This window comes from Leeuwenhoekiella sp. NPDC079379, assembly GCF_044542075.1.
In the GTDB taxonomy this organism is placed as follows: domain Bacteria; phylum Bacteroidota; class Bacteroidia; order Flavobacteriales; family Flavobacteriaceae; genus Leeuwenhoekiella.
This window is the reverse complement of the sequence record NZ_JBITTU010000003.1, coordinates 288,358-403,700: the sequence shown is the minus strand read 5'-3', so window position 1 is coordinate 403,700 and position 115,343 is coordinate 288,358. Positions and strand designations below refer to the sequence as shown.

General features: G+C 36.0%; 119 protein-coding genes, 1 tRNA gene and 1 pseudogene (2 of these 121 only partly in view). 72 read left to right on the top strand and 49 right to left on the bottom strand.

The genetic code is table 11. The annotated features are described in order from the left end of the window. Together mnmD and ACIGAM_RS07785 are read right to left on the bottom strand one after the other, a co-directional pair. Nucleotides 1-585, bottom strand: partial view of a tRNA (5-methylaminomethyl-2-thiouridine)(34)-methyltransferase MnmD gene (gene mnmD, locus ACIGAM_RS07790; RefSeq protein ID WP_396510893.1) — the 5' portion only. It extends 93 nt beyond the left edge of the window; 585 of the gene's 678 nt are visible here — the first part of the coding sequence; it begins with the start codon at nt 583-585; its stop codon lies beyond the left edge, outside the window. Between the two features lies 1 nt (nt 586). Continuing rightward, nucleotides 587-1,099, bottom strand: a complete 513-nt coding sequence (locus tag ACIGAM_RS07785) for a DUF4920 domain-containing protein (protein WP_396510892.1) — start codon at nt 1,097-1,099, stop codon at nt 587-589. A gap of 102 nt (nt 1,100-1,201) precedes the next feature. Here ACIGAM_RS07785 and ACIGAM_RS07780 point away from each other — a divergent pair, with 102 nt between their 5' ends. The 3 genes and pseudogenes from ACIGAM_RS07780 to ACIGAM_RS07770 all read left to right on the top strand — a co-directional run. Next, nucleotides 1,202-2,272, top strand: coding sequence for a branched-chain amino acid aminotransferase (locus ACIGAM_RS07780; protein ID WP_396511026.1), 1,071 nt, complete (start codon nt 1,202-1,204; stop codon nt 2,270-2,272). Between the two features lie 110 nt (nt 2,273-2,382). Continuing rightward, the gene (locus ACIGAM_RS07775) at nt 2,383-3,315 is read left to right on the top strand and encodes a peptidylprolyl isomerase (protein WP_396510891.1); all 933 of its coding nucleotides are present in this window, start codon (nt 2,383-2,385) and stop codon (nt 3,313-3,315) included. A gap of 115 nt (nt 3,316-3,430) precedes the next feature. Beyond that, a pseudogene (locus tag ACIGAM_RS07770) lies at nt 3,431-3,514 on the top strand (30S ribosomal protein THX); the annotation flags it as partial. A 110-nt stretch (nt 3,515-3,624) separates the two neighbouring features. Here the strand turns inward: ACIGAM_RS07770 and yaaA are convergent. Then, nucleotides 3,625-4,389, bottom strand: coding sequence for a peroxide stress protein YaaA (gene yaaA, locus ACIGAM_RS07765; RefSeq protein ID WP_396510890.1), 765 nt, complete (start codon nt 4,387-4,389; stop codon nt 3,625-3,627). A gap of 142 nt (nt 4,390-4,531) precedes the next feature. Next, nucleotides 4,532-5,233, bottom strand: coding sequence for an ABC transporter ATP-binding protein (locus ACIGAM_RS07760; protein WP_028377676.1), 702 nt, complete (start codon nt 5,231-5,233; stop codon nt 4,532-4,534). Between the two features lie 143 nt (nt 5,234-5,376). Between ACIGAM_RS07760 and ACIGAM_RS07755 the strand changes: the two genes are divergently transcribed. Next, nucleotides 5,377-6,096, top strand: a complete 720-nt coding sequence (locus tag ACIGAM_RS07755; protein WP_396510889.1) for a glycosyltransferase family 2 protein — start codon at nt 5,377-5,379, stop codon at nt 6,094-6,096. Then, nucleotides 6,096-7,370, top strand: a complete 1,275-nt coding sequence (locus tag ACIGAM_RS07750; RefSeq protein WP_396510888.1) for a hypothetical protein — start codon at nt 6,096-6,098, stop codon at nt 7,368-7,370. Before ACIGAM_RS07755 ends, ACIGAM_RS07750 begins: the two co-directional genes overlap by 1 nt. Here the strand turns inward: ACIGAM_RS07750 and ACIGAM_RS07745 are convergent. From ACIGAM_RS07745 to ACIGAM_RS07735, 3 genes are read right to left on the bottom strand one after another with little or no spacing between them, the layout of a single operon-like run. After that, complete coding sequence (locus tag ACIGAM_RS07745; RefSeq protein WP_396510887.1) at nt 7,360-8,127, bottom strand: O-methyltransferase; 768 nt, start codon at nt 8,125-8,127, stop codon at nt 7,360-7,362. The genes ACIGAM_RS07750 and ACIGAM_RS07745 overlap by 11 nt on opposite strands. A gap of 56 nt (nt 8,128-8,183) precedes the next feature. Continuing rightward, a complete protein-coding gene (locus ACIGAM_RS07740) occupies nt 8,184-10,058 on the bottom strand; it encodes an ABC-F family ATP-binding cassette domain-containing protein (protein WP_396511025.1) in 1,875 nt (624 codons plus the stop codon). A gap of 60 nt (nt 10,059-10,118) precedes the next feature. After that, the gene (locus ACIGAM_RS07735; protein ID WP_396510886.1) at nt 10,119-10,505 is read right to left on the bottom strand and encodes a hypothetical protein; all 387 of its coding nucleotides are present in this window, start codon (nt 10,503-10,505) and stop codon (nt 10,119-10,121) included. A gap of 120 nt (nt 10,506-10,625) precedes the next feature. On the opposite strand from ACIGAM_RS07735, the gene ACIGAM_RS07730 reads away from it, so the two are divergent. From ACIGAM_RS07730 to ACIGAM_RS07720, 3 genes are all read left to right on the top strand, one after another. Continuing rightward, nucleotides 10,626-10,814, top strand: coding sequence for a hypothetical protein (locus ACIGAM_RS07730; protein WP_396510885.1), 189 nt, complete (start codon nt 10,626-10,628; stop codon nt 10,812-10,814). Nucleotides 10,815-10,887: 73 nt separating this feature from the next. Next, entirely contained in the window at nt 10,888-11,943 is a 1,056-nt protein-coding gene (locus ACIGAM_RS07725; protein ID WP_396510884.1) for an SRPBCC family protein, read from the top strand. 379 nt (nt 11,944-12,322) lie between these two features. Beyond that, entirely contained in the window at nt 12,323-13,567 is a 1,245-nt protein-coding gene (locus tag ACIGAM_RS07720; protein ID WP_396510883.1) for an MFS transporter, read from the top strand. On the opposite strand, the gene ACIGAM_RS07715 is transcribed toward ACIGAM_RS07720, so the two are convergent. After that, on the bottom strand, nt 13,557-14,960 hold the full coding sequence (locus tag ACIGAM_RS07715) for a hypothetical protein (RefSeq protein ID WP_396510882.1): 1,404 nt from the start codon (nt 14,958-14,960) through the stop codon (nt 13,557-13,559). The genes ACIGAM_RS07720 and ACIGAM_RS07715 overlap by 11 nt on opposite strands. A 106-nt stretch (nt 14,961-15,066) precedes the next feature. Continuing rightward, entirely contained in the window at nt 15,067-15,264 is a 198-nt protein-coding gene (locus ACIGAM_RS07710) for a DUF1328 domain-containing protein (RefSeq protein WP_396510881.1), read from the bottom strand. 210 nt (nt 15,265-15,474) lie between these two features. Here ACIGAM_RS07710 and lipA point away from each other — a divergent pair, with 210 nt between their 5' ends. The 3 genes from lipA to ACIGAM_RS07695 are packed head-to-tail and all read left to right on the top strand — an operon-like array spanning nt 15,475 to nt 19,628. Further along, entirely contained in the window at nt 15,475-16,347 is an 873-nt protein-coding gene (lipA, locus tag ACIGAM_RS07705) for a lipoyl synthase (protein ID WP_396510880.1), read from the top strand. A gap of 12 nt (nt 16,348-16,359) precedes the next feature. Next, nucleotides 16,360-17,364: a type I glyceraldehyde-3-phosphate dehydrogenase gene (gene gap, locus ACIGAM_RS07700; protein WP_396510879.1), complete on the top strand. Its 1,005-nt coding sequence runs from the start codon at nt 16,360-16,362 to the stop codon at nt 17,362-17,364. Between the two features lie 56 nt (nt 17,365-17,420). Beyond that, complete coding sequence (locus tag ACIGAM_RS07695) at nt 17,421-19,628, top strand: response regulator (protein ID WP_396510878.1); 2,208 nt, start codon at nt 17,421-17,423, stop codon at nt 19,626-19,628. On the opposite strand, the gene lpxK is transcribed toward ACIGAM_RS07695, so the two are convergent. Further along, a complete protein-coding gene (lpxK, locus tag ACIGAM_RS07690) occupies nt 19,618-20,733 on the bottom strand; it encodes a tetraacyldisaccharide 4'-kinase (protein ID WP_396510877.1) in 1,116 nt (371 codons plus the stop codon). The two genes, ACIGAM_RS07695 and lpxK, sit on opposite strands and share 11 nt — an antisense overlap. A 35-nt stretch (nt 20,734-20,768) precedes the next feature. On the opposite strand from lpxK, the gene ACIGAM_RS07685 reads away from it, so the two are divergent. The 4 genes from ACIGAM_RS07685 to ACIGAM_RS07670 all read left to right on the top strand — a co-directional run bounded on the left by ACIGAM_RS07685 (nt 20,769) and on the right by ACIGAM_RS07670 (nt 23,872). Then, a complete protein-coding gene (locus tag ACIGAM_RS07685; RefSeq protein WP_396510876.1) occupies nt 20,769-21,863 on the top strand; it encodes a Nif3-like dinuclear metal center hexameric protein in 1,095 nt (364 codons plus the stop codon). A gap of 1 nt (nt 21,864) precedes the next feature. Further along, a complete protein-coding gene (locus tag ACIGAM_RS07680; protein ID WP_028377660.1) occupies nt 21,865-22,644 on the top strand; it encodes a zinc ribbon domain-containing protein in 780 nt (259 codons plus the stop codon). 212 nt (nt 22,645-22,856) lie between these two features. Next, entirely contained in the window at nt 22,857-23,438 is a 582-nt protein-coding gene (msrA, locus tag ACIGAM_RS07675) for a peptide-methionine (S)-S-oxide reductase MsrA (protein WP_396511024.1), read from the top strand. Continuing rightward, the gene (locus ACIGAM_RS07670; RefSeq protein ID WP_396510875.1) at nt 23,438-23,872 is read left to right on the top strand and encodes a DUF4174 domain-containing protein; all 435 of its coding nucleotides are present in this window, start codon (nt 23,438-23,440) and stop codon (nt 23,870-23,872) included. Before msrA ends, ACIGAM_RS07670 begins: the two co-directional genes overlap by 1 nt. Here ACIGAM_RS07670 and ACIGAM_RS07665 read toward each other — a convergent pair. Next, nucleotides 23,869-24,666, bottom strand: coding sequence for a class I SAM-dependent methyltransferase (locus ACIGAM_RS07665; protein ID WP_396510874.1), 798 nt, complete (start codon nt 24,664-24,666; stop codon nt 23,869-23,871). The genes ACIGAM_RS07670 and ACIGAM_RS07665 overlap by 4 nt on opposite strands. A gap of 141 nt (nt 24,667-24,807) precedes the next feature. On the opposite strand from ACIGAM_RS07665, the gene ACIGAM_RS07660 reads away from it, so the two are divergent. The 9 genes from ACIGAM_RS07660 to ACIGAM_RS07620 all read left to right on the top strand — a co-directional run bounded on the left by ACIGAM_RS07660 (nt 24,808) and on the right by ACIGAM_RS07620 (nt 31,970). Beyond that, nucleotides 24,808-25,920, top strand: a complete 1,113-nt coding sequence (locus ACIGAM_RS07660; protein WP_396510873.1) for an alkene reductase — start codon at nt 24,808-24,810, stop codon at nt 25,918-25,920. 95 nt (nt 25,921-26,015) lie between these two features. Continuing rightward, a complete protein-coding gene (locus tag ACIGAM_RS07655; protein WP_396510872.1) occupies nt 26,016-26,648 on the top strand; it encodes a flavin reductase family protein in 633 nt (210 codons plus the stop codon). 6 nt (nt 26,649-26,654) lie between these two features. After that, nucleotides 26,655-26,798: a DUF2256 domain-containing protein gene (locus tag ACIGAM_RS07650; protein ID WP_396510871.1), complete on the top strand. Its 144-nt coding sequence runs from the start codon at nt 26,655-26,657 to the stop codon at nt 26,796-26,798. Then, nucleotides 26,795-28,093, top strand: a complete 1,299-nt coding sequence (locus ACIGAM_RS07645; protein WP_396510870.1) for a DASH family cryptochrome — start codon at nt 26,795-26,797, stop codon at nt 28,091-28,093. The genes ACIGAM_RS07650 and ACIGAM_RS07645 overlap by 4 nt, the downstream gene beginning before the upstream one ends. A gap of 12 nt (nt 28,094-28,105) precedes the next feature. Then, a complete protein-coding gene (locus ACIGAM_RS07640) occupies nt 28,106-29,641 on the top strand; it encodes a cryptochrome/photolyase family protein (protein ID WP_396510869.1) in 1,536 nt (511 codons plus the stop codon). A gap of 85 nt (nt 29,642-29,726) precedes the next feature. After that, nucleotides 29,727-29,885 carry a lmo0937 family membrane protein gene (locus ACIGAM_RS07635; RefSeq protein ID WP_371454984.1) on the top strand — a complete coding sequence of 53 codons (159 nt, stop codon included), beginning with the start codon at nt 29,727-29,729 and terminating at the stop codon, nt 29,883-29,885. A 28-nt stretch (nt 29,886-29,913) separates the two neighbouring features. Continuing rightward, complete coding sequence (locus ACIGAM_RS07630; protein ID WP_396510868.1) at nt 29,914-30,051, top strand: hypothetical protein; 138 nt, start codon at nt 29,914-29,916, stop codon at nt 30,049-30,051. Nucleotides 30,052-30,213: 162 nt separating this feature from the next. Beyond that, nucleotides 30,214-31,068, top strand: coding sequence for an aldo/keto reductase (locus ACIGAM_RS07625; RefSeq protein WP_396510867.1), 855 nt, complete (start codon nt 30,214-30,216; stop codon nt 31,066-31,068). Between the two features lie 143 nt (nt 31,069-31,211). Beyond that, nucleotides 31,212-31,970 (top strand): SDR family oxidoreductase, encoded by a 759-nt coding sequence (locus tag ACIGAM_RS07620; protein WP_396510866.1) that lies wholly within the window; start codon nt 31,212-31,214, stop codon nt 31,968-31,970. Nucleotide 31,971: 1 nt separating this feature from the next. On the opposite strand, the gene ACIGAM_RS07615 is transcribed toward ACIGAM_RS07620, so the two are convergent. The 6 genes from ACIGAM_RS07615 to ACIGAM_RS07590 form a co-directional block, all read right to left on the bottom strand. Next, a complete protein-coding gene (locus tag ACIGAM_RS07615) occupies nt 31,972-33,804 on the bottom strand; it encodes an ABC transporter ATP-binding protein (RefSeq protein ID WP_396510865.1) in 1,833 nt (610 codons plus the stop codon). Between the two features lie 61 nt (nt 33,805-33,865). Beyond that, entirely contained in the window at nt 33,866-34,156 is a 291-nt protein-coding gene (locus tag ACIGAM_RS07610; protein ID WP_396510864.1) for a DUF6089 family protein, read from the bottom strand. Between the two features lie 2 nt (nt 34,157-34,158). Next, complete coding sequence (locus tag ACIGAM_RS07605; protein WP_396510863.1) at nt 34,159-34,593, bottom strand: DUF6089 family protein; 435 nt, start codon at nt 34,591-34,593, stop codon at nt 34,159-34,161. Nucleotides 34,594-34,728: 135 nt separating this feature from the next. Then, on the bottom strand, nt 34,729-35,943 hold the full coding sequence (locus ACIGAM_RS07600) for a multidrug effflux MFS transporter (protein ID WP_396510862.1): 1,215 nt from the start codon (nt 35,941-35,943) through the stop codon (nt 34,729-34,731). 249 nt (nt 35,944-36,192) lie between these two features. Continuing rightward, on the bottom strand, nt 36,193-36,318 hold the full coding sequence (locus tag ACIGAM_RS07595) for a hypothetical protein (protein ID WP_396510861.1): 126 nt from the start codon (nt 36,316-36,318) through the stop codon (nt 36,193-36,195). A gap of 110 nt (nt 36,319-36,428) precedes the next feature. Next, complete coding sequence (locus ACIGAM_RS07590; protein ID WP_396510860.1) at nt 36,429-37,145, bottom strand: pirin family protein; 717 nt, start codon at nt 37,143-37,145, stop codon at nt 36,429-36,431. A gap of 195 nt (nt 37,146-37,340) precedes the next feature. On the opposite strand from ACIGAM_RS07590, the gene ACIGAM_RS07585 reads away from it, so the two are divergent. Continuing rightward, complete coding sequence (locus tag ACIGAM_RS07585) at nt 37,341-38,054, top strand: hypothetical protein (RefSeq protein ID WP_396510859.1); 714 nt, start codon at nt 37,341-37,343, stop codon at nt 38,052-38,054. 252 nt (nt 38,055-38,306) lie between these two features. Here ACIGAM_RS07585 and ACIGAM_RS07580 read toward each other — a convergent pair whose 3' ends face one another. Then, nucleotides 38,307-39,464, bottom strand: a complete 1,158-nt coding sequence (locus ACIGAM_RS07580; RefSeq protein WP_396510858.1) for an MFS transporter — start codon at nt 39,462-39,464, stop codon at nt 38,307-38,309. Between the two features lie 83 nt (nt 39,465-39,547). On the opposite strand from ACIGAM_RS07580, the gene kynU reads away from it, so the two are divergent. From kynU to ACIGAM_RS07565, 3 genes are read left to right on the top strand one after another with little or no spacing between them, the layout of a single operon-like run. After that, on the top strand, nt 39,548-40,837 hold the full coding sequence (gene kynU / locus ACIGAM_RS07575; RefSeq protein ID WP_396510857.1) for a kynureninase: 1,290 nt from the start codon (nt 39,548-39,550) through the stop codon (nt 40,835-40,837). Nucleotides 40,838-40,874: 37 nt separating this feature from the next. Continuing rightward, nucleotides 40,875-42,281, top strand: coding sequence for an FAD-dependent oxidoreductase (locus tag ACIGAM_RS07570; protein ID WP_396510856.1), 1,407 nt, complete (start codon nt 40,875-40,877; stop codon nt 42,279-42,281). Between the two features lie 5 nt (nt 42,282-42,286). Further along, entirely contained in the window at nt 42,287-42,937 is a 651-nt protein-coding gene (locus ACIGAM_RS07565; RefSeq protein ID WP_396510855.1) for an O-methyltransferase, read from the top strand. 242 nt (nt 42,938-43,179) lie between these two features. On the opposite strand, the gene ACIGAM_RS07560 is transcribed toward ACIGAM_RS07565, so the two are convergent. From ACIGAM_RS07560 to ACIGAM_RS07540, 5 genes are all read right to left on the bottom strand, one after another. Then, nucleotides 43,180-43,458, bottom strand: a complete 279-nt coding sequence (locus tag ACIGAM_RS07560) for a twin-arginine translocase TatA/TatE family subunit (protein WP_128756553.1) — start codon at nt 43,456-43,458, stop codon at nt 43,180-43,182. Nucleotides 43,459-43,539: 81 nt separating this feature from the next. Continuing rightward, nucleotides 43,540-45,840, bottom strand: coding sequence for a M1 family metallopeptidase (locus ACIGAM_RS07555; RefSeq protein WP_396510854.1), 2,301 nt, complete (start codon nt 45,838-45,840; stop codon nt 43,540-43,542). 65 nt (nt 45,841-45,905) lie between these two features. Beyond that, the gene (locus tag ACIGAM_RS07550) at nt 45,906-46,406 is read right to left on the bottom strand and encodes a DUF6702 family protein (RefSeq protein ID WP_396510853.1); all 501 of its coding nucleotides are present in this window, start codon (nt 46,404-46,406) and stop codon (nt 45,906-45,908) included. Nucleotides 46,407-46,487: 81 nt separating this feature from the next. Further along, on the bottom strand, nt 46,488-47,306 hold the full coding sequence (locus tag ACIGAM_RS07545; RefSeq protein ID WP_396510852.1) for a hypothetical protein: 819 nt from the start codon (nt 47,304-47,306) through the stop codon (nt 46,488-46,490). A gap of 62 nt (nt 47,307-47,368) precedes the next feature. Then, entirely contained in the window at nt 47,369-48,112 is a 744-nt protein-coding gene (locus ACIGAM_RS07540; protein WP_396510851.1) for a hypothetical protein, read from the bottom strand. Nucleotides 48,113-48,267: 155 nt separating this feature from the next. Here ACIGAM_RS07540 and pepE point away from each other — a divergent pair, with 155 nt between their 5' ends. Beyond that, nucleotides 48,268-48,972, top strand: coding sequence for a dipeptidase PepE (gene pepE, locus ACIGAM_RS07535; protein ID WP_396510850.1), 705 nt, complete (start codon nt 48,268-48,270; stop codon nt 48,970-48,972). A 6-nt stretch (nt 48,973-48,978) separates the two neighbouring features. Here the strand turns inward: pepE and ACIGAM_RS07530 are convergent, their stop codons facing one another. After that, complete coding sequence (locus ACIGAM_RS07530) at nt 48,979-49,410, bottom strand: GNAT family N-acetyltransferase (protein WP_396510849.1); 432 nt, start codon at nt 49,408-49,410, stop codon at nt 48,979-48,981. A 32-nt stretch (nt 49,411-49,442) separates the two neighbouring features. Between ACIGAM_RS07530 and ACIGAM_RS07525 the strand changes: the two genes are divergently transcribed. The 11 genes from ACIGAM_RS07525 (at nt 49,443) to ACIGAM_RS07475 (ending at nt 60,117) form a co-directional block, all read left to right on the top strand. Next, entirely contained in the window at nt 49,443-49,733 is a 291-nt protein-coding gene (locus ACIGAM_RS07525; protein WP_028377634.1) for a GNAT family N-acetyltransferase, read from the top strand. A 14-nt stretch (nt 49,734-49,747) separates the two neighbouring features. Further along, on the top strand, nt 49,748-50,188 hold the full coding sequence (locus ACIGAM_RS07520) for a GNAT family N-acetyltransferase (protein WP_396510848.1): 441 nt from the start codon (nt 49,748-49,750) through the stop codon (nt 50,186-50,188). Continuing rightward, nucleotides 50,188-50,922, top strand: a complete 735-nt coding sequence (locus ACIGAM_RS07515) for a M15 family metallopeptidase (protein ID WP_396510847.1) — start codon at nt 50,188-50,190, stop codon at nt 50,920-50,922. The genes ACIGAM_RS07520 and ACIGAM_RS07515 overlap by 1 nt, the downstream gene beginning before the upstream one ends. Before the next feature lie 32 nt (nt 50,923-50,954). Beyond that, a complete protein-coding gene (locus ACIGAM_RS07510; RefSeq protein WP_396510846.1) occupies nt 50,955-51,722 on the top strand; it encodes a M48 family metalloprotease in 768 nt (255 codons plus the stop codon). Between the two features lie 626 nt (nt 51,723-52,348). After that, a complete protein-coding gene (gpmI, locus tag ACIGAM_RS07505; protein ID WP_396510845.1) occupies nt 52,349-53,866 on the top strand; it encodes a 2,3-bisphosphoglycerate-independent phosphoglycerate mutase in 1,518 nt (505 codons plus the stop codon). 11 nt (nt 53,867-53,877) lie between these two features. After that, the gene (locus ACIGAM_RS07500) at nt 53,878-54,462 is read left to right on the top strand and encodes a TlpA family protein disulfide reductase (protein ID WP_396510844.1); all 585 of its coding nucleotides are present in this window, start codon (nt 53,878-53,880) and stop codon (nt 54,460-54,462) included. Between the two features lie 318 nt (nt 54,463-54,780). Further along, nucleotides 54,781-56,175 carry an ATP-binding protein gene (locus tag ACIGAM_RS07495; protein WP_396510843.1) on the top strand — a complete coding sequence of 465 codons (1,395 nt, stop codon included), beginning with the start codon at nt 54,781-54,783 and terminating at the stop codon, nt 56,173-56,175. A gap of 219 nt (nt 56,176-56,394) precedes the next feature. Beyond that, the gene (locus tag ACIGAM_RS07490) at nt 56,395-56,898 is read left to right on the top strand and encodes a DUF2314 domain-containing protein (protein ID WP_396510842.1); all 504 of its coding nucleotides are present in this window, start codon (nt 56,395-56,397) and stop codon (nt 56,896-56,898) included. Nucleotides 56,899-57,158: 260 nt separating this feature from the next. Further along, on the top strand, nt 57,159-57,701 hold the full coding sequence (locus ACIGAM_RS07485) for a cysteine hydrolase family protein (RefSeq protein WP_396510841.1): 543 nt from the start codon (nt 57,159-57,161) through the stop codon (nt 57,699-57,701). A 241-nt stretch (nt 57,702-57,942) separates the two neighbouring features. Further along, nucleotides 57,943-58,992 carry a proline iminopeptidase-family hydrolase gene (locus ACIGAM_RS07480; protein ID WP_396510840.1) on the top strand — a complete coding sequence of 350 codons (1,050 nt, stop codon included), beginning with the start codon at nt 57,943-57,945 and terminating at the stop codon, nt 58,990-58,992. Nucleotides 58,993-59,088: 96 nt separating this feature from the next. After that, the gene (locus tag ACIGAM_RS07475; protein ID WP_396510839.1) at nt 59,089-60,117 is read left to right on the top strand and encodes a serine hydrolase domain-containing protein; all 1,029 of its coding nucleotides are present in this window, start codon (nt 59,089-59,091) and stop codon (nt 60,115-60,117) included. A 32-nt stretch (nt 60,118-60,149) separates the two neighbouring features. Here the strand turns inward: ACIGAM_RS07475 and ACIGAM_RS07470 are convergent, their stop codons facing one another. Further along, a complete protein-coding gene (locus ACIGAM_RS07470) occupies nt 60,150-60,425 on the bottom strand; it encodes a winged helix-turn-helix transcriptional regulator (protein WP_396510838.1) in 276 nt (91 codons plus the stop codon). A 152-nt stretch (nt 60,426-60,577) separates the two neighbouring features. On the opposite strand from ACIGAM_RS07470, the gene ACIGAM_RS07465 reads away from it, so the two are divergent. From ACIGAM_RS07465 to rlmF, 4 genes are all read left to right on the top strand, one after another. Next, on the top strand, nt 60,578-61,090 hold the full coding sequence (locus ACIGAM_RS07465; protein WP_396510837.1) for a VOC family protein: 513 nt from the start codon (nt 60,578-60,580) through the stop codon (nt 61,088-61,090). A 185-nt stretch (nt 61,091-61,275) separates the two neighbouring features. Further along, nucleotides 61,276-61,635, top strand: coding sequence for a PH domain-containing protein (locus ACIGAM_RS07460; protein WP_396511023.1), 360 nt, complete (start codon nt 61,276-61,278; stop codon nt 61,633-61,635). Nucleotides 61,636-61,869: 234 nt separating this feature from the next. Further along, entirely contained in the window at nt 61,870-64,263 is a 2,394-nt protein-coding gene (locus ACIGAM_RS07455) for an erythromycin esterase family protein (protein ID WP_396510836.1), read from the top strand. Nucleotides 64,264-64,411: 148 nt separating this feature from the next. Continuing rightward, entirely contained in the window at nt 64,412-65,329 is a 918-nt protein-coding gene (gene rlmF / locus ACIGAM_RS07450; protein WP_396510835.1) for a 23S rRNA (adenine(1618)-N(6))-methyltransferase RlmF, read from the top strand. Nucleotides 65,330-65,406: 77 nt separating this feature from the next. On the opposite strand, the gene ACIGAM_RS07445 is transcribed toward rlmF, so the two are convergent. Together ACIGAM_RS07445 and katG are read right to left on the bottom strand one after the other, a co-directional pair. Beyond that, a complete protein-coding gene (locus ACIGAM_RS07445; protein WP_396510834.1) occupies nt 65,407-65,559 on the bottom strand; it encodes a hypothetical protein in 153 nt (50 codons plus the stop codon). A gap of 111 nt (nt 65,560-65,670) precedes the next feature. Further along, nucleotides 65,671-67,911, bottom strand: coding sequence for a catalase/peroxidase HPI (gene katG, locus ACIGAM_RS07440; protein ID WP_396510833.1), 2,241 nt, complete (start codon nt 67,909-67,911; stop codon nt 65,671-65,673). A 281-nt stretch (nt 67,912-68,192) separates the two neighbouring features. On the opposite strand from katG, the gene ACIGAM_RS07435 reads away from it, so the two are divergent. Together ACIGAM_RS07435 and ACIGAM_RS07430 are read left to right on the top strand one after the other, a co-directional pair. After that, nucleotides 68,193-68,567 (top strand): MauE/DoxX family redox-associated membrane protein, encoded by a 375-nt coding sequence (locus ACIGAM_RS07435; protein ID WP_396510832.1) that lies wholly within the window; start codon nt 68,193-68,195, stop codon nt 68,565-68,567. A gap of 50 nt (nt 68,568-68,617) precedes the next feature. Beyond that, on the top strand, nt 68,618-69,112 hold the full coding sequence (locus tag ACIGAM_RS07430) for a nuclear transport factor 2 family protein (RefSeq protein ID WP_396510831.1): 495 nt from the start codon (nt 68,618-68,620) through the stop codon (nt 69,110-69,112). On the opposite strand, the gene ACIGAM_RS07425 is transcribed toward ACIGAM_RS07430, so the two are convergent. Continuing rightward, nucleotides 69,109-70,017 (bottom strand): AraC family transcriptional regulator N-terminal domain-containing protein, encoded by a 909-nt coding sequence (locus ACIGAM_RS07425; protein ID WP_396510830.1) that lies wholly within the window; start codon nt 70,015-70,017, stop codon nt 69,109-69,111. The two genes, ACIGAM_RS07430 and ACIGAM_RS07425, sit on opposite strands and share 4 nt — an antisense overlap. 231 nt (nt 70,018-70,248) lie before the next feature. Between ACIGAM_RS07425 and ACIGAM_RS07420 the strand changes: the two genes are divergently transcribed. Next, nucleotides 70,249-71,772: an aldehyde dehydrogenase family protein gene (locus tag ACIGAM_RS07420; RefSeq protein ID WP_396510829.1), complete on the top strand. Its 1,524-nt coding sequence runs from the start codon at nt 70,249-70,251 to the stop codon at nt 71,770-71,772. Continuing rightward, nucleotides 71,744-72,157, top strand: a complete 414-nt coding sequence (locus ACIGAM_RS07415) for a DUF779 domain-containing protein (RefSeq protein WP_396510828.1) — start codon at nt 71,744-71,746, stop codon at nt 72,155-72,157. Before ACIGAM_RS07420 ends, ACIGAM_RS07415 begins: the two co-directional genes overlap by 29 nt. A gap of 153 nt (nt 72,158-72,310) precedes the next feature. Here ACIGAM_RS07415 and ACIGAM_RS07410 read toward each other — a convergent pair whose 3' ends face one another. Beyond that, nucleotides 72,311-72,649 carry a tRNA-binding protein gene (locus tag ACIGAM_RS07410; protein ID WP_028377614.1) on the bottom strand — a complete coding sequence of 113 codons (339 nt, stop codon included), beginning with the start codon at nt 72,647-72,649 and terminating at the stop codon, nt 72,311-72,313. Next, nucleotides 72,649-72,954, bottom strand: coding sequence for a hypothetical protein (locus ACIGAM_RS07405; RefSeq protein ID WP_028377613.1), 306 nt, complete (start codon nt 72,952-72,954; stop codon nt 72,649-72,651). Before ACIGAM_RS07405 ends, ACIGAM_RS07410 begins: the two co-directional genes overlap by 1 nt. A gap of 128 nt (nt 72,955-73,082) precedes the next feature. Here ACIGAM_RS07405 and ACIGAM_RS07400 point away from each other — a divergent pair, with 128 nt between their 5' ends. Genes ACIGAM_RS07400 through ACIGAM_RS07390 form a run of 3 tightly spaced genes read left to right on the top strand, consistent with a single transcriptional unit; the run spans nt 73,083 to nt 76,121 of the window. Next, entirely contained in the window at nt 73,083-73,646 is a 564-nt protein-coding gene (locus ACIGAM_RS07400) for a thioredoxin family protein (RefSeq protein ID WP_396510827.1), read from the top strand. Further along, nucleotides 73,647-74,318 carry a uracil-DNA glycosylase family protein gene (locus ACIGAM_RS07395; protein ID WP_396510826.1) on the top strand — a complete coding sequence of 224 codons (672 nt, stop codon included), beginning with the start codon at nt 73,647-73,649 and terminating at the stop codon, nt 74,316-74,318. Between the two features lie 48 nt (nt 74,319-74,366). Beyond that, the gene (locus ACIGAM_RS07390) at nt 74,367-76,121 is read left to right on the top strand and encodes a M14 family metallopeptidase (RefSeq protein ID WP_396510825.1); all 1,755 of its coding nucleotides are present in this window, start codon (nt 74,367-74,369) and stop codon (nt 76,119-76,121) included. On the opposite strand, the gene ACIGAM_RS07385 is transcribed toward ACIGAM_RS07390, so the two are convergent. Next, nucleotides 76,092-76,715, bottom strand: a complete 624-nt coding sequence (locus ACIGAM_RS07385) for an NUDIX hydrolase (protein ID WP_396510824.1) — start codon at nt 76,713-76,715, stop codon at nt 76,092-76,094. The genes ACIGAM_RS07390 and ACIGAM_RS07385 overlap by 30 nt on opposite strands. 7 nt (nt 76,716-76,722) lie before the next feature. On the opposite strand from ACIGAM_RS07385, the gene pyrE reads away from it, so the two are divergent. Together pyrE and ACIGAM_RS07375 are read left to right on the top strand one after the other, a co-directional pair. Continuing rightward, nucleotides 76,723-77,370 carry an orotate phosphoribosyltransferase gene (gene pyrE / locus ACIGAM_RS07380; RefSeq protein ID WP_396510823.1) on the top strand — a complete coding sequence of 216 codons (648 nt, stop codon included), beginning with the start codon at nt 76,723-76,725 and terminating at the stop codon, nt 77,368-77,370. 42 nt (nt 77,371-77,412) lie between these two features. Continuing rightward, entirely contained in the window at nt 77,413-77,805 is a 393-nt protein-coding gene (locus tag ACIGAM_RS07375; RefSeq protein WP_396510822.1) for an SRPBCC family protein, read from the top strand. On the opposite strand, the gene ACIGAM_RS07370 is transcribed toward ACIGAM_RS07375, so the two are convergent. Then, nucleotides 77,802-78,530 (bottom strand): biotin--[acetyl-CoA-carboxylase] ligase, encoded by a 729-nt coding sequence (locus ACIGAM_RS07370; RefSeq protein WP_396510821.1) that lies wholly within the window; start codon nt 78,528-78,530, stop codon nt 77,802-77,804. The two genes, ACIGAM_RS07375 and ACIGAM_RS07370, sit on opposite strands and share 4 nt — an antisense overlap. A gap of 84 nt (nt 78,531-78,614) precedes the next feature. On the opposite strand from ACIGAM_RS07370, the gene rsfS reads away from it, so the two are divergent. From rsfS to ACIGAM_RS07335, 7 genes are all read left to right on the top strand, one after another. After that, nucleotides 78,615-78,986 (top strand): ribosome silencing factor, encoded by a 372-nt coding sequence (rsfS, locus tag ACIGAM_RS07365; RefSeq protein ID WP_028377605.1) that lies wholly within the window; start codon nt 78,615-78,617, stop codon nt 78,984-78,986. A 9-nt stretch (nt 78,987-78,995) separates the two neighbouring features. Beyond that, nucleotides 78,996-80,981: an ATP-dependent zinc metalloprotease FtsH gene (gene ftsH / locus ACIGAM_RS07360; protein WP_396510820.1), complete on the top strand. Its 1,986-nt coding sequence runs from the start codon at nt 78,996-78,998 to the stop codon at nt 80,979-80,981. Between the two features lie 105 nt (nt 80,982-81,086). Next, nucleotides 81,087-81,701, top strand: coding sequence for an LUD domain-containing protein (locus ACIGAM_RS07355; RefSeq protein WP_396510819.1), 615 nt, complete (start codon nt 81,087-81,089; stop codon nt 81,699-81,701). 1 nt (nt 81,702) lies between these two features. Next, on the top strand, nt 81,703-82,506 hold the full coding sequence (locus tag ACIGAM_RS07350; RefSeq protein ID WP_028377602.1) for a phosphatidate cytidylyltransferase: 804 nt from the start codon (nt 81,703-81,705) through the stop codon (nt 82,504-82,506). Further along, nucleotides 82,496-83,149 carry a phosphatidylserine decarboxylase family protein gene (locus ACIGAM_RS07345; RefSeq protein ID WP_396510818.1) on the top strand — a complete coding sequence of 218 codons (654 nt, stop codon included), beginning with the start codon at nt 82,496-82,498 and terminating at the stop codon, nt 83,147-83,149. The genes ACIGAM_RS07350 and ACIGAM_RS07345 overlap by 11 nt, the downstream gene beginning before the upstream one ends. 6 nt (nt 83,150-83,155) lie before the next feature. After that, nucleotides 83,156-83,428: an acyl-CoA-binding protein gene (locus ACIGAM_RS07340; RefSeq protein WP_028377600.1), complete on the top strand. Its 273-nt coding sequence runs from the start codon at nt 83,156-83,158 to the stop codon at nt 83,426-83,428. A 70-nt stretch (nt 83,429-83,498) separates the two neighbouring features. Further along, nucleotides 83,499-85,070, top strand: a complete 1,572-nt coding sequence (locus tag ACIGAM_RS07335; RefSeq protein ID WP_396510817.1) for a S41 family peptidase — start codon at nt 83,499-83,501, stop codon at nt 85,068-85,070. A gap of 86 nt (nt 85,071-85,156) precedes the next feature. Here ACIGAM_RS07335 and ACIGAM_RS07330 read toward each other — a convergent pair whose 3' ends face one another. Then, complete coding sequence (locus ACIGAM_RS07330) at nt 85,157-87,790, bottom strand: valine--tRNA ligase (RefSeq protein WP_396510816.1); 2,634 nt, start codon at nt 87,788-87,790, stop codon at nt 85,157-85,159. A gap of 205 nt (nt 87,791-87,995) precedes the next feature. Here ACIGAM_RS07330 and ACIGAM_RS07325 point away from each other — a divergent pair, with 205 nt between their 5' ends. From ACIGAM_RS07325 to murB, 3 genes are all read left to right on the top strand, one after another. Beyond that, entirely contained in the window at nt 87,996-88,394 is a 399-nt protein-coding gene (locus ACIGAM_RS07325; RefSeq protein WP_396510815.1) for a DUF1573 domain-containing protein, read from the top strand. A gap of 225 nt (nt 88,395-88,619) precedes the next feature. Beyond that, nucleotides 88,620-89,810: a pyridoxal phosphate-dependent aminotransferase gene (locus tag ACIGAM_RS07320; protein ID WP_396510814.1), complete on the top strand. Its 1,191-nt coding sequence runs from the start codon at nt 88,620-88,622 to the stop codon at nt 89,808-89,810. Then, entirely contained in the window at nt 89,810-90,826 is a 1,017-nt protein-coding gene (gene murB, locus ACIGAM_RS07315) for a UDP-N-acetylmuramate dehydrogenase (RefSeq protein ID WP_396510813.1), read from the top strand. The genes ACIGAM_RS07320 and murB overlap by 1 nt, the downstream gene beginning before the upstream one ends. Nucleotides 90,827-90,900: 74 nt before the next feature. Here the strand turns inward: murB and ACIGAM_RS07310 are convergent, their stop codons facing one another. Further along, nucleotides 90,901-91,548 carry a fasciclin domain-containing protein gene (locus ACIGAM_RS07310; protein ID WP_396510812.1) on the bottom strand — a complete coding sequence of 216 codons (648 nt, stop codon included), beginning with the start codon at nt 91,546-91,548 and terminating at the stop codon, nt 90,901-90,903. A 184-nt stretch (nt 91,549-91,732) separates the two neighbouring features. On the opposite strand from ACIGAM_RS07310, the gene ACIGAM_RS07305 reads away from it, so the two are divergent. Genes ACIGAM_RS07305 through ACIGAM_RS07290 form a run of 4 tightly spaced genes read left to right on the top strand, consistent with a single transcriptional unit; the run spans nt 91,733 to nt 94,823 of the window. Further along, nucleotides 91,733-91,933 carry a membrane or secreted protein gene (locus ACIGAM_RS07305; protein ID WP_396510811.1) on the top strand — a complete coding sequence of 67 codons (201 nt, stop codon included), beginning with the start codon at nt 91,733-91,735 and terminating at the stop codon, nt 91,931-91,933. Nucleotides 91,934-91,939: 6 nt separating this feature from the next. Then, entirely contained in the window at nt 91,940-93,058 is a 1,119-nt protein-coding gene (locus ACIGAM_RS07300; RefSeq protein ID WP_396510810.1) for a glycosyltransferase, read from the top strand. After that, entirely contained in the window at nt 93,049-93,615 is a 567-nt protein-coding gene (locus ACIGAM_RS07295) for an RNA polymerase sigma factor (protein ID WP_396510809.1), read from the top strand. Before ACIGAM_RS07300 ends, ACIGAM_RS07295 begins: the two co-directional genes overlap by 10 nt. Continuing rightward, nucleotides 93,612-94,823 carry an NRAMP family divalent metal transporter gene (locus ACIGAM_RS07290; protein WP_396510808.1) on the top strand — a complete coding sequence of 404 codons (1,212 nt, stop codon included), beginning with the start codon at nt 93,612-93,614 and terminating at the stop codon, nt 94,821-94,823. The genes ACIGAM_RS07295 and ACIGAM_RS07290 overlap by 4 nt, the downstream gene beginning before the upstream one ends. 1 nt (nt 94,824) lies before the next feature. Here ACIGAM_RS07290 and ACIGAM_RS07285 read toward each other — a convergent pair whose 3' ends face one another. Beyond that, nucleotides 94,825-95,286 (bottom strand): Lrp/AsnC family transcriptional regulator, encoded by a 462-nt coding sequence (locus ACIGAM_RS07285; protein ID WP_396510807.1) that lies wholly within the window; start codon nt 95,284-95,286, stop codon nt 94,825-94,827. A gap of 114 nt (nt 95,287-95,400) precedes the next feature. On the opposite strand from ACIGAM_RS07285, the gene ACIGAM_RS07280 reads away from it, so the two are divergent. Further along, on the top strand, nt 95,401-95,784 hold the full coding sequence (locus ACIGAM_RS07280) for a hypothetical protein (RefSeq protein WP_028377588.1): 384 nt from the start codon (nt 95,401-95,403) through the stop codon (nt 95,782-95,784). A 117-nt stretch (nt 95,785-95,901) separates the two neighbouring features. Then, on the top strand, nt 95,902-96,429 hold the full coding sequence (locus ACIGAM_RS07275; RefSeq protein ID WP_396510806.1) for a hypothetical protein: 528 nt from the start codon (nt 95,902-95,904) through the stop codon (nt 96,427-96,429). Nucleotides 96,430-96,675: 246 nt separating this feature from the next. Here ACIGAM_RS07275 and ACIGAM_RS07270 read toward each other — a convergent pair whose 3' ends face one another. Further along, nucleotides 96,676-100,092: a methylmalonyl-CoA mutase family protein gene (locus ACIGAM_RS07270; protein ID WP_396510805.1), complete on the bottom strand. Its 3,417-nt coding sequence runs from the start codon at nt 100,090-100,092 to the stop codon at nt 96,676-96,678. Between the two features lie 130 nt (nt 100,093-100,222). Between ACIGAM_RS07270 and purU the strand changes: the two genes are divergently transcribed. From purU to ACIGAM_RS07255, 3 genes are all read left to right on the top strand, one after another. Further along, the gene (purU, locus tag ACIGAM_RS07265; protein WP_396510804.1) at nt 100,223-101,077 is read left to right on the top strand and encodes a formyltetrahydrofolate deformylase; all 855 of its coding nucleotides are present in this window, start codon (nt 100,223-100,225) and stop codon (nt 101,075-101,077) included. Between the two features lie 107 nt (nt 101,078-101,184). Next, on the top strand, nt 101,185-101,886 hold the full coding sequence (locus ACIGAM_RS07260) for a DUF4197 domain-containing protein (protein WP_396510803.1): 702 nt from the start codon (nt 101,185-101,187) through the stop codon (nt 101,884-101,886). A gap of 8 nt (nt 101,887-101,894) precedes the next feature. Continuing rightward, nucleotides 101,895-102,875 (top strand): carbohydrate kinase family protein, encoded by a 981-nt coding sequence (locus ACIGAM_RS07255; RefSeq protein ID WP_396510802.1) that lies wholly within the window; start codon nt 101,895-101,897, stop codon nt 102,873-102,875. 33 nt (nt 102,876-102,908) lie between these two features. Here the strand turns inward: ACIGAM_RS07255 and ACIGAM_RS07250 are convergent, their stop codons facing one another. From ACIGAM_RS07250 to murG, 13 genes are all read right to left on the bottom strand, one after another. Continuing rightward, entirely contained in the window at nt 102,909-103,688 is a 780-nt protein-coding gene (locus ACIGAM_RS07250) for an ABC transporter substrate-binding protein (RefSeq protein WP_396510801.1), read from the bottom strand. Nucleotides 103,689-103,706: 18 nt separating this feature from the next. Further along, the gene (gene pyrF / locus ACIGAM_RS07245; RefSeq protein WP_396510800.1) at nt 103,707-104,528 is read right to left on the bottom strand and encodes an orotidine-5'-phosphate decarboxylase; all 822 of its coding nucleotides are present in this window, start codon (nt 104,526-104,528) and stop codon (nt 103,707-103,709) included. 31 nt (nt 104,529-104,559) lie between these two features. Next, entirely contained in the window at nt 104,560-105,636 is a 1,077-nt protein-coding gene (gene prfA, locus ACIGAM_RS07240; RefSeq protein WP_396510799.1) for a peptide chain release factor 1, read from the bottom strand. A gap of 118 nt (nt 105,637-105,754) precedes the next feature. Next, a complete protein-coding gene (locus ACIGAM_RS07235; RefSeq protein ID WP_396510798.1) occupies nt 105,755-106,501 on the bottom strand; it encodes a hypothetical protein in 747 nt (248 codons plus the stop codon). A gap of 136 nt (nt 106,502-106,637) precedes the next feature. After that, nucleotides 106,638-107,357, bottom strand: a complete 720-nt coding sequence (locus ACIGAM_RS07230) for a hypothetical protein (RefSeq protein WP_396510796.1) — start codon at nt 107,355-107,357, stop codon at nt 106,638-106,640. 185 nt (nt 107,358-107,542) lie between these two features. Then, nucleotides 107,543-108,274: a hypothetical protein gene (locus ACIGAM_RS07225; RefSeq protein ID WP_396510795.1), complete on the bottom strand. Its 732-nt coding sequence runs from the start codon at nt 108,272-108,274 to the stop codon at nt 107,543-107,545. Nucleotides 108,275-108,493: 219 nt separating this feature from the next. Further along, nucleotides 108,494-108,567 (bottom strand) — tRNA-Arg (locus tag ACIGAM_RS07220). Nucleotides 108,568-108,591: 24 nt separating this feature from the next. Next, a complete protein-coding gene (locus ACIGAM_RS07215; RefSeq protein WP_396510794.1) occupies nt 108,592-109,041 on the bottom strand; it encodes a GatB/YqeY domain-containing protein in 450 nt (149 codons plus the stop codon). A gap of 157 nt (nt 109,042-109,198) precedes the next feature. After that, entirely contained in the window at nt 109,199-111,214 is a 2,016-nt protein-coding gene (gene ftsZ, locus ACIGAM_RS07210; RefSeq protein ID WP_396510793.1) for a cell division protein FtsZ, read from the bottom strand. 51 nt (nt 111,215-111,265) lie between these two features. Next, nucleotides 111,266-112,612, bottom strand: coding sequence for a cell division protein FtsA (gene ftsA / locus ACIGAM_RS07205; protein ID WP_396510791.1), 1,347 nt, complete (start codon nt 112,610-112,612; stop codon nt 111,266-111,268). Nucleotides 112,613-112,615: 3 nt separating this feature from the next. Beyond that, on the bottom strand, nt 112,616-113,332 hold the full coding sequence (locus tag ACIGAM_RS07200) for a cell division protein FtsQ/DivIB (RefSeq protein ID WP_396510790.1): 717 nt from the start codon (nt 113,330-113,332) through the stop codon (nt 112,616-112,618). Next, entirely contained in the window at nt 113,329-114,678 is a 1,350-nt protein-coding gene (gene murC / locus ACIGAM_RS07195) for a UDP-N-acetylmuramate--L-alanine ligase (protein ID WP_396510789.1), read from the bottom strand. Before murC ends, ACIGAM_RS07200 begins: the two co-directional genes overlap by 4 nt. A 13-nt stretch (nt 114,679-114,691) precedes the next feature. Further along, nucleotides 114,692-115,343: the 3' portion of an undecaprenyldiphospho-muramoylpentapeptide beta-N-acetylglucosaminyltransferase gene (murG, locus tag ACIGAM_RS07190; RefSeq protein ID WP_396510788.1), read on the bottom strand. Its footprint extends 443 nt past the window's final position; only the last 652 of its 1,095 coding nucleotides appear in the window; the start codon falls outside the window, past its right edge — the gene reads right to left on this strand; its stop codon occupies nt 114,692-114,694.

Sequence of the window (115,343 nt, the reverse complement as noted above, 5' to 3'; positions counted from 1 at the left end):
ACTACCTTTTGCAGCATAGGTAACTAAAATACCCCCGGGATTTAAAGCCTCATACATTTTCTGAAAAATAGGCTCTTCCCAAAGTTCGGGCTGAACACGAGCTCCAAAAGCATCAAAATAAATCAAATCGTGTTTATTCTGATCTGTTATCGTTTCAAAAGTTTGCTGTCTTTTTTTTAATTGAAAATTAGGTGTAATCGCGGTAAAATCTCCCCAGGCCGAAGTATGCATAGTTTCAAAAGCTGTTGCGTATGATTGTGCAGCTATAGCTTCTAGATAATTGAGTTGAGCCATCTCTTCAGAAGATACTGGGAATGCTTCAACACCTTCATACTTTATAGCAATACTTGAATCTTCTGCGTGAATAAGAGTAAGTAAAGCGTTGAGTCCTGTCCCAAAACCAATTTCGAGTATATTTAATTGAGTCAGCTCTGGTGTTTCCGCGACAGCGTAATCAAAACCCATTTTTAAGAACACGTGTCTCGCTTCTTGCACAGCCCCGTGCATAGAATGATATTGCTCATTCCACTCAGTTATTTGTATTGTGGTAGAGCCGTCTCCTGTTTTAACTATTTTACGCTCCAAATTACTGAGCGATTTTAACGCCGCTTGCCATGAAACTAAAAGAGCGTTTAGGTTTATTTATTGCAGCAATTTCTTCTTGTGATTTACCGGCATCCGCAGCATAATGCTGTTGCTCATCTACAGGCGTCTCACTCACGTAAGCCACACCGTGCACCATCACGCTTTTATCTTTAATATCTTTAGGAACAAAAAAAGCGTAGTCTTTAAATTTAATCATCACAGGATCTGCAGCACCTACATCTACCTGCATCCAACACCCTTTTTCCTGGCAAACTTCTTCTACATTACCTTCAAAAGAAACATTAATCGTATCTCCCGGCTTCAAATTATTATAAATATCACCTAACTCAAAAGAAGTGAGCATTGCCTGATTTTTAAAATCTTCCCCATAAAGTTTCATTTTAGTCAATTCTACCTCGTTTGACTGGGTTTCAACAACCGTTTTTGTTGATGCTTCTTCTTTACAGGCAACTAATGCCATAATTATAAGAGCAGAAGTAAAAAGTTTTTTCATAACTAAAGATTTAATAAATGCAATGCAGCCTGTAAATTTAATCAATTCTTAAGCTTGAAGAATTGAGAAAATGATAAATTTGTGGCTATAAATTTAAATATGATGACAGATACATTAAAAGTAACCAAGATCGCTGATTCTAAAATAAGTTCTGTAGACTTTAACAATCTAGCTTTTGGTACGGTCTTTACAGATCATATGTTTGTTTGCGAATATAAAAACGGAGCTTGGTTAACCCCAGAGATTAAACCCTACGGTCCTATCTCTATGGATCCTTCGGCTAAGGTTTTTCATTACGGTCAGGCGGTTTTTGAAGGAATGAAAGCCTACAAAGATGACAATGGGAAAATTTTTATGTTTCGTCCAGAAGAAAACTTCAATCGTATAAATAAATCTTCAGAACGTCTGGCAATGCCCGCTTTCGATAAAGATTATTTCTTTGATGGGTTAAATACCTTATTAAACTTAGAAAGCGATTGGATTAAACCGGGTAAAGATAACTCTCTTTATTTACGCCCTTTTGTAATCGCAACAGAGAATGGTGTTTCTGCCTCACCTTCAACCGAATATAAATTCATTGTTATTTGTGCTCCGGCGCAGGCTTATTATAGTGGTGAAGTAAAAGTATTATTTGCAGATCACTATAGCCGCTCTGCAGATGGTGGTGTAGGTTTTGCTAAAGCTGCCGGTAACTATGCAGCTCAATTTTACCCTACTGAACTTGCTAAGCAAAAAGGTTATCAACAAGTTGTATGGACCGACGCAAACACGCACGAATACTTAGAAGAAGCAGGCACAATGAATGTTTTCTTTAGAGTAGGTGACACCTTACTTACAGCACCTACAAGTGATCGTATTCTTGACGGTATTACTCGTAAAAGTTTAATAGAATTAGCAAAAAGTGAAGGCATAAATGTAGAGGTACGTCCTGTTAAAGTTTCAGAAATTGTTGAAGCTGCAGAGAATGGTACTTTAAAAGAAATGTTTGGTGCAGGTACGGCAGCTGTTATTTCACCAATTGCCGGCTTTACGCATAAAGATAAAGAGTTTAATTTACCAACTATGGAAGACCCATATGGCGCTAGATTAAAACAACATTTAACTGCCTTACAGGCAAATCGCGCTGAAGATCCTTTTGGATGGCGTTACGAAGTACCTACGATAGCGGTATAATTATTTTTACTGCGGAAAAATTATAGAAACCCGAAACACAGCAATGTGTTTCGGGTTTTGAGTTTCTATCAGTTAAGCGTATTTTTGCATTTCAATTTTAAACCGAAGAGATGCAAGACGGAATATATGCCAAATTTCACACGCCAAAAGGCGAAATTTTGGTAAAATTAGAACATGAGAAAACCCCGGGAACAGTTGGAAACTTTGTAGCCCTTGCCGAAGGTGATCTTGAAAATAAAGTAAAAAATCAAGGAACTCCATATTACGACGGACTTAAATTTCACCGTGTGATTCCAGATTTTATGATTCAGGGAGGTTGTCCTCAAGGATCAGGAACTGGAGATCCAGGTTACAAATTTGATGATGAGTTTGATGCTTCTTTAAAACACGACGCACCAGGTAAATTATCTATGGCAAACTCTGGTCCCGGCACAAATGGAAGTCAGTTTTTTATCACACATACCGCAACACCGTGGTTAGATGGTAAGCATACCGTTTTTGGAAGCGTAGTTGAAGGGCAAGATGTTGTAGATGCTATCGCTCAAGGTGACAAAATGGAAAAAGTAGAAATCATACGCCAAGGTGCAGAAGCTGAAGGTTTTAATGCAGTTGAAGCTTTTAGAACTTTTGAAGGATCTCGTGAAAAACGTATTGCAGCAGAGCGTGCAGCAAAAGCAGAAGCTCTAGATAAAATAAGCGTAGGTTTTAAAGAGACTAAAAGCGGTTTACGTTACCAAATAATTCAAGAAGGTAAGGGTAAAAAAGCAGAATCTGGTAAAATGGTTTCTGTACACTATAAAGGTCAATTAGCAGACGGTACTGTATTTGACTCTTCTTACAAAAGAAATCAACCTCTAGACTTTCAAGTAGGTGTGGGTCAGGTAATCGCCGGCTGGGATGAAGGCATAGGCCTTCTAAAAGTAGGTGATAAAGCGCGTTTTGTTATACCATCAGACTTAGGTTATGGTAGCAGAGGTGCAGGTGGCGTTATTCCTGCTGATGCTATTTTAATATTTGATGTAGAATTGATGGATGTAAAGTAACATCTGTTTTTTAATCTATAATTTAAAGTCCTGCTAGTTGCAGGACTTTTTTTATGCCGTTTGGCTAAGGCCTCTTAATTGCTTATCTTAAAAAAGAACAACTAAAACTAACAAAATGGGAAAAGGAGACAAAAAAACAAAACGCGGAAAAATAAACAGAGGTTCTTATGGTAATTTAAGAGCTCGTAATAAAAAGAAAAGAGCCGCTACAACTGCAGACGTACCCACAAAGCAAACAGCTACAAAAACAAAAGAGGCTGATAAATCAGCCTCTAATGAAAAAAGCTTAGTAGACAAAAAACCTTGATATTATCTAACGAAAATCAGTTCGTTTTTATCTAAATCTGAATACTGCTCACTGAAGCCGTAGTCATCATAATCAAAGCCCTTAAGGTCTTCTATGGTCTGTACATCCTTATCTATAATGTATCGCACCATAGAGCCCCGGGCTTTTTTAGCATAAAAAGATATAATTTTAAGCTTTCCGTTTTTATAATCTTTAAAGATTGGGGTTACAACCGGTACTTTTAATTTTTCAGTCTTAACAGATTTAAAGTATTCCTGACTGGCAAGATTTAAAAACAATTCACCCTCTTTAAGCTCGCTGTTTAAAGCATCTGTAATCTTTTCATCCCAAAATTCATAAAGATTTTCAGCACTTCCTGAATGCAATTTAGTACCCATCTCAAGACGGTACGCCTGCATTAAATCTAGAGGCTTTAAAACTCCATACAAGCCACTTAAAATGCGCAGTGTATCTTGAAGCTTATCAAGTTTTTCGGTAGGTATTGTGTAAGCATCCAGACCGGTATATACATCCCCATCGAAAGTATAAACCGCCGGTCTTGCATTTTGTTTTGTAAAAGGAATGGTTAATTCTTTATAACGCTGGTAATTGAGATCTGCAAGTTTATCGCTAATATTCATAAGCTCAGAAATCTCAGCTTTAGTTTTATGCTCTAATTTTTTATTAAGTGTATTTGCCTCTTCTATAAACTGAGGCTGTGTTGCACGTGTAGTAGGCAATTTTGATTCAAAATTTAGTGACTTTGCCGGCGAAACTACTGCTTTCATAATTTTTAAATTTTATCAAAAATACGCATTCGCAAAAAGGTTTTTGGGAGGCTTTAATAGGTTTTTAGAATAGTAGAATAGAAGATATTATACACCTCATTAAGAACTGAATTCCAACCTTTATAGACTAAAAAACAAATCACTAATTCTTAATAGCGACCTGCTTTCGCTCATCACTTTCAATCAAACCATCTCTAAGTCTAATCACACGATGTGCATGCTCTGCAATGTCTTCTTCGTGAGTTACTAAAATAACCGTATTTCCTGAAGCGTGTATATCATCAAAGAGTCCCATAATTTCTACCGAAGTTTTAGAATCTAGATTCCCTGTAGGTTCATCTGCGAGAATAATAGAAGGCTTATTAACTAAAGCCCTGCCTACCGCCACACGTTGACGCTGCCCACCAGAAAGTTGATTAGGTTTATGGTCCATACGGTCTGCGAGACCCACATCATTAAGAACTTCTTCTGCGCGAAGACGACGTTCAGTTTTTGAATATCCTGCATATACCATGGGTAATGCCACATTATCAAGAGCTGTTGTACGTGGTAATAAATTAAACGTCTGAAAAACAAAACCTATTTCCTTATTACGCACCTCAGCAAGTTCGTCATCACTCATAGAACTAACATCTCGATTGTTAAGAATATAAGTACCTGAGGTTGGCGTATCTAAACACCCCAACAAATTCATAAGTGTAGATTTACCAGAACCTGAAGGCCCCATAATTGCCACATACTCACCTTTATTAATCTGCAGATCAATTCCTTTTAGAACATGAACAATTTCATTTCCTAATGGAAAATCACGAGTAATATTCTTAATATCAATAAGGCTGGCCATAAAAATTTTCTTTTAAACTATAAGTGGTAAAGGAAAGTTACTTGATTTTAATTTATAAGTAGTCAAAAACACATTTGAGTTACATTAATTGTAAAAAAATAGTTTAATTGCAAGTTAATTATGTCCCAAAAAGAAATTACCATATGCCTCAAACTCTATCTATTGTTATACCTGCCTACAATGAAGAGGAAACAATTACAGCTATTTTATCAAAATTAGTAGATCTTGATTTGGGGTTAAATATTCAAAAGGAGATTTTAATAATTGATGATTGCTCAACTGATAGTACTATAGACCAAATAGAAATCTTTATCACTCAAAACCTGACAGCAAGTATAAAACTTTTTAAACAGGCTACAAATAAAGGGAAAGGAGCTGCTCTACATCGCGGAATACAAGAATCTACTGGAGACTATATAGTAATACAAGATGCTGATTTAGAATATGATCCTGGAGAATATATTTTACTTTTAAAACCCATTCTTGCTGGTAATGCAGATGTCGTATACGGTAGTAGATTTATGGGTGGAAATCCACATAGAATTCTATTTTTTTGGCATACAATAGGTAACAAATTCCTAACCTTTCTAAGTAATATGTTTACCAATCTAAATTTAACTGATATGGAAACATGTTATAAGATGTTTAGAACAGAAATTTTAAAAAGCCTTGAACTTAAAGAAAAACGATTTGGTTTTGAGCCTGAAGTAACAGCTAAAATTTCACGAGTTCCAAAAATCAAAATTTATGAAGTAGGAATTTCGTATTATGGAAGAACTTATGAAGAAGGAAAAAAAATAAACTGGAAAGACGGCTTCCGCGCAATGTGGTGTATTTTGAAATATAATTTGATTAGCAAATAATGTGGATTAGATCTAATAATAAAATACTTATCATTTTTCTCTCACTATTAACTACGCTTGTTCTAATTTACAACTTTAAAATCGCATTCGAAGAACGTTATAATGGAGGTGGTGATGATTTAGACTATGTATATCTTGCCACTGGTCTTGCAAAAACTGGTGTTTATGGCTATATGGATCGTACGCATCCAGAAGTGATTCAAGATTATAAAGATGATATCGTAGACGCTCAGGTCTATAAAAATAAAAATTACGCATCCTGGAGGGCACCTTTATGGCCTTATACAATGGCTGCTATTCTCTATATTTTTGGATATAAACTTACTTATGTAATTGTATTTAAGCTACTCATACACGTAATTGAAGTATATTTTTTCCACAAGTGCCTAAAATTTTTAAATATAAAAGGTCTCCTTTTAATTTTAGGGACGTTTATTTTTAGTATATCTCCGGTTTATCAGATTTACAGTCGAGTATTTTATGCAGAACCTTTAACATCCTTCTTTTTAGGAATGTTTATTTTTTCAGTTATTTATTGGTTTAAGAAGGGTAAAAATGGTTTTCTCATACCTCTTACTTCAGCATTACTAGTATTAACACACCCGTACTTTATTTTTCTACCATTTTCTATTTTCGGAGTTTTATTTCTACAAAAACAAATTGAATCTAAAATATTTATGATTTTTTCGGTATTGGCTATCTTATTAATATCAGCTTGGCCACTAAGAAATGCCATCATACTAGAAACAAACTCTTATGTCATCACTACATCCTCGGGACCTGTAATGGCAAAAGGATGGAATAAAGATGTAGTACAAGAGCACACAAATACAAAGGGTGATCTCGCAAATGAAGGAATTGTTTTTGAAAATTATATATCAGACAAAATATTCAATGGAGGAGCTGCCCAGTCTCAAAAATATCAAGATGCAGTTTTTCAGTTTATAGAAAAAAATCCTAATCAAATTTTCCCTATTATTTTCACTAAGCTCAAAAGCGCCTTTAATCCTTTACAAGAAACTTATAAACCAGGATATCTTGAGACAGGTCGTGAATTATTCCACGCTATTTCCTTAATCTGTTTGATCTTAATACTATTTGAAAAGAAATCTAAAATTAAATCCCTTGGAGTAGGGTTAATATTATCTACCGTGGCAATTACCATCCTAACCTATTCTGGATTTAGATTTAGAGCTCCTCAATTTTTCTTAGAGTTGCTAGTTATATTTTATATTGTCAAGACATACTTACAACGGTATGTTATCACACCCTAATCCTAAAATTTTCTTTTACCTGCTCTTTTCTGAAGAAAACAAATCCCAACCAAAAACAGTCTATAGTGACTTGCACGCTCGAGTGATTTTTAATTAATTCCCAGGCTTCAGTCATTTCTGAAGACCAATAAATATCATCAAAAATCCAAACGGAGTCGTTATGAACAGTAGCCAGCAACTTATCGAAATAATCTAAAGTGGCATCTTTACTATGATTTCCGTCAAAGTAAATGAGGTCATATTTTTTATCATTTTGCTCCTTAAGAGTTTCCTTAAAATCTCCAACAACTATATTAGCAATATCAATTTTAGCATTCGCTAATTGACGTTTAGCAACGCCTGCCGTTTGAGGGCAGCCTTCTAGTGAAGTTATACTTCCTCCTCCTAAAGCCATTGCAGTTGTAGCAAGACCTAAAGATGTACCCAACTCTAAAATGCGCTGTGATTTGAAATAAGAAACTACCCTGAAAAGTAGTTTCATTCTATTTAAAGTTGCCCCTGCGTGCTTGGCTATATCTTTAACCGCTCGCTTATTGGTTTTAAAAATGCGTGAACCGGCTCCATAATCTACAACTTCAATTTTTTCTTGGGTATTGAGAAGTTGCTCTTGATACCTGAGCAACTTATTATATTCTCTATGCTTTTTTTTGTCGTAAAGACATTGTGTAACAAATTGATATACAAAAGGAGAGTGCACACCATGCTGGTTTGTAGCTTTCCGTTGAAAATTTAAATACGCCTTTAATGTGTACCACATAATAGGTTGCTAATCTTTATATAAGCCAGATTACTTATTACGGGAAGAATCCTAAATTATCCTTCCAATTTTGCACTTAATTCAAACCATCTTTCGGTGAGTGCATCTATCTTATCCTGAACTTCCTGAAGTGCAATAGAACGCTTATTAATCTCATCACCAGACAAATCGGGATTCAGAAATTCTGCTTCTTTACCTGCCTTTTCTTTTTCAAATTTTGCAATATCACGTTCGATGCGATTGTATTCTTTCTGATCATTGTAAGACAATGAAGTGCTCGCAGTTTTCCAATTGTCTTTAGTTGTCGCTTTCTCTTCTTTTGGCTTTGCAATAACCTCCTGCTCAACCGCCGGACCTGAATCGTAAACTCTAAAGTCTGAATAGTTACCGGGAAAATCTTCAACTTCACCCTGACCACGAAAAACAAACAGGTGATCTACAATCTTATCCATAAAATACCTGTCGTGAGAAACTACAAGCAAACATCCCGGAAAGTCTAAAAGAAAACTTTCTAATACATTTAAGGTAACAATATCCAGATCATTTGTAGGTTCATCTAATATTAAAAAATTAGGGTTTTGTATTAAAACAGTACATAAATACAAACGTTTACGCTCGCCCCCACTTAATTTTTCAACAAAATCATACTGCTTTTTACGGTCAAAGAGAAAACGCTCTAATAATTGTCCTGCAGAAATTTGCCTTCCTTTTTTAAGCGGAATATAATCTCCAAACTCTTTAATTACATCTATAACCTTTTGACCGGGTTTTATAACAATACCCTTTTGAGTGTAATACCCAAATTGTATGGTCTCTCCTACTACGAGCTTACCACTATCTGGAGGAATACTTCCTGTTAATACATTAAGAAATGTTGATTTACCGGTACCGTTTTTACCTATAATCCCAATACGCTCTCCACGCTGAAAATTATATTCAAAACCATCTAGAATTTTTCGGTCTTTAAAGGACTTTGACACCTTATGAAATTCTACAATTTTGCTTCCTAAACGCTCCATGTTTAGCTCTAATTGAACCTCATGATCGTTACGCCTTTTGGAAGCTTTGTCTTTTATTTCGGCAAAATCATCTATTCTAGATTTAGATTTTGTAGTACGTGCTTTAGGCTGGCGACGCATCCATTCTAATTCTTTTTTGAAGAGTTGTTTTGCTTTACCAGTTTCGGTCTCTTCTGTAGCGATACGCGCTTCCCGCTTATCTAAATAATAGGAGTAATTACCCTTATAGTTGTATAACTTACCTTCATCAAGCTCAATAATTTCATTACAAACCCGCTCTAAAAAGTAGCGGTCGTGAGTCACCATAAATAAAGTGAAGTTTTCTTTTGCAAAAAAAGCTTCAAGCCACTCAATCATCTCCAAATCAAGATGGTTTGTTGGCTCATCAAGTATAAGCAAATCTGGTTTACTTAGAAGCATGTTAGCAAGTGCTAAACGCTTTTTCTGCCCACCACTTAACTTTTCAACCTTACGATCTAAGTCGTCTAATTTAAGCTGAAACAAAATTTGTTTGTACTGCGTTTCAAAATCCCAGGCCTGATGCACTTCCATTTGATCAAAAGCTTTTTGATACGCGTCACCATCTCCCATATTCTGCAGCGCATGCTCGTAATCTGAAATCACTTTTAAAATCTCATTATCACTATCAAAGATAGTTTCTTCAACAGTCAAAGCAGGGTCAAGGTTAGGCTCCTGCGGAAGAAATGCCACCTTTATACCTTTACGAAAAATCACCTGACCACTGTCTGGATTTTCTGCACCTGCCAGTATATCTAACATTGAAGTTTTACCGGTACCGTTTTTAGCTACCAGACCTATCTTCTGCCCCTCATTGATACCAAATGATAAATCATCAAATAATACCTTTTCTCCAAAAGCTTTAGCGATAGATTCTACCGAAACATAATTAATTGCACTCATAGGCTGCGAATTTAACCTTTAAAAACGGAGTATAAAACCCATTTGTAGCGATTACTTGTCGAGTATTTCCTTAATATTGGGTTTAAAGTAATTTGGCCCTTTAAGCACCTTACCATCTTCTCTATAAATAGGCTTCCCATTAGCACCTAACTTACTCATATTACTGCGCTGTATCTCATTAAAAACCTCTTCTATTTTATGCTGCATACCATGCTCCAGTATGGTACCACAAAGTATATAAAGCATATCTCCTAAAGCATCTGCAACTTCGGTCAAGTCATTAGCTCGCGCAGCTTCCAGATATTCTTCATTTTCTTCTTTCATAAGATTGTAGCGAAGCATATTTTTAGGCTCGCCCAGATCTGCTTTAGGTTCTTCATTAATTCCCAAACCAAATGCACTATGAAACTCGTGTACTGCAGCTATTCTTTTTTTCATCTATTTTTTTTGTTATAAAGGCTTAATTTTGATTCACTAATACAAAGTACTCGATGAGTCAACTAAGTTTAGTTTTTAAAAGCAACTTTAAACTTAGTCAATTCTTTAAAATAATAATAAATGTTCAGTACCGGTCAATTAATTTTTGCAGCGCTCTTTTTTGTTGCATTTGTCGCATTTGTTTTTATGAGCTATCGCAAAGATAGCAAGCTGCATAAAAAAGAATACAAAGGCAGTTATTGGATTTTGATAGGCTTTATTGGTTTTGTACTTATTCTATTTGCCATAAAACTTTATCTAAAAGAATAAATCACGAGGTAATCCCCTAACAGTTAAATAATAAATCATATTTAATTGTTAAATTTGATTTCAAACCCACTAAATGAAAATATTAAAATATCTATTCTTTCTCCTGCTAATCCTATTTATAGCCGGAGCTATATATTTTGCAACTAAAGATGGTACTTATGAGGTTGAAGAGTCTCAAATTATAAAAGCTCCTGTAAATTTAGTTTTTGACAAAGTAAATAATTATAAAACCTGGGAAAACTGGGGTCCGTGGAATAAAGATGACCCTACAATGGTTTTTAGTTATCCTGAAAAAACTAGTGGAGAAGGAGCTAGCTATAGCTGGAATGGAAAGGATGTTGATGGCTCTATGCGAACTACGGCAGTTATAGAAAATCAACGATTAGAACAGGATATTACGTTTATAACCCCTGCTGGAGAACGTAATGCCCATGTGTATTGGCAGTTTGAGGAAGTAGATGGTGGCACTAAAGTTACTTGGGGCATAAGGGGAGAACATACTTTGATGGATAAAGCGTACTTCACCTTAATGAGTTACGATTTTGATGCAGATATGCGTACGATGTATAAATCTGGCTTAACGTCGTTAGATGAAAGTGTTTTAGATGATATGCAGGTTTATACTGTTACAATAAATGGAATCACACAATACAGCGGCGGCTTTTATATGTATGTAACCACATCTACTACTATAGACGCAGCTCGCGGGAAAATAAAAGAAATGATTCCGCAGGTGCAAAGATATATGGAAGGAAATAATATTACTATTTCAGGAAAACCATTAACTATTTATAATTCAAGAGATATAAATAATAATAGCGCTATTATTTCTAGTGGAATACCTACAACTTCACAGATAATAGTTGCAGAAGACAGCAGCATTCTTTGTGGGTTTATGCCTTCATACAGTGTCATAAAAACCACTTTAAAAGGAGATTATAAAAATTTAAAAGAAGCCTGGAGTTCTACTGAAGCATATTTAGCAAAAAACAACTTCGTGCCTGCTCAAAACAGTTATCCCTTTGAAATTTATGTAGTAGGACCTGAAGACAATCCCAACCCGGCAGCCTGGATTACCGAACTTTATATCCCTGTTACTATCGAAGATATTATAGGAGAAAGTTTATAAAGCAATTAATACTGATATTTACAGGTGGTGCTGGAAAGCGCGCTACATAATCTACGGGGAAAGTGGCTAAATAACCGGAACTTTTGCCACTAATATATTAGGGTTGCGAACAGTTTTTATAGAAATTTGACTTTAAAACTTCTTTAATTTTAAAATTTGAAATTATTTTAGCCATTTTTAGTATTTATTAAAACAATTCAATTAGTTTTATTTTTGAAATGAAATCTTCAGAATTAGAAGGTCAATATGAAAAATTACAACACATATTATTCACGCACAATTAAGGTCTTATTGACCCTGCCTGATATTTTGTGTTAACTGTACAAGTTATTTTATTATAAACACGAAAGTCTGGCCTATAAAACGCCAGACTTTTTTTATGCCTGTTATTATGTTCGGTCTGTTTTCTTCTTACCTCAACACCTTTAAAGGACTCTCTAAGGAAGTGTGGTGGCTTGCGCTCATTACTTTAGTTAATCGCGCAGGTGCTATGGTAATTCCTTTCTTATCACTTTACCTCAAAGATGACTTACAATTTAGCCTATCTGATGTTGGCTGGGTAATGACCTTTTTTGGATTTGGCTCACTTGCAGGGTCTTGGTTGGGTGGTATCCTTTCTGACAAAATAGGTTTTTATAAAACTATATTATTAAGTCTTGTAGGTACAGGATTAGGTTTCTTTGGCCTTCAATTTATAACCGGTTTTTGGGCAATATGTCTGGGCTTTTTCACTTTAATTGCGATTGCAGATTTATCAAGACCTGCCTTTTTTGTAGCGTTAAGCGCCTACAGCAAACCCGAGAACAAAACCCGCTCTTTAACTCTAATTCGCCTTGCTATAAACCTGGGCTTTTCTGCAGGCCCTGCCATTGGCGGACTCATAATCGCAGGTATAGGCTATTACGGATTATTCTGGGTAGATGGAGTAACCTGTATTCTAGCAGGCTTTATACTTATAAAAACATTAAATCCTAAAAAAGCTAAAGTTACCGATGAAGAAAAGTTAATAGAAAACCCACTTTCTCCATATAGAGATAAAATTTATCTCGTGTTTCTAATTGCCCTTGCCTTATTTGGGGTAGTATTTGTACAATATTTCTCGACAGTCCCTCTGTTTTACAAAGAGATAAAAGGTCTTTCTGAATTACAAATAGGATTGCTGCTAGGTTTAAATGGGTTAGTTATCTTTCTATTTGAAATGCCTCTAATTGCATTTGCTGAGCGAAAAGGCTGGTCTCAAATATCTAGTGTAATAGGCGGCTTATTGCTTACCGGAATCAGTTTTGGTTTTTTCTTTATCAATGGCTTCAATAGTGCCTTAATATTAGGAATGATCGTTGCTACTTTAGGCGAAATGATTGCGTTTCCGTTTGGCAATGCACTCGCACTTCGCAGAGCTAAATTAGGGAGACAGGGAGCTTATATGGGACTGTATAGTATGTCATTTTCCCTATCTCATATTTTTGGGCACAATACGGGTATGCAACTTGTAAACAGATTTGGCTATAATAGCACGTGGTTGTTTATGGGATTAGTTAGTTTAATGGCACTTCTACTTCTTGTTTACGTAAAAAATGTACTTGCCAAGGAAGAAAACTCAACTCTTGATTTATCTAAAATTTAGATTTTCCTAAGTATTTTTTAATTAGTTGATTATAGATAGGCTTTATTTTTAACGTTGTGGTTTGCGGTATTTCATAAAGAGCATCGTAATCTGTAAAGCCTTGTTTCAACAATTCTTCTAAATAAAAATATGCTGTATTGTCATCATTGTCTTGCGCAGATAAACTTATGATGTTAATGTAGGCCTGATAATCTTTACTATCTAGCATGGTCATTAATACGTTTCCAAAAATGCGCTGCGGTAAGAGAGATACTTTATTTAATGTCAAAAAGTCTTCAACAGTGTAATCTATATAACCTAACATGCGCTTAGCTACTTTTTCTTCATTTTGTTTTGCAGCATCTTTTGATGCAATTTTAAATTCATTTATTCTACTGTCCCAGTAGCCTAGATTCTCAAAGTTAGCTGCAACTATATCTGACTCTAAAAAATATTCAATATCATCTAAAAGAAGTAGTTCCTCTAAATTTCCAGACCGGTCTAATCGCTTTGCAATCTTGTAAGGCTCTGTTTTTCGCAAATCTTTGTAAAAATCTTTAATCGCATCAAGATCTACTTCACCACGGTAATCTCTTTTTAAATCTTGACTAAGATCATAAGCAGTCAAAAGCTCTTTATTTGAAGCCAAACTTTTAAGTCCGTTGAGGTCATTCACATATTGCTTTTCCCATAGTGAATCAGGATTCTTCAAATTTATATTTTCGCCTTGAAAATGGCTTAATCTATTTATTAAAATGCCTATAAAATTAGCTCCAGGCCATTCTCCAGAGTTTGAATATGTATATAATTCATTAAAAGAATCTATACTTTTCATCATTCTGAAATAATCTGCCATCTGGTAATAGTTTGGTGAAGATTTACCTACGACTCCTATAACTGTATTTCTTCGTGCCTGTGTAAAATATTGATCTGCAAAGTATACATCATCAACTAAGAGAATTCCAGCTGTATTTTTCAGTAAATACGATAAGGCACTCGTCGCTTTAGCACCGGCTCCTAACCCGGCAATATAAACCTGTGAAGATTCTAGCGAAACTTTTGCAAATACATCGCGCATTATAGTTATTGCATTATTTGCGTTGTAATCAAGACTATCTAAGTTGTTGCTCATTTTAAAATTATTGGAAACAACTACATAATCTTCTCCTGCAATAGCCGAAACAAAAAGCCGAGCAGCTCTTACACCATCACCATTAGGGTCAAAAACAAATAAGCCTTTTGCGGGCTTAGTCGCGGTATAATTTTGCGGTATATAAATCGAATAATTTAACGAAGTACTATCTGTTGTAACCTCAATCTCACTAACCATTCCTTTTATTAAAGTTTGATTTTGAGCAAATGAAGCAGAAGAAAATAAAACAGATAGTACAACTAACGAGAACAATTTACGCATAGATTTTTTTTTCTAAAATAACTACAATTATTATGCTACAAATTAAGAATAAAAAAAACTGCCTTATATGGGCAGTTTATATTTAGGAATGAAAGTATCGTTAATTCTATGATTTTACCCGTTGGGCAATTTGATCCTGATTATTTTTAAATAGAAATTTAGCAAATAGCGAAACAACAAATAAGTCTGCAGATATTAAGAATAATACGCGCGCTGCTTCAGTAGCCCATAGATTAAAACCCCCAAAACCGTAAACCCCTGTTATAAGTGCTATAATCAAAAAAGGAAGTGTAAATCGTTTCATATGAGTGTTTTTAAGTTTAATTACCAGTGTAAAAGTATCTCGATTCTTTATTTATTATTCACAATAAATTACTAATTGCTATAATTTTAACTACTTATCTAAACACAATCTTAACATGCAATAAAAAGCAATTCAAAAAGCGCTACAAAATCTGAGATAAGTTCATAATTAACCTACAGTTTGTATCTTTACAGCAGCAAAAAAAATGGTATGAATACTGAAACGATTGCAGCTCCTGTAAGAACCCCTAAACCGAAGTGGTTACGGGTTAAACTACCTACAGGTAAAAAATATACAGAATTAAGAAGTCTTGTAGATAAGTACGATTTACATACAATTTGCACCTCGGGTAGTTGTCCTAATATGGGAGAATGCTGGAGTGAAGGGACGGCAACATTTATGATTTTAGGAAATGTTTGTACGCGCTCCTGTGGATTTTGTGGAGTAAAAACTGGAAGACCAGACACTTTAGATTGGGAAGAACCAGAAAAAGTTGCTCGTTCTATTAAGCTTATGGATATTAAGCATGCAGTTGTAACATCGGTAGATCGTGATGACCTTAAAGATATGGGTTCTATCATGTGGGCAGAAACGGTAAAAGCGATACGTCGCATGAATCCCAATACAACTCTAGAAACGCTAATACCCGATTTTCAAGGTAATGAGCGAAATATAGATCGTATAATTGAAGTTTCTCCAGAAGTCGTATCTCATAATATGGAAACTGTAAAGCGTCTCACTCGTGAAGTACGTATACAGGCACAATACGAGCGTAGTCTTGGAGTTTTGAAATACTTAAAAGATAATGGTATAAAACGTACAAAGTCTGGAATTATGCTAGGTTTAGGTGAGACTGAAGAGGAAGTTTTACAAGTGATGCGTGATCTTAGAAGTGCAAATGTTGATATTGTTACTATTGGCCAGTATCTTCAACCTTCTAAAAAGCATTTACCAGTTAAACAATTTATTACCCCTGATCAATTTAAAAAATATGAAGTTCTAGGTCTAGAAATGGGCTTTAGACACGTAGAGAGTGGCGCTCTTGTACGCTCATCTTACAAAGCTCAAAAACACCTCCTTTAGTCCCTATTGCTAATGTCTAAAATTAAAATTGGAATCAATGGTTTTGGCCGTATTGGTCGAAGACTGTTCCGTTTATTATACGATCACCCGCTAATAGAGATTGTAGCAATAAATGACCGTGCAGATGGCGCAACTTTAGCGCACTTATTAAAATATGATAGTATCCACGGAATTTTCAAAAGAGACATTTCATTTTCTAGTGGAAAGTTAAGGGTTGATGATAAAGAAATAGGTCTTTATCAATTTAGTGATCCGGTAAGTATACCCTGGTCTTCTTACAATCTTGATATTGTAGTTGAAAGTACGGGTAAGTTTAAAACTTACGATTTACTTGAAGGCCATCTTAAAGCAGGTGCTCCCAAAGTTATTTTAAGTGTCCCGGCAGTAGACGACCGTATTAAGACAATAGTTTTAGGCGTTAATGACAATCTAATCACGGGAGACGAGTTGATTATTTCTAATGCAAGTTGCACCACAAATAACGCGGCTCCTATGATAAAAGTGGTAAATGATCTATGCGGCGTTAAGCAAGCGTACATTACCACGGTACACTCCTATACTACAGATCAGAGTCTACACGATCAACCACATCCAGATTTGAGAAGATCTCGTGCCGCAGGCCAGTCTATAGTACCTACCACTACAGGAGCTGCAAAGGCGCTTACAAAGATTTTTCCAGAACTTTCTAATGTAATTGGAGGATGCGGTATTCGGGTACCGGTGCCTAACGGATCTTTAACAGATGTAACCCTTAATGTTGCCAGAGACACAACAATTGAGGAAATTAATGAAGCATTTAAAAAAGCATCAAATACGTATTTAAAAGGGATTTTAGAGTATACAACGATACCTTTAGTATCTATAGACATTGTAGGTAACGAAAATTCCTGCATTCTTGATTCACAAATGACTTCTGTAATTGGTAATTTAGTCAAATTAATAGGCTGGTATGACAACGAAACGGGCTACTCTGCCCGAATTATAGATTTAATTATTAAAATCTCACGAAAATCTTAAAAGTACGTTCCTAATTTTGCCAAAGTGCCTATATTAGTAGCTCAATGAAGAAAAAAATGTTTTTCGACAAAAGACTACTTGTCATCTTTCTGTTGTTCTCTGTTATTTGCTTTGGTCAGAGACCAAGTAATAATGAGAACGAGCGCAATATTAAAATTGATTCACTCATAATTGATGCCGTAAACCTTATTGGAGCTTCAAATTTTACTGAATCTGTTAAGAAGCTAGAAGAAGCTCGATATCTTGCGCAAAAGATTGATAATAAAAGTAGAGCTGCTACTGCCAGTCAGCTCCTTAGCAATGTATATTTAAAACAGGGAGAGTTTGACAAAGCTAATATCGAAATCAGAGATGCGATTATTACTCATCAAGAACTTAAAGAGACAGATCAGTTAGGTAAAGACTACTTATATTATTCTCAAATTCTAATTAAAACTGACGATTCGCAGCGGGCCTTGCCCTTTTTACAACAAGCAGAAACTATCTTAATAGGTTCTCGTGACAAAGGAGTTACAGACGATCTCGCTTCAGCCTATCTCTATCATGGTAACATTTTGCAAGAATTAAAAAAACCGGAAGAAGCATTACCGAAATATGAGAATGCACTCGCATTGCTTCTAGATCAAAAGAAAAAAAATTACTTTGTAATTGCGCGTATTTACATTCAAAGTTCGCGGGCATACGAAAGTCTCTTATCTACAGAGAAAAGTTTAGATTATGCTAAAAAAGCTCACGAATTAAGTATAAGCAATAATTTTCCGCAGATAGAGCTTGATGCCCTAGCACTCCTTAGCACTATTTACAGCAATTCTAAAGACTACGAGAAGGCTTTTACCTATCTAAATACTTACAATCAGAAACGCCAGACCTACTTTGGTGATAATGGCTCAAATACAAAAGCCTTAACTATACGCAACGCGCTTTTATCTGAGATAGATCCTGCAGATTATAACCCAGCAAGGCTAGTACAAGCCAATAAAATTACCACAGTTTTAATTATTGCTCTATTTACTATACTCTGCCTTCTGGCGCTATCGCTTTATAAAAACAACAATCTTAGAGCTAAAGCAAACGAATTACTACAAGCTAAAAATGCAGAATTAATTATTGCTAAGGAAAATGCAGAAAAAGCTTCTGTTGTAAAGGCACAATTCTTATCTACAATTACACACGAGCTGCGAACACCTATGTACGCTGTAACAGGTTTGACCCACTTATTATTAAGTGAAAATCCTACAGATGAGCAAAAGAAACATTTAGATTCTCTTAAATTTTCTGGTGAGTATTTACTCTCACTTATAAATAATATTCTTGATCTCAACAAACTTGAAGCTGATAAGGTAGAAGTAGAAAAAGCGACATTTAACCTGCGTAAGCGTGTAGATGATGTGCTGTTTGCCTTAGAAAGATCTGCTCAGGAGAAAGGCAATAAACTTATATTAGAATACGATAATGCAATCCCAGAACAAATTGTAGGTGATCCACTTATGATGTCTCAAATTCTAATAAATCTAATTGGTAACGGAAACAAATTTACTCGTGACGGCAGTATTTTTGTTAGAATAAACCAAATTAGCAAGAATGAAACGCAAACCTATCTTCATTTTGAAATTGAAGATACCGGTGAAGGTATAAGTAAGAAAAAACAAAAAGACATCTTTCAAAACTTTACACAGGGTTCTGTTCAAATTAACAGGAAATTTGGTGGTACCGGCTTAGGTCTCTCTATTGTAAAACGTTTATTAAACTTACAGAAGAGTAAAATTGAACTGGAAAGTACACTAGGAAAAGGATCAAAATTTTTCTTTGATATTAAATATGCCCTACCATTGAGTAAAGACAAAGAACCCGAAGAACGCGTATACGAGATTGATTATGAATCTTTAAAAGGAAGAAAAATCCTCGTTGTAGAAGACAATAAAATTAATCAAATGATCACCCGTAAAATCTTAGAAAAGAATTTTATGGAATGTGACGTTGCAGACAACGGAGAGATTGCCATAGAAAAAGTAAGATTTGAAACTTATGACCTTGTTCTTATGGATATTCACATGCCGGGAATTAGCGGTATAGAAGCAACCGAAAAAATTAGAGAGTTTAATAAAGACCTTCCTATTCTCGCCTTAACCGCTGTAACTATAGATGAAAATATAGACGATTTCTATCTTGCTGGATTTAATGACATCATCCCAAAGCCTTATAAAATTGAAGAATTCTTCTCTAAAATACACAATGCATTAAAGCGTAAAAATGTTATTCTCTAACTGAATTTGATTGTGCGAAGTTTAGAATAAGACGATTAAATTCTTCCGTATTTCTATGAAAATTAAAAGTAATGGGGATGTAAAATAGAGCTGCTTTATTCAGTTTTCCATTAAGTCGCACAAAATCCTTTTCGGTTGTAAGAATAACAGGATACTCATCAAGTTTTTTGAGTTCGTCATCAGAAAAATTATGATGGTCTGCAAATTGAAGATGGGTGTAGCTTAAGTACTCCTTATCTAAATACTTCAAAAAAGGTTTAGGTTTAGCAATACCCGTAACTACTGTTATTTGTTTTTTATTAAACACATCCCACCTTACAACACCTGTTTTAGATTGTGGCTTTCCGTAGTTTATAGTTGCAAAATAAACGGTAGCATCAGTATATTTTGAAATCTTCTTTTGTATTTCCTGTTGCTTTTCAATTGACAAATTTTGAGGACATTTAGTCACCACAACACAATCTGCTCTATCTGCTCCTTGCCTGCTTTCTCTTAAATTGCCTGCGGGTAAAACGAAATCATCGTAAAATAAATCATCAAGGGCGGTAAGTAAAATAAGCAAACCCGGCTTTACCTTACGGTGTTGATAGACGTCATCTAAGACAATTAATTCGGGTAGTGGTACTGTATCTCGTAATTTTGAAATACCTATAACACGGTCTTCACAAACAGCAACACGTACATCTCTAAACTTTCTGGCAAATTGCAAAGGTTCGTCTCCCGTATCTGTAGCTTTTAAGTTTGATGTCACCTCAAGATAACCCTTAGTATTTCTGCCGTATCCTCTGCTAAGTGTTGCAGTACAGTATGTATCTTTCAATAAAGAAACCACATACTCTGTCATGGGTGATTTCCCAGTGCCTCCTGTAGATAGATTACCTATACCTATAATCGGAAAATCATAGGATTTAGAATCAAAAAAAGAGTTGTCAAAAAGATAGTTCCGCAAACGCGTAACGCCGTCATAGGGTACAGCAAATGGCCAAAGTATTTTACGAGCATTCTTCACAGGCTCGAAGTTATAATTTTTATATTTACGCACCACAGGCTGAGTTACTCTGTTGTTTTTCCACAGAATTGTTTGATAACAAACTACTTTCAGCACAACGTCTTAAAAAGAATTTTACAGTTTAATATATTATGATAATTAACGAAGTTATTGAAGCCTTAGAAGAGTTTGCACCTCTGGCTTATGCCGAAGATTTTGACAATGTAGGACTTCTTCTAGGAGATAAGAATAAAGAAGTTACCGGTATTTTAGTGGCGCTAGATACCCTTGAAAAAACGGTAGATACTGCAATTGCTAAAAATTGCAACCTTATTGTAAGTTTTCATCCTATTGTTTTTAGCGGATTAAAAAAAATAACGGGTAAAAATTATGTGGAGCGTGTAGTTTTAAAAGCTATAAAAAATGATATCGCTATTTATGCGATTCACACAGCTTTAGATAATATGCCCCACGGCGTTAGTAAAGGTATGTGTGACGCTTTAAATCTTATTAATAGAAAAATTCTTATCCCTAAAAAAGGTGTTATTAAAAAACTAACAACCTACGTCCCCGAAGCGGAAATTGAACACGTACGTAATGCATTGTTTGATGCCGGTGCAGGTAATATTGGCAATTACGAATCCTGTAGTTTTAATACCTTAGGGTTTGGAACATTTACAGGTAATGCAAATAGCAATCCTACAAAGGGTAAACGTGGTGAGTTTCAAAAAGAGAATGAAATTCAACTTCACGTAACTTTTGAGGCGCGTTTAGAATCAAAAATACTCCAGACCCTTTTTAATGCACATTCTTATGAGGAAGTCGCTTATGAAATCACCACGCTAGATAATTCCAATCAAAATATAGGAATGGGGATGCTTGGCGAACTTCCTGAAGCGATGAATGCATTGCCTTTTTTACAATTAGTCTCAAAAAACTTCAATGCAAAAGGGGTACGCCACTCGATGCTGCTCGACAAACCCATTAAAAAAGTAGCTGTTTTAGGTGGAAGCGGAAGTTTTGCCATAGATGCTGCAATTAGCTCTGGAGCAGACGCTTTGATCACCGCAGATTTAAAATACCATCAGTTTTATCAAGCTGAAAATAAACTTATACTGGTAGATATAGGTCACTATGAAAGTGAGCAATTCACAAAAAATATTCTTACTGACTTTCTTACGAAAAAATTTACTAATTTTGCAGTCGTTTTAGAAGACGAAAACACCAATCCTATTAAGTATTTATAATATGGCAAAAAAGACCGAAGCTACCGTTGAAGAAAAACTCAGAGCATTATATGATTTGCAACTGATACATTCTCGTGTTGATACCATTCGCAATGTGCGTGGTGAGCTTCCTTTAGAAGTAGAAGATCTTGAAGATGAAGTTGCAGGATTAAATACCCGACTTGAAAAACTAGGAGGTGAACTTGGTTTAATCGATGATCAGATTAAAGCTAAGAAAATTCTTATTGATGAATCAAAAGCTTCAATTAAGAAATATACTGAGCAGCAAAAGAATGTGCGCAATAACAGAGAATACAATTCTTTAAGTAAAGAGATTGAGTTTCAAGAATTAGAAATTCAATTAGCTGAAAAAAATATTAGAGAATACCGTGCTCAAATTGAGCAAAAAAATGCTGTTATTGATCAGACTAAAGAACGTGTTGGAGAGCGCCAAAAGCACTTAAAACACAAAAAACAAGAACTTGATGCAATTTTAGCAGAAACTGAAAAAGAAGAGCAAGCTCTTTTATCTCAGAGTGAAGCTTTTGAAAATTCTATAGATGAGCGTCTTGTAAAAGCATACAATCGTATTCGATCAAACGTACGCAATGGCCTTGCTATTGTTGCAATTGAGCGCGGTGCATCTGGAGGATCTTTCTTTACTATTCCTCCACAAGTTCAAGTAGAAATCGCTGGTCGCAAGAAAATTATCACAGATGAGCATAGCGGTAGAATTCTTGTAGATGAAGAATTAGCACGCGAAGAACAAGAAAAAATGGAAGCGATCTTCTCTAAAATATAAGATCTCAACATATATTACTTTAAAAGCCTCGTTTCTACGAGGCTTTTTTTATACCCTAAACTAGAGTTTAACAAGGTATTAGCAAGAGCGTCTTTAAGATTCCTCTAATTTTATTTAAAAATAAGGTTATGAAGATTTTATCATCGTTCTTTCTCCTTCTCCTTCTATGTATCTCGTGTAAAAATTCAGATACTACAGATCACGATGCGCTAATGATGCAAAAAGATCCTGTACAAACTCAAGCTGTAGATAGCTTTGAACGCGCTTATTTTGCCAGTGGTTGTTTCTGGTGCGTTGAAGCTGTATTTGAAAGCGTAAAAGGTGTTGAAGAAGTGGTAAGCGGTTATAGTGGTGGAAGTGAAAAGAATCCAACATATGAACAGGTAAGCTATGGCAAAACCAATCATGCAGAAGCTGTTGAAGTATTTTATAATCCGCAAGTAATTTCTTATCAAACGCTAGTTAATGTGTTTTTTGCATCGCAAGACCCTACGACTTTAAATAGACAAGGTCCTGATCGCGGTCGCCAATACAGATCTATTGCTTTTTATCAAAATGAGGATCAACATACTATTCTAGAAAACACTATAAAAAAGCTAAATGAACAATTTTACGATGGTAAAATTACAACTCAGGTAATGCCTTTTCAAAAATTCTGGAAAGCGGAAAATTATCATCAGGATTATGAACTTAATCACCCAAATGACCCGTATATCGTGGGAGTTTCAATACCCAGACTAAATAATTTTAAAAAGAAATATCCTGAATTATTAAAAGAAAATACCGCATACTAATGACCAAAGCCGCTTTTTTACCATTATTCTTGTTTGCACTATCAGCAACAGCTCAAGAGGATTTCTCAAAGTATAAATCACGAAATCGTATCTTGGTTTTTTCTACTACAAGTCTTCAAAATGAAAATTTTAAAAAACAGTGGGAGCTTTTTAAGGCAAGTTCAAAAAAACTAGATGATCGCAATATTATCTTGTTTGCTCTTTCTAAAGGTAGAATTTACGATAGAGCATTAAAAGTGGTTACCTCCTATTTAATCGCCCCCCTTCGAAAAAACTATAAGATTCCTGTGGCTTTTGAAGGCATCACACTAATAGGAAAAGACGGAGGGGTGAAGTTTCAAAAAACATATAATATTGAGCCCCGTACAATTTTTGAGGTAATAGATCAAATGCCAATGCGCCAGCGCGAAATGAGACAAAATATAGACGATTAATTAGCAGTCGCTTTCAACTCATAAATAAGCGGATATAATTTGTCTTTAGTTTCAAAGCCAGATTCTGTTCTTATGAGTTCTGGTAAAATATTATAGGGTGATGCGTCATGCTCGTTTAAGAAGTCTATTTTTAAACCCGCCTCAATTAATGCATTAACTACAGTTCCCAACCCGTGATTCCAGGTGCACTCTTTACTTATCATAGGTGCTTCAGGCTCTGCATACGTGCCCTTGTATTCTTCATAAATCATTTGAGTTTCATTATAAGCATATTTTAAAACAGCAGGTTGTTTTGTATAATCAAACATCCACACTAGTGGGTGAAATTCAACCATATAAAAAGTGCCTCCCGGTTTTAAACATTTAGCAATCATAGCCGCCCAGGGCTTCAAATCTGGTAACCACCCCACTACACCATAACTGGTATAAACAATATCAAATTTCATATTAACCAGCTGAGCAGTATCCAAAACGTTTCCGCATAAAAAACGTGCATCTAGCGCCAATTCATCATTTAAATTTTCTGCTATTTCAATAGCTTTAGCAGAAAAATCGATTCCCACACAGGCTGCCCCCAGCCTACTCCAGCTCAAGGTATCTTGTCCAAAATGGCATTGTAAATGTAAAAGCGACTTACCAGCCACATCAGCTAATGCACCTAACTCGTATGAATTGAGACTAGACTTTCCACTTTTAAAAGCTTCTAAATCATAAAAAGCACTGGCTGCGTGGTAGCATGCCTTTAAATCCCACGTTGCTTTGTTAACATTAAAATAGGATTCATATGTATTCATTTATAAAACGTTTAACAGGAGTCTTGGTTAGGCTACCGTAATTTCATTGACTAATATACTAAGAATATAATTTAATAACATAGATCAACCTTGTATAAGCCAGAGATCTATATTTTTATTTAAAATTGAAAAAGAAAAATTATGAAAACTGATCAACCTTTATTAGAATCATTTGTTTTAGGAGATATTACGCTAAAAAATAGAGTAGTTATGGCTCCTATGACACGCAGTCGCGCAGATAATGCTGGTAATGTACCTACAGATTTGCATGTAAAATATTATACTCAAAGAGCCGGGGCAGGATTAATCATTACCGAAGGCTCACAGGTATCTAAACGTGCAGTAGGATACATTCACACTGCGGGTATACATACTGCAGAACAAATAGAAGGCTGGAAAAAAGTTGTGGATGCCGTTCATGCAGAAGATGGAAAAATTTTTATACAACTATGGCACGTAGGTCGTATGTCACATCCTGACTTTCACAATGGTGATAAACCGTTGGCGCCAAGTTCCGTTAACCCTAACGCTCAAGCGTATACTTCAGACGGATTTAAAGATACTGTAGCGCCAAAAGAAATGACTTTAGCTGAGATTGAAGAAACACAGCAAGAGTTTGTAGATGCTGCAAAAAATGCATTAGAAGCAGGTTTTGACGGTATTGAAATACACAGTTCTAACGGATATTTATTTCATCAGTTTTTTAATAAAAAAGCAAATTTACGTACCGATAATTACGGCGGAAACATAGAAAACCGAGTGCGCTTTTTCTTTGAAACATTAGATAAGGTCAAAGAAGTTGTACCAGAAAATAAAATTGGTATTCGTTTAAACCCATCTTTAAATGGTGTTTTTGGTATTGAAGCTACAGAAGATACGATACCTACATTTGACCACATTATTGAGCGTTTAAATAACTACGACTTATCGTATTTACACCTCTCTGAACCATTTACAGATGTTAGCGAGATTGATTTTTTAGAAACGGAAATCGCAAAAAGATACAGACCTATCTACAAAGGAAATTTAATGATTAATGGTGGCTTCACTCAAGAAAAAGGAAATGAAGTGATTAAAGAAGGTAATGCAGATTTAGTTGCTTTTGGAAAACTCTATATCTCAAATCCTGATCTTGCAGAGCGTTTTGCTATCAATGCACCTATGGCAGAATGGGATAACGACACATTCTATTCTCAAGGAGCTAAAGGGTATATAGATTACCCAACTTACGCTGAAGAGGCTCAAGAGGCTTAAAGCAAATCAAAAAGTTATGTTATTTTGTTTAATGTTAACAGCGTTATAGTTAGACAAAAATTAAATTTAGGGTAAGTTTTACTTACCCTTTTTTTATGAAACATTATACAGCACAAACGATAGAAGAAATGCCTTCTAGATATAGAGCGCATTTTATAAATAGTTGTACCGGCTTTAAGTCAGCAAACTTACTCGGTACAATTTCTAAAGATGGCATTACAAACGTCGCTATATTTAGCTCGGTAACACATCTGGGAAGTAATCCTCCTTTATTAGGCTTTATTCTAAGACCTACTACTGTAGAACGTAATACCTACGACAACATCAAAAAATCTGGAATATTTACGGTGAATCATGTAAATCAGAATTTTATACGAGAAGCGCATCAAACTTCTGCAAAATACGCTGGTACCGTTTCAGAATTCAAGGAAACACTTCTAGGGGAGGAGATTTTAGATGATTTTAAAGCTCCTTACGTCAAGCAGAGTCGCATAAAACTAGGATGTGAATATGAGAATGAATATTTCATCAAAGAAAATGACTGCATCTTTGTTATAGGAAAGATCAAGCACATTTATGTCGATAAAGAAATACAAGATGATGACGGCTGGTTAAATCTAGAACGGGCACAAACTGTTTGTATTGATGGCCTTGATGGTTATGCCTTACCGCAAATCTTAAATCGCTTTTCGTATGCAAAGCCCGGCGAATCTTTAAAAACTTTATAAATTAGGATGGCTCATAAAAAAGCTAATCTACCAGAAAAAATATGTTTAGTCTGTAAAAGGCCTTTTTCCTGGCGAAAAAAATGGCAGGCAAGTTGGGAAGAGGTTAAATACTGTAGTGAACGATGCCGCCGTAATAAAACTGAAAAATGAATTTAATTTGGTTTAAAAACGATCTTAGAACGATAGACCATACAGGTCTATCACTTGCTTCTAAAACTAAAAAAACCACAATTGCTATATACTGTTTTGATCCCAAACAGTTTAAAAAAGATCGTTTTGGCTTTAAGAAGACTGAAAAGTATAGAGCTCAATTCCTTATTGAAACAGTTAGTGAATTAAGAGAAAATTTACAGAAATTAAATATTACTCTTTTTGTTTACAATGAAGAGCCTAAGATTGCTATTCCCAAACTTGTGAAAAATTATCAGGTAGGACGAATTTATTTTCAAAAAGAATGGACGTTTGAAGAGCGTAATACAATTGAAGATGTTAAAATAAATTGCCCAGATGATGTATTGTATATAGAAAATTTTGATCAATTTTTATGGCATCCTGAAGACCTACCCTATTCAGACTATTCTGAAATCCCTAAGGTATTTACAAACTTCAGAAAGTACTGCGAAAAGCAAGTAAATGTGCGACCTCCTCTTAATAAATTAGATGCTTTCCCAGCTGAAAATCTAATTTCTCAATCTACGCAAATCTCCTCTTTACACGATTTGGGTTTATCAGAATTTAAAATTGATAAACGAACCGCTTTTCCCTTCAAAGGTGGAGAAAATCAGGCAAATCTAAGACTACAAGAATACTTCTGGGATACTAAAAAACTTCAGTATTATAAAAAAACCCGTAACGGATTAGTGGGTAAAGATTACAGCTCAAAACTTTCTGCCTGGTTAGCTAACGGAAGTGTTTCAGCACGTATGATCTATTGGGAAGTTCAACAATTTGAAAAAAATGAGACTAAAAACGACAGTACATACTGGCTCATTTTTGAACTTATATGGAGAGATTTTTTCAAATATGTATCTTTAAAACACGGCGATAAGATATTTAAAATAGGTGGTATTTTAAATGCAAATTATGATTGGGATACAAATGAACATACTCGCAAAAACTGGATTAACGGTACTACAAAATATGATTTTGTCAATGCAAATATGCTTGAACTCAGCAATACTGGATGGATGAGTAACCGCGGAAGACAAAACGTTGCGAGTTTCTGGGCCAAAGAGTCAAAACAAGATTGGCGTATTGGGGCAGCCTATTTTGAAAGCCTGCTCATAGATTATGATGTTCACAGCAATTATGGGAACTGGATTTATAATAGCGGCGTAGGCAATGACCCTCGAGACCGCATTTTTAATATAAAAAGTCAGGCAGAGCGCTATGACGAATCTGGAACATTCACCAGGCTATGGCTGCAAAACAGCTTATTTGATTAATAAAAATCTATTTTGAAAAAACTACGTTTAGTTTTAGGCGATCAACTTAACCACAAACACTCGTGGTACAAAGACGATTCTAAAGATGTGATTTATTTTATGGCCGAAATGCGCCAGGAAACAGATTATGTCACCCATCATATTCAAAAAGTTATTGCTTTTTTTGAGTCGATGCGCAATTTTGCAGATTGGCTTGAAGAACGAGGTAATCTAGTCATTTTCTACAAAATAGATCACCCCGACAATTCTCAAGACTTATCAAAAAATATTCAAGCACTGATTAAAGCTCATAAAATAGATAAGTTTGAGTATCAACTACCGGATGAATATAGACTAGATCAACAACTCACAAAAATTGCTTCAGAACTCAGTATAGAATCAGAAGCTTTTAACACAGAGCATTTCTTAACCTCCCGCACAGATCTCGAACAATTCTTTAAAGGAAAAAAAACTTTTACGATGGAATATTTCTATCGTGATATGCGTAAGAAGTATTCCATTTTAATGATAACAGGAAAAGACCCTGAAGGCGGTAAATGGAATTTTGACCAAAGTAATCGTAATAAATGGAAAGGTGAACCTGAAATTCCGAACGAGCGTGGCTTTAGAAAAGATGTTTCCCAAACTGTAAAACGTATTACAAAGGCTGAAGTGAAAACATTGGGAACCGTTGAAGAAACTAATTTTAACTGGCCCACTTCACGACCAGACGCTTTAAGCGTACTTAATTATTTCTGCGAAAATTTATTAAAATATTTTGGCGACTATCAAGACGCAATGGCTCCTAATGAAGCCTATCTATTTCATAGTAGACTTAGTTTTGCGTTAAATAGTAAACTTTTAGATCCGTTAGAAGTAATTGAGAAGGTTATTGAGCATTGGCGAGAGCACAAAGATGATATAGACATTAGTCAGGTAGAAGGTTTTGTACGTCAAATTTTAGGCTGGCGCGAATATATGCGCGGTATTTATTGGATGAAAATGCCCGAGTACGCTACAAAAAACAAGCTCGATAATCAAAATAAGCTACCAGATTTTTATTGGACCGCAGACACTAAAATGAATTGTTTGCACCACAGTATAAAGCAAAGTCTAGATCACGCCTACGCACATCATATACAGCGATTAATGATTACGGGCAATTACGCGTTGCTCACTCAGACACATCCTGATGAAGTTGACGCCTGGTATTTGGGTATTTATATTGATGCAATTGAATGGGTAGAAATTACAAATACTCGCGGTATGAGTCAGTTTGCAGATGGCGGTATTGTTGCTACAAAACCTTATATATCTAGTGGAAGTTATATAAATAAAATGAGTACCTACTGCAAAGATTGCCATTACAATGTAAATCTCAAAACCGAAGATGATGCCTGTCCCTTTAATAGTCTGTACTGGAACTTTCTGAGTAAAAAGAAAGAACACTTTGCTGAAAATTTTAGAATGAAAATGATGTTACGGCTATTAGAAAAGATTGAACCTACAGAGCTCGAAAAGATTATATACAGAGCAGAGAATATCATAAATAATCCCCAAAATTTTTAATTCTTCCGTTAATTCACTGTTAAGCATATACTTTATACTCTTCAAAAAAATTACTTTTATATCACTAACCAATATTTATATTATTATGAAAGATATCATTTGGCTTATCGTTGTGATCCTTATTATAGGCTGGCTTGTGGGGTATTTTGGCTTTGCAGAATCTGTAGGAAGTTTAATTCATATCTTACTTGTTCTTGCCGTAATTGCAATATTATACAAGCTTGCAACAGGAAGACGCCTCTAATTGAATTTTAACCAATAATTCTATACTTATGAAACGTATTTTTTTAATGCTATTTACTGCTAGTTTATTGGCAACTACATTAAACAGTTGTCGTGAAACTACAGGAGACAAAATTGAAGACGCTGCTGATGATGTAGGAGATGCTGTAGAAGACGCAGTAGATTAGTCTTAACCGAAATAAATAAAAAAATCTGTACAACGTACAGATTTTTTTTTGCCTTAAAGTCACGCATAACTATTTAAATCTCTTAACACTCTAGCGTTAATAGGAGTTAAAGGTTACTAGAATACACAGTGTGTATTTTAATTTAGCAAAAAAATAAAAGTTATGATTACAGACAAAAATAATAGAACAATAGAAAATCTAAGTGGAACCTGGAATTTACATAACGGTTATAAAATGCCCTATATAGGTTTAGGTGTTTACAAGGCAGATGACGGTGAAGAAGTAATTAATGCTGTAAAATGGGCTTTAGAAGCGGGTTATCGTCATATAGATACTGCAAAAGCCTATGATAATGAAGAAGGTGTAGGTATAGCTATTAAAGAAAGTAAAATAGACCGTAAAGATATTTTTCTTACTAGCAAAGTATGGAATAGTGATCAAGGTTATGATGAGACGATACAGGCATTTAATGACTCTTTAAAACGTTTAGATACAGATTATTTAGACTTATATCTTATACATTGGCCAGTAGAAGGAAAGTATAAAGATACCTGGAGAGCTCTTGAAAAATTGTACAAAGAAGGCAAAATAAAAGCTATTGGGGTTAGTAATTTTCTTAAGCATCATTTAGATGATTTAATGAAAGATGCAGAAATAAAACCCATGATAGATCAACTTGAGTTTCACCCGTGGTTAGTTCAAAATGAACTACAGGATTTTTGCAAACAAAACGATATCCAATACGAAGCCTGGTCACCCCTAATGCAAGGCAAGGCTTTTGAAAATGAAACCTTGAAAGAACTAGGGGAAAAATATGGCAAATCTCCTGCTCAAATTGTCATTAGATGGGATTTACAGAATGGAGTTATTACAATTCCGAAATCTACTTCAAAAGATCATATCATAAGTAATAGTGAGGTTTTTGACTTTGAACTTACAGATTTAGATATGAAAAAGATAAATGCATTAGACCGCGATGAGCGCATAGGGCCTAATCCTGATAATTTTGATTTCTAGAGTATATAATTATGAAATCAAAAAAATTAACGAAGACCGCTTTACAGCGGTCTTTTTTTATGTTTAATAAGGAGTAATCTACACTCAAAATACACAGTTATTCTAATGTAGCTTTGTATTTTTACTCCCCAAAAATTGATTTTATGTGGAATTTAGACGGAAAGACAGCATTAGTAACTGGTGGTACTAAAGGTATTGGTAGAGCTACGGTAAAGGAACTTTTAAGCCTAGGAGCAAAAGTTATTTTTACTTCGCGCAGTCAGAAAGATATAGACAATTTTGAAAGTGAATTACAGGAACAAAGTTATATCTGTAATGGTATTGTGTCTGACGTAAGCGTAGAAGATGATCAGGATCGCCTTACTGATTTTGTTTTTGAACGTAGCGGTAGTCTTGATATTTTAGTAAATAATGCTGGTATAAACATTAGAAAAGAAGCCACACATTATGAACCTGAAGAATACCGAAAAATTCTTGAAATTAATCTTATTGCTCCTTTTGAACTAACCCGCAAATTTTATGCATTGCTAAAACGATCTGGCAAGGCTTCAGTCATAAATGTGGCATCTGTTGCTGGTAGCCAAGACGTAAAAAGCGGCGCTCCTTATGCGATGTCAAAATCAGGATTATTGCAGCAAACCCGTAGCTTAGCTTCAGAATGGGCTGAGCACAATATTCGTGTTAACAGCGTATCACCCTGGTATACACGTACACCTCTAACAACAGAAGTACTAGAAAACGATTCTCGTATTGCAAAAATTATAGAACGCACACCCTTAAATCGCGTTGCAGAACCTGAAGAAATGGCGAGCGCAATTGCTTTTTTAGCAATGGACAAAGCCTCATACATAACTGGTCAAAACATTATAGTAGATGGCGGTTTAAGTGCAAATGCTTTATAGTTTATTTATAGCCCTGCGCTTGCAAATCAAATAATTCTGCGTAGAGTTTAGGAGCTTCCATAAGCTCTTCATGAGTACCTAATTCAAGAATTTGACCGTCTTCTAAAACCAGAATTCGGTCAGCCATTCGTACTGTGCTAAAACGATGTGAGATTATGATACTGGTCTTTCCTTTAGTTAAATCAATAAAACGCTCAAACACTTCATATTCTGCTTTAGCATCTAGCGCAGACGTAGGCTCATCTAACACCATTACGAGCGCATCTTTCATATAAGCCCGTGCTAAAGCTACTTTTTGCCACTGGCCTCCAGAAAGTTCCTGACCTTGTTTAAATCGTTTACCTAATTGAGTTTCATAACCGTTCTTTAAATCTTTGATTACCTCGGTAGCCAGACTTAGCTGTGCCGCGTTTTCAATACGACTATCATCTGTAACAGCAAGTATATCACCTACAGCAATGTTTTCGCGTAGCGTAAATTCATACCTGAAAAAATCCTGAAAAATAACGCCAAACATTTGCTGAAAATCAGCTTTACTGTACTCGTTAATATTAATACCATCTAGTAAAATCGCACCCTGAGTAGGTTCATAAAAACGAAGCATTAATTTAATCAGCGTTGTCTTTCCGGCTCCGTTTTGTCCTACAAAAGCCATTTTCTCGCCGGCTTTAAGCTCAAAACTAACTCCTTTTAGAACTTCAGTATCACTACCGGGATATGCAAAATGAACATCTTTTAACTCAAATCCTTTTTTAATTTCTAATGGCAGATCTAAAAACACCTTGCCCTTATCTGGAATTACCAGGTCTACAAAATCGAAATAATCTTTTAGGTACAGAGCGCTTTCTGTAATTCGTGTAAAGTTTGAGAAGAAGGTTTGCAAGCTATTACGCAACCTATTGAACGAAGCTGATAAGAAGGTAAGTTCACCTATAGTAATCTCACCTACAAGCACACTTCTAATAATTACGATATATGCCCCGTAGTAACATACTACACCCAGAATATTAAAGATAGCGCTGTAAACACTGCGCTTTACAGTAATTCTTTTATTTATATCATAATAACGCTCACTTAAGTTTCTAAAGCGTTTTGCAATAAAGTCTGTAAGCCCAAAAAGTTTAATTTCTTTAGCGGTCTTGTCATTTGCGCCTATGTATCTAAGATAATCAAGCTCGCGACGTTCGGTCGTCCAGCTTCTTGATAACGAATATTGCTGTCCGCTAAATCTAATTTCATTTACAAATAAAGGGATGATACTTAAAGCGAGTAAAACGATTAGCAGGGGTTCAAAATAGATTAATCCTGCAATAAGCGTAGCTATAGAAATAACGCTTTGTGCTTGTCCTAGCGCGTTACTCATAAGACCTACACGACCTTGCGTTTGCTGTCTGGCACGCTCCAGTTTATCATAGAATTCTGAGTCTTCTAACTGACTCATGTCGATCTCACTAGTTTTACGAATCATCGTCTCTGATGATCTGATGTTGTATTTGTCGCCCAGTAAGCCATCTGTAATGGCAATGATTCTACTTATTATATCTGAAACAACAGCGATTACAAATTCAAGGATTACATAATTCCATAACTGGGTATAATCTGGCTGGGCAGCTGCAACCTGAGCAATAATCTCATCTATGATTAGCTTTCCTACCCATAAAATAACTACAGGTGCAAATGCATTAATGAGACGACATAGAAGATTTACAAGAAATAATTGCGGACTAACATTCCATATTTCTTTAAAAAATCTAGGAATAAAGCGGAGTGCCTGAAACGACGCCCGTACATTTGTTTTTTTCTTATCTGAAATACTATCGAGTCCTCGAGCCATAGCACAAATATACTCTTGCCGGGTGGTAAGATTAAGCCGGGATTGCTTAAAAAATACTTAATTATAAATTACAATCGCAATAATTATCGCCTCCTTTGCCAAGGCGATAGGTAAGGGTGAAGCCCAAATAATTGTAAATATCATTTTTCTGAAAGTAACTTATACGATTAGCTTCAAGCTCCTGAGGTTCTGGCTCTGTACCATCTAGATTATCTGTAGAACTTAAATGCATTGCAAACTCAATACCCACCTGGATTTTAGGAGATACAAAAGTCTTTAATCCCAAAGCTACCGGTATTGCTGTTTTTGTCTTATTTCCATAATCTATGGCTACTACATCTTCATTCCCCACACTTAACGGGTAATATAATTCACTCCATACAAAACGGAAAAGCCGGCATAAACATAGGGAGAAATGGGCAATGCAGAATCTGAAAATAATTGAAATGGAGTATACTCTAGAGCAATGGTTCCTTCTAAGTTAGAATTATCAAAAGAATAATACAGATTCTTACCTCTGCCGTTTCCGCGGAAATTATCTTTTGCGTCACGGTCATTATCGTGTAGGTTCATATAAATAAAGCTTCCGCGAAGTGCAATTTTTTCATTAAAATTTAGTTTTCCCAGCACTCCAAAGAAACCACTATTAGGAGCCAGGTAACTTTTGTTACCTATCTCTCCTACATAGTTTGTACCACCCAAATACAAACCTAAATCGTACGTTTTCTGTGCATTAACAGTAAAAAAGAGGAGCAATGTAATTATTGAGGTAATTACTCGAAGATTCATTTAAGTCAGTTTTTTTTTTGCAAAAAGGCAGCTTAGAAGTTAATTCGTAAAATTTGTATAGTATTAAGTATAACTCTCAAATTACGAGAAAATTATAACTCAACATAAAATACTTAAATATGTGAAGTAATGTGGTTATGCTTCCACAGCGCTCTTAAGCATTTTCCGTTTGTAATAAAAGATAAGTAACATACTACACAAAGCACAGGTAAAGAGTAAATATAATAATGGCATTACTCCTACAGTTACCAGTTGTGAAACCGCAATACTTGCAATTGACCCAAAAATCATCCCTATACTTCCTACCAGCGCAGATGCACTACCCGCTTGTATTGTAAAAGGGTCTAAGGAAAGCGCCGTGGTATTAGGATTTTGAAACCCTATACAGAAAAGCATCATAAATAAAAATGGATAGATAATCCAAAAATGAACGCCCACAATACTACTTACTACAAGACCAGAAAAGGTTAATAATGTAAGCGCAATACTTATACTCAAGGCGATATTAAAAAGTGAAAACCTTTTAAGTGCCAACCTGTTTATTTGACTACCTAATATTAAGCCTAAAGCATTGCTGCCAAAAACCCACCCAAATTGCTGCTCAGATAAGCCGAAAAATGTCATAAAGATAAATGGAGCGCTACTTACGTAGCTCAATAAAGCCCCTAATGAAAATCCCCGGGTCATTGCAAAAATGAAAAATTCTCTATTTTTCAATATAGACAGGTATTCTGTAAGAATTTTTTTAGGTCGTAAACTGGTGCCTTTGTTAGGTTTTGCACTTTCAGGAAGTATGTAGGTAATTAATAATAACATCAAAACCGCAAAACCGGCTAATATAAAAAACACAGCTTCCCAGTCAAAAGCCCCAATTACAAGACCTCCTACAGTTGGCGCAATTATAGGAGCTACCCCCATAATTAACATTAATGTAGATAGCACATCTGCCACCTGCTTTTTTTCAAACAAATCCCGCACCATCGCTTTAGATGCTACCATACCCGCACAACCTCCTAATGCCATAAAAAAGCGCGCAATTACAAGAATCTCGAGTTCCCAGCTAAATGCACATATTAACGAAGAAATAATAAATAAAATAAGTCCTCCTATAAGCGGTCTTCTTCTCCCAAATCTATCCATTAAAGGCCCATATGCTAACTGCCCTAAAGCGATACCTATAAGATAACTCGTAAGGGTGTACCCTACTTTGCTGATGTCTACATTAAAGTCTGATGCCACGTTTTCAAAACCTGGTAAGTACATGTCTATAGAAAAAGGACCTATAGCTATGAGTGTTCCCAGTATGAGAACAATTAAATTGCGGGAAGATGTAGTATAGCGTTTTGTCATAACAGGCTTTGCGTTTGCAAAATTAAAGCTTGATTCTGCAACAAATTGGCTTTGAGATGTTATTAAAATTGTAAAACTAGAACCGTTTTTCTTAAGGTATCGTTGTAGTTATTTTAAAATAAAAAAGAGACGGTAAACCATCTCTTTTTTACTTACGTTTATACCCTAATGCTGTCGGATAATGTGTTTTCCATCCAAGGATCTGCCTGATTTTTGTGAAATGTAGAAGAATCCTTTACGATGTAATCTTTACTTTTTTTTAAACTTTTCTAAAAGTTCAAAATTTACATTGATGGGAACCTGCAACCCCGGATACTTTAGAGCGTACATATCATCTTTTTTCCCTACTAACTCTAACTCAATTGGTGTTTCCATAATTATAAGGTTTAATTAATAGTTTTGGCCTATGCCAAACAAAAAAAATACCAATTAATACCGAAAAGCTTTCACTCAAAAAAACTGTCAAATTTTCAGAATTAGATAATCTAACTCAATTGCAAAGGCACCTCCATCAACAATATCGAAGCATTTTCAGAAGCGGTAAGCGTTACAGCAATAGTCTCCAGAACACCTAAAGCATCTCTGCGCTCTAATGTTTGATCACCTGCGGTAATGCTTCCTTCCAATACAAAAATATAAAGACCATTGCCTTTTTTATTAAAATCATATGTAACCGATTTCCCGGCTTCCAAATCAACCATATTGAACCAGGCATCCTGATAGACCCAAACTCCTGCATCATCTTTATTGGGCGAAAGAACCTGCTGCAGTTTGTTTTTACGATCTGCTTTATCAAGTGTTATTTGATCGTAACGCGGCTCAACATTTTGCTGATTTGGGATCACCCAAATCTGTAAAAATTTTACGGTTTCGTCTTTGTTTTTGTTATACTCACTATGCTGCACGCCGGTGCCTGCACTCATCACCTGTATATCTCCTTCTTTAATCACCGTCGTATTTCCCATACTGTCTTTGTGTTCTAAATCACCAGAAAGCGGTATAGAAATGATTCCCATATTTTGATGCGGGTGGGTACCAAAACCCATTCCGCCGCTTACCTGATCATCATTTAAAACACGTAGAACGCCAAAGTTCATACGTTCAGGATTGTAATAATTTGCAAAACTAAAAGAGTGTTTGCTGTGTAACCATCCGTGATTAGCATCACCACGAGTATCTGCTTTGTGAAGTATCGTTTTCATCTTTTTAAGATTAAGATTTACGCTCAAATTTAGGGTTTAAGAGTATTTCTAATTACTGCTATATAGTCGGAAAAATGCCAAAAACTTACCGCTTAGGGTGGTATTAGCACACATTTGATTACTGCTCTAAATAAAGAATCACTACGTAAAACCTAACGGAAACGTTTGTATTTTTGCAACTTAAACTAAGTTACTATGAAAAAAATATTACTTACTCTTGCAGCAGTTGCTGCATTAGTTTCTTGTAAAACAGAAACAAAAACTGAAATTTCAGAAAACCCTACTGAAACACAAGCTATTCAAGAAGAACGTACTCCAGAGCAAGAGGTTGCTTATAAAATTGCTGAGGCTAGCGGTTTAGAAAATTGGGATAAGGTTTCAGAATTACAATTTACTTTTAACGTTGATCGCGGTGATAGTCATTTTGCACGCGCCTGGAAATGGAATCCAAAGACAGACGATGTTACCATGATGAGCCCCGAAGACACTATTAATTACAATCGTAAAAGTGTAGATAGCCTTGCTATGAATGCAGACAAAGGCTTTATAAACGATGCATATTGGTTAATGGCTCCTATGCACCTTGTGTGGGATAATGAAGGGACAAACCTTACGGTACAGGATACTGCCACTGCCCCTATGAGCAAGCAACTAATGAAAAAAATCACTATTACGTATGGTAATGAGGGCGGCTATACGCCTGGAGATGCCTATGATTTTTTCTACGATGATACGTTTATGGTACGTGAGTGGATTTACCGTAGAGGCAACGTTTCAGAATTTTCTATGGTTACAACCTGGGATGATTATAAGGATTATAATGGTATAAAAATCGCATCAGATCACAAGGCTCCTGAAGATGCTGTGCATTTGTATTTTACAGACATCGCTGTAAAAACCGAAGAGTAAGCTACTTATATTTAAAAAGTTTAAAGCCATCTGCACATCAGGTGGCTTTTTTATTTTACACGGTAACTTAGTAACCACAAATACTTTTATTAAAATTTGGGCGTGCCCCTACGGGTCGGGCTATACGCTCCTAGTCCTCGCCACAGTCTCGCTTAAGGCGCAACTGCAGCTGTGGGCTATCTTCTACTATCCTTCACGCTAAAAAAAGTCTGATTTTCTTCAGTCTATATTAAGCTGTTTGAATTAGGATAATTAAGCTTTTTTATTCCTTTTTAAAGTAATTGCTACAACCCCGGCAAGAAATGTAAATAGTAATAAAGCTATAAAGCTTCCTTTAAGGTTAAATGTTTCCGCCAGAAAGCCAAGAAATACAGGACCCAGTAATAAACCTACAAAGCCGGTACCGGCAATAAAACTAATTCCTTCTGCTGCATTTATGCCTTTTAAATTACCACTATATCTAAACAATTCTGGCACCACTAAAGAAAGTCCTAAACCTACAAAACCAAAGCCCAATAAAGCCGTCGAAGTAGTTGCGCTTAACACTAAACTAAAACCCAAGGTTGCCGTAAAACATCCTGCTATCATAATAAGCCTGGACCCAAATTTTGCGCTTATACTATCTCCAAAAAATCGCCCCAATGCCATCATTCCGTTAAACATAGTGTAACCCATGCCTACTAAGGTTATTGCCGCAAAAGTTACATTTTCGAGATATAGTGCACTCCAATCTACAATTGCTCCCTCTGCTGCCATCACTAAAAAGCCTATAAGCGCAAGACCTACTAATGGTCTCAAATTTTTCAGCTTAAAACGTGTCTCATCTTCCTCTTTTACTGCTTTTAAGTGCATATAATTTTTACACATTATAAAATTTATGATTAGCATTAGCACGATCACTCCGGCCATATGATACCATGGTAATTTTATATAAGGTATGAGCAACGTGCCTATACCGGCACCTAACATTCCGCCTAAACTAAAAAAGCCATGAGAAACCGACATAAAATGTACGTTATCTCTTTTTTCGATTTCGGTAACTAGGGTATTTATAGCCACGTCCATCAATCCAGAAAAAATACCGACTGCAAAAAGGGAAACACACAGAAGTACATACGTGGGTGCTAAAAACGGACCTATAAAAACGATACAAAAACCACTTACAGCTACGATAATTGCTTTTCCTAGTTCAAGAAATTTAATGATTCTAGGTACAAAAGGAATCGTGGCCAGTGTACCTAACGCCATAAAGAAAACGGCAAACCCTAATTTACCCTCACTAATTTGAAGCTTTGCAGTAATTTCAGGAATATAAATTGCCCAGGTGCCAAAAATTATATTCAAAGTTGCAAATAGAAAAACCGGAGTAAAGTATCTTTTAGTACTAAAAACAAGGCGAAGTGCTTTCATAGCATAGTTTTATTTACAAGCCCACAAAATACCAAAAATCTAAGCAGCGCCTAAAAGTATTTTAATTGCTATTTTTACAACCTATGTTAGAGAAAGAAAAAAATATGTTTCAAAACTCGTTAGCCTATGCAAAACAGGCTGATTCAGAAGATCCACTAGCGCACTTCCGTGAGAAATTTAACCTTCCAAAAGATGAACATGGTAAAAACCTCATTTACCTCTGTGGAAACTCGTTAGGACTTCAGCCTAAAAAAGCACGCGATTATGTCGCAGAAGAGCTAAATAATTGGGCAGAAATAGCTGTAGAAGGTCATTTTAAAGCAAAAGTGCCATGGACGGAATATCACGAGATTCTTACCAAACCTATGGCAGATATCGTAGGCGCAAAGCCTAGCGAGGTAGTCATAATGAATACGCTTTCAACAAATTTACATTTGATGATGGTATCTTTTTACAGGCCTACTGCTACACGTCATAAAATTTTGATTGAGAGTGATGCATTTCCTTCAGATAGTTATGCCGTTAAATCACAAATTAAAGAGAAAGGTTTTGACCCCGAGAGTTCTCTAATTTTATGGAAACCAAGACCAGGAGAACATTTGTGCCGTTTTGAAGACCTTGAAGCTTTAATGGCAGAACATGGGAAAGATATTGCACTGGTGATGATAGGTAATTCTAATTACTATACAGGACAAAAATACCCGATTAAAAAAATTACACAACTAGGCCATAAATACGGATGCAAAGTAGGTTTTGATTTGGCTCACGGTGTGGGTAACATAGATGCAGACCTACATGAAAACGGTCCTGACTTTGCTGTCTGGTGTACTTATAAATATTTAAACAGCGGCCCGGGAGCAATAGGTGGCTGTTTTGTTCACGAGCGTCACGCAAATGATAAAGAAATCCCTCGCTTTACCGGCTGGTGGGGACATAAAATGGATAGCCGTTTTAATATGCGAGTAAATTTTGATCCTATTGAGGGTGCCGAAGGTTGGCAATTGAGCAATCCGCCGATACTTTCTATGGCACCCATACGGGCTTCATTAGAAATATTTGCAGAAGCAGGATTTCAAAACATACGTGCAAAATCAAGAAAAATAACCGGCTATTTAGAATTTCTTATCAAAGATTTAAAAGATGATCGTTTAGCTATTTTAACACCTTCAAACCCAGACGAGCGTGGCTGCCAGTTATCTATTCAGGTTAAAAACGCAGATAAAAGCTTACACGATGGTTTTATGCAGGCAGGTATTATTTGTGATTGGAGAGAGCCAGACGTTATACGTGTAGCTCCTGCTCCACTGTATAATAGCTTTGAAGATGTATTTGAAATGACCCAACGATTAAAAGAACTTTTAGCTAAAAAATAAACGGTTGTTTTAAAAACTGCCAACTAACAAGCCACTTTTGAAAAATCAAGAACATATATTAGTAATAGGTGCAGGACTTTGCGGTTCACTACTTGCATTACGCATGGCGCAACGTGGTTACAAAGTCACACTCATGGAGAAGCGCCCAGATTTACGCGAGGAGATCGTAGATTCTGGGCGTTCTATAAACCTGGCTTTTTCAGACCGCGGTATGAAAGGCTTGCGCCTTGCAGGTCTTGAAGAAAAGGTTTTACCCCTTTGTATCCCTATGAATGGGCGTATGATACACAGTACAGATGGGCAACTTTTTATGAGTCCCTATAGCGGAAGAAGTCACGAATATATAAACTCTATTTCTCGTGAAGACCTTAACATAATGCTTCTTGACGAATGTGATAAAATGCCAGATATCACAATGCACTTTAATCAAAAGTGTACTGGAGTAGATTTAGAAACGGGTAATGCCAGTTTTGAAGATTATAAAACACGCATCATAACTCAATATACTGCAGATGTAGTTATGGGAGCAGACGGTGTAGGCTCTGCTTTGCGCAAAAGCATGCTCGATCATCGCAAATTCTTATTTAGTTATGGTCAGGACTTTTTGACCCACGGTTATAAAGAATTATCATTTCCTCCCGCAGCAGATGGTGGTTTTTTAGTCGAAAAAAATGCCTTACACATCTGGCCAAGAGGTAAAGATATGATGATTGCTTTACCCAATCTTGATGGGAGTTTTACGGTAACATTATTCTTATCCTGGGAAGAAGGCAAAGACAGTTTTGAAAGTTTAAATACAGCCGCTGCAATTAAAGATTACTTTGAAAGAGAGTTCCCAGATGCACTTGCTTTAATGCCTAACCTTTTAGAGGAGTTTAAACAAAATCCTACTTCTCCTTTAGGTACTATAAAATGTTCGCCCTGGCATGCATATGGTAAAGTTTTGCTACTAGGTGATGCAGCGCATGGCATCGTCCCTTTTTACGGTCAGGGTATGAACTCTGCATTTGAAGATATTCATGTACTTGACAAGTATCTAGATCTATACCAAGGCGACTGGAAAGCTGTATTTAAAGCCTATCAAGAAGAGCGCAAAGAAGATACAGATGCGATTGCAGATCTTGCTGTAGATAACTTTCACGAGATGAAAGCTCATACCGCCAGACCTATTTTTCAAGAGAAGCGCAAACTGGAAATCGCTTTTGAAAACGAATTTCCTAAAGAATATTTCTCTAAATATTCGTTGGTTACTTTTAGGGAAGACTTACGATATTCTGAAGCTATGCGCCGTGGCCGTGTACAGGATAAAGCCATTTTAAATCTCATTCACGATGGAAAGTTTTCTACCAACATGACATTGCACGAAAAGCTAGATCTTGTAAAGCAAGAAACCCGAAAAATGCTTCACGATGATGAAGTCGTTGAAGGCTTAGAAGAAGATTAAAAACTATGCATTTTATTTCTGACGAACTTGATGATTACGCCGTTGCTCATTCTGAAAAAGAACCTCAACTGCTAAAACAGCTTACCCGGGAAACTTACCAAAAAGTTGTGCAACCGCGTATGCTTAGTGGGCACTATCAAGGGCGCATATTGAGTATAATTTCTAAATTAATAAATCCCAAGGTAATTTTAGAAATAGGAACTTATACCGGTTATTCGGCATTATGTCTCGCAGAAGGTTTACAAACCGGCGGTGTTTTACATACGATAGACGTAAATGAAGAACTAGTAGATTTTCAAAAAAAATACTTCGATGCATCTGCATTTTCAGAAAACATTAAACAACATTTGGGGCCCGCTCTAGAAATTATACCCTTGCTAGAAGAACAGTTTGATCTCGTTTTTATTGATGCAGATAAGCCAAACTACCCCGCATATTTTGATCTTATTGTAGACCGTATAAAACCGGGTGGAATATTACTATCAGATAATGTGTTGTGGAGTGGTAAAGTAGTTGAAGAGCTAAATACCAAAGACAGTTCAACACGTGCTCTTTTGGAGTATAATAAATTACTTGCTGAAGATGCCCGTCTAGAAACGGTTTTGCTCACTATAAGAGATGGTCTCACCATAAGCCGAAAAAAAATCCCATCTTAAAAGACGGGATTTAATAATTAACACGTGGTAAAATTATTTTAAAAGTGAAGATTGAATCTTACAAAATCATATCACTTTTTAAAATGGCAATTAGTTATTATTGAATTTGATATGAAGATATTACTAATATTTGAATAATAACTCATAAATTTTGCGATAATATGATTATTTTACAATCATTATTAAACCCTCAAAATTAAATAAGTCTAAGCCATATTAAGCAAAGTAAATAATTTATAGATTTATAAATTACGCTTTACACTGCCTGTAATTTCGCTAATATGCTTTTTAGCATCATCTATTTCTTTCTTGACATCTTTAGCTATATCTGTATTGATGCCTTGCTTATCTGCACTCTTCGTAATTTCAGTTTTAATGTCATTAGTTGCGTTCTTTAGTGTACGCATACCTTTACCCAGACCTCGTGCAATATCAGGAACTTTATCTGCGCCAAATACCATTACAATGATAAAAACGATAAAGCCTATTTCTGCGCCGCTAATAAAAAATGGTATATTCATAGTCTTACAAATATATGGGGAAAATTGAAAAGCCGGTGAAAGATCACCGGCTTTTTAATTGTAATTAATTCTTAAAATAAATTAATCTTCAGAACCTTCTTTAAAGCTGTCAAATTCGCTCTTTGGCTCTTGTTTAGGCCAGCTATTATTACTTAAATCTACATCTGCAGTTTCTAAGTTAGGATCTAGCATTACACCTATAAGTTCTTTGTCTGTAGCTAAAACTTTTGTCACTTCAGCATCGTTTTTACGCCATACCTGTACAGGATAAGTTACTTTTTCTTTAGAACCATCTGCATAGCTATATTCAACAATAATAGGCATAGGTATACCTCCTGGCTTATTAAATTTTACTGCATAAAAATGTTTAGGAGTTTTAAGCTTAGCGCGTTCTGCCGGTGTAAAATTATCCATCATAAACTCATTAAGGTTAGGAGCGTTTTCTAACATCCCTTTACCTTTCATAGCGGCATCATAATCTTCACCACCTTCTTCAACAACATAAACTGCATCTACGTTTGCAGGATCTGCACCGTAACGGGTAAGTAATTCTTTACCAGCAGCTGTTGGCTTATTTGTTAAGTAATATGATTTTACACTTTCTACACCCATATCTACATTTTCAGTAGAATAGAACCAACCTCTCCAGTACCAATCTAGATCAACTGCAGACGCATCTTCCATAGTACGAAAGAAATCTTCAGGAGTTGGGTGTTTAAACATCCAGCGGTGTGCATATGTTTTAAATGAGTAATCAAATAAATCACGCCCCATTACTGTTTCTCTCAATATATTTAAAGCAGTTGCAGGCTTTCCGTAGGCGTTATTTCCTAACTGATATACATTCTCAGGATTAGACATAATAGGTGAAATGAAATTTTGATCACCACCCATATATCCTGTAATTTTAGAAGGTTCTCCTCTACGTGAAGGATATTTTGAATTAGGAGCTATAGCTTCTGGAAAATTTTCACCAAAATCCTGCTCGGCAACATACTGTACAAAGGTATTTATCCCTTCATCCATCCATCCCCACTGACGCTCATCACTGTTTACGATCATTGGGAAAAAGTTGTGTCCTACCTCGTGAATAATTACGCTAATCATACCAAATTTTGTGCGATCGCTGTACGAACCATCCTCGTTAGGACGACCGTAGTTCCAGCAAATCATAGGGTATTCCATCCCTTGATTTTGACCGTGTACAGATATTGCTTTTGGATAAGGGTAGTCAAAAGTCATTCTTGAATACGACTTAAGTGTTTGCACAACAGCTTTTGTAGAATACTCTTCCCAAAGTGGATTCCCTTCTTTAGGGTAAATAGAAATAGCCATCACATCTCCTTTAGGAAATTTAACTGCCTGCGCATCCATTATATATTTACGAGAAGAAGTGAATGCAAAGTCACGCACATTGTCTGCGTGTAATTTCCAGGTTTTCTTCTGGGTGCTACGCCCTTTTTCGATCTCAACAGCTTCTGCTTGAGTTCTAATGAGAACCGGTTTGTCATAGCTCTTTTGAGCTTGCTCCCAGCGGTTCATCATCTCTTTAGAGTAAACGTCTTTACGGTTTGTTAGGTTACCCGTACCATCTAATAAGTGATCTGCAGGTACTGTGATTTCTACATCATAATCTCCAAAAGGTAGTGCAAACTCACCATTACCCCAGAACTGGTAATTCTGCCAGCCTTCTACATCATTATATACACACATTCTAGGAAAGAATTGTGCAATCACATAGTTTTTATTTCCGTCAGGGAAGCTTTCGTAACCAGAACGCGCTCTGTCTACAGTATGCTCTACAATATTAAAGTTCCATTTTACACTGAACTCAAACTCATCGCCCGGCTCTAATGGCTGCGGCATCTCTACGCGCATCATCGTAAAGTTAACAGTATGTTGTAACGGTTTGCCATCTTGGCTCACCTCTAAGATATTAAAACCACCATCAAATGGTTCTTTCATATAACTACTTACAATAGAACCCGGTTGATTTACCGGAGCCATACCACTACCATCTTTTTCTAAGGCAGGAGAATCTTTCTTACGAATGTTCTGATCTAACTGAACCCAAAGATATTCTAAACGGTCTGGTGAGTTATTTTTATAGGTGATCGTCTCGTAACCGCTTATTGTTTGATTCTCATCATTAAGCTCGATTTTGATCTCATAATCGGCTTCATTTTGATAATAAGCAGGTCCCGGAGCTCCAGAGGCTGTACGGTACTGATTAGGGGTAGAAAACTCGTTATAAAGTTGTCTAAATTTGTTTGTGTTTGTGTGACCTGCCTGTCGCTCTTCTTTAGCCGGTGCATCCTGTGCAAACCCCGCAGAGACTGCCAGAAACATCAAACTAAATAGTGTGTACTTGATTTGTTTCATAAATTACTTAATCTGTTTGTGCTTGTGAATTGTATAAAAGTAAAGATTAGCTAAATGTTAGTATATTATTCAGAAAGTTTTAACATTGCTTTATCATTCTCTTTATTTAATAAATAGCTTTTTTTGGTAGATCCCACCTGCAAATGCACAACATTTTTTTGATCAGGAAATAGATCCATTAGTAGTGTGTTTTCAATTTCTATAGTTTTGGGGTTTGTCACCTCTTTTACCTCAATAAAACAAACCACATAATCAACCTCATCTTTGTGCCCTAGATACTGTAATTCTTGCTCTTTCCCGTTGACTTTAATTATAAGCTTTTGCTTAAAATATTTTCGAATATACCCATCTAGCTTTTTTTGATCGTAAGACTTATCAACTTTTATAGACGGGTCATAGCGCTCTTGAAAGACTTTTTCTAAATCATCATAAAAGACGCGGGTAACCATTTTTATAGACTTTGACTGGGTATCATAGTCTGCCTGAGTAACACTAAAGTAATATTTGTGAGCACTTGCAGCCATAAGCGGTATGGCAACGAGAAGAATAGCTATTAATTTTTTCATAGAATTTTTAAAAATAAAACTTTATACGAAGATGAACTGTTTTTTTAGAGTATTGTGAACAAATCGCGTTCCAAAAAATTATCAATCAACCTTTTTAAGACTCCCGCCTTCGAGCTCTTTAAACTGAAGATACAGCGGCGCCTGTGCAATAAGAAGTTCAATTAAAGAAAGTGGATTCTCTTCAGAAGCAATTCTAAGATTTTCATTTTGATCCATAAATACATAGTGAGCAAAATCATCTATATAGCGCGCAGGGATATTTAATTGATAAATATAGGTACTGTCTGCAACGAGATTACGGGCTTTCTGAACCTTGATTTCCATCCTGGATAGTGCCACTTGCTTTTTGAGCATCTTAGTACGTCCTGAAATCGCATTTATAACAGCACCTACAGGAATGATACCGCCGCCAGAATGGGTAGCTGTATATAAACGGCGTTCTTCTTGTGTAAGAATGGGCCCTTTGTAAACCGGTAAACCGGCATCAGCAGGATTAAATGGTTTCTCTACTTTGGGAATATTCATATCATCCCCTAACCTTCCGCTTAAATCAATATCACTAATGTTTACATCTTCTAATTCGGTGATATTTGTTTCGAGCTCAATTTGCAGGTAATTGCGCGCCAGAATCTGCGCAGTAACGATAAGCTCTTTAGGTTTAAATTGAATTGCAGAAATATACAGCGTATCATTAACGCGTGCAGGGATTGAAAACACACCCTGCTCGTTTGTAATGGTACCTTTTTGCAGTGTGAGATTAAGCACGTGTAAATACTCGTGATCTATAGAGTCATTAGTAATTTTACCCGAAAGTAATACCGCTTCCTGAGCTTTAGCCGTAAATGAAGCCAGGCAACTCGTAAAAATAAGCGCAAAATTTAATAGTAGTTTTTTTGACACGTGTACCTCTTTAGTTTGTCTTCAAAATACGTGTCAAAGATAAGATTGTTGCACAGAGGCAATTAGTTCTTCTCATTTTGAACATTCTCAAAGTCGTCTCGCTTTTCAATCAAAAACTGAATAAGGTTAAGTTCATTGCCATTTTCAAGCATTTCTTTACTCAGACCGTTTTCTGCAACATAATTCATATACGCACCTATAGATTCTTTTTTAATATTCAGATTTTCCTGAAAAAACTGATTAGAGTACATCTGTATAAGTTCATCTTCTGCACTTTTCTGTAAATCAGAATCTGTCTTATTTATATTAAATACAGCTTTAAAAATATTCACAAAATTAAGGCCATACCTCCATCGTTGATTGTCTATTGCCACATTTTCTGCGGGTGAATACTTATCATACTGGCTGTCTTCAATACGTATATCATCTCCTGTAAAGGGTACCGGCTCAATTACCCGTACGCGGTTGACGTCTGCTACTATGTCACCGGTTAAATCGTATGGCGTAACTACAATCTCATCTAAAACGGTAATTGTCTCACGTAATGTGATATTAATTTGTCTGCTTTCTACAATGCCTTTATCTACTAAAACGGTAACAGGCGCAAATTGCAATGATTGTATCACCACCTCATCATTTTTAGCGACCGCCAGATCAAATGTTCCCTCGAGAGAAGTTATGGTCCCACGCAGTGAGGTTTTATTATAAATTACAATACCACTAGGGTCATCACCCATAGGTACAATCACCTGACCGGCCACCATAACACGGGCTATTTTTTGAGAAATTACAGTTGTTGAACTCATAATTAACAGGAAAAGTAGGGTATAAATTTTCATAGCAAGAAGATATTTTTTTACTTCAATAAGTAACGACAAGAAAGTTAATTTTCGAACGAAAACGGCTGTAAAATTTTGTTAAATGCCCATTAAATTTAACTTTGATTTTAAAAATTGCACCTATGAAAAATTTACTACTTGCAAGTACTTCTACAGTTTTTGGTGGCTCGTATCTTGATTACTTATTACCCGAGCTAAATAATCACTTTAGAGATGCTGAGCGTCTTATATTTATACCTTACGCAAGACCCGGAGGCATAACACATGACAGCTATACTGAGAAAGCTCGTGAAGCTTTTAACAACTTAGATATTGAAGTAGTAGGTCTACACGAGTTTGAGAATCCTAAAGTAGCCTTACAAAACGCTGAAGCCGTTTTTACCGGTGGTGGCAACACCTTTTTACTCGTAGATCAACTTTATAGAAATGATCTAATGGCGACTTTACGCGAGCGGATATTTGAAGGCTTGCCCTATTTAGGTACCAGTGCAGGAACTAATATTGCCGGGGTTTCTATGCAAACCACAAATGACATGCCTATTATTTACCCTCCAAGTTTTAAAACCATCGGCGCCATACCTTTTAATATAAATCCGCATTATTTAGATCCTATTGAAGGTATTGAGCATATGGGAGAAACCCGTGAAACACGTATTGCAGAGTTTCATCACTTTAATACAATTCCGGTAGTAGGTTTACGTGAAGGCAGCTGGATAGATGTAAAAGGAAAAACTAATACACTCAAAGGCACATTAAGCGCTCGCATATTTGAAGCAGGTAAAAAACCTTACGAGCTAGAAAGCGGGTCTGTTTTAAACTTCGACTAGTTTACACTAGTCGAGTTGCTTTAAAAAGTGATACCCTTTAATAACATAATTCTCATTAAGGTAAAATTTATGACTGGGATAATTTTCTACATAACTGTTTAATTCTGCAGTAGTGCATCCTTTTTCTTTAGCGTAATCAAAAATCCATTTAAAGATCTGTTTACCCAGACCCATGCTGCGGTATTCGGGTTTTATATACACGTGATCCTGCTCACATGTTTTGCCACAATAGTGACGGGTAGCAAACCACAACCCAAAAACACCAGCAAGATTTTCATCTACATAAATGCCGTAACACTCATAGCGGTGTTCAAACATATCTTTAAAACGAGATGTTAATGTAGCTTTGTCTACACGGTTACCCATTAACTCTTGTATGAGTGGTAAAAAGGTGTTAATGTCTTCCTTATACAATCTACGGATATTAAGTTTGCTCATTATTTTCTAATTTAGACGAAAACGCAAAAATAATGGATTCATCAATTCAACACAGAGAAAATAGCACCAGAGGTGTTTTTTTAATAGAAGGAGAACAAGGTAAAATCTCAGAACTCACCTATACTATTAAAGATGAACATACTATAATTGTAGACCACACTGAAACTAAACTTGGATTTGAAGGTCAAGGTTATGCCAGTAAGTTAATGGCAGAAGTTGTTGAGTACGCGCGCTCAAAAAAAATTAAAATTGAGCCCCTTTGCCCCTTTGCTGAAGTAAAATTTGACGAGCATCCTGAGTATGCAGATGTAAGAGCAAATTAATTAAATACTCTAATTTGTCAAATTATCTAATCAAGGAGATCACTGCCCGCGAGACCTGGGCGGTACGTCACCCGGTTTTAAGAACAGGCAGACCTTTAGAGACCTGTGCTATGGAAGGTGATGATCACCCAGACACCATTCATCTAGGCTTATTTGACACCGCTAATTTAATAGGTGTTGCCAGTTTTATGAAAGCGGCAAAACCGCAATTTACAGGAAGCCAATATCAACTGCGCGGTATGGGTATATTAGCTGCGTATCAAGGTAAAAATCTAGGAGTGCTACTCATCAATGCGGGTGAGCAAAAATTGAGAAGATTAGATACAGACGTGCTCTGGTGTAATGCGCGTATAAAAGCATTAAATTTTTACCTTCGGAATGATTTTATCGTAGAAGGAGATTCTTTTGAAATTGAATCTGTAGGAACGCACTATTTACTTTATAAAACACTGTGATGAAACGACGCAATTTTATACAAACCACAGTACTAAGTGCAGCGGCAGTGGGCTTGTTTCCGCAGTTTTTAGAGGCAGGTATATTACTTCCTGAACCGGAACTTATAGGCAAAGGAAGCCCGAAACTCATTGAAAAAAACGGATACCGCCTGCATCCTGAAGCTTCGGTTGCTTTTGATAAGCTTACTGCAGCGGCTCAAAAAGACGGTATAGGCATACAAGTCGTTTCAAGCTACCGCGATTATGCACATCAAAACCGCATCTGGGAACGAAAGTATACTAGTTATACCAGCAACGGACTTTCAAAAGAAGCTTCCATAGAAAAGATAATTGAATACAGCACCATACCGGGTACGTCTCGCCACCACTGGGCAACAGACCTTGACATTATTCAGGCGGGTACAGGAGTAACAAACAATGTTCTGGATCCTGACAAATTTCACGGTACCGGTCCCTTTTGTAAACTGAAAGCATGGCTAGATAAGCACGCAGCATCTTTCGGTTTTTATGAGGTTTATACTAATGATTATGGTCGTAAAGGATTTAACTACGAGCCATGGCATTTTAGTTACGCACCACTTTCAAAAAGGTATCTTGAAGCTTACAAAAAACTGGATATCGCTCAAATACTTCAGCAGGAAAAATTACTGGGTAGTGAGGCTTTTACTTCCGCATTTATAGAAAAATACCGAACCGAAAATATTTTAGACATCAACCCAAAACTTTTGAGCTAAATTTAACCTAACCCAACAACAATCAGCATATTATGAAACTAGGAGGAAGATCTCTCAAAATACTTTTAGGCGTAGGTATCGTCGCCTTTGGTTTAATTAGATACTGTGGCAGCCAGGAAGAAAACCCGTACACCGGACGTACACAGGCGATAAATCTTTCTACAGATGAGGAGATTGCCATAGGTTTACAAAATGCGCCTATGATGGCAGAACAGCACGGCGGTTTACACCCAGACCAGCAACTGCAGGATTTTGTAGATATGGTGGGAAAAAAGCTGGTAGATAATACTATTGCACGGGAGACGCCGTATCAGTATGAATTTCACCTGTTGCGCGATCCCAACACGGTAAATGCGTTTGCTTTGCCCGGTGGCCAGGTGTTTATAACCTACGCCCTTATGGAGCGGTTAGATACTGAAGATCAACTCGCAGGAGTTTTAGGCCATGAGATAGGTCACGTGGTAGGCCGTCATTCTGCTGAGCGTATTGCACAAAGCGAACTCGCAAATACGGTTGCTACCGGTGCTCAAGTGGGTGCAGATGCCGGGATGCTAGCCTCACAGATTGGACAAACCTTATTGCTTAAAAATGGGCGTGGTGACGAACTCGAAAGTGATGAATTAGGCGTTAAGTTTATGATTGAAGCAGATTACAACCCGGAAGCTTTAATTGAGGTGATGAAAATTTTAAAAGAAGCCAGCGGCGGGCAAAGCGTTCCTGAGTTTCAAAGTTCACACCCCGATCCTGAAAACCGCATTGCAAAAATACAGGCAGCAATTGAAAAGTATCGCTCAAATTAATAAACCAGCATACAGAAAAGATCTCGTATAATTTGAAAAGAGCGCTTCGTGAAATTTTCTGCTGTTTGACCCGCAGAGGAGTTCAGAAAATTTAGAAGCCGAATGAAAAATTTAGAGATCTTTTCTTAAGCCTAGACTTTTTTGGTTCTTTTTTGGGCAATGCAAAAAAGAACAGCCATAAAACGAACTACTCAAAAATAACCTACGAAACCATGCTTCTTAGGGTATTCAATTTTTAATCTCTCGGTTCAGAATAGCTGCAGGCAGCTCCGAAAGACAGGAGCGATAGCGACGCGGAGCTGAAAAAGCGGTTTTTGCCCGTGAGGCGAAAAATTCCTAAGCGAGAGGCTCTTTTCTTTTGGTTCGTTTTCTTTGGAGAAGCAAAGAAAATGAACAGAACACCCTAAAAGACTTAGTGTTGCATTAGTACCAAAACCAGTATATAGAAAATTTAGAAGCTGAATGAAAAATTTAGAAATCATTTCTTAAGTCTAGACTTTTTTGATTCATTTTTTGGCAATGCAAAAAAGAATAAAACACCTCACTCAATCGCTATCGTGATTGCTATTTAAAGTTTTAGCCATTAGTTACATTAGTCCTTATCTTTGTAGAACAACTAGATAATCATGAACAAGAAAGTACTATTAATGATCCTCGACGGTTGGGGATTTGCACCTAATAAAAATGTTTCTGCAGTAGATCTTGCAAACACACCCTTTATAGATTCGTTATACACAAAATACCCGCATGCGCAATTGCTTACCCACGGTGGCAATGTAGGTCTGCCAGACGGCCAGATGGGAAATAGTGAAGTTGGCCATATGAATCTGGGTGCCGGTCGCATTGTGTATCAGGATTTTGCTAAGATTAATAAGTCACTCAGAGAAAATAAATTGCGCGAGCAGCCTGAGCTTAAAGATGCGTTTGCGTATGCAAAAGAACACAACAAACCCGTTCATTTACTCGGTCTGGTTTCAGATGGTGGCGTGCACGCACATATAGAGCACGTAAAAGGCTTAATTAAGGCTGCCCAGGAAGCAGGCATAAAAGAAGTATATATTCACGCGTTTACAGACGGTCGTGATGTAGACCCGCAAAGTGGGGCCGGTTTTATAGAAGACTTGAATGTGTACGCAAGTGCAAATGGTGCTAAACTAGCCACTGTAACCGGACGTTATTTTGCAATGGATCGCGACACTCGCTGGGAACGCGTTAAAAAAGCCTATGACGCTTGTGTGCACAGCATAGGAAGTCATACTTACGATCCTGTTACAGCGATTAGAGAAAGCTACAAAGACGGCACTACAGATGAATTTTTAGAACCTATTGTAGTAACCGAAAACGGCAATCCTGTAACCCAAATCAAAGATGGTGATGTTGTCATTTTCTTTAATTATCGTACCGATAGAGGTCGCGAGTTAACCCGTATGCTTTCGCAGGAAGATTTTCACGAGCAAAATACCCATAAGCTCGATCTGCATTATGTAACGATGACAAATTACGACCAGACGTTTAAAAACATTCACGTAATTTTTGACAAAGACAATCTCGAAAATACCCTCGGAGAAGTCGTTGCTAAAGCCGGAAAAAAGCAAATTCGTATTGCAGAAACCGAAAAATACCCACACGTAACTTTTTTCTTTTCCGGCGGAAGAGAACAACCTTTTGAAGGCGAAACCCGTTTAATCGCAAAATCTCCAGATGTTGCGACTTACGATTTACAGCCCGAAATGAGTGCTTATGAAGTACGTGACAAAATTGTTGCCGAACTTAAAAAAGAGGAGGTAGATTTTGTGTGTTTAAATTTTGCCAACCCAGATATGGTGGGTCACACCGGTATTTTAGAGGCCGCAATCAAAGCGGTAGAAACCGTTGACGCTTGTGCTAAAGCTGTAGTAGAAACCGGCATGGAGCACGGCTACAGCAGTATTGTGATTGCAGATCACGGTAACTGTGAGACCATGGCAAACGAAGACGGATCGCCAAACACCGCACACACCACAAACCCGGTGCCTATTATCGTGGTAGACAATGACATTAAAGAAGTTAAAAACGGAATTCTGGGCAACGTCGCTCCTACTATTTTAGATATGATGGGCATACAAAAACCAGAAGTTATGGATCAGGAAAGTCTGGTTAGTTAATAATACAAACTATGAGAACATTAAAATATTTAAGCCTCGCACTTGTGTGTGCAGCTGTAGTAAGTTGTAAATCTAAAAGCAGTGTTGTTGCGCAAGTGGAAACACCCGTAACTGCAGAAGCACCACAAATGCCAGAAGCACCCGAAGCACCACAACAACCCGAAATGCTAACCGGCAAAACACAACGTACCCAGTTGCAGGCAGGAACATTTGGAAGTTGGTTTAACCCCGAATATGGAGACTACACTGTTGACAGCGGTTTACTTGAAGAACTTAAACCACTTCTAAAGGATGTTGAAATCACTGTGTTTATGGGAACCTGGTGCGGCGACAGCAAGCGTGAGACGCCTCGTTTTTACAAAATTCTGGATTCTGCTAGTAAAACAAAAGATATCGAACTCATCACTGTAGACCGTTCAAAGACCACTCCACAAGGCTTGGAAGCTGGTAAAGACATCATACGTGTACCTACGCTTATTTTTAGTAAAGATGGCAAAGAACTGGGGCGTATTGTAGAATACCCTATAGAAAGTCTCGAGGCAGATATGCTGAAAATTTTAAAAGGCGAACCCTATAAACACGCCTACGCAAATTAGACCCGTAACGGAATACCTAAAAAAATTAAAGCGACAATTCATAGAGAATTGTCGCTTTTTTTATGTGGTTTACGTAATGGCGTAAAGTGGTTATTGAAAGTTGGGTTATATTTAAGGTTATATTTTTTAAAAAAAATAGTTCGTGTTGGAAAAAAGCCAGAGCAAATCTAAAACAACTGAATCTTATCAATTAAAAAGTATTTATTTCATATTCTTGGACAACGCCTATACACGAGAAATAGGTTTTTAACTATAAAATATAGCTACTTGCACTCGGAATCATTAATATAATAATGCGTATCACTAATTAAAATTAAAATGAAAGAAAGATTACTGTCAAAAGAAGAAATAATTGAACTTTCAAATAGAGATGAAAGTCATTTTTATGATAATAAAGCCTTCGAAATAAAAGGAGATAAAATTCAAAAAATAGCAGTCGCTTTTGCAAATGCTGACGGGGGCGAATTCATAATAGGAATAAAAGATAAAAAAGAAGACAAGAACCCATTGAAGCGCTGGCAAGGCATAGATAATATGGAAGCATTCAATTTTGTTTTCCAGAATTTAACTCAACTTTCACCTACAATTCCACACTCTTATGAATTTTTAAAAGATGGCTCCGGAAAATATGCTCTCAGAATTACTATAGAAAAAAGTGAATCAGTCCATAAAACTGTCAATCAAGCTGTTTACATTAGAAAATCAGCTCAATCATTACCTATAAAAGATCCTACTCAGATTCAAGCATTATCCTATGCCAAAGGCAAATCTTCATACGAAGATTCAATTGTTAATTCAGCGTTAGCCGAGGATATATTTGAATCTTCTGAAATCATTAAGTTCCTTAGGGATTATTCTCCTCAGTCTGACCCAATTGAGTTCACTGTAAATCAAAATTTAGTAGATAGAAACTCTTACGATCCTCGTACAGCAGGAATTCTACTTTTTAGTGACAACCCTATTCCATTACTTCCAAAAAGATGTGGTATTAAAATAAACCGATATGAAACATCGGAAGAAATCCCAGAACGAGCTCATCTAAAAGAGCAACACACAGTTGAGGGATGTTTAAATGAGCAAATAAAAAAGGCTTCTGAAATTATAACTAATATAATGGAATCTGTAAAAATAATGGGAGCGAAAGGTTTGGAGAAAGTTAAATATCCACCAGAGACCATTTGGGAAATATTGGTTAACGCAGTAATCCATCGAGATTATTCAATTTCAGACGATATTCAAGTTTTAATTTTTAATAACAGAGTCGAAATTAAGAGTCCTGGTAAACTCCCTGGTTATGTAACTATTGAAAATATATTAGATGCTCGATTTTCACGTAACTCAAAACTTGTCCGTGTCCTAAATAAATATAAAAACCCTGCAAATAAGGATATGGGCGAGGGTTTGAATACAGCATTTCAAAGAATGGAAGAGTTTAGATTAAAAGCTCCTAAAATACTTGAAGACGGTAATTATATAAAGGTAATTATAGCACACACATCCCTTGCATCGCCAGAAGAAAGAATAATGGATTATTTAGAGGTCAACGATAAAATAAAAAACAAGCAAGCACGAGAAATCTCAGGTATCAAATCTGAAAATGTGATGAAAAGGCATTTTTACGATCTAAGAGATAAAGATTTAATAGAGCCAGTTATGAGTAAGACAGGTACTAAAATAGTTGCCTGGAAAAAGAAACATAACCAAATAAATTAATTGTAATGATATTATATAGTTTCTTCAAATCCGTAATTAAGTGAAAAAATAAAATAGCAGAAAAGGCCTCTACTTATATCTCTGAAATGGATTCTTTCCGAGAAGCAGGACAAGCAATAATACAAAGCATCATCAAGGCATTAAATAAAGTCCACGAAGAAGATCTTGAAGAAAAATATACCCGGGATTACAAACTCTTCTAATAAATTAAAACCGTTTATGAAACTAAAAATCTTTACGCTTATACTATTAACCTTCACATTAACGTGCTGCGCGCAATCAAGCACAAACAAAACGGTTCGCGAAGGTGAACCAGATATTTACAGCGTAAACGATGCCGATACTGCAATGAATGATGCAATTAAAAAGGCAAACAAAAACTTTGAGCATTTTGAAAAAGCCATCGCAAGTAAAAAGCCGAAGTATGAATACTTCAGTATCAAACAACGTTTTGACATCTCAACCGGTGGAGAACATATTTGGATTCAAGACATTAAGATAAAAAACGGAAACTACATTGGGGTTGTTGGTAATGAGCCCGTTAATACAAACGAAGTACGCCTGGGCGAAACCATTACAATAGATAAAAGTAAAATAAGTGATTGGATGTTTTTTGATAATGGCATTGCTCAGGGAGCCTATACGATAAAAGTACTGCGCGATCAAATGACTGAAGAAGAGCGCGCTATTTTTGATTCTGAAACCGGACTTATTTTTAATTAGCTGTATTCTAAAATTTATCCGTTTTTAAGTATTTATAAAGCATACTCATTCTTAGCATTTGTGTGACCATTAGGCATTAAGTTTTGCAATAAAACAATCATTGATTTAATCAAGTACAAACCAAAATTTGTCCTTTTATAGGTCTCTTAAGAGAAAACCGCATCTTTCTTAATTAAATTTCAGCAAAATAAGTCTCTGCGCTGCTGCGTAAAACTCTTGTTACTTATAGTAAAGAAGCGCAGAACACAAAAAGGAAAACTATGAAAACTGCATTGATCTTAATTGATATTCAAAATGACTACTTTGAAAATGGCAAGATGGAACTCTCACAACCTGAAAAAGCTAGTGAGAATGCTGCAATGTTACTCGCTAGATTCCGTGAGCAAAATTCACCTGTAATCCACATTCAGCATAAATCGGGTCCTGACGGCGATTTTTTTATTCCGGAAACTTCAGGCGTAGAAATTCATAAAAGCGTAACTCCTACAGAAGGAGAAACACACATCGTAAAAAATTACCCAAATGGTTTTAGACATACCAATTTATTGCAAACTTTAAAAGATCTAGAAATTGAGCATCTCGTTATTTGTGGGATGATGACCCATATGTGTGTAGATGCCACAACTCGGGCAGCTAAAGATTTTGATTTTGAATGTACGCTAATAGGTGATGCCTGTGCAACCAGAGACCTTGAAATAAATGGAAAACAGGTTGCAGCAAAAGACGTGCAAACTGCATTTCTGGCGGCTTTAGATTATTTCTATGCTAAAGTGATAAACACAGAAAAATACCTTAAGCATTAAATATAAGAAGACTCAAAATTTAACCGCAACTCTGTAATGAGTTGCGGTTTTTTTGGTTTTAAGAAATAGGTTGAGCGCTTTTTGAAAATTTAATTTTTCAACTTTAAAGCGGAGCATTTGCTTAATAGCTTCCATCTAATTAAAGAAAGCTACTAACTCACACCCTTTTGCATTCGGTTTATTAAATGTTTTATATTTAATATGTCAAGTATTTATTTTTCAATTCATATAAAATCTCAACATGAAAAAACTGCTATTTATAGGTGTAGTTTCCTTTTTACTTACAGGCTGTGTTAATACCAAAAAAGAAAAGACCGCAGCAACTGCTGAACTCGCTGTAAATAATTACCTCGATTATTCAGATAGAGATGATAAACTGAGTGGTGGCGTAAAAATGATTCCCATTGAAACCACCGCAGGTACCTTTAAGGTGTGGACGAAGCGCGTGGGTAATAATCCTGATATGAAAGTTTTACTATTACATGGCGGCCCAGGAATGACGCACGAGTATTTTGAAGTTTTTGACTCGTATTTACCTAAGGCAGGTATTGAATACTATTACTACGATCAATTAGAATCATTTTACAGCGACAAGCCTAACGATTCGACCCTATGGTCTGTAGATCGCTATGTTGACGAGGTAGAACAGGTGCGCAAAGCGCTAAATCTTGATGCCACTAATTTCTATGTTTTGGGCAGTTCGTGGGGTGGTATCCTCGCAATGGAGTATGCTTTAAAATATCCTGAAAACTTAAAAGGCCTTATTATTTCTAATATGATGGCTTCGATTCCTGAATATATGAAGTATGCAGATGAAGTTCTGGGACCTCAATTACCACCAGAGATTCTTGCTGAAATTAGAGCGCTAGAAGCTAATGATGAATACACCAATCCTAGATATGCAGAAGTAGTGCAGCAGTATTTTTATACTGAGCACGTATTGCGTATGCCACTTGAAGAATGGCCAAACCCTGTGCAGCGCGCTCTTGCACACATTAATCCAGAGTTGTACATCACGATGCAAGGCCCCAGTGAATTTGGAGTTGTAGGCGATGCCAAATTAAAAGATTGGGATATTACAGATCAATTAAAAAATATAACTGTACCCACATTAACCATAGGGGGCGCTCACGACACGATGGATCCCAAGCATATGGAGTGGATTGCTCAGGAAGTACAAAACGGCGCTTACCTGCACTGCCCTAGCGGCAGCCATCTCGCGATGTATGACGATCCCGAAACCTACTTTACAGGTCTGATTAATTTTATTGAAAGGGTAAATGCAAAATAATTAGCTATTACATTCATTTAACTGCGAACTTAACACGACTCATCTCATTTTATTGGTAATACTTATATTCGCTTTAATACGCTAAATAGTATACCTATGAAATTTAAGCAGCTACTCAGAATTCTATTTATTGCGGCAAGTATAGGCTCTCTATATTTTGTACCGTGGATTTTAGTAAAAGCTTGGATACTACCTCTACCCAATACCGTACAGGAACAACTTGATGAAGCTATAACTCACGGTTTTGATGGAATGATTGTGTACATAGATCAAGTCGGTAAAAAACCTGAGTTTTATGCTGCAGGCTGGCATGACCGAAAAAATAAAATACCTGCAAAACCCAGAGCTTTATTTAAAATTGCAAGCATCACAAAGCTTTATGTAGCTGTAGCGACCACAAAATTAATAAAGGCTAAACGTTTATCTCTAGATAAAACCCTTGCCGAATATTTCCCTGAACTTGCAAACCGCATAGAAAACGCTGATGAGATCACATTGCGAATGATGCTACAACACCGCAGCGGTATTCCTAACTATGTAGAACACCCAAATTATTGGATCAATCTACCTACAAATGATGAAGAAACACTGGCCTATGGGCTAGACTTACCTGCTGTTTTTGAGCCTGATAAAGACTATGGATATTCAAATACAAACTATTTATTGATTTCAAATCTCATAGATAAAACTGTGGGTTATAGCCACAAGCAGTTTATAAAAAAAGAAATTTTAACACCGCTAAACCTCAACAATACGTACGGTTCTATTCACGACATTGATATCGCAGATTTAATGAGCGGGTATTATGTAGGAATAGAAGAAGATTTAAAGACCGAAGAAATAGGTTTAATGATCGCAACGGCAGAAGACGTAGGTATTTTTATAAGAGCCTTAAACGATGGTTCTGTATTTAATGATGGGGAACAGGATATTTACACGAGCATTTATGAGTATGAACACACCGGTTTGCTTCCGGGTTATCAGAGCATTGCTAAATATCATGAAGACATAGATACAGTAATTATTCAGTTTAATAATACCGCTAATTTTAGTGGTTACGAGTGGAGTTTAGCAGAAATAAGCTACGGTCGTATCTTAAAAATCGTAAAACGCCGAAGTAGCTAATTGAAGCATTTTTCAGTTTCGTAAAACATATCCTACGCTTTTGTGTCATCTAACCCCCATTGATCTAAGGCCTTCAAAATAGATTCTAAAGATTTACCTCGGGCACTCAGCGCATATTCTACCTTTGGGGGAACTACAGGAAACACTTCACGAGTAATCAACCCGTCTTTTTCTAATTCGCGTACCGTCTGCGTAAACATCTTATTAGATATTTCGGGTACTTTTTTTTGTAAAATTCCTGAGCGCAACGGGCCTTCAAGAAGATGAAATAACACTAGCGGTTTCCACTTACTACCTATTAAATTCATTGTGTAGTTAAGGGGACAGTAATTATCTGTGTTATTTGTATTCTAATATGTTGTTTTTCAGCAATTAACTCGTTTTGGTAACTATACTACTTTTAAGTAAGTTATTGCTTACCAGGTAAATATAGGCTAATTTTGCAGTCTAAATTAAGATTATGACGACAACTAAAAATTATCCGAAAGCATTTTCACACGTAGGGATTACTGTTCCTGATATTCATAAGGCTGTAGAATTCTATTCTGAAGTTATGGGATGGTATGTGATTATGAAACCTTCTAAGGTAAAAAAAGAAAAGGAAACTGCGATTGGCCAGATGTGTATAGATGTATTTGGTGATGATTGGGAAACTTTTGAAATCGCTCATTTAGCAACTTCAGACGGTGTAGGTATTGAATTGTTTTCATTTCCTAACGGCGTAAAGGAAGCTCCAGAATTTAACCCGTTTAATACAGGCCTTTTTCACTTCTGTGTTCAGGATCCAAATATTGAAGAATTAATAGAGAAGATAGTTTCTTACGGCGGTAAACAACGGATGCCTATTCGTGAATATTACCCCGAAGATAAACCCTTTAAAATGTGTTATGTAGAAGATCCGTTTGGGATTGTATTTGAGATATACACGCACAGTTATGAATTAACGTATTCATCAGGAGCTTACTCAAAATAAGAAGCAAATAACCCATTAAAAAAACCGTGGTTTCTTAAAAGGAGACTGCGGTTTTTTAGTTTTATGAAATCCTTCTAAAAAACTAAAGCCCTAATTGCTAGATTTACAGAGAACGTCTCGAGCAAAAGACGTTCAATTTAAATACACACTTTTTAAACTAAAACACAATGTGATTATTTAATAATATACTGGGCAACGCCAGCGAAGTTTCTTCAGAAGAATTAACTCAAAAATACAGCCGTTTACTTATAGAAACTGAAACGGTAGAACTGGGTTTTAAACTTTTTCGTGATGTATTTATGTTTACCAATAAGCGATTAATTCTTATAGATGTACAAGGTTTAACCGGCAGTAAAATGGAATATAAATCGCTCCCTTATAAAAATATATCTCGCTTCTCTCTTGAAACGGCAGGTACATTTGACCTCGATGCAGAATTGAAAATTTGGATCTCTAGTGAAGATGTGCCATCGGTTTCTAAACGATTTAACAAAAGTATAGACGTATATGCAGTACAGCGTTTGCTTGCTCAGAAAGTGATGTGATTTTTATTTAAAATACTAAATGGTGAATATTACAGAGCTTTTTTAGAGAGTTACTTAATTAAGAACGCATCATCATTTTGAGAGAAAAAGACAAGACTGCCATATAGTTAATAGATAAAATTGGTAGATTTTCTAAATAAATCACTTCCCTATTGCGATTGAACCTGCAACGCTACTCTTCAAGATTCTGTCTTTATGTAAAATTAAAATATACTCTCTAATTAGCACTAACAAATGAAAAAAGTACTATTTACGATTAGTTTCCTCCTAAATATTAGCATCACTCTTGCTCAAGAACTCCAGACAGTTAAACTTAACCCTCCGGAATCATCAGATCTTTCTGATCTTGAGTTTTTGAATGATGAGTTACAAGGAGTTGATCACCTTATGCTGGGAGAATTAACGCATATGTATGGCAACATTTTTGAAATGAAAGCCAGAGTTGTAGAGTATGCACACAAGCAATTAGGTTTTACCACTATAGCCATGGAAGCCCCTATGTATGACCTTTGGAAGATGAACCAGAAAGGCTTTACACCATTTGATTTTAAAGAAGCTATCTGGGGAGTGTGGTCTGCTTCGGTAGAGTTTCAAAGAGTGATTGATTATATAGAAAAAAATCAAATTAAAGTTATAGGTTTTGATTCTCAATTTTTGAATACATCAGACTTTATCGAAGATTTTTACGACTACTGTGAAAGCACGACAATAGAACTCAAACTAGATCAAGATGACTTAGGCATAATTATAGAAGGCATTTTAGATAATGGAACTATTGAAGAAGAAGACATTAACTATGTGTCATATGAAAAAGAGCTTAAAAGAGTAATTCAGAAAATTGAAAGACTAGAAACTACTGAAACAAATTATTACTGGCTACAGTTTACTAAAAATCTGCTTGCAAGTTCACAAGATGCAAATCAGAATAGACAACCAATTTTAACTACAGATTTCGGAAATAAAAATCACAACATACGTGACAAACAAATGGCAGACAACTTATTGAGTTATATCGCCAAAAACCCTAATGAAAAATTGATAATTTGGGCTGATAACATTCATGTTATAAATGACAACAGTAGTATTACAAAGCCTGTAAGCAGTGCATTCATATCTATGGGAACGCACATTAAACATGCTCTTAAAAAAAATGTTTATAGTCTTGCTACTATACATGCAAATGACTCTCTATTTGACACAGGTACTCAAAAATGGGAGCAGACACCTGTTCTCAAAAACTCATTTGAAGATCAATTGCGAAGCTTTAATGAACCTTTCTTATTTATATCATCAGAGCAAAAAGCGATGCACACTCCAAAGCAAACCAGAATTTTAGATTTTGTAGATTTTACTTCTGCTCGGTTAGATCAATTGCATGATGGTTACCTATTTCTTGCCGCTGCTACTCTACCCAAACATAAAAATACTACTGAAACTAATAGTGCAGAAACCCCAGAATTAGTTGAGACTATAAAACCAATTAGTAACGGAACTCATAGACTGTTTAAAGGGCAAGTACTGAACAGTCAAAATAAAGAACCCATACCTTTTGCTACGCTTGTATTAAAAAAAGAAGAGATTTACAGAGTTGCAGATGAAAACGGTTTTTTTGAAGTTCCTGTTCGCAGCGATCAGATTAAAAAAGCCTTAGTAAGCATCTCTTCTATGGGCTTTGAACCCCAATCTATTAAACTTGAAAATCTAGCCGAAAAATTATATTTAACGCCAAAATTCCAAGAACTTACTGAAGTTATAATAAAAGGCTTTTTATCTCCTAAAGCGGTATTGAAAAAGGCAGTCTATAATAAAGAGAAGAATCATCCTGTACAACCTTTTAACTTCAAAAGGTATGGTAGGGTTATTACTAACGTAAATGATACCACAAAAGTAGATTTTGAAATGCTTTCAAAAGATTATGATCGCGGCTACTTATCACCCTATGTTATTACACAACGTGTAGAACAAATAAAATGGAATAAAAATTTGTTCCCTGAAAAAATTAGTACCTCTTCACAATTTTTTTCATACCGGCAGAATGCTATTAGGTATGCCAATATTTTACATAAACGAAAGTATAAGAAATTCGATCTGAAATTTGTAACGTCTACTCAAGCGGAAGATGAAGGCTTATATATTATTGCTTTCTCAACAGAACGAGATAAATGGAATTATACAAACCGAAGTTACCCCACAAAATACTCTGGTAAAGTTTATATTAAAAAAGGAAGTTTTGCAATTGTAAAAGTTATTGAGAATTGGGAAACAGCATTAGATAAAGAAGAATTAGATATATATGCAAAAAATAATACTCAATTACGAGATAAGATTGCATTACTAAGTAAGGAGGAAAACAAGTGCACGTATTCAGATATAAATAATGACGCTGTATATTATGCTACAAACTTCTATAATAGCCGTTACCTTGAGAGTGTTTCCAAACAAAATAAATCACAGAATTCTATTATAGAAATGGACTCTCATTTATTTGATTTTGAAATAAATAATCCTGAGGAAATAGAGTATTATGAATACAACAACAAGAAAGAAAACTCTTTGTACCGGGTAGCATATTCTCAAAAGTTTTGGGATACATTTTATGAAGAAAAATTGCCGTTATTTTTAAATTAAGTAAGTAACGAAATACGAGAGGAGTTAATTTCCGTATTAATTAGAACGATGGTTATCCTGTAATTATTTATCACCTCATTCTAATATTCCTTAACAAAAAGATGCAAGTAGGAGTATCTTCGCACCTTAGCCACTTAACTAATTATGTATGTCTAGATCTAAAAAAACGCCTTTAAAATCTACGTTACACGTACGCAATCGCAATCGCGAACCGTATGATTTAAAAGCTTTAGTAACCGTGGTTCCAGAATTAGGAAATCATATAAAACCCAATAAGTACGGTACAGAATCTATTGATTTTGCAAGTGCTGAAGCTGTGAAACTACTCAATCAAGCTTTACTTAAGCATTACTACGGTATAGAAAACTGGAATTTCCCTGATGCTAATCTTTGTCCGCCGATACCGGGACGGGCAGATTATTTACACGCTATTGCCGATTTATTGAGTGAAGGTACTGGCGAACTCCAAAAAGGTAATCACATAAAAGGGCTTGACATAGGTACGGGGGCGAGTTTAATTTATCCTATTCTAGGTGTTACCGAATATGACTGGAGTTTTATAGCTACAGATATTGATGCAAACTCTATAGCTTCCGCAGAAAAAATTATAGAAGCTAACGATTCATTAAAAGAGAAAATCGAATTGCGCCTACAAAAAAATGCAGATAGTATTTTTAATGGTATTCTTAATCCTGATGATACGATTGATTTTACGATGTGCAACCCACCCTTTCACGCATCTCAAGAAGAGGCATTAAAAGGAACCCGTAGAAAAACAGAAAATCTTACTGGTGCTAAAAACTCAAAACCCGAATTAAATTTTGCAGGCGTAAGTAATGAATTAATCACAGAAGGTGGTGAGGCAGAATTTATTAAAATAATGATTAAACAGAGTAAAACCAGAGGCACGCAATGCAAATGGTTTACGACTTTAGTCTCTAAGCAAGACAATTTAAAACGTATTTATAAGCAACTTAGAAAAGCTGAAGTTAAACAATTAAAAACCATCCCAATGGGAACCGGTAATAAATCAAGCCGTATTGTAGCCTGGTCTTTTCGAGAATAGGTTTATAGCATTGTAAACTAAAAAACAGCCTTAACGGCTGTTTTTTTTATTAGATTTTTTCTCATTTACAGACAAAACTATTTGTCTTTAAGCTTTTTATCATCGCGGGGGTTCTCTTTTTCTCTAGCCTCTTTTTTAGCCAATTGATCTTCTGTAAATCGTATTCCTTCACCGCCATGCATATCTGCGGGTGCTCTGTTTACTAAATTCTCTTTCTTTAAATCACTCATTTTCTTTTAAATTCAATTTAATGAACTGGTGACCAACATGCGGTTAAGAGCTCGTTAAATTAAAAAAGGCGACCCTCGGGTCGCCTTTTACACATCTTAAATTACAAGAGATTAGTAACGGTCTAAATTCATTACTTTATACCAGGCCTTAACAAAATCGTGAACAAATTTCTCTTTAGCATCGTCTGCAGCATACGCTTCAGCCAGTGCTCTTAACTCACTGTTAGATCCAAAAATTAAATCTGCACGGGTTCCTGTATATTTAACTTCACCACTTTTGCGATCGCTCCCTACGAAGATTGCATCTGAGTCTGAAGTCGCTTTCCAAGTTGTACCTAAGTCTGTAATTGCTACAAGAAAATCATTAGAAAGTGTTCCCGGATTTTCTGTAAACACTCCTTTATTAGAACCATCAAAGTTGGTGTTCAATACACGCATACCTGCTACTAACACAGTCATTTCAGGAGCTGTAAGCGTAAGTAGGTTCGCTTTATCTAATAATAATTCTTCAGCAGTGATTTTTACACCTTCCTTTAAATAGTTTCTAAAACCATCTGCTATAGGCTCTAAAGCTTCAAATGCTTCTGCATCTGTTTGCTCTGCCGAAGCATCTGCTCTACCAGCTGTAAACGGTACATTAACAGAATATCCTGCATCGCTAGCAGCCTTCTCTACAGCTGCAGATCCTGCTAAAACAATAAGGTCTGCCAGAGAAACTTTTTTATTTCCGCCTTGCGCAGTATTAAAATCATTCTGAATACTTTCTAGTGTGTTTAGAACAGCTTGTAATTGCTGTGGGTTGTTAACTTCCCATCTATTTTGAGGTGCTAGACGTACGCGTGCTCCATTAGCTCCACCACGCTTGTCTGAACCTCTAAAAGTAGAAGCTGAAGCCCAGGCTGTAGCTACTAATTCTGAAACTGAGTATCCACTATTTAATATAGTAGATTTTAATCCCGCAATATCTTCATCATTTATTAACTCGTGATCAACAGCAGGAATTGGATCTTGCCATATTAATTCTTCCTGCGGAACTTCTGGTCCTAAATAACGCTCTTTAGGTCCCATATCACGGTGCGTTAATTTAAACCAAGCGCGGCTGTAGGCGTCTGCAAATTCCTGTGGATTCTTATGAAAATGTCTTGATATTTTTTCATACTCAGGATCCATTTTTAAAGAAAGATCGGTTGTCAACATGAAAGGTGCGTGCTTTTTAGAAGGGTCGTGCGCATCTGGCACAGTACCTGCTCCACCATCGTTAACCGGTTTCCACTGGTGTGCTCCTGCAGGACTCTTTGTTAACTCCCACTCATAACCAAAAAGGTTATTAAAGTACGTATGACTCCATTGTACTGGTGTATCTGTCCACGCTCCTTCAAGACCACTTGTGATGGTATCTGCTCCTTTACCGGTACCATATCTGTTATTCCATCCCATACTTTGTGCCTCGATACCTGCAGCAGCAGGTTCTGCATCTACATACACAGTAGGGTCTGCTGCACCGTGCGTCTTACCAAATGTATGACCTCCTGCAATTAGCGCAACTGTCTCATAATCATTCATCGCCATACGGCCGAATGTTTCTCTAATATAATGAGCAGCCTCTACAGGATCTGGATTTGCATTATGACCTTCTGGATTTACGTAAATAAGACCCATATGCGCAGCACCCAATGGTTTTTCTAAATCACCGTCAGCATAACGATCTTCATTACCTAACCACTCTGATTCTGCTCCCCAGTATACTTCTTCCGGTTCCCAAACGTCTTCACGACCACCTGCAAAACCAAACATTTTTAGTCCCATAGACTCATGAGCTACGTTACCTGTCAAGATAAGTAAATCTGCCCATGATAATTTTTTACCATATTTCTTTTTAATAGGCCAAAGCAATAATCGTGCTTTATCAAGATTTGCGTTATCTGGCCAGCTATTTAATGGTGCAAAACGCTGTTGCCCAGAACCACCACCGCCGCGACCATCTTGAATACGATAAGTACCGGCAGCATGCCAAGCCATACGTATAAAAAATGGACCATAATGACCATAATCTGCAGGCCACCAGTCCTGGCTATCTGTCATTAGATGATGTAGATCTTGTTTAACTGCGGCTAAGTCTAAAGACTTAAATTCTTCAGCGTAGTTAAAATCAGGATCCATTGGGTTTGTCAATTCTGAATTTTGACGTAGAATACTTAATTTAAGTTGATTTGGCCACCAGTCTCTGGTTGTTGTTCCTCCTCCGGTTGTGTGATGCATTTCACCACTTAAAAAAGGACATTTTGCTTCTGAGTCATTTACGTCCCAGACTTTCCCGTCTGCGCCACGATCATGATTATTTTGATTTTCCATATTAGATTGAATTTTACTTTTAGAGATGGTAAAGAACTTTAATTTTGTGCAAAATTAAGTATAATTATAATTTATACTTTTTATGTTTACATAGATTAATTCTATTTACAACGATTGATGTGGTTTTACATAATTGTCATTATTTGATAAGACTCAAATCTTTCTATCTGAATATCAACATCAAATGTATTAAAATATTAAATTTATAATCAACATTAGAAATTTACACAAAACTTCACAAACGTAATTAACCTAATCATTAAGAATCAGCCAATACTTGTATGAAACGTAAAATTATTAATATCGTTTGTATTCTCTTTGGGCTCCTTTTTATCAATTCTGGCCTCAATAAATTTTTTGATTATATGCCTATGCCTGAAGATTTACCACAAGAAGCGCAAGATTTGTTTGCTGCATTATTAAGTTTTGGTTGGTTATTACCATTAGTAGCAATTGTAGAGATCATAGCAGGAATACTTGTAATGATACCCCGTACACAGGCTTTAGGTTATGTGATGATTTTTCCCGTACTAGTGGGAGTACTTTTAATAAACCTTATAAATATTCCAGATGGTTTATTAATGGGAATTATTTTAATGGGAATTAATCTGTGGATGCTTTATGAAAATAGAGCTAAAATTAAACCTCTTTTCTAGTTACCTTGCGTTTAAATTAATACGTTAAAAACGCTCAATACTACTTTTCAATGCATCCTAACGAAGAAGTTCTAGAAACATTTTACAGTGCGTTTAAAGCTCACGACCCAGAGAAAATGACCGCCTGCTATGGTAAAAACGTCACTTTTACAGATCCCGCTTTTGGTAATATTAAAGGAGACCGTGCACGAGCAATGTGGTTTATGCTTATAGAACGTGGAGGAAGTAATCTGGAGATAAGCTATAGTGATATACAAGCTAACGACTATAACGGAAGTGCAAAATGGACAGCTACTTATTTATTTGGCTCTAAAAAACGTAAAGTTGTAAATCACGTAGTAGGAACATTTTACTTTCAAAACGGTAAAATATTACAACATACAGATCATTTTAACCTTTGGCGCTGGTCACGGCAAGCGATTGGGTTTAAAGGTTTAATTCTGGGATGGTCTAATGCTATGAAATTAAAAATACAGCAGCAATCTAGCAAATCACTCTCAGGATACCTGCAAAATATGCGGAGCTTTAAAGAAGAAACATCTTAATGGCTGGTCATTGAAGTCTGAAAAACACCAGGAGACATATTTTTCATTCGTTTGAACACTCTATTAAAATAGGAGCGGCTTTCAAAGCCACATTCCTGATATATATTTTTAATTTTACGATCTGGATTCTGAAGTAAGCTTACCGCTAACTTTATACGCTCTGTATTTATATAATCAATAGGAGAAATGCCCAGTTCATTTTTAAAAACCTTATAAAAGTTAGACTCACTCATACACGCCTGTTTGCTTAACAGTTCTACGGAAAGAGACTCGTTAATATGATCTCTAATATATTGTATGATAAAAGCAAGCCTGCTATTACTATTCAATTTTAAAGCCTTATCTGTATAGATTTTACGGTTATTTGTTTGCAGAATACGTACGATAAGTTCCTGAAGCATATTATCTACAAAAAAATCTTTAGAGGGGTGATTCTCGGTAAACAGGAATAAGAGGCGTTGTAAAATCTGATAGATACCGGTATCATTTGTAAAATGAAAATTATAATCCATTAAACTCCATTCACTACCATCGTCTTTAGTTAGATTCTCATTCATAAGATTAACCACCTTTTTAATCTTATCCTCAGCGATTGCCATTGCCAGACATCGCGTAGGATTATGATCCTGAGCTTCAGGAAAATCTATACACATCAATTCATCTGCAGGTAAGATGAGTGATTCACTCGGTAAAAAATCAAAACTATTGTGATTGCGCAGATGCATAATTTTCTTTCCGCGAAGCATACTTGCTAAAACCGGTTTATCAAACTGCAGCAAAACACGCTCTGCCTGTGCGTGAGTTTCAAAGACGTGCATAGCCGCATTATTTAACGTATATGAAGTCTGGTTTTCGACCAGATTTTCAAGCTTTCTGTTTTTAAAAAATGATTCAGATAATTGCATCTTCAAAATATAACATTCTCATACTAACACCGCTTACAATACTAAATATACAATTTAAGAAGCTATATTTTAACACATTAACACTATTTGATAGAATAGTACATTGTTTTAATAGTATAGGTCAGTCGTTTTCCCTAAATGATTTTTAACTTTATAAGACTAATAAGTGCGCTACCATTTACCCTACTCAGCACAACTCAAAAAATTAAACTATAACTAAAAAAATTCATTATGAGCGATGTAAAGACTGCTTCCGCAAACGTTGTCGAGAAGCCTAAATTTAAAGATCAATATGAAAACTTTATAGGAGGAAAATGGACAGCTCCTATAAAAGGTGAATATTTTGATAATGTATCACCGGTAGATGGCGCAAACTTCACCAGAATACCGCGCTCTACTGCAGAAGATATCGAGAAAGCTCTAGACGCGGCCTGGGAAGCTGCCCCACAATGGAACAGCTCTGCTGCAGCCTATCGCAGTAATTTACTTCTTAAAATTGCAGATGTGATGGAGCAAAATTTAGAAACACTTGCTCGGGCTGAAACCTGGGATAATGGTAAAGCGATACGTGAAACCCGTGCGGCAGATTTACCACTTGCTGTAGATCATTTTCGGTATTTTGCCGGGGTTATACGTGCAGAAGAAGGCTCCGTTAGTGAATTAGACAGCAATACTGTAGCCCTCAATATAACAGAACCATTAGGTGTCGTAGGTCAAATTATCCCCTGGAATTTTCCAATCTTAATGGCTGTTTGGAAACTTGCTCCTGCTCTTGCCGCAAGTAATTGCGTGGTTCTAAAACCGGCCGAACAAACTCCTGTGAGTATACTTATTTTGATGGAGTTAATTGAAGGTATTTTGCCGGCAGGTGTACTTAATATTGTAAACGGTTTTGGAGCTGAAGCCGGAAAGCCTCTCGCCTCTAGCCCGCGTATAGATAAAATTGCATTTACAGGAGAAACCACAACCGGCCAACTTATTATGCAATATGCTTCTAAAAATATCACACCGGTTACTTTAGAATTAGGAGGTAAGTCTCCTAATGTTTTCTTTGAAAGCGTTATGGATGCAGACGATGATTTCTTTGACAAATGTCTTGAAGGTGCGGTAATGTTTGCTCTAAATCAAGGTGAGATTTGTACCTGTCCTTCTCGATTGCTGGTGCAGGAAAGTATTTATGAAAAATTCTTAGAACGTGTGGTAGATCGTACAAAAGCCATCAAACTGGGACACCCGTTAAGTCCTGATACTATGATGGGAGCTCAGGCTTCTAACGACCAATACGAGAAAATTTTAAACTATATAAGTATTGGTAAAGAAGAAGGCGCAGAAGTACTCTGTGGTGGAGAATCAGCGTACAACGAGGGACTTGAAGGTGGTTTTTATATTCAACCTACTATTTTAAAAGGCAATAATAAAATGCGCGTTTTTCAAGAAGAAATTTTTGGCCCTGTGCTTTGTGTAACATCTTTTAAAGATGAGGCTGAAGCTATTGAGATCGCTAATGATACTTTATATGGTCTTGGTGCAGGCGTTTGGACTCGTGATACACATCAAGCTTATCAGATCTCAAGAGGCATTAAAGCCGGTCGTGTTTGGGTAAATAACTATCATAATTATCCTGCTCACGCTCCCTTTGGTGGTTATAAAAAGTCTGGTATAGGACGTGAAAACCATAAAATGATGTTATCTCATTACCGTCAGACAAAAAATATGCTAATTTCTTATGACAAAAAAGCAATGGGCTTTTTCTAAATTAAAATTTATGACACAACGTGTATCTGCCACAGCGGCAGCAATTAAAATTATAGATGAGTTACGAGAGCGACACGGTGAGTTAATGTTTCATCAAAGTGGCGGCTGTTGCGACGGCTCCTCACCTATGTGTTTCCCTAAAGGTGATCTTATGATTAATGAAACAGATGTTTATCTGGGAACTGTACACGGCTGTGAGTTTTTCATGTCTAAAGATCAATTTGAATATTGGAAACATACTCAGTTAACTATAGATACCACTCCGGGTAGAGGTTCTAGCTTTTCTTTAGAAATTCCGTTAGGAATACGGTTTGTAATCAAATCCAGATTATATACTGCCGAAGAAGCGCAAGATCTGAGTCCTACGCGTAGTGGAGAACATTAGATTAATTGGTATATAAAAATAGTAAAACCCACATTTTAATAAAATTGTGGGTTTTTAGTTTTTTGGCGATTGCTAGATCACCGCGCTATTCGCTATATCTTTTTTTTGCCACAGGCTCAAAAAAGGATGCCGCTGCTATCGCTATCGCAAAGACTAACCTATGCGTAATCCATTTTCAACAGGAAGATCAGGACTTAGTAGAGTTACAGCACTACCATCAACAGCTCCTAAAATAAGACACTCGCTCATAAAGTTAGCAATCTGTTTCTTTGGGAAATTAACTACTGCAACTACTTGCTTACCTACTAATTCAGTACGCTCATATTTTGATCTTATTTGAGCAGAAGTTTTACGAATTCCTATACTATCACCAAAATCAATTTGCAATTGAAATGCCGGCTTATTAGCTTCCGGAAAATCACTAACGGTCAATATAGTACCTACACGCATTTCAACGCGCTCAAATTCTGACCAACTGAGATCATTCTGCATTAATATTCAATTTTCAATTTTTGAATCATTTCTTGAGAAATTTGACCACTGTAAGCACCATAAGCATCTACGAGTAGACCTTTCTCTCCACTTTTTGTATTTATCACGTAGAGAACACTATTATCACCGGGATTAGTCATCCCTTCAAATCTAAAAGCCTCTTCTACTTCTATTTGAGCTGCGCTCCAGGTTTTTTTAAGATGCTTCGATTCAATACCCTCATCTACAAGGTTAAAATCTACCGTGTATCCTTTATCTTGTAAATCTTCTATTGCTACTGAAAGCGAACTATATGTATTTTTCATAATTATTAGATTTAATTTTAAAGTTACAAAGGGGTTACTGAGCACCCAAAAAATTAAAACAACTTTAGTATTTGTAACTTTATACTCCTTTTACTACTAATCTGGTATATTAATAACCTACACGCATTATGGCAAGAACACAATCTAATATGCTTCAATTAGGAACCATCGCCCCATTTTTTTCTTTGCTAAACCCACTTACTAATAAGCATGTAACTCTGGTTGATGCGGCTGGCGAACTGGGCACGGTAGTTATGTTTTTATGCAACCACTGCCCTTTTGTTAAACATGTAAATGATGAGATTGTACGTATTGCAAATGACTACCGGGTCTTAGGTTTTGGCTTTGTAGCGATAAGCAGCAATGATGTTGAGAAGTATCCAGAAGACAGCCCCTGGCTAATGCGTGATACTGCGCATAAATACAATTATTCATTTCCTTATTTATACGATGAGAGTCAGGAAGTTGCTCAAGCATATAATGCCGCCTGTACACCAGATTTTTATTTGTTTGATGCAGCATTAAAATTAGTATATAGAGGTCAGCTTGATGATTCCCTCCCCGGCAATGGCATCCCCGTAAACGGAAGAGATTTTAGAGAGGCATTAGACAATATCTTTAATAATCGCAAGCAAAACGAGCTACAAAAGCCAAGTATAGGATGTGGTATAAAATGGAAAGAGAGCCATTAAATGTTTAACCATATTCACCCATATCTACCTTTTAATCTTGAAGAAGCGACAAAACTCATTGTGGGAACATTGCCACCGCCGCGCTTTACAACAGGTGAACTGTTAAAAGAGGATGTTGACTTCTGTTATGGGAGTAAAAATGGTATGCTTTGGCCCATACTTGATCGTATCTTTAATCTTAATCTTGTTTATGATAATTCTACATTTGCCATAGATCAACGGCTCAATTTTCTCAAAAAACAAAAAATTGGAGTGTGTGATATTGTAGCTTCTGCAAAACGCGAGAAGATTGATGCATCAGATCTTGGGATGCAGGCCGTAGAACTGCGTGATTTGATTGGCTATCTCCATGAATTCTCACAAATAGACACCTTAATTTTTACCGGTGGAAACAGTAAAAATGGTCCTGAATATTTTTTTCGCCGACAGGTAAAAGAATACGGGATCAAATTAGAAGTTGTCTCTGCAACTGTACCACGTATTCATCAATTCAAACTTCAAAATCGAAGCATTAAAACCGTATCACTTACAGCTCCTTCGGGCGCTGCTAACAGAGCGATAGGAAGTATGAAGGCTTACCAATTACAAAAAGACATTGACCCATCATTTACTACTTTTGATTTTAGGGTAAATCAATACCGTCCTTTTTTTAAACGTGAACCCATTGATTAGTCTCAAACTAGATTTATTACTATTTTTAAATTCAAATTCTATTTTCAGATGAAATTCTATCTATTCAGTTTTATAGTGGTTGTATTTATTGCCTGTGCGGAAAAACCAAAACCCGAAGATTTTGATTTAGAAACTCAATTCGAAAAAAGTAAAGGGACACGAACTCCTGAATATGCTGATGTGATATCTTACTACAAACAGCTAGATTCTGCTTATGTCTCTATTAAGACCTACGAGATAGGCGAGACCGATAGCGGTTTGCCGTTAACGCTTATCACTTACAATCCTGACCGCAGTCTGGAGTCTGAATTTTCTGAAAATAAAAACGCTCTTCGTGTACTTATAAATAATGGTATTCATCCCGGTGAACCAGATGGTATTGACGCCACGATGATGCTGATGCGTGATTTAGCAAGTGGGAGAATTGAAACCCCTCAAAATATCTGGGTTGGTGCAATTGCAGTTTACAACATAGGCGGTGCACTTAATCGCAACAGCATCAGTCGCACAAATCAAAATGGTCCTGAAGAATATGGGTTTAGAGGTAACGCGCGCAATTATGATTTAAACAGAGATTTTATAAAAGCAGACACAAAAAATGCACGCAGTTTTGCTGAAGTTTATCACCTAATAAATCCCGATGTATTCATAGATAACCACGTGAGTAACGGCGCAGATTATCAGTACGTGCTCACCCATTTATTCACCCAGCACAACAAACTGGGCGGACAACTAGGTGCGTATTTACATACAGAAATGCACCCACAGCTAGAAAAAAATTTAGAAGCAAAAGGCTGGCCTATTACACCCTATGTAAATGTATTTAATGAAGTTCCCGAGACAGGTTTTTCTCAATTTATGGATTATCCCAGATATTCTACCGGCTATTCTACCTTATGGAATACTCTAGGAATGATGGTAGAAACACATATGCTAAAACCTTATAAACCCAGAGTTGAAGGCACCTATGAACTAATGAAAACTATGCTGAATATCGCATCAAAAGATGCTGCAAAGATCAAAATGATGCGGTTTAAAATTGATTCTCTTTACCATAGCGGAAACTTCACCGGCAAACCTTACGTTACCAACTTTGTTATTGACAGTTCAAGAACCACACAATTCAATTTTAAGGGCTTTGAGGGGAACCAAATTACGAGTACTGTAACCGGTTTACAACGCTTAAAATATGATAGAAAAGCCCCTTTTTCTAGGGAAGTGACTTATTATAATTATATTAAACCTACTGACTCTATTGTCATTCCTAAATCTTATATAATACCACAAGCCTATAGTCATATAATAGCTCGTCTAAAAGAAAATAAAATTAGATATAACACCTTAAAAAAGGATACAACTATAACCGTTACTGTTTATCATATTGCAAATTACAGCACACGATCTACACCTTATGAAGGGCATTATCTGCATTCAGCAACCCAGGTTGAGAAAAGCACTACAAAAATTAGATTTAAAGAAGGAGATCACATAGTAGAAACAGCACAATCTGGACTGCGTTATTTATTAGAAACGTTAGAGCCTGCGGCTGTAGACTCGTTCTTTAATTGGAACTATTTTGATACCATTTTACAGCAAAAAGAAGGTTTTTCTCCTTACGTATGGGAAGACAAAGCGCAGGAATTGCTTGACAGTAATCCAGACCTAAGAAACGAGTTTGAAACCAAAAAACAAGTAGATCAAGATTTTAGTAATAACTGGTATGCTCAATTAGATTGGCTTCATAAGAAATCTCCTAATTATGAAGAAGCCCACCTACGCTACCCTATCTTTAGGATTGAGTAGTAAATATTCTTTAGGGAACAGGAGTTTTATATTTTCATAAGACTTAGAAAGTGCCTTTTGAGATTTTTCAAAATTTTTCCAGCGCACCTTTTTTATACCTTCAGAGGGTTGTGGTTCTAGAACACCTTCAAATGTAGTAGTCATTTTATACCAGTAGGTTTCTTTCAGCTTAAATTTATTATTACGCTTAAAGATGTGATAGGTAGTTGTAATGTGTTCTACTAAAACAATATCTTTACACCCGGTCTCTTCTTCAACCTCACGCACAGCGCATTCTTCAATGGTCTCATTCTTCTCTAATTTACCTTTAGGAAGATCCCATTTACCATTGCGCTTTATGAATAAAATTTCTGAATTTTTATTGTAAACCATTCCGCCACCGGCGATAACTACGGGAAGCTTTTTCTTTAAAAACTTAAGTAATTTCTCACCTTTAGGATGGTACAAATTTATATGCGTGAGGTCACCTAGATTTACTTGTTTAATAATGCTTTTAATTTTTGCACGTTTTAAGGGAATTGATGTGTAATTTGCACCAATATACTTTTCAGTTGAAAGTATAATGGGCACATCATTTACAAAAACTTTATACATTTGTACCATGATTTTAAAAAAGGAAACAGCCAAAAAAACGGCTGAGTTGTTATTGCAAATTAATGCAATTAAATTACAACCACAAAATCCCTTCACTTGGGCCAGTGGCTGGAAGTCTCCAATTTATTGCGATAACCGCATTACTCTCTCTTACCCTCAGATACGCAACTACTTACGTGAGAATATTGCGCAGCAAATTGAGCATTTGTATGGAAAACCAGATGTGATTGCAGGTGTGGCGACGGGAGCAATAGGTATAGGAATGCTGGTTGCAGACTATCTAAATGTACCGTTTGTTTATGTACGTCCTGAAGCTAAAAAACACGGAAGACAAAACAAAATAGAAGGTAAATTAGATTCTGGGCAAACTGTTTTTGTCGTTGAAGACCTTATAAGTACGGGAAAAAGTAGCCTTATGGCTGTTGACGCTTTAAAAGAAGCTGGTGCTAATGTTAAAGGAATGCTTGCCATTTTTACTTATGGCTTTGATGTTGCTCTAGAAAATTTTAAAAAGTATGATTTAGATCTTTACACTTTAAGTGACTACGAGCATTTACTCGAGCAGGCTTTAGATACACGTTACATATCTGAAAAAGAAAAACTCACGTTGCAATCTTGGCGTCTTTCTCCAGACACTTGGGAAGCAGTGGTATAATTAATAATAAACCAAACTTAAATTACAGTTTAATACAAAACTATGTTCATAGAAAGCCCTAAAAAGACAATTGACAAAAGCCCTGAAGTAGTATTCGCTTTTTTAAATGATGTTAACAATTACAAACAGTTGATGCCAGACAGCATTAGTAAGTTTGAGATCTTAAGCGATAAGCGCTTCTTATTTGCTTTAAAAGGAATGCCAGATATTGTTTTAGAATTAAAAAATAGTATTCCATATAACAAAGTAGTTTTGGGTGCGGCGAGTGAGAAACTTCCATTTACACTTACTGCAAATATTAAAGAACTCACAGATCAAAGCAGTGAAGCTTATTTTGAGTTTGAAGGTGAGTTTAATGCAATGATGTCTATGATGATCAAAGCACCTATTACAAAGTTTATACAAACCCTTACAGAGAACTTGCAAAATATCTAATAAAGTAACTTAAGCTCTTTAAGATCAAATTCTTTTAAAAGCTCATCTTCTATTTGGAGGATGAGCTTTCCCGTTTTAGACACTTCTTTAATTATACCGGTGAAGAGTTCACCACTTGGCAACTCAAATGTTGATGCTTTATCTTTTCTAAAAAGTTTAGCTTCATAGTCTGCCTTGAGCCCTGCAAATTCGCTCTTTGTAACTAAATCAACATAATGATAAAATTTTGAAATTAGCATCTTCATAATTTCTTCAGGCTGGTGGTGCTTTCCTGTTTCTAAAAGTATTGAAGTTGCTCTGGGTGCGCGTGTAAATATCTTTTGATTAACATTAACCCCAATACCTATAATCACAGCATAAAGACCGTTGCGAATAACACTTTCGATTAGCACTCCGCAAATTTTTGATCTTCCTGCCAATATGTCGTTAGGCCATTTCACAGAAAGTTGACTTATTCCTAGCTCTTGTAGTGCTTCATAAATAGCTAAAGAAGTTGCCATTGTTATATAGAATTGTCTATCTGCACGTAGCCCTTCAATCCTTTTAAACACACTAAATGTGAGGTTTTTATCCTTTTCAGACTCCCAATATGCACCGCGTTGCCCCTTACCTGCACTTTGCTCAGTTGCCCATACTATTGTGTCATCCTTAATGTCAAGCTTTCTCGTATACGCTCGCAAGTAGGTATTTGTTGAGGTTGTGGCATTAAGTTTGACTATCTTCATGAAATAAATGAATAGCTTAAATGTTATTACAAAAAACACTATCAGACAAAATTGTAATAACTTTGTCAGACTAAAAAAGATTTAATGGCCAAAAAAGAAGTAAGTACAGATCTACTAATTACAACTATTCTAGAAGGGATTGAAGAGGTAAAAGGTCAAGATATTGATATATTAGACCTTAGGGAGATAGAAAACATGGTTTGCGACTACTTTATCATTTGTAATGGTACGTCAAATACTCAGGTTTCTGCCATTGTAAATTCAATTCAAAAAACGGTAAGCAAGAAAATTAAGGATAAGCCCTGGCACGTAGAAGGATTGCAGAATTCTGAATGGGTGCTTATGGATTATGTGAATGTTGTTGTGCACGTTTTTCAAAAACACATTAGAGAATATTATGACATTGAAAGCCTTTGGGGAGATGCCAAGGTAACATCAATTGAAACAAATTATTAAAACATATAGATGGCAGATAAATCAAAAAAGCCGGCTCCTAATAAACCTAAGTTTAGTGCCTGGTGGATATATACCGCAATAATTTTAGTTTTCTTAGCATTAAACTTTTTCAGCAGTAGTTCTGATTACGGTAATCCTAAAGAGATACTTGAAAACCAATTAATGACCTTTGCCAAAGAAGGTGATGTTAAGCGCATAGATATTAATAAATCTAAGCAAATAGCATACATCTATCTTACCGAAGAGGCTGCTAAGAAAGAAATTCACGCCAAACCAACAGATAACGGCATGTCGTTATTGAGTTCTGATTCTGGCGCTAATTATGAATATAGATATGCTACGCTTGAAGATTTAACAGATCAACTTGCAAAGATTGAAGAAAACCAAGGTATTTATATCTCTAGAAAAGTACTACCTCCAGACAGTAATATAATGGGTGACATTTTAATCACTCTTTTACCCATAGCTATTATTATAGGTATCTGGATATTTATTATGAAGAGAATGTCTTCTGGCGGCGCAGGTGGCGCAGGTGGCCAGATATTTAATATTGGAAAATCTAAAGCAAAACTTTTTGATGAGAAAATAGATGTGAAAACAACCTTTAAGGATGTTGCAGGTCTAGAAGGTGCTAAAGAAGAAGTGCAAGAGATTGTAGATTTTTTAAAGAATCCAGACAAGTATACAAATTTAGGAGGTAAAATTCCTAAAGGAGCACTGCTTGTAGGACCTCCTGGAACAGGTAAAACATTATTAGCTAAAGCTGTTGCCGGTGAAGCTAAAGTGCCCTTCTTCTCACTATCAGGTTCAGACTTTGTAGAGATGTTTGTAGGAGTAGGTGCTTCACGTGTTAGAGATTTATTTAAACAGGCTAAAGAAAAATCTCCTGCTATTATTTTTATTGATGAGATTGATGCTATAGGTAGAGCACGAGGAAAAGCAAATTTTAGCGGTTCTAATGATGAGCGTGAAAATACACTTAACCAACTTCTAACGGAAATGGATGGTTTTGGTACAAATACAAATGTAATTGTACTTGCCGCAACAAACCGCGCAGACGTTCTAGACACTGCCCTTATGCGTGCAGGTCGTTTTGACCGTCAGATTTATGTAGATCTTCCTGATGTACGTGAACGTGAAGAAATTTTTGAAGTGCATTTAAGACCCCTTAAAAAGGTCGCAGATGAACTTGACACTAAGTTTATGGCTAAGCAAACTCCTGGCTTCTCAGGTGCAGATATTGCAAATGTTTGTAATGAAGCTGCATTAATCGCAGCACGTCAAGAAAAAACTGCTGTAGGCCGCCAAGACTTTTTAGATGCAGTAGATCGTATTGTAGGTGGTCTTGAAAAGAAGAACAAAATTATTACTCCAGACGAGAAAAAAGCAATTGCTTTTCACGAAGCAGGTCACGCAACAGTAAGCTGGATGCTTGAACACGCAGCTCCTTTAGTCAAAGTAACTATTGTACCTCGTGGTCGTTCACTAGGAGCTGCTTGGTACCTACCAGAAGAGCGTTTAATCGTGCGTCCTGAGCAAATGCTTGATGAGATGTGTGCCGCTATGGGTGGTCGTGCAGCAGAGAAAGTGACTTTTGACAAAATTTCTACAGGTGCGTTAAGTGATCTTGAAAAAGTGACAAAACAAGCCCGTATGATGGTAACTACTTACGGTCTAAATGATGCCATAGGTAACTTAACTTATTATGATTCTTCGGGGCAAAATGAATACAATTTCAGTAAGCCTTATAGTGAGAAAACAGCTGAGTTAATTGATAAAGAAATTTCAAAAATTATTGAAGAGCAATATCAAAGAGCTATTAGTATTCTTGAAGAAAATAAAGATAAATTAAATGAGCTTGCTGCCGTATTATTAGATAAAGAGGTGATCTTCAAAGATAATCTTGAAAAAATATTTGGTAAGCGCCCATATGACAAGCCAGAAGGTATAGAACAACAAGTACAGGAAAATACCCTTCCTGTAAGCGAGAACTAAACGACTCCTGGTGCTAAGAATTTTAAATCTTAACTTAACGCTTTGTTGAGTTAAGATTTTTTATATTTGATAAACACCTTATAACATAAGCATACACACTCATTTATGAGTATTTTCGATAAAATTTTTAAACCAAAAAATTCAGAAGAATCTGATAAGCCAGGAACCTCAAAATCTGAGCGCGGTAAATACATGCCAGATGTTAGCGCACCTGCTGATGAGCGATTTACAAAACATTTTATTTTAAACGGCGGTAAGTTTTTGTACTGCGTTGATATGGATGAAGTGCATGAGAGTTTTGACAATATCTTACTGGAAAATGACTGGTATGAGCAAGCTGTTTATTGCCTTGATGAGAAGCTAGAAAGTCTCTTCACAAACTACAACTTGAAGTACGGCACCGAAACCGAGTCAAAATTTATGCTATCTACCTGTGAAAATTTAATTGCAGATGATGGTAGTTTACTTATCTCCTCCAACCAAATTAAGGAGAAAAAGCTAAAAGAGCTTCCTCAAAATTTCGTGATTTTTGCAACAACCAGCCAGATTGTAAATAGTATTGGTGAGGGCCTAAGAGGTATTAAAAAGAAAAATACCGGCTATATACCTACTAATATTACAACCATAAAAAACTTTGAACCTAAAGAGGGTCCTAAAGATTTTATGTCTTATGGTAGCAGTGCAAAAAATCTTTACTTACTGCTACTAGAAGATTTATAGTATGCGCGAACTTACTGTAAGAGCACTTTCCGGCCTTTTGTATGTCATTATACTGCTATTTTCAATTCTCTATTCTGAAAAATGGTATATACTTTTGTTCTTGCTTTTTGGGATTATCACTCTACGTGAATTTCTTAGACTAATAGGTTTTCAATTTTGGTATACTTATCTCATTCTAATAGCATTTATCCTATTTTTTAGTTACTATAAAGTATCTAAAATCACTACTTTAATTCTACTTGGGTTTACAGTTGCTACCGGCCTTTACCTAATGAAAAACTTATTTAGTGAGAAGATTAGAAAGTATGGCAAGCTTCAGAAATTACATATAACCATATTTTATATCATTTCGAGCTTTGTATTTCTTACACTGCTTCCTTCTCACGGAGATGAATTTTCACCATATACAGTTGCTGGTCTTTTTATATTAATATGGACGAATGACACTTTTGCTTATATCGTAGGTAAGAGTTTTGGAAGACATAAATTGTTTCCAAGTATATCTCCTAAGAAAACGATCGAAGGCTTTTTTGGCGGTTTAGTTTTCGCTTGTATTGCCAGTTATTTTATTCATAAATTTACCGGAAGCCTCAATTTTAATATTTGGCTTTCACTTGCTGTAGTAATGAGTACTTTAGGGACTTTTGGTGATCTAATAGAATCTAAATTAAAACGCGAAGCCGGAGTAAAAGATAGCGGTACGCTAATGCCCGGGCACGGTGGTTTATATGATCGCTTAGATAGTATACTTTTTGCTAGTCCATTTATTTATCTGGTTTTAATTGTTTTTGAATATGTTTCATAAAGAAGGTTACACTATTATTATAATTACGATTATTATCGTAGCAATAGGTTTTATAAGTACTCAAACCTGGGTTTCTCCCGTATGGCTTCAGTATGTATGCTATGCCACTTTAGTCATATTCCTACTTTTGATTCTTCAGTTTTTTAGAAATCCGGGCAGAATAGCCGATGTTACTACACAAGATGTTGTTTCTCCCGTAGACGGGAAAGTTGTAGTTATTGAAGAAGTTTTTGAAAAAGAATTTTTTAAAGAAAAACGCCTTCAGGTTTCTGTTTTTATGTCACCTCTAAATGTTCACGTTACTAGATATCCTGTTAGCGGAAAAGTGGTATACAGTAAATATCACCCTGGAAAATATCTGGTTGCCTGGCACCCTAAGGCCTCAGAAGAAAATGAACGCACAACTGTTGTAGTTCGCTCTACGAGTTTTGGAGATGTTCTTTATAGACAAATAGCAGGTGCACTGGCGAAGCGTATTGTGAATTATGCTAAGGAAGGTGATGATGCTGTAAAAGGAGAAGACAGTGGCTTTATAAAGTTTGGTTCTCGTGTTGATATATACTTACCTCTAGGCACGCCTCTGGCTGTTAAATTAAACCAGAAAGTAAAGGGTTCACAAAGTATTATAGCAACTCTTAAGTAAATCGTTTTGAGTAAAGAAAAATTGGATGAAGATTTTCAGAATGCTGCGGAAAGAGCCAGTAATACAAAGACTGCACTACCACCAGATATTCAGTTGTTACTTTACGCCTATTATAAAAAAGGCAATCATAAAAGCAAACTTATTCCTGTAGAAAATTTAAAGGAAAATGATCTCAGAAGTGCCTTTAAATACAATGCTCTTATTCAAATTAAAGGCCTCTCGGCTACCGAAGCAAAAAAGGAATATATAAAGCTTGTGGCTAAATATATAGTTGATTAATTTACATTGTTTTTTTCGCTGCTACTCTTATGAAAAAACAATTTCGCTTTTATTATTTGTATTTAATTTCTTGAATGCTCAAGAAACAATTTCAGAAACTGAAAAATTAGCATCATTTGCAAAAATTTACGGGTTTCTAAAATATTATCACCCAGAAGTAGCGAATGGTACCTTTAACTGGGATCAACAGTTTATAGACCAACTTCCGAAAGTTTTAAATGCCACCAGTAATGAGTCACTTTCTAAAATCTATATTGATTGGATTGAGATTTTAGGTGAAATTAAAAACTGTCAAAAATGTGATTCTAAAGGAATATATTTTGATGAGAATTTTGATTTATCGTGGATCAATGATACTATAAACTTTAATAAATCACTCTCTCTAAAACTTGAATACATAGAAAAAAACAGAATTCAAGTAGATCAATTTTATGTAGAAATACAACCTGTAGGTAACATTAAGGTTACTAATGAGCCGGAATATAAAAATTTTGAATATCCCGGTGAAGAATATCGCCTGTTAGGGTTATTTAAATACTGGAATATTATTGAATACTTCTACCCTTATAAGTATTTAACAGATCAAAACTGGGATTCTGTTTTAAAGGAAATGATACCCAAAATTAGAAGCGCATCTAATAAAAAAGAATATCACTTAGTCCTACAAGAACTTATCGCAAAATTAGATGATACCCACGCCTCAATAACATTCTCAGAAGAAAAGTCAAAATACCTACCTATCAAAATTTCACATATAGACAATAAAGCGGTTGTTTCAGGTTTTTATAATGACTCTCTAGCTAAACTCAACAACTTGCAGCTAGGAGATGTCATTTTAAAATTGAATGATATAGATATTAAAAATGAAGCACAGAAGAATCTCAAATATGTTGCAGGCTCAAATTCTAATATCAAATTCAAACTTGCATACATCAAAATATTTAAGGGATTAGAAGATACTATTAGTTTAACGATTAACAGAAATAATTCTGTTAGAACCATTAAATCAAAAAGATACGATTTTGATGATTTTAATTACAGGAGCAATCCAAAATCGATTAAATCAAAATCTATAAGCGATGCGATAGGTTATATTAATATGGCTAATGTTAAAGAAGATGACATTAAAGATATTTTTAAATCGTTTAAAAATAAGACCGCACTAATAATTGATTTAAGAAACTACCCCTCGTTTATTTATTACAAATTTTCTGAATACTTAAATCAAGAAAAGAAACATTTCGCCACATATTATTGTCCCGATATAAACTATCCTTCGAGATTTGTCAAAACCAATTTAAGGACAAATGATAGTAAAAAAGCGTTTGTAGGTAAAATTATAGTATTAGTAAATGAAGGATCTTTAAGTCTTTCTGAATTTACAACTATGGCATTTCAAACAGCAGATAATGTAGTAACAGTAGGCAATCAAACAGCTGGCGCAGATGGAGATGTTGTCAAATTTGATTATCTCGGTGGATTTAAAACTACAATGTCTGGCAATGGAGTTTTGTACCCAGATGGAACACTAAGCCAAAGAGATGGAGTGAAAATAGATGTTATTGTAAAACCAACACTTGAAGGTTTAAGACAAGGTCGTGACGAAATTTTAGAGAAAGCAATTGAGATTGCAAATGAATAAAATAGTGTATTAAAAAAAGGAATACATTAAGCTGGTCGCTCAATATATTCCTGATTAATTTTGTTGCTCCGTTTAAAAATTTAACCCTATTTTAAAGCTGCAAGTCTCTTTTCTAACGCATCAATTTTAGACTGTGCGTCTGCTTGTTTTTGACGCTCAATTGCTACCACCTGTTCTGGCGCACCACTTACAAAACGTTCATTAGATAACTTTTTAGTTACTGAATTCATAAACCCTCGAGTATAGTTTAATTCTTCCTCAATTTTAGCTAGTTCTGCTTCAATATCTATTGCTCCGGTTAACGGAATAAAATATTCATTTGCTTTAACCCTAAAAGACAATGCACCATCTTTACTAACCGTTGTAGCTTCAATACTTGAAAGATTACATAACTTTTTAATAATACCGTTAAAACGGTCTGTAAAGCCTTCAGTATTCATCACGTAGAGCTCTAACTCTTCCTTAAACGAAATGTTTTTATCTTTACGTATCGCACGAACTCCTGTTATTATTTGAGTCGCCAATTCAAAATCATTCAACAACTCTTTATCTCCGGCTTCAACATCTGGCCACACATTTATAATTAGTGCATCTTCTGGAGTACGCTCCGTAATTGTTTGCCAAATTTCTTCAGAAGCAAAAGGAATAAAAGGATGAAGGATACGCAGATTATCTTCAAGCGCTTTTATCACCATATCATAGGTATTCTTATCTATAGGCTTACCATATTCCGGCTTTACAATTTCTAACAACCAACTGCAGAAATCATCCCAGACTAATTTATAAGTAGCCATTAATGCATCACTTATACGGTATTTGCTAAAATGATCTTCAATCTCAACACCGGCATCTTTAAAACGCTCTGCATACCAATTTAAACCTTTTAAGCTCGCCTCAGGTTGTTCTATAGTTGAATCAACTTCCCAACCTTTTATAAGTCTAAAAGCATTCCATATTTTATTAATAAAGCCTTTACCTTGCTGACATAAATCTTCATCAAAAAGCAAATCATTACCTGCAGAAGCACTCAACAATAAACCTACACGTACACCATCTGCACCATACTTATCAATAAGCATCATCGCATCTGGTGAATTACCTAATGATTTAGACATCTTACGACGCTCTGCATCACGTACGAGACCTGTTAAATACACATTTGTAAATGGTTTCTCACCCGTATACTCATACCCTGCCATAATCATACGTGCAACCCAGAAAAATAAAATATCTGGCCCGGTAACTAGATCATTTGTAGGATAGTAATATTTAAATTCTTCATTATCAGGATTTGCCACACCGTCAAAAACACTCATTGGCCACAACCAGGAAGAGAACCATGTATCTAAAGCATCTTCATCCTGTTTTAGGTCTGCAAGTGTTAACGTATCATTTCCAGTTTTCGCTTTCGCGGAAACTAAAGCTTCCTCGATATTCTTTGCTACTACAAAATCTTCTTTACCGTTACCATAGTAAAACGCCGGTATTTGCTGTCCCCACCATAGTTGACGTGAGATATTCCAATCTCTTATATTTTCCATCCAATGACGATACGTATTATCAAATTTCTTCGGAAAAAGATTTATCTCTTCGGTCTCTAATACTGCTTTAATTGCAGGTTCTGCCAGGTCTTTCATCTTCAAAAACCATTGATCTGAAAGCTTAGGCTCAATAACCGCTTTTGTGCGTTCTGAAGTACCTACTTTATTCACATGACTTTCAGTCTTTACAAGAGCGCCTAGATTTTTAAGTTCTTTTACGATCTCCTCACGAACCACAAAGCGATCTTTACCTTCATAATGCATTCCGAAGGAATTTAAAGACGCATCATCATGAAAAATATCGATGACATCCAGGTTATGTTTATCCCCCAGCATTTTATCATTCTCATCATGAGCAGGAGTGACTTTTAAGCAACCGGTACCAAACTCTAGATCTACATATTCATCTTCAATAATAGGTATCACCCTATTAGCTATGGGTACGATTGCTTTCTTTCCGCGTAAATGCGCAAAACGCTCATCATTAGGGTTTATACAAATTGCGGTATCTCCAAAAATAGTTTCAGGTCGTGTTGTAGCTATAGTTAAAACCTCATCACTATCTTCTAGTTTATAATTTAAATAATATAAAAATCCCTGACGTTCTTCGTGTATAACCTCCTCATCAGACAAAGTTGTTTTAGCTTCTGGATCCCAATTCACCATACGATGCCCTCGGTAAATTAGCCCTTTATTATAAAGATCTATAAAACTTTGCACCACACTTGCAGACATTGTGTCATCCATCGTAAAACGTGTACGCTCCCAATCACAAGATGCCCCTAAGCGTTTAAGCTGCTCTAAAATTGTTCCTCCGTATTTGTCTGTCCATTCCCAGGCGTGCTTTAAAAACTCTTCTCTGGTAAGGTCACTTTTATTTATACCTTCTGCCTTAAGTTTTGCTACAACTTTAGCTTCAGTAGCAATAGAGGCGTGATCTGTACCCGGCACCCAACACGCATTAAAGCCTTTAAGTCGTGCTCTGCGTATTAAAACATCTTGAATGGTATTATTTAGCATATGCCCCATATGTAATATTCCCGTTACATTAGGCGGTGGTATCACTATGGTATAGGGTTCTTTCTCATTAGGCTCTGAATGAAAATAATTATTTTTCATCCAGTAGTCATACCACTTTTGTTCAACGTCTTTTGAACTATATTTTGAAGCTAATGCCATTCTTGGTCTAATTTTTGTCTTAAGAAGCAAAAGTACTTATTATAGTAAGTATTTTAAAAGAACCGAGGAATTAAATAAATCTAATTGAATTACCACAATAAGTGCTTTTAGGCAAGCTAATAATGCTTGTCTCTTAAAAAAAAGCTACTTTTTTGTATAAACACTTTAATAAGTTTATTTTTATACTTCATTAACACTTAGAATTATGAGAAAATTAGTTTTAATACTTGCCGTAGGACTTATGACTATGGGACTTCAGGCACAAGAAGAAGCTAAAGAACAGAAAGCACAAATTGCTTTTGAATCAGATGTTATTGATTACGGCGATGTTGCACATGGCGCAGATGGTACACGTGAATTTAAATTTACTAACACCGGTAATGCCCCACTTGTAATCTCTAAAGCATATTCAACTTGCGGCTGTACAGTACCAAGCCCGCCAACAGATCCTATTGCTCCCGGAGAAAGCAATGTAATCAAAGTAAAATATGATACAAATCGTGCTCCAGGGCCTATACGCAAAACGATAACTGTTTATACAAATGCATCTGCTGAGCCCTATACTTTAAAAATTAAAGGAAATCTTTTACCAGCTGCAAATTAAACTGGTGAATTCTCAAATAAAAAAAGCGGTCAAAATGACCGCTTTTTTTATGCTTTAAAGTGAACTTAACCTATTGTGGAGTTATTAAAGTAGTTTATCTCACATAAATTTTCCTGTTGCGTTACTATAATAATATTTTCACTAGAAAGGTGTGTGATTATAAACGTACTCAAATTATTTTCTCATTAATAATTTGCAAATTTACAATTCTAAAAAAAAGATTTTATGCCAAAGATTTCACACAAAGGGCTATCTATGCCTGAATCACCTATACGTAAACTCGTACCTTTTGCAGAAGCTGCAGAAGCAAGAGGAGTCTCCATACATCAGTTAAATATAGGTCAACCCGATATTAAGACTCCTCAGGCGGCTCTTAATGCTGTAAAAGAGGCAGATATTGAAGTATTGTCGTATAGCCATTCTGCAGGTTTTCTGAGCTATCGCGAAAAACTAGCAGCCTATTACGGAAAACAAGGAATAGACATTACTGCATCAGATATTATAATATCTACCGGTGGCTCTGAAGCTCTTATGTTTGCTATGGGAAGTGTTACAGATCCTGGTGATGAGATCATCATTCCTGAACCTTTTTATGCCAATTATAATGGTTTTGCAACTGCATCTGGAGTAACTGTAAAGCCTGTTATTTCTTCTTTTGAAAGTGGTTTTGCACTACCCCCTATTTCAGAATTTGAAAAACAAATCACAGCTAAGACTAAAGCTATTGTTATATGTAACCCAGGCAACCCTACCGGTTATTTATATAGTAAGGATGAATTAAATCAACTTTCAGAATTAGTTAAAAAACATGATTTGTTTTTAATTGCAGACGAGGTTTACAGAGAGTTTGCTTACGATGGTCTAAAACACCACTCTGTTTTAAATCAACGCAGTATTGACGAGCATACAATTATGATCGACTCTGTTTCTAAGCGTTTCTCAATGTGTGGTGCTCGTATAGGATGCATCGTGAGTCGCAACAAAACATTGATGGCAACTGCTATGAAATTTGCTCAGGCACGCTTAAGCCCTCCTACACTTGCTCAAATTGCAAGTGAAGCTGCATTAGACACACCACAATCTTATTTTGATGAAGTAATTTCAGAATATGTTGATCGTAGAAACACATTAGTAGCCGGCTTAGAAGCTATACCCGGTGTACGTGTAGCAAATCCTAAGGGTGCATTTTATTGCATCGCAGAATTACCTGTTAAAAATTCAGATGATTTTGCACGCTGGCTTTTAGAATCGTTTGAGCATAACAATAAAACAATAATGGTTGCTCCTGCTGCAGGTTTTTATTCCTCCGAAGGTGAAGGACTTAACCAGGTACGTATAGCTTATGTTCTTAAAAAAGAAGATTTAATTGAAGCTGTTGCTCTACTAAAAGAAGCGCTAAAACAGTACCAGGATTAATGAAAATAACGCCAAACGTTTCTCTTAAAAATTACAATACATTTGGAATTAATGCTATTGCCAGTTCTTTTGTTTCGGTAACTACAATAGTCGAATTAAAAGAAGCTTTAAGCACAAAGGCCGTAGATCGTAAGTTTATCTTAGGAGGCGGAAGTAATATGCTGCTTAAGAATGATGTATCGGCGTTAGTGATTCAAATAGGATTAAAAGGAATTGATACGGTAAAAGAAAATCAAGAACACATTTGGCTTGAAGTTGCTGCAGGTGAAAACTGGCACGACTTTGTGATGTATTGCGTTAATCATAATTATGGAGGAGTAGAAAACCTCGCACTAATTCCTGGAAATACCGGCACATCTCCTGTTCAAAATATTGGTGCTTATGGTGTAGAATTAAAGGATGTTTTTGATTCCTGCAAGGCATTAGATCGTAATACACTAGAATCTAAAACGTTTACACATTTTGAGTGCAAATTTGGTTACAGAGAATCTATTTTCAAAAGTGAAGCTAAAGACTCCTTTGTAATCACATCGGTGGTTTTTAAACTTACTAAAACAAACCATAAGCTACATACGGAATATGGAGCCATACACGAGATTCTTGAAGCAAAAAATATCACAATACCCGGTATTAAAGATATTGCCGAAGCTGTAATTAATATACGCTCTTCAAAATTACCAGACCCTAGAGTGTTAGGTAATAGTGGTAGCTTTTTTAAGAATCCTGTGATTGATATCGCTGAATTTAAAGCAATACAACGTATTTATCCCGAAATGCCATTTTACCCTGTATCTGAGTCTTTAATAAAAGTACCTGCCGGCTGGCTTATAGAAAAAGCCGGTTTTAAAGGAAAACGCTTTGGGGATGCTGGGGTTCATTCTAGACAAGCACTAGTACTCGTAAATTATGGGGAAGCTAGTGGTGATGATATTTGGAGTTTAGCACTTAAAATAAAAAAAGAGGTTCGTGATCTTTTTAATATAGTAATAGAACCTGAAGTAAATATTGTAGAATAGTCTAAATCACTATAAACTTAAAAAGCCCGCTCAGTATATACTGAGCGGGCTTTTTTATATATTAAAATCTAAAATTATTTAGACATCAATACTTTACTAACTTCGTGAATAACACCGTTAGAAGCGTCGATATTTCCTAAAACAATTTGAGCTTTTTTACCCTTACCGTCTTTAATTACGATCTGATCACCATCACGCATAATAGTAAGTTTATCTCCTTTTACAGTGGTAAGCTCTGCTTTACCGTTACCAGCATCAATAGCTTTACCTAAATCTTCAGATCTCATTTTACCTGCAACTACGTGATACTGTAATACGCTTACAAGCATTTCTTTATTTTCAGGTTTAATCAAATCTTCTAGAGTACCTTTTTTCAATTCAGAAAAAGCGAAATCTGTTGGAGCGAACACTGTATAATCACCTTCAGCTAATAACATATCAGCAAGACCTGCTGCTTTAAGAGCTATTACTAACGTATCAAGATCTCTTGATGCCATTGCTTTACCTGCAATACTATTAGTTCTAGCTTCTTCTTTCATTTTCTCTTCATTAGCTTGAGCTTCTTGCATCTCAGCCTCTTTTGCATCGCTTTCGGCTTTAGCCATCTCAGCTTCTTGTTCTTCAAGCTTAATTTGATCTTTTTTCTTAGTGTCTTCGCAAGAGCTAAATGCTACTACGAAAGCCATAAGTAACACAGCTACAAGAGATTTATTCAATTTCATAATTTTAATTTTAATGGTTTGTGAAGGTCAAATGTATTAATAATTAACATTCAATTTCCCTGCACCCTACTAATCTTTAGTTAAATAAAGCAACTTGATGTTATAGACTTTAACTAAATAGAGCTTCGCAAATACTTTGGGGCTCTCTTCTCAAGATCGTATCTTTGCTGTTCAAATTTAAGCTATGAAATTACTTCTGATAACTCTTGTACTTTTAGGACTTGCCTTTGCAGGTATCGCTATTAAGATTTGGGCAAAAAAAGATGGTAAGTTTGCAGGAACTTGCGCAAGCCAGAATCCTTTTTTAAATAAAGGTGGTGAAGCCTGTGGTATGTGTGGTAAAATGCCTGAAGAAATGGGCGATTGCGCACCTAAATCTTCTTAACATTATTTGCGGGAATTGACTATAGTTAGTGAGCTGCTTTTGGTTTTATATGTAGCCACTGTTCTAGTTAACTGTTGCTATTATCTCTACTTTTTAAAATTCGGCTTTGCCAGAGATGTTTTAAATAAAAACGTATCTAGTTCTAAAGAAGGTGTTTCTATTGTAATTTGTGCAAAAAATGAAGCTCAAAATATAGAAGCCCTTTTACAGTCACTTTTAAGTCAAGACTATCCACTTTTTGAAATTCTTCTGGTAAATGATAATTCTACTGATGCTACCCCAGCACTTATATATCATTTTGCAAATTTACACGATGCTATAAAGGTTATCGACTTAAATCCTAAAACAGGAAAAAAAGCAGGAATTACACAAGCAATAGCCAATTCTTCTTATAAAAAACTCTTATTTACCGATGCAGATTGCCTACCTAACAGTCCGCACTGGATCACTTCAATGACTCAAAAGTTAAACGGGCCAAAAGAAATTGTTTTAGGCTATAGCGGCTATAAACACTATAAGAATTCGTGGCTTAATAAACTTATACGCTTTGAAACACTTGTAACTGCAATGCAATACTTTAGCTACGCTACTTATAACAATACATATATGGGCGTAGGTCGTAATTTAAGTTACCTTAAAAAAACATTCAAGGCTGCAAATGGATTTAAAAAGCATTTGCATCTAAAGGCCGGCGATGATGACTTATTTGTGAATCAAACCGCTACCACCACAAATGTAACTATGTGTTTTAATGCGGAATCTTTTACCTATTCTGAGCCTAAAAGAACCTGGAAAGAATGGTTTGTACAAAAGAGAAGACATACTGATGTTGCCAGAAAATATAAGTTGAAACATCAAATTCAATTGGGGTTGTTCTATCTTTCACAGTTTCTATTTTTTGGTCTTCTCACCGTTTTATTAGTACAACAACAATTTATTTTATTGGTTTGCGTTTTGGCTCTCATACGCATATTTTTAGTTTGGTTTGTCACTTCAAAAACAGCTATCAAACTAGAAGAACGTAAGCTAATTCCGGTAATCCCTATTCTGGAGCCATTTTTAATAAGCCTTCAATTGCTTATCTTTATTTCAAATACATTGGTAAAACCCCGCCGTTGGAACTAGACCAGAACCTTTTAGACAGTAAAATTCATGATGCTAAATCTGGCAGTCAAAGCGCCTACAATTATTTACTTAATGCCCACTGGCACTATGTATACTCATTTCAATTAAAACGAACTCAAGACGATTTTAAAGCTGAAGAAATAACGATTCAAACATTTTCTAAAGCCTTTAATCAGCTCAGCACCTACGATAGTAAATATAAGTTTAGCACCTGGCTTATTACGATTTCTAAAAATCTTCATATAGACCTACTGCGCAAAGAAAGTAGTGAACACAGACGGGTACACAAAGAGTTTAAACTTAATAATGTCGTAGATAAAAATCCTACTGCAGAAGATTCTCTTATTACAGAACAAAATCTTACAGAGTTATTAGCACATATAAAAAAGTTAAAACCCCATTATCAAGAAGTGATTAATTTGAGGTACTTTCAAGAAATGAGCTACAAAGAAATGGCTAAAACACTTGATGAACCGTTGAGTAATGTAAAAGTTAAGCTTTTACGTGCACGTAGATTACTTTCTGACTTGATTGAAAAAAAGTCAGATTTTAAATGAAAAATCTTCTCAGACAATTGGGTCCCGGTCTCTTGTTTGCGGGTGCAGCAATAGGGGTCTCCCATCTAGTACAATCCACGCGATCTGGTGCTGATTACGGTTTTGGTCTGGTATGGGCTTTGGTTCTTATACATATTATAAAATATCCTTTTTTTCAGTATGGACCAAGGTACGCGGCAGCGACGGGCACGAGCTTATTAGACGGCTATCGTAAGCTTGGCAAGATTGTTTTAATCCTCTATTTTATAATTAATTTGCTTACCATGTTTACTATTCAAACCGCTGTAACAATCGTTACTGCCGGTATTGCTACGTATATTTTTGGTATAGAATGGGATATTACAACCTGGAGTTTAGTTATAACCGCAATTTGTACAACACTTTTAGTATTAGGTAAATATAGCTTTCTAGATAACTTGATGAAAGTTATCGTAATTACATTAACTATTAGCACATTAATCGCCGTTTCAATTGCAGGGTTTGAACCGCATCAGCAAGTAGCATTTACTCAAGTATTACCTACAGATGCAGCAGGCATTGCTTTTCTTATAGCTTTTATGGGCTGGATGCCCGCACCACTAGATATCTCAATCTGGCATTCGCTCTGGTCATTAGAGAAAGCCAAAGAAGGAACACTTACCAGAAAATCTGCTGTTTTTGATTTTAATATTGGTTTTCTGGGCACTATAATCGTTGGGACATGTTTTGTAGGTTTGGGAGCTCTTGTGATGCACAATAGTGGCATAGAATTTAGTGGAAGTGGCGTCCTGTTTGCTAAGCAACTCATAGATATGTATACCGGTAGTCTGGGTAATTGGGCATTTTTTCTAATAGGTATCGCAGCACTCACCACAATGTTTAGCACCACGCTCACCACATTAGACGCTTCACCTAGAGCAATGTCGAGAACCTTAGAATTAATAGGCGATAAAACGATTAAAGGAAGTTATACCATCTGGCTTTTAATTCTCATATTAGGAACCGGCTGCATCTTATTTTTTCTTACCAGTGAGATGGGTAAGCTGGTTGAAATAGCTACTATACTTTCATTTCTAACTGCTCCTTTTTTTGCTATCGCAAACTTATTTGTTATAAATAGTAAAACAGTTCCTCAAGAACACAGACCCGATAAATTGTTAAATGTATTTAGTTTCGTGAGTATTATTTTATTAATTGCGTTCAGCATCTGGTATTTGAGCACTTTATAAATCAACTCTTTCTTCGGTCTTCTCTGCGCGTACGTATGGGAGCATTTTCAATAACTGTAGAAAGGACTATATGAGTTTTAGTCTCCCCATAAGTAATAAGCTTATCTATAAATTCTTCAAGGTGAAATTGATCAAAGAGTACAACCTCTAATAAGATATTTTCATTACCAGTGATGCGGTAGCAATTAAGCACTTCACTAAACTCGTGCACCTTCTCTAAAAACGGCTTAAGACGCCCCATAAAAGCACGTAACGTGATTATTGCTTTTAGCTGGTGTCCTGATTCAAAATGAGAAATTTCGGCTTTATAGCCTATTAGTATTCCTGCATCTTCCATTTTGCGTATACGCTCTGCTACAGCAGGTGACGTTATCCCCACAGCACGCCCTAAAGCACTGTTGCTAACACGTGCATTTTTCTGCAGTGTTTGTAAAATTTTCCAGTTAGTAGAATCTATATGCATTATTAAATAAAATCGACTTATTTTCTTTAAATATTAAAGTAAATATACTTCAAAACTTTAAAATCTATATATATTAATCTATTAATACTACTAAATTTGGAACACAATTAAGCTATGTCATCAACACCTAGAAATACACGTTTATACAATCAAGCAATTGAAATTCTGAGACTTTCTCGGTCAATTTCAAACTACTTGATTTATGATCTTGCTCCCTTAGAATCTAACGGAAGTGAGAATCCCTACGTATATTTTACAGGCGATATTGTACGTCATTCAGATTCTTTAGCTCCAGAGATTATTAAAGCAGAAAGTCAAACTTTTCAAGATGATCGTCTTAAATACGCGGCCTCTTTAGAGCGCCTTACTGCTAGCTTATATGCTACTTGTGAACGCTTAGAGCGTGCCGAAAGCAGCGGTAAAGATTTTGTGCGTTTACTGCGTACAGAAGTAAGAAAATTTAGAAAACTTCAGCACAAATGGATGATGACGCTCTAGTCAAATCCTCTTTTTTAGATATAAATTTTTATTGTAATTTAAAGTGTTTGCTTTGTTCTTTTATCGAACACTCAATCATTATATTCAGCCACTAATTAATGTCTTAAATTTCAGCGTATGTCTTTAGAAGACAATCTAAATTCCTCTAATCACTATCAGAATTCAGCGCTTTATAAAAAAGCCACAGAAATATTAAAGTTAGCAAATAGAATTGCAGAAATAGCTGCAGCTTATGAGACTAATTCTGGAGAGCAATTAGATCAGGAGATTTTGAGAAGCCAGGCATTATATATAAGGGAAGATGCCTCTGTAATTCCTTCAAAAATCGCAGGAGCATTTAATTGTGACCTTTATGATATTAAGATGGAAAAAGCCTGCTTAATTCGTAAATCTGCTCAGGATTTAGCTACGCATATGACTGGTCTAGAAATGTACGGCTTTAAAGAAACCGAATATTTAGATTTGTTGCGTAATGAAATTGAAGCCTTTAGAATTCTTTTTGCAGAGTGGGTAAAAACATTTGATCCTTTTAATTACATCATAGACCGCTGGGGACTCTTCAATCCGCCGGGTGTAAACTACAATGACCCTGATGTCGACAACGATGAGCCCTTTGACCCAGATGATTTTAATTTTGAAGATTAATAAATATTCAGGTTATACAATAATTTTAGTTTAAATAATTAGGGCGTGTCCCTTCGGGTCAGGCTATACGCTGCAAGTCCTCACCTTCGCTAGCGCTTGGCTGCGGGCTTTACACTTCTATCCTTCACGCATTTTTTAACCTTATATATGATAAAAAAGCCTCACAGCTTTTAACAACTATGAGACTTTTAAGTATATGTATATGTTGGTTTATTCCAGATTCACTAACGTGATTTAAAATATCGCTTACATATTTCTTCTGTACTGCCCGCCTACTTCAAAAAGAGCATTTGTAATTTGACCCAGTGAACATATTTTAGTAGCCTCCATTAGTCTTTCAAACATGTTTTCATTTTGAATTGCTGCTTCCTGAACACTTTTTAAAATCGCTTCTGCATCATTCTCATAGGCTTTGTGCAGATTAGTAAGCGTTGCAATCTGTGCTTGCTTTTCTTCTTCGGTAGCGCGTATTACTTCCATAGGTTTTACAGTAGGTGAACCTTTACTGCTTAAAAATGTATTTACACCTATAATTGGGAATTCACCATTGTGCTTGAGCGTTTCGTAATACAAACTCTCTTCTTGTATTTTACTTCGCTGATACATGGTTTCCATAGCGCCTAATACTCCGCCACGTTCTGTAATACGATCAAATTCTTTTAATACCGCATCTTCAACCAGATCGGTCAATTCTTCAATAATAAATGCTCCCTGTATAGGGTTTTCATTTTTAGTAAGACCTAATTCTTTATTTATAATAAGCTGAATTGCCATTGCCCGACGCACACTTTCCTCGGTAGGTGTCGTAATTGCCTCATCATAGGCATTTGTATGCAATGAGTTACAATTGTCATAAATCGCATATAGAGCTTGCAGAGTTGTACGTATGTCATTAAAATCTATTTCCTGTGCATGCAACGAGCGACCAGAGGTCTGAATGTGATACTTCAGCATTTGCGCTCTAGAGTTCGCTCCGTATTTATATTTTAAAGCTTTTGACCAGATTTTACGAGCTACACGACCTATTACTGCATATTCGGGATCTACACCGTTACTAAAGAAAAAAGATAGGTTAGGACCAAATTTATTGATATCCATCCCTCTGCTTAGATAATACTCTACATAAGTAAACCCATTAGCAAGGGTAAAGGCTAATTGTGTAATAGGGTTTGCTCCTGCTTCAGCAATGTGGTATCCAGAAATTGAAACCGAATAGAAATTACGTATCTGATTTTCAATAAAATATTCCTGCACATCACCCATTAAACGCAGTGCGAATTCCGTAGAAAAAATACAAGTGTTTTGCGCCTGATCTTCCTTCAATATATCTGCCTGTACGGTACCACGCACCTGCTGAATTGTCTCTGCTTTTAATTTTTTGTAAACCTCCTTAGACAATACCTGATCTCCAGTAACTCCCAGAAGCATCAACCCTAAACCGTCGTTTCCTTCAGGAAGCTCGCCCTGATAAACAGGACGTTCTAAACCATTCTTTAGATAAATAGCGGCAATAGTTTTTTCTACCTCATCTTCTAAATCATGCTCTTTTATATATTTTTCACAACTTTGATCTATAGCTGCATTCATAAAAAAGCCCAGCAACATAGGTGCGGGACCATTTATCGTCATACTCACTGAAGTCATTGCGTTTGACAAATCAAAACCAGAATACAGTTTTTTAGCATCATCAAGACAGCAGATAGAAACGCCTGCATTCCCTATTTTCCCATAAATATCAGGCCGGTGATCGGGGTCATTACCATAAAGTGTTACACTGTCAAAAGCAGTCGAAAGCCTTTTTGCAGGCAATCCCATACTTACATAATGAAAACGACGATTAGTTCGCTCAGGACCACCTTCGCCTGCAAACATACGCGTGGGATCTTCTCCAGTACGCTTAAAAGGATATAAGCCTGCAGTATAAGGAAACTCACCCGGTACATTTTCTTGTAAAACCCATGTGAGAATATCTCCCCAGGCTTGATACTTGGGTAATGCTATTTTTGGGATGTCAGAATGAGACAACGATTTTGAATGTGTCTCAATCTTAATTTCTTTATCGCGTACTTTGAAACTATAAATAGGTTCTTTATACTTATTTACTTTATCTGCCCAGCCGGTAATTACCTCCCAATTATAAGGGTCAAGATCCATTTTTACTTTGTCAAACTCTGCTAAAAGAAGTTTTGCCAAATCTGAGTCTGTACCGCTTTCATCTAAAACTAAACCTGCTTTATCAAACTGCGGTGTCACACCGGTAACTGTATCTAGTGTTTTAAAAATACCGTATAACTTTTGAGCAACTTCAGCTTGATCTATTGCTGTTTTATCATAAGCTCGATTGCTTTCTGCTATTTCAGATAAATAGCGCGTACGCGCCGGTGGAATTACAAATATCTTTTCAGACATTTCGTCTGTAATCTCAAAGCTACTTCTTAGTTCTGTTTCAGTCTTAGCTACCAACTCATCCATTATAGATTTATAAAGTTGGTTCATTCCCGGATCGTTAAATTGAGATGCTATGGTTCCAAAAACAGGTAAGTCATCTTTATGGGTTTCCCACAATTGATGATTACGCATATATTGTTTTTTAACATCACGCAGCGCATCAAGTGCCCCCCGTTTGTCAAATTTGTTTATGGCAACCAGATCTGCAAAATCAAGCATGTCAATTTTTTCAAGCTGTGTTGCAGCTCCAAACTCGGGTGTCATTACGTATAAAGAAACCGAGCTGTGGTCTAAAATTTCGGTATCGCTTTGCCCTATTCCGCTGGTTTCTAAAATAATTAAATCGTACTCAGCCGCCTTTAAAACCTCAACAGCTTCCTGTACGTGTTTAGAAAGTGCCAGATTACTTTGACGGGTAGCTAATGAACGCATATAAACGCGAGGTGAATTAATCGCATTCATGCGTATTCGATCTCCTAAAAGTGCTCCTCCGGTTTTTCGTTTTGAAGGATCTACTGATATTATACCTATAGTTTTCTCTGGGAAATCTACTAGAAACCTGCGTACCAGCTCATCAACTAACGATGATTTACCAGAACCACCTGTTCCTGTAATTCCTAAAACCGGTGTTTTTGACTCTTTATTTTTTTCATGAATTAAATCAAGTGTTGGCTTCGCAACCTCAGGATAGTTTTCTGCAGCAGAGATAATACGAGCAATAGCCGTGTCGTTTTGAGCACTTAATTTATCAAATTCTCCATTTAACGAATCGCCAAGCGCATAATCTGATTGCATTACCAGATCATTAATCATGCCTTGTAATCCCATTTCACGACCATCATCTGGAGCGTAAATACGGGTCACACCATAATTCATCAATTCTTCAATCTCTTCCGGGAGAATTACGCCGCCACCACCGCCAAATATTTTAATGTGCCCTGCTCCTTTTTCACAAAGCAAATCATACATGTATTTAAAATACTCGTTATGCCCTCCTTGATAAGAAGTAAGTGCAATCGCGTGTGCATCTTCCTGTATAGCGGTATTTACAACCTCCTCTACACTACGATCGTGCCCCAGGTGTATTACCTCAACTCCGGTAGTTTGTATGATGCGTCGCATAATATTTATCGCAGCATCATGCCCATCAAAGAGCGAAGCTGCAGTTACAATACGTACTTTATGATTAGGCTTATAAGGTGTTATTTGTTTCATTCGTAATATTTGACTTTAAAACTGGTACTAATTTAAATAAATGACAACAAAGACCGTTTTATTTTGTGTTATTTATATTATAATTTGACACATATTTTTCTAGATTAGCTTTAATCTAGCTTGATAAATTATGCAGAAAATTACACTTTTAATTAATTGCCCCGATCGCAAAGGTATTGTAACCACAATTACCCAATATATACTTGAATTAAGTGGAAACATCGTTTATCTAGATCAACACGTAGACAGACAACAAAGCGTGTTTTTTATGCGTTTAGAATGTGAGTTTGACCAGGCTGATTTTACAATTACTGAATTTGAAAATCAGTTTGCAGCTAAGTTCAAAGATGATTATAAGCTCACGTATCAACTTTACGATGCTTTGTATAAACCGAAACTTGCTTTATTTGTTTCGAAATACGATCATTGTCTCTATGACCTTTTAGGCCGAAATGCATCGGGCGAACTTGAAGTAGAAATACCTCTCATTATAAGCAATCATAAAGACCTTGAGGTGGTGGCGAAGCGGTTTGAAATTCCTTTTAAATACATTCCGGTTACAAAAGATACAAAAGAGCAAGCTGAGGCAGCACAGATACAAGCCATTCGCGATCATAATATAGATCTTATTATTTTAGCTCGCTATATGCAAATCGTATCAGATGACTTTGTTTCTAACTTTAAACATCAGATTATAAATATTCATCATTCGTTTTTACCAGCATTCATTGGCGCTAAGCCTTATCACGCTGCTTTTGAGCGCGGTGTAAAAATCATAGGAGCCACAAGTCATTATGTAACTGCAGATCTTGACGAAGGCCCTATTATTGAGCAAGAAATCGTACGCGTTTCTCACGTACATTCGGTGCAGGATTTTATATTAAAAGGTCGGGACTTAGAAAAAATTGTTTTAGCAAGAGCTATAAAAGCTCATATAGAACATAAAGTACTGGTCTACGGAAATAAGACCGTAATTTTTGCGTAGTGACTGTTTGAAAAAAAAGTTACTTCACCAGCAATAGTATCTATACAGATAGACCTCTAGACGCTTTTCCATTTTATAATTAAAGAAGAAAAACCTAACTTAACTCAATGAAAAAAATAATTGCTTTAGCAGCCATACTCTTTCTAAGTGGATGCGCAGAACTACAATCTGTAGTAAATAATTTACCTAATCAAGTAGGTGTAGACAATACTACAATAGCAAGTGGCTTACGCCAGGCGTTAGATTTTGGCATAGATAAACAAGTAACAAAACTTACTCAAGAAAATGGTTTTTACGGTAATTCGTTAGTCAAAATCCTACTGCCCGAAGAATTGCAAAAAGTAGATAACACATTACGCAGTGTTGGTCTTGGAAGCTTGGCAGACGAAGGTTTAAAAGTATTAAATCGTGCTGCTGAGGACGCTGTAGGAACAGCGACTCCCATATTTATAGATGCGGTAAAAGGAATCACGTTTAATGATGCTAAAAACATCCTGTTAGGAGGAGACAATTCTGCAACTTCTTATTTAGAGAATAAAACAAATACCGCATTATACGCACAGTTTAATCCTATAATTCAGCAATCATTTAATAAAGTAGGCGCAGATAAAATCTGGAGCAATCTTATTACAAAATACAATGCGTTACCGCTTACTAATGATGTTAACCCAGATCTAACAGATTATGTAACTAACCAGGCCCTTAAAGGTGTTTACACCATGATCGCTTTAGAAGAAAAAGATATTAGAACTAATGCTGCTGCGCGCACCACTACGTTACTTCAAAAAGTATTCGCATTACAAGATTAATAACTCTTATGACAAAATCGTTAAAAATAGTTGTAGCAGGACCCATTCCTAGAGATACCATCTCAACCTATGAGAATGATATTATTATGCGTTATGGCTGTGTAACGCATCCTGTTATTGCGCTTTCAAAACTTTTAGATAGTGAAGGAACCGTTACTCCGGTTTCTAATATTCATAAAAAAGATCGTGAAGGCATTGCAACTGAATTTAAAGATTTTGAAAATGTTGATCTCGCCGGAATTAATAGTAAAGAAGATCGTGGTACAGTAATTCTACTTGACTTTAAAGATCAAAATAATCGCGAAGAAAAACAGCTTGCCTGTATGAATCCCATACGCCCAAAGCATATAAAAAAACATCTTGACGCAGATGCTTATGTATTTGTACCTATTACAGATTTTGAAATAAGCTTAAGCACTTTAAAATACATTAAAAAGCACAGCAAAGGAATTATCATTTTTGATGCACACGGCGCTACCACAGCGATGGATGTAAAAGGACACAGACATCGTAAATTTTGGGTTGATCAAGATGAATGGCTCCCGTATATTGATGTGTTGAAAATGAATCTCGAAGAATCGCAATGTATGTCATTTGCTAATGAATATATACACGAGATTCCCTCTATATACGATGATAGTGCAACAGGTCATTTAGATGATTTAGCTAATCACGTTCTTAAAAAAGGAGTTTCTTTCTTTTATGTAACTATGGATTCTAGAGGTTGCATTTTATATCAGTTAGAAAATGGAAAACTTAAGAAAGACTGGATCGCATCAATTAAGGTAGCTAAAGTTGTAGATACCACCGGCTGCGGTGATTCTTTTGCTGGAGGTCTTGCCTATGGCTTTGCCAAATACAATGACCCAGTTAAAGCAGGACAATTTGCAAATATTCTGGGCGCAAGACGTACTCAGGGGAAAGACTGGGATGTTTTTAAAACGGCTCAGGAAACTGAAGAGATTCGCGTTTCTAATTACGGACTATAGAAAACTATATAAAGCCATCCTCTGATGGCTTCTTTAATTTAAAGATTTAAGTAGCTTTTCAAAATAATCAAAAGCTTTTAGAAGCCTACTGCCATACCAACTAAAATACTCACCATCTACACAACTAATTTTTGCGTTAGTAAAAGCCTGAAATTCCTGAATATGCTGGTCTGTAAACGGAAAAGGCTCAGAAGATAGAAATACCAAATCTGCACTTTTCAATTCTAAATTTACTATTTCTGGATAGCGCCCTTCTTTACCTTCAAATATATTTCTGAGATTCAGCTCTTGTAAAAGGACATTTATAAAGTTGTCACGACCGGCAACCATTAAAGGCTTTTTCCAAATAAGATAAGCAACTTTGCGTTCTGGGAAATCAGCTGTTTTTCTTCGGAAAGCTTCGCGTTTAATCTTTATATCAAGAATAAAAGAAGCTGTTTTTTCTTGAATATTAAAGAGCGCTCCCAAATGTGAAAGAAAGACATAAAAGTCATCAAAACTATTAATATCTGAAACATAGACAGGTGCTATCGCTTCGCAAGCCGTAACAATATCTTGTGTATTTTCTTCTTTATTGCAAAGAATGAAATCAGGATTTAATGCGGCTATTTTATGCTTATGAATGGTTTTAGTACCTCCAACAACTTCTTTTTCAGTTCTTAAACTGTGAGGATGTACGCAGAACTTAGTTACACCTACAAGGGATTCACTAAGACCTAAATCTACCAAAAGCTCAGATAAGCTAGGTACTAAACAAACTATTCGTTTGGGCAGTTCTTTAATTTGAATGCGACGCCCTAATTGATCTTTCATAGCGTCAAAATTAGGTATCTAGCTTAACTTTTGAAGATGAACGGCCATTTGTTCCTGCAACTTTTTTGCTTCTAACGCAGCAGTCTCTGCAAAGTCTTCTTCAGCAGAAGCATATATAATACCTCGAGATGAGTTTATAAGTAGCCCCGCATTAGCGTTTGATCCATACTTAAAAACGTCATCAACACTTCCGCCTTGAGCGCCTACACCGGGAACTAACAAAAATGCATCTGGCACTATTTTACGAATTTCTGCAAGATATTCTGCCTTGGTAGCGCCAACAACATACATTAGTTGATCACTATTCTCCCAAGACTTAGAAGTCTCAAGCACTTTTTTATAAAGTTCTACCCCATCTACTTTCTGGGTTTGAAAATCAAATGCTCCAGGGTTAGATGTGAGGGCGAGCATAATTGTAAATTTTCCGGCGAAAGCCAAAAAAGGCTCAATTGAGTCTTTACCCATGTATGGAGCAATAGTAACCGAGTCAAAACCTAAATCCTCAAAAAATGCTTTAGCATAGCGGCTGGAAGTATTGCCTATATCACCACGCTTAGCATCTGCAATTGTAAAAACCTCAGGATAATTTGTGTTGAGATAATTTATGGTTTTCTCAAGTGCCTGCCATCCTTTAATACCGTAAGCCTCATAAAAAGCCGTATTGGGCTTATAGGCTACAGCATACTTATGTGTGGCGTCTATTATTGCTTTATTAAACTCAAAAATAGGATCTTCGAGAGTCAGTAAATGTTTCGGTACTTTATCTAAATCTGTATCCAGACCTACACAAAGCACCGATTGTTTCTTTTTTATCTGATCTATAAGTTGCTGACTATTCAAAAGGGTTTAATTTTCTAATTAGAATTGCCGACTAGATTGCATCGCCGCCTTCGGCTAATTTCTCTGTATTACTTACTAGCTGAAGCTCATCAATAATTCGTTGAATATCACCGTCTATAATATTTGACAAGTCATAAAGCGTAAGATTTATACGGTGATCTGTAACACGACCCTGAGGATAGTTATAGGTACGTATTTTTGCACTACGGTCTCCACTGGTTACCATAGACCCACGTTTTAAGGCATCTTCTTCCTGCTTTTTAGCGAGCTCCATATCGTATAAACGAGAGCGAAGTACTTTAAAGGCTTTCTCTTTGTTTTTGTGTTGAGACTTCTGATCCTGACATTGTGCTACTAAACCAGTAGGTAAATGCGTCAAACGCACCGCAGAGTATGTAGTGTTTACCGACTGTCCTCCAGGACCTGATGAACAGAAGAAATCTATACGTACTTCTTTAGGGTTTATTTCTACATCAAATTCTTCTGCTTCCGGAAAAACCATGACAGTAGCTGCACTGGTATGCACACGACCTTGAGTTTCAGTTTGCGGCACGCGCTGAACACGGTGAACACCTGCTTCAAAACGTAAGGTACCGTAAACATCTTCTCCAGATACTTCTACCTGAATTTCTTTAAAACCACCACTTGTACCTTCACTATAGTCTATAGTACTGGTTTTCCAACCCTTACTTTCGCAGTACTTCATGTACATACGGTATATGTCACCTGCAAAAATACTCGCTTCGTCACCACCGGTTCCTGCTCGTATTTCCATAACAGCATTTTTAGAATCTTCAGGATCTTTAGGAACCAGCATGAATCTAATTTTCTCTTCTAATGCAGGAACAGCCTCTTCAGCCTCTTCTAGCTGCATCTTTGCCATCTCTGTCATTTCAGGATCACTACCGTCTGCAATAATCTCTTTAGCCTCCTCAATGCGTTGCGTATGCTTTATATAGTTTTCACGCTCATCCATAAGGGCGCGTAAATCTTTATATTCTTTGTTGAGCTCTACATAACGCTTTTGATCTGAAATAATATCTGGCTGAATAATAAGATCACTTACTTCGTCAAAGCGCTGTTTTATAAAGTTTAATCGTTCTAACATGGGAAATTTTAATTGCCTGCGAATTTACGCAAAAAAATAAGGGTTGTATAGCAATTTTAATGAATGAATAATCTAACAGCTAAGTATTTTTAAATATTAGGTTACACTTTTTTGAAGATTACCAAAGCTCCTCTTTAAAACTCAACTCTTTTTTACGCAAAGTAGAATTTACTGCGTAGTTAGTAAGAAGAATCAATCCTAGAATATAGAATAAACGTACTGCAATGTAGAGATTATATAAATCCATATAATACGCGAAGCAACAAATAGCGTCAGAGATCATAAATGAGAAAACACTGAACGAAAAAATAAGAGACCTTAAATTACCTAATCTGTAATGGTAGTAGATTGCTATAAATAAAAGAAGTATGATACTAGTACCCATACTGTAGAAAAAGTAAGTTGTAGCAGAACTTGTAAAATTTTCTTTTACTAACGTTTCTAATAGAATTAGTATAAAGAAACTAGCGATCGCAAATAAAACTAATGAAAGTAATGAGGGGAGTTGTACTCTATATAGACGGAGATTTCTAGCTTGTTTTATCACTAAAATAGAATAGGCTATAAAACCAAAGACAAAATATAGATAGGTACTCGTCTGTGACTCGTAATAAATTGAGAAGTAATCCCTAACTATAAATGCGGCGATTGCAAAGAAGAATAATAGATTATGCTTCGGAAGTAGAAAAAGATAATACAAAAGGATAATTACAGAGGAGATGAGACGCAGATAACGAGTTGTAATTACAGGTAAAAAAATTACAGAAAGTACATTACAGATAATTAGAAACCCTCCTAGATAAACCAGTTTGTTTAACCAGGTAGATTTCTTTTTTAGTTGATTTGCCGCATCATTCTCACCCATTTATCAATAAGCCTTTTACACAATAACCGTCACTTCACTGAATTTAAGCCATTTATATAACAAAAACTATTGAAAGAGTAAAATTAAGTGTTTCTCATACACACAAATGATCAAAAAAGCTTCTATAGGAAGTTGTTTATTCCTGAAGCGATATAAAATCTACCTCTTCTGTGGCTGCTCCTTTAATATTTAGACCAAAGTTTACCATTAAAGCCATACTAACAATAAACATTGTTCGATCGAGATAATACAAAATTTGAAGATCTACATAATAAGCTAAACAGGATGCTATATCTGATGCCACAAAACAAAAAACCATCATTAAAAATAGCAGAGATCGCATACTGTTTAACCTATGGTTATAATAATAGGCTGTAAGAATTAGAGTGATTAAAGAAACCCCATATAAATAAAAAAGAATAAGTTCTAGATTATTATCTACGTGCCCAGATACAATTATTCCTAATTCAAACAGAATAGCTCCATTTGCAGCAACTAATAACATCCCAATAACAAGTGCAAACAGACTGAACTTAGAACCTCTAAAAAATGGCAATCTATCTAACACAAGGAAAAAATAACCTAAAGTAGCAAATGTCATATAGGTCTCTGCACCCCAAAAAACTTCAAAAAACTGGTAAGCAACATCGCGTATGAGAAAAAAGAGAAAGGCGTAAATAAGCCATACACTTTTAACATGTCTTCTGTAAAGATAAAAACCTATTAAAATACTTAAGGAAAATAAGCGAACGAGTCTAAAACTATCCAATTCTAAAAAATGTGTAACAGCTAAATTGACAATTAATAGAATTACGGTTATTATCTCAAGCTTAAAATATTTACGAAATAAAATCACTTAGGTTAGGTTAATAGTATAGTTCGCTTTAAAATTAACATAATAATTTATTAAATCATCAGAACTTATATATAACTATTTAAGGTGATTAATGATTTATTGAAATTTAAACAACACTATAAATCATAAAGTATTTGAAGCACAGAAATTTGCTAATAAGAATAATTAATTTCTTCTGAAACAATTCAAATTAGATCATTTTCTATTCTATTCTCTTCTGAAATAAGTGATGGTCTCGCTAAAAAATTTATAAGTAGAACCAAAGCTATAATGTAGAAAACACCGGTAATTAAAAATAGTGGAGATACACCGAGGTAATATCCAAAATAAGAAGATACGTCAGATATCATTAAACTAAAAATTGCGAAAGAAAAAATAAGCGCTCTAAGACTACCCATTCTGTAATAATAATAGAATGACAGCAAAATGAGAACGATGATACTCGTACCCAAAAAATAGAAATAATAAATTACGCTAGATCCTTCTGATGCGTCACCTAGCAGATACTTAAGATTGAATAAAATTATAAAACATGCGAGAGTAAACAAGCCAGTGGCTACAATTGAGGGTGCCTCAAATTTCAAACGCATTAAATTTTTTAGTTGTTTAAAGAAAAGAAGTAGATATGCGATTGTTCCTAACCCGAAATAAAAGAATACTCCTAGACTAGCCTCATAGTAAATTCCACTTACGTCACGCATCCAAAAAAAAACCAATGCTAATTGGAATGTTTTTTTCCTTTGTTTAAATCGTATAAAATAAAAACCTATTAATACAGTAGCATAAAGAATACGTACCAAGCGAGCCGTAAAAAGAGATGTATAAAGAATTGTTATGCAACTTACCACAGCAAAGACAATAGCTATGTACACTATATTTCTTAATGATTTGTAATCATTTTTAGAACTTTCTAGCATAAAAAATCTTACTAATTATAGAATATTAAAGACTAAATGCAAATATTACCGCTGTATAAAACATATGTTAATCTAAGCATTTATAATTAATATAAGTTCTTACGCATAAAAATTTGCACTGTATAAATATAGTAGTGATTAATCTACAATGAATTCAGATGTTTATAAAAAATAAAAAAGAGATAAACATCAATTATGATATTTATCTCTTTAATTTAGTGACCCCGGAGGGATTCAAACCCCCAACCCTCAGAGCCGAAATCTGATGCGCTATTCAGTTGCGCCACGAGGCCATTTTCGAAGTATCGAAAAATTTATTATGCTAGTTTCTTTCTTACAATAGTTGAGATCGTTTTACCGTCTGCTTTTCCGGCAAGTTCTTGAGAAACTAATCCCATAACTTTACCCATATCCTGCATACCGCTAGCTCCTGCTTTTTCAATAACAGCAGTTACAATTTTTTCAATCTCTTCTTCACCCAATTGTTCTGGTAAGAACTGCTCAATAACAGCAGCTTGAGCCAACTCTTCTTGTGCCATTTCTGCGCGATCTTGTTCTATATAAATTGCAGCACTGTCTTTACGTTGTTTAACAAGCTTTTGAAGCATTTTAATCTCATCCTCTTCAGACAACTCTTCACTTGCGCCACTCTCTGTCTGAGCAGTCAGAATCGCAGATTTAATAGCGCGTAAAGATGCTAAAGCATTTTGATCTTTTGCTTTCATCGCTGTCTTCATAGCCGTCATTACATCTGTTTGTAAACTCATAGTTTTCTGTTTTTCGCGAGAGCGAAGATAACTATTATTAAATGTTATCCCCATTTTTTTTAATGCAAAAAAGGTATTTCAAAAACCTTCAAATTTTTTAAACAAAAACCCCAACAGGTATACCTATTGGGGTTTTTGTCTAAAACTAAACTAATGATTAATCTACATTATCATGTAGAAAAGAATTATTTCTTCTTAGTTGTATTTCGTCGTTGTCGTCTTTACTCAAAGAAGTACGTGACAAATTAGAATTAGAACTTGGGTTTTGACTTAAATCAATACCTTGTCTTTTATATGCTGGCTGTCTTTCAATTTCGTCAATTCTTGATTGATTGTTTTGAAATTTATAATTAAACTCTTTCATCATACGCTTGCGCTCTGCGGCACGTTCAGTTAGCAGCTCTGAAATAGGTGTATTCATAGGATTTTCATCCTCTTCATTTACTTCTACCTTAGGTTTAGCTTCTACTGTTTTGCGCTCAAACACAACAGGTTCTTCTTCTCTCTTTACAGGAGCTTGCGGTTTTACCGGTTGTTCTGGTTTTGCACTATTTAAATGCTCTTCCATCTCCATATAATCATCAAGGCTATAACGCTTTTCTCCTTGCTCATTAACTTCAGTAACCGAAACGATCTCTACAGGGTTATTAACTTCAATATCATTAACATCATCGTTTAAACTATAAAATATTTCCTTCTCAGAATCATTGTTAGATTCTGGAGTGATTTGTTTTGGTTTATCATTTAGAGGAAGATCAAAAGATAATGTAAACTGCTCTTCCTCTTCATCAAAAAGATTTACCTGAGGAGCCCGTGTAGGCTTTTCAACACTTACAATTTTAAAATCTTGATCAAGATCGTCTGTCTCAGATTTTTGAGCAGAATAATCTAAAACTTCCTCATATATAACCTGAATATTACGAATAAGATCTGTAGTAGAGATTAAATCCATTTTTGGCTTCTCAACCTCTTTCTTACTTTGATTCACCATTAAATCTATAGGATCATCACTATCGTCAAGAGTATGAACAATCGGTTTTTTTTCTGGTTCTGCAGCTTCTTTAGCCGCAGGAGCATCAAAATTTAAACGTGTACCGGTACTCTTAGGAGATAACTCGTGCTGCGCACGTTGCTCGTCTTCTAGAGTATGAATTATTTTCTTTGTTTCGGTATTTACGATTTCATTCTGCTGCTCTACATTAAAACCCGTAGCAATAATAGTTACAGATATTGCATCACCCAGGCTTTCTTCTTCACCAACACCCATAATGATGTTAGCACTGTGACCTGCCTCGTCCTGAATGTGATCATTAATTTCTCCTATCTCATCTATTGTAATTTCTTCGGTACCAGAAACGATAAGCAACAATACATTTTGAGCACCTGTAATTTTATTATCATTTAATAATGGAGAATCTAATGCTTTTCTAATGGCATCCTGAGCACGACTACCACCACTTGCATTTGCACTACCCATTATAGCAGTACCACTATTACTTAATACAGTTTTAGCATCTCTAAGGTCAATGTTTTGTGTGTAGTGATGCGTTATTACTTCTGCAATACCACGTGATGCAGTAGCAAGCACTTCATCTGCTTTACTAAAACCTGCTTTAAAACCAAGATTACCATAAACCTCACGTAATTTATTATTGTTTATTACTATAAGTGAATCTACGTGACTACGCAAACGCTCTACCCCTAACTGGGCTTGCTCGTTACGCATTTTCCCTTCAAACTGAAACGGAATTGTCACAATACCTACTGTTAGTACATCTAACTCTCTAGCCATTTTTGCAATGACAGGAGCAGCACCAGTACCTGTACCACCACCCATACCGGCAGTGATAAAGATCATTTTTGTGTTTGTACCCAGCATTCTTTTAATATCCTCAGAGCTTTCTATAGCTGCTTTCTCCCCTACATCAGGATTTGCACCGGCACCAAGACCCTCTGTAAGGCTTACCCCAAGCTGAATACGTATAGGTACAGGACTATTTTCCAGAGCTTGCGAGTCTGTATTACAAACCACAAAATCAACTCCTTTTATTCCCTGACTAAACATATGGTTAATAGCATTACTACCACCACCGCCTACACCAATTACCTTAATGACGTTGCTCTGATTTTTTGGTAAATCAAACGAAATGTTTTCAAAATCTGTGTTGCTCATAGTATATCGTTTTACCGGTTTATTAGTTGGATGTTTTTCTTATTCAATTTTTTATTCTGCATTATCTAAAAAGTCTTTAAACTTTTCTGCCCAAGTATCAAAGATACTTTTGCGCATTTTCTTCTCTTTTGGTTGTTCAATCTCTTCATCATCTTGATCAAGTAGTACTTCTGGTTCTTCTACAGGCACTTCTTCTTCTACAATCGCTGTATCTTGTTGTGCTTCTGGCTCATCTCTACGATGCTCCAGACTGTTCATTACAAGACCTACAGCAGTTGCATATAACGGGCTTGTGGTCTCAGAATCACTATCACCTGCCAAGTGCTCGTTAGGATAGCCAATGCGAGTATCCATCCCTGTGATGTATTCTACCAATTGTTTCAAATGTTTAAGCTGAGAGCCACCTCCTGTTAAAACAATACCGGCAATAAGTTTTTTCTTTTGCTCCTCGTGACCATAATTTTTAATCTCGAGATATACCTGCTCAACGATCTCTACAACCCGTGCGTGTATGATCTTAGATAGGTTTTTAAGTGTAATTTCTTTAGGCTCTCTACCGCGTAATCCCGGTATAGAAACAATCTCATTGTCTTTATTTTCTCCCGGCCATGCAGAACCAAACTTAATTTTAAGAAGCTCTGCCTGCTTTTCAATAATACTGCACCCCTCTTTAATATCTTCAGTAATCACATTACCTCCAAAAGGAATTACGGCTGTATGTCTAATGATACCATCTTTAAAAATGGCAAGATCTGTTGTACCTCCACCTATATCTATTAAAGCCACACCAGCTTCTTTTTCCTCCTGACTTAATACCGCATTTGCGGAAGCTAAAGGCTCTAATGTGATTTTATCAAGATTAAGACCGGCACTTTTTACACAACGACCTATGTTGCGTATGCTACTCACCTGCCCTACAACCACGTGAAAATTTGCCTCCAGTCTACCACCATACATCCCTATAGGCTGTGTAATTTCGGCTTGACCGTCTACTTTATATTCCTGCGGAAGCACGTGAATAATCTCTTCTCCTGGAAGCATCACCAATTTATGTACTTGATTACAAAGCATATCTATATCTCGAGGCCCTATAACCTGATCTGCATCTGCTCTGGTTATGTAATCGCTATGTTGTAAACTACGTATGTGTTGCCCTGCTATACCTACCACTACATCTTCAATCTTCATGCCAGACACACTCTCTGCTTCCTGTACCGCCTGCTGAATAGACTGTATGGTTTGTGTAATATTATTTACAACACCCCTATGTACACCAAGGCTCTTAGATTTTCCTATTCCTAGAATTTCTAATTTATGATACTCGTTGTAACGACCTATCATAGCGACAATCTTGGTGGTACCAATGTCTAAACCTACTGCTATGTCTTTCTGCTCCATAACTTAAAATTTTGTCCCAACGACCTGCCCTTTAAACCGCAGATCTATATTTTTATATACGCTGAGACTATTGTCTTTAATCGCCTTTTGATAAAAAGCTTTATAGTTTGCAAACTTGCTTTGCAAATCTTTAATCTTTCCTAAACTGATGTTATAGTTTAACACGCGAGGCGTTAAACTATAATCTCCATTTTGATTTCGGCTTATACCTATTACTTGTGTGGCAAGTAAATCGTCTTGCTGTAAATATTTTAATAATGGGTAAACCTCTCCTATCTGCTCTTTTGAAACACCTTCAATTAAAGGTACTCGAGCAGAGTAGTTAGATGACAAAGGCATTGATGCACCTTGCTCATCTATATAATACGGTTTTTGTTCCTGCACGCGACCTAGTGGTTTTCGTTGCTTAACTGAAGCACCTAATACACCGTCTAAGGTTAGGTAAACATCTGCATCAGAAATCATTGCGTGCGAATCTAATGTTGCCTCTAAATTTTTCAAAACTAGAATATCTTTAGGCTGTCCCTCCAATGGTTTTCCATTTTGTATCAACAATTTATCAACCGTCTCAGCAGTGATAAAAAGATTTGCCCCAGCTTCAAAATTCACTTTTACCGCCTTGATTTTTCGGTCTGCGTTACGCTTGTGCGAAAATGCAACTAAAAACAGTGTTACAAGCACTAAACAGATCATTCGTATATAAAACCACCCTATTTTCATTTGCTGAAGTTTTTAGTGATTTTTAATATTTCTTCGCCAATATCGCCGGCACCCATCATTACTTTAATAGTTGCCTTTGACTCCCTCATTTTTTCCTCAAGCTCATTTTTACTCACGAGCTGTTTTCTAGGGCAAGTAACAAGATTAATTAATTCTTGAGCATTAACACCTGCTATTGGCTCTTCCCGAGCCGGGTAAATATCTAAGAGAAGTAACTCATCAAATTGAGATAAACTGCGTGCAAACTCCTCCATAAAATCGTGGGTACGACTGTAAAGATGCGGTTGAAAAACAGCTAAAACCCGTCTATTAGGATACATCTCGCGTACGGCATTATGTACTGCATCAATTTCTGTAGGATGATGTGCATAATCATCAATAAGCACGTGGTCTGCTGTATTTATTCTATACGTAAATCTGCGATTAACCCCTTTAAATGCGAATAGCGCCTTGGCGAGCTTCTGGGCAGGGCAGCCGTATTTTAAAGCCATCGCCAAAGCTGTTATCGCGTTAGACAAATTATGTCTACCAGGCAGGTTAAGCGCCAAATCTTTAAGCAAACCATCAGGATGTTTTAGATCAAAATGATACGCTCCGTTTTCTATTTTTACATTTATTGCTGTATATACAGCGTCATCTTCAATCCCTACTGTAATTCCTGCTAATGGTAAGTCATTAGCTACAAAGAGTATTCCGTCTTCTTTTACCTGAGCTGCAAAATCTCTGAAACTTTGCTGTAGGGTTTCTGCATCTCCATAAATATCTAGATGATCTGCATCCATAGACGTAATGGCAGCAATATTAGGATAAAGCTGCATAAATGAGCGATCAAACTCATCTGCCTCTACCACAACAATCTCTTCTCCCTGCTGTATTAAATTACTTTGATAATTTTCTGCGATGCCACCTAAAAATGCGGTTACCGGCAATTCACAAGCTGCCATTAAGTGGCCTAACATAGCACTTGTGGTCGTCTTACCGTGAGTACCTGCGACGGCTAGACAAAATTTCTCCTGAGTCAACATCCCCAGTACTTCTGCACGTTTTGAGATGTTGAAATTATACTGAATAAAAAATTGATAGCCCGCGTGATTCTTAGGCACCGCAGGTGTATAAACCACGAGTGTATGCTCTATATCTTTATATATAGAAGGAATCTCTTCTACCGAATCTTTAAACGTAATAGCAATACCTAATTCTTCTAATGAGGAAGTAATACCTGAAGGTGTTTTATCATAACCCGCAACGTTTTTACCTGCTGCTTTAAAATAACGAGCTAACGCACTCATACCTATACCGCCAATGCCGATAAAGTAAAAATTAGATATGTCGTTTAACTTATTCAATGCTCTTATTTTATTATTTATTGAGTAGCTTTTCTACTTCGTTTACTATTTTTTGAGTGGCTTCAGGCAATGCTAATTTTTTAAAATTGGAGCCCAAAACCTGCTGTCTGTCTTCATCTGAAACTAGCTTTGAAAATTCAATTTTAAAAACTGTTGCCAGTTCGCTTTCCTTGATCAAAATCGCAGCGTCTTTAGCGACAATGGCTTCTGCATTTTTAGTCTGATGATCTTCTGCAACATTTGGCGATGGAATAAAAATCACGGGCTTTCCTACAAGTGCTAGTTCAGAAACAGATCCTGCACCTGCTCTGCTTATGATTACATCTGCAGCTGCGTACGCTAAGTCCATTCTATCTATAAAAGGTAAAACCTGTACATTACTGGCAGTATTGTGTGTTTTATATTCTTCAAAATACATCTTACCGCTTTGCCATAAAACCTGTACGTTCTTATCTAAAATAAATTGTAATTCCTGATTAATTAATTTATTTATCGCACGTGCTCCCAGACTTCCGCCAAGTATTAAAAGCGTCTTTTTAGTATTATCGAGATTGTATTTTTCTAATCCCTGAATACGTTTAGAAGCAATATCTAATAAATCCTGACGCACTGGATTACCTGTAATTACAATCTTTTGCTGCGGAAAAAACTGCTGCATACCTTCA

Coding starts and splice junctions, on each gene's coding strand:
- ACIGAM_RS07685 (WP_396510876.1), top strand. CDS start 20,769: ATGATAATTAACGAAGTTATTGAAGCCTTAGAAGAGTTTGCACCTCTG.
- ACIGAM_RS07405 (WP_028377613.1), bottom strand. CDS start 72,954: ATGAAAAATACATATAGTTCGCTTTCAGTAGCAATAGAAGATTTACAA.
- ftsA (WP_396510791.1), bottom strand. CDS start 112,612: ATGGAGCAGAAAGACATAGCAGTAGGTTTAGACATTGGTACCACCAAG.
- rlmF (WP_396510835.1), top strand. CDS start 64,412: ATGTCTAGATCTAAAAAAACGCCTTTAAAATCTACGTTACACGTACGC.
- rsfS (WP_028377605.1), top strand. CDS start 78,615: ATGGCCAAAAAAGAAGTAAGTACAGATCTACTAATTACAACTATTCTA.
- ACIGAM_RS07305 (WP_396510811.1), top strand. CDS start 91,733: ATGAAATTACTTCTGATAACTCTTGTACTTTTAGGACTTGCCTTTGCA.
- msrA (WP_396511024.1), top strand. CDS start 22,857: ATGATGCAAAAAGATCCTGTACAAACTCAAGCTGTAGATAGCTTTGAA.
- ACIGAM_RS07540 (WP_396510851.1), bottom strand. CDS start 48,112: ATGAGTTCAACAACTGTAATTTCTCAAAAAATAGCCCGTGTTATGGTG.
- ACIGAM_RS07750 (WP_396510888.1), top strand. CDS start 6,096: ATGTGGATTAGATCTAATAATAAAATACTTATCATTTTTCTCTCACTA.
- ACIGAM_RS07480 (WP_396510840.1), top strand. CDS start 57,943: ATGAAAAAACTGCTATTTATAGGTGTAGTTTCCTTTTTACTTACAGGC.
- yaaA (WP_396510890.1), bottom strand. CDS start 4,389: ATGAAAGCAGTAGTTTCGCCGGCAAAGTCACTAAATTTTGAATCAAAA.
- ACIGAM_RS07580 (WP_396510858.1), bottom strand. CDS start 39,464: ATGAAAGCACTTCGCCTTGTTTTTAGTACTAAAAGATACTTTACTCCG.
- ACIGAM_RS07495 (WP_396510843.1), top strand. CDS start 54,781: ATGAAAGAAAGATTACTGTCAAAAGAAGAAATAATTGAACTTTCAAAT.
- ACIGAM_RS07585 (WP_396510859.1), top strand. CDS start 37,341: ATGAAAAAAATATTACTTACTCTTGCAGCAGTTGCTGCATTAGTTTCT.
- ACIGAM_RS07425 (WP_396510830.1), bottom strand. CDS start 70,017: ATGCAATTATCTGAATCATTTTTTAAAAACAGAAAGCTTGAAAATCTG.
- ACIGAM_RS07430 (WP_396510831.1), top strand. CDS start 68,618: ATGCATCCTAACGAAGAAGTTCTAGAAACATTTTACAGTGCGTTTAAA.
- ACIGAM_RS07420 (WP_396510829.1), top strand. CDS start 70,249: ATGAGCGATGTAAAGACTGCTTCCGCAAACGTTGTCGAGAAGCCTAAA.
- ftsZ (WP_396510793.1), bottom strand. CDS start 111,214: ATGAGCAACACAGATTTTGAAAACATTTCGTTTGATTTACCAAAAAAT.
- kynU (WP_396510857.1), top strand. CDS start 39,548: ATGTTAGAGAAAGAAAAAAATATGTTTCAAAACTCGTTAGCCTATGCA.
- ACIGAM_RS07630 (WP_396510868.1), top strand. CDS start 29,914: ATGAAACGTATTTTTTTAATGCTATTTACTGCTAGTTTATTGGCAACT.
- gpmI (WP_396510845.1), top strand. CDS start 52,349: ATGAACAAGAAAGTACTATTAATGATCCTCGACGGTTGGGGATTTGCA.
- ACIGAM_RS07290 (WP_396510808.1), top strand. CDS start 93,612: ATGAAAAATCTTCTCAGACAATTGGGTCCCGGTCTCTTGTTTGCGGGT.
- lipA (WP_396510880.1), top strand. CDS start 15,475: ATGAATACTGAAACGATTGCAGCTCCTGTAAGAACCCCTAAACCGAAG.
- ACIGAM_RS07735 (WP_396510886.1), bottom strand. CDS start 10,505: ATGAAAAAAAGAATAGCTGCAGTACACGAGTTTCATAGTGCATTTGGT.
- ACIGAM_RS07345 (WP_396510818.1), top strand. CDS start 82,496: ATGTTTCATAAAGAAGGTTACACTATTATTATAATTACGATTATTATC.
- ACIGAM_RS07710 (WP_396510881.1), bottom strand. CDS start 15,264: ATGAAACGATTTACACTTCCTTTTTTGATTATAGCACTTATAACAGGG.
- ACIGAM_RS07310 (WP_396510812.1), bottom strand. CDS start 91,548: ATGAAATTGAATAAATCTCTTGTAGCTGTGTTACTTATGGCTTTCGTA.
- ACIGAM_RS07715 (WP_396510882.1), bottom strand. CDS start 14,960: ATGCGTAAATTGTTCTCGTTAGTTGTACTATCTGTTTTATTTTCTTCT.
- ACIGAM_RS07280 (WP_028377588.1), top strand. CDS start 95,401: ATGTCATCAACACCTAGAAATACACGTTTATACAATCAAGCAATTGAA.
- ACIGAM_RS07470 (WP_396510838.1), bottom strand. CDS start 60,425: ATGAATTTAATAGGTAGTAAGTGGAAACCGCTAGTGTTATTTCATCTT.
- ACIGAM_RS07370 (WP_396510821.1), bottom strand. CDS start 78,530: ATGAAGATAGTCAAACTTAATGCCACAACCTCAACAAATACCTACTTG.
- ACIGAM_RS07760 (WP_028377676.1), bottom strand. CDS start 5,233: ATGGCCAGCCTTATTGATATTAAGAATATTACTCGTGATTTTCCATTA.
- ACIGAM_RS07660 (WP_396510873.1), top strand. CDS start 24,808: ATGAAAACTGATCAACCTTTATTAGAATCATTTGTTTTAGGAGATATT.
- ACIGAM_RS07275 (WP_396510806.1), top strand. CDS start 95,902: ATGTCTTTAGAAGACAATCTAAATTCCTCTAATCACTATCAGAATTCA.
- ACIGAM_RS07320 (WP_396510814.1), top strand. CDS start 88,620: ATGCCAAAGATTTCACACAAAGGGCTATCTATGCCTGAATCACCTATA.
- ACIGAM_RS07655 (WP_396510872.1), top strand. CDS start 26,016: ATGAAACATTATACAGCACAAACGATAGAAGAAATGCCTTCTAGATAT.
- ACIGAM_RS07680 (WP_028377660.1), top strand. CDS start 21,865: ATGGCAAAAAAGACCGAAGCTACCGTTGAAGAAAAACTCAGAGCATTA.
- ACIGAM_RS07615 (WP_396510865.1), bottom strand. CDS start 33,804: ATGGCTCGAGGACTCGATAGTATTTCAGATAAGAAAAAAACAAATGTA.
- ACIGAM_RS07485 (WP_396510841.1), top strand. CDS start 57,159: ATGAAAACTGCATTGATCTTAATTGATATTCAAAATGACTACTTTGAA.
- ACIGAM_RS07445 (WP_396510834.1), bottom strand. CDS start 65,559: ATGAGTGATTTAAAGAAAGAGAATTTAGTAAACAGAGCACCCGCAGAT.
- ACIGAM_RS07285 (WP_396510807.1), bottom strand. CDS start 95,286: ATGCATATAGATTCTACTAACTGGAAAATTTTACAAACACTGCAGAAA.
- ACIGAM_RS07330 (WP_396510816.1), bottom strand. CDS start 87,790: ATGGCATTAGCTTCAAAATATAGTTCAAAAGACGTTGAACAAAAGTGG.
- ACIGAM_RS07595 (WP_396510861.1), bottom strand. CDS start 36,318: ATGGAAACACCAATTGAGTTAGAGTTAGTAGGGAAAAAAGATGATATG.
- gap (WP_396510879.1), top strand. CDS start 16,360: ATGTCTAAAATTAAAATTGGAATCAATGGTTTTGGCCGTATTGGTCGA.
- ACIGAM_RS07515 (WP_396510847.1), top strand. CDS start 50,188: ATGAAACGACGCAATTTTATACAAACCACAGTACTAAGTGCAGCGGCA.
- ACIGAM_RS07400 (WP_396510827.1), top strand. CDS start 73,083: ATGGCAAGAACACAATCTAATATGCTTCAATTAGGAACCATCGCCCCA.
- ACIGAM_RS07670 (WP_396510875.1), top strand. CDS start 23,438: ATGACCAAAGCCGCTTTTTTACCATTATTCTTGTTTGCACTATCAGCA.
- ACIGAM_RS07755 (WP_396510889.1), top strand. CDS start 5,377: ATGCCTCAAACTCTATCTATTGTTATACCTGCCTACAATGAAGAGGAA.
- ACIGAM_RS07645 (WP_396510870.1), top strand. CDS start 26,795: ATGAATTTAATTTGGTTTAAAAACGATCTTAGAACGATAGACCATACA.
- ACIGAM_RS07215 (WP_396510794.1), bottom strand. CDS start 109,041: ATGAGTTTACAAACAGATGTAATGACGGCTATGAAGACAGCGATGAAA.
- prfA (WP_396510799.1), bottom strand. CDS start 105,636: ATGTTAGAACGATTAAACTTTATAAAACAGCGCTTTGACGAAGTAAGT.
- ACIGAM_RS07250 (WP_396510801.1), bottom strand. CDS start 103,688: ATGAAAGATCAATTAGGGCGTCGCATTCAAATTAAAGAACTGCCCAAA.
- ACIGAM_RS07590 (WP_396510860.1), bottom strand. CDS start 37,145: ATGAAAACGATACTTCACAAAGCAGATACTCGTGGTGATGCTAATCAC.
- ACIGAM_RS07260 (WP_396510803.1), top strand. CDS start 101,185: ATGAAAAAAATAATTGCTTTAGCAGCCATACTCTTTCTAAGTGGATGC.
- ACIGAM_RS07625 (WP_396510867.1), top strand. CDS start 30,214: ATGATTACAGACAAAAATAATAGAACAATAGAAAATCTAAGTGGAACC.
- ACIGAM_RS07235 (WP_396510798.1), bottom strand. CDS start 106,501: ATGGGTGAGAATGATGCGGCAAATCAACTAAAAAAGAAATCTACCTGG.
- ACIGAM_RS07415 (WP_396510828.1), top strand. CDS start 71,744: ATGACAAAAAAGCAATGGGCTTTTTCTAAATTAAAATTTATGACACAA.
- ACIGAM_RS07720 (WP_396510883.1), top strand. CDS start 12,323: ATGCCTGTTATTATGTTCGGTCTGTTTTCTTCTTACCTCAACACCTTT.
- ACIGAM_RS07490 (WP_396510842.1), top strand. CDS start 56,395: ATGAAACTAAAAATCTTTACGCTTATACTATTAACCTTCACATTAACG.
- ACIGAM_RS07525 (WP_028377634.1), top strand. CDS start 49,443: ATGGATTCATCAATTCAACACAGAGAAAATAGCACCAGAGGTGTTTTT.
- ACIGAM_RS07350 (WP_028377602.1), top strand. CDS start 81,703: ATGCGCGAACTTACTGTAAGAGCACTTTCCGGCCTTTTGTATGTCATT.
- ACIGAM_RS07775 (WP_396510891.1), top strand. CDS start 2,383: ATGCAAGACGGAATATATGCCAAATTTCACACGCCAAAAGGCGAAATT.
- murB (WP_396510813.1), top strand. CDS start 89,810: ATGAAAATAACGCCAAACGTTTCTCTTAAAAATTACAATACATTTGGA.
- ACIGAM_RS07410 (WP_028377614.1), bottom strand. CDS start 72,649: ATGCAGAATGATCTCAGTTGGTCAGAATTTGAGCGCGTTGAAATGCGT.
- ACIGAM_RS07555 (WP_396510854.1), bottom strand. CDS start 45,840: ATGAAACAAATCAAGTACACACTATTTAGTTTGATGTTTCTGGCAGTC.
- ACIGAM_RS07695 (WP_396510878.1), top strand. CDS start 17,421: ATGTTTTTCGACAAAAGACTACTTGTCATCTTTCTGTTGTTCTCTGTT.
- ACIGAM_RS07255 (WP_396510802.1), top strand. CDS start 101,895: ATGACAAAATCGTTAAAAATAGTTGTAGCAGGACCCATTCCTAGAGAT.
- ACIGAM_RS07745 (WP_396510887.1), bottom strand. CDS start 8,127: ATGTGGTACACATTAAAGGCGTATTTAAATTTTCAACGGAAAGCTACA.
- ACIGAM_RS07650 (WP_396510871.1), top strand. CDS start 26,655: ATGGCTCATAAAAAAGCTAATCTACCAGAAAAAATATGTTTAGTCTGT.
- ACIGAM_RS07390 (WP_396510825.1), top strand. CDS start 74,367: ATGAAATTCTATCTATTCAGTTTTATAGTGGTTGTATTTATTGCCTGT.
- ACIGAM_RS07200 (WP_396510790.1), bottom strand. CDS start 113,332: ATGAAAATAGGGTGGTTTTATATACGAATGATCTGTTTAGTGCTTGTA.
- ftsH (WP_396510820.1), top strand. CDS start 78,996: ATGGCAGATAAATCAAAAAAGCCGGCTCCTAATAAACCTAAGTTTAGT.
- ACIGAM_RS07435 (WP_396510832.1), top strand. CDS start 68,193: ATGAAACGTAAAATTATTAATATCGTTTGTATTCTCTTTGGGCTCCTT.
- ACIGAM_RS07620 (WP_396510866.1), top strand. CDS start 31,212: ATGTGGAATTTAGACGGAAAGACAGCATTAGTAACTGGTGGTACTAAA.
- ACIGAM_RS07565 (WP_396510855.1), top strand. CDS start 42,287: ATGCATTTTATTTCTGACGAACTTGATGATTACGCCGTTGCTCATTCT.
- ACIGAM_RS07455 (WP_396510836.1), top strand. CDS start 61,870: ATGAAAAAAGTACTATTTACGATTAGTTTCCTCCTAAATATTAGCATC.
- ACIGAM_RS07605 (WP_396510863.1), bottom strand. CDS start 34,593: ATGAATCTTCGAGTAATTACCTCAATAATTACATTGCTCCTCTTTTTT.
- ACIGAM_RS07355 (WP_396510819.1), top strand. CDS start 81,087: ATGAGTATTTTCGATAAAATTTTTAAACCAAAAAATTCAGAAGAATCT.
- purU (WP_396510804.1), top strand. CDS start 100,223: ATGCAGAAAATTACACTTTTAATTAATTGCCCCGATCGCAAAGGTATT.
- ACIGAM_RS07635 (WP_371454984.1), top strand. CDS start 29,727: ATGAAAGATATCATTTGGCTTATCGTTGTGATCCTTATTATAGGCTGG.
- ACIGAM_RS07730 (WP_396510885.1), top strand. CDS start 10,626: ATGTTCAGTACCGGTCAATTAATTTTTGCAGCGCTCTTTTTTGTTGCA.
- ACIGAM_RS07475 (WP_396510839.1), top strand. CDS start 59,089: ATGAAATTTAAGCAGCTACTCAGAATTCTATTTATTGCGGCAAGTATA.
- ACIGAM_RS07600 (WP_396510862.1), bottom strand. CDS start 35,943: ATGACAAAACGCTATACTACATCTTCCCGCAATTTAATTGTTCTCATA.
- ACIGAM_RS07465 (WP_396510837.1), top strand. CDS start 60,578: ATGACGACAACTAAAAATTATCCGAAAGCATTTTCACACGTAGGGATT.
- ACIGAM_RS07665 (WP_396510874.1), bottom strand. CDS start 24,666: ATGAATACATATGAATCCTATTTTAATGTTAACAAAGCAACGTGGGAT.
- ACIGAM_RS07500 (WP_396510844.1), top strand. CDS start 53,878: ATGAGAACATTAAAATATTTAAGCCTCGCACTTGTGTGTGCAGCTGTA.
- ACIGAM_RS07725 (WP_396510884.1), top strand. CDS start 10,888: ATGAAAATATTAAAATATCTATTCTTTCTCCTGCTAATCCTATTTATA.
- ACIGAM_RS07780 (WP_396511026.1), top strand. CDS start 1,202: ATGACAGATACATTAAAAGTAACCAAGATCGCTGATTCTAAAATAAGT.
- ACIGAM_RS07395 (WP_396510826.1), top strand. CDS start 73,647: ATGTTTAACCATATTCACCCATATCTACCTTTTAATCTTGAAGAAGCG.
- ACIGAM_RS07550 (WP_396510853.1), bottom strand. CDS start 46,406: ATGAAAAAATTAATAGCTATTCTTCTCGTTGCCATACCGCTTATGGCT.
- ACIGAM_RS07375 (WP_396510822.1), top strand. CDS start 77,413: ATGTTCATAGAAAGCCCTAAAAAGACAATTGACAAAAGCCCTGAAGTA.
- pepE (WP_396510850.1), top strand. CDS start 48,268: ATGAAAAATTTACTACTTGCAAGTACTTCTACAGTTTTTGGTGGCTCG.
- ACIGAM_RS07560 (WP_128756553.1), bottom strand. CDS start 43,458: ATGAATATACCATTTTTTATTAGCGGCGCAGAAATAGGCTTTATCGTT.
- ACIGAM_RS07225 (WP_396510795.1), bottom strand. CDS start 108,274: ATGCTAGAAAGTTCTAAAAATGATTACAAATCATTAAGAAATATAGTG.
- ACIGAM_RS07385 (WP_396510824.1), bottom strand. CDS start 76,715: ATGTATAAAGTTTTTGTAAATGATGTGCCCATTATACTTTCAACTGAA.
- pyrE (WP_396510823.1), top strand. CDS start 76,723: ATGATTTTAAAAAAGGAAACAGCCAAAAAAACGGCTGAGTTGTTATTG.
- ACIGAM_RS07530 (WP_396510849.1), bottom strand. CDS start 49,410: ATGAGCAAACTTAATATCCGTAGATTGTATAAGGAAGACATTAACACC.
- ACIGAM_RS07785 (WP_396510892.1), bottom strand. CDS start 1,099: ATGAAAAAACTTTTTACTTCTGCTCTTATAATTATGGCATTAGTTGCC.
- ACIGAM_RS07270 (WP_396510805.1), bottom strand. CDS start 100,092: ATGAAACAAATAACACCTTATAAGCCTAATCATAAAGTACGTATTGTA.
- katG (WP_396510833.1), bottom strand. CDS start 67,911: ATGGAAAATCAAAATAATCATGATCGTGGCGCAGACGGGAAAGTCTGG.
- ACIGAM_RS07325 (WP_396510815.1), top strand. CDS start 87,996: ATGAGAAAATTAGTTTTAATACTTGCCGTAGGACTTATGACTATGGGA.
- ACIGAM_RS07510 (WP_396510846.1), top strand. CDS start 50,955: ATGAAACTAGGAGGAAGATCTCTCAAAATACTTTTAGGCGTAGGTATC.